Here is a 113,309-nt window from a genome sequence, read left to right on the forward strand (position 1 = left end):
CACCCCACGCCGGCCGCCCTGGCCCGCTTCCTCGGCACCCGGCGCGGACCCGGCCGGCCCGCACTGGTCCCGGTCGCCCGCGACGCCGTCGCGCCGATGTCGCACGCCCAGCAACGCCTGTGGTTCCTCCAGGAGTTCGAGCCCGGCGGCGCGGAGTACACGACCGCGCTCGCCCTCCGGCTGCGCGGCACCCTGGACACCGGCGCGCTCCGCGCCGCCCTCGCCGCCGTGGTGGCCCGGCACGAGACCCTGCGCACCACCTTCGACAGCGTCGACGGGCACGGCGTCCAGATCGTCCACCCGCCCCAGGACGTGCCGCTGCCCGTCCGCGACCTCTCCCGCCTCGCCGAGGGCGCACGCGAGCCGGCGCTGCGGCGGCTGCTCGCCGAGGAGCGGGCCCGCCCCTTCGACCTGCGCGAGGGCCCGCTGCTGCGGGCCGGCCTGGTCCGGCTCGCCGGGCAGGACCACGTCCTCGTCCTCACTCTGCACCACATCGTCACCGACGGCTGGTCCACCGCCGTCCTGCTCGGCGACCTCGCCCACCACTACCGCGCCGGACTCGGCGTGCCGCAGCACGACCTGCCGCCGCTGCCGGTGCAGTACGCCGACTACGCGCACTGGCAGCGCACCGCCGGGGACAGCGACGCCGACGAACACCTCGCCCACTGGAAGGAGCGGCTGGCCGGCACGGCACCGCTGGAGCTGCCCACCGACCGGCCCCGCCCGCCGGTGCGCACCACCGCCGGCGCGACCGCCCGGCTGACCGTGCCCGCCCCGGCCGTCACCCGGCTCACCCGGCTCGCCCGGGACCACGGCACCACCCTGTTCACCACGCTCGTCGCCGCCGCCCAGACCTACCTGGCGCGGCTGTCGGGCACCGAGGACATCGCCGTGGGCACCGTCACCTCCGGCCGCGACCGCCCCGAGACCCAGGGCCTGGTCGGCTTCTTCGTCAACACCCTGGTGCTGCGCTCCCGGGCCGAGGCCGCACGCCCGTTCTCCGCGTTCCTCACCGACGTACGGCAGACCGTCCTCGACGCCTTCGCCCACCAGGACGTGCCGTTCGAGCGGGTCGTGGACGCCGTCCAGCCCGAGCGGGACACCAGCCGCAGCCCGCTCTTCCAGGTCATGGTCGTCCTCCAGAACACCCCGGCCGCCGCCCTCGACCTGCCCGGCCTGGACGTCACCGACGTCGAACCGGAGTCGGAGCAGGCCGCGTTCGACCTCACCGTGGAGTTCGCCGAGACCGGCACCGGCGCCCTGCACGGCCTGCTCACCTACAACACCGACCTGTTCGACGCGGCCACCGCCGAACGGATGGCCGCACAGCTCGGCACCCTGCTGCGCGCCGTCGCCGACGACCCCGACCGCCCGCTCGGCGCCCTGCCGCTCGCCTCCGACGACGAACTCAGGGCCCTGTCGGCGCACGGCCGGGGCACCTTCGGCCCGGTGCCCGAGTCCACCCTGCCCGCCCTGTTCGAACGGCAGGCGGCCCGTACCCCCGACGCCGTGGCGCTGATCGACGGCGACCGGGAACTGACGTACGCCGAGGCCGACCGGGCGGCCAACCGGCTGGCGCACCGGCTCCTTCGCGACGGCGTCGGCCCGGAGCGCGTGGTCGCCCTGGCGCTGCCCCGCTCGGCGTCGGTCGTCGTGGCCCAGCTCGCCGTCGCCAAGGCCGGCGGCGCCTTCCTGCCCGTGGACCCCGACTACCCGGCCCCCAGAAGGGAGTTCATGATCCGGGACGCGGGCGCCCACCTGGTCCTGGGTGACCCGGCCGAGGTGTGGACCGCCGACGGACCGGACACGGCGCCCACGGACGCCGACCGCGCCACCGCGCTCACCCCCGCCCACCCCGCCTACGTCATCTACACCTCCGGCTCCACCGGCACCCCCAAGGGCGTCGTGGTCACCCACCGGGGCCTGGCCTCCTTCGCCGCGGCAGCCGCCGGACAGTACGCGGCGGGCCCCGGCGACCGGGTCCTCCAGTTCGCCTCCCCGAGCTTCGACGCCTCCGTGCTGGAACTGTGCGTCTCCCTGCTGAGCGGGGCCGCCCTGGTCACCGGCGAGGAAGGACCACTGGTCGGGGAACGGCTCGCCGAGGTGCTCGCCGGACGGGAGATCACCCACACCCTGATCCCGCCGGCCGCGCTGGCCACCGTACCGCCCGAGCACGCCGCGGCCCTGCCCCGGCTGCGCACCCTGATCGTGGGCGCCGAGGCCTGCCCCGCCGACCTGGTCGACACCTGGGCCCCCGGCCGCCGCATGATCAACTCCTACGGCCCCACCGAGGCCACCGTGGTCGCCACCTGGACCGGCCCGCTGACCCCCGGCGCCGGCACCCCGTCCATCGGCCGCCCCGCCGGCGCCACCCGCGTCCAGGTGCTCGACGCCGCCCTGCGCCCCGTACCGCCCGGCGTCACCGGCGAGCTGTACGTCTCCGGGCCCGGACTGGCCCGCGGCTACCTGGGCCGGCCGGGACTGACCGCCCAGCGGTTCCTGCCCGACCCGTCCGGGACGCCGGGGGAGCGGATGTACCGCACCGGGGACCTGGTCCGGTGGACCGCCGACGGCCGGCTCCGGTTCGCCGGCCGCGCCGACGACCAGGTCAAGCTGCGCGGCTACCGCATCGAACCCGGCGAGATCGAGAGCGCGCTGCGCCGCAGCCCGCTGGTCCGGGACGCGGCCGTCGTCGTCCGCGCGGACCAGGCCGGCGCACCGGCCCGGCTCGTCGCCTACGTCGTTCCCGCGGAGCCGTCCGGCACCGCCCTGCCCGTCGGCGAACTGCGGGTGCACCTGGCCGGGTCGCTGCCCCCGCACATGGTGCCGTCGGTCTTCGTCCCGCTGGAACGGCTGCCGCTCACGCCGAACGGCAAGACCGACCGCCGGGCCCTGCCCGCGCCCGGCCCCGCCCAGGCCGCGGACGGGCCGCGCACCGCACCGCGCACCGACACCGAACGCCGGATCGCCCGGATCTGGGCGGACGTGCTGGGCATCGCGGACGTCGGCGCCGACGACAACTTCTTCGCGCTCGGCGGCGACTCCATCCTGAGCATGCAGGTGGTCTCCCGGCTGCGCCGCGACGGGCTGCACGTGGCCACCCGGGACCTGTTCACCCACCAGACCGTCGCCGACCTCGCCACCGTCGTCCGCACCGCGCCCCGGCGCTCCGCCGAGGGCCCGGTCACCGGCGAGGTGCCGCTCACCCCGATCCAGCACTGGTTCCTCACCACCCCGCGCGCCGCCCACCACCACTTCAACCAGTCGGCGCTGCTGGAACTCGACGGCACCCCCGACCCGCGGGCCCTGCGCGCCGCCCTGGACGCGCTGCTGGAACACCACGACGCCCTGCGCATGACGTTCACGCAGGAGGAAGGGAGCTGGCGGCAGTTCAACCCGCCGCCCGCCGCCGGCCGGGACCTCCTCGTCCGCCACGACCTGACGGGCCTGTCCGCCGAGGACGCCGACGCGGCCATGGCCAAGGCCGCCGACGAACTGCACGCGAGCTTCGACCTGGCCCACGGCCCGCAACTGCGCGCGGCCCTGTTCACCGGCGCGTCCGGCCGGCCCGCGTTCCTCCTCCTCGTCGCCCACCACCTGGTCGTGGACGCCGTCTCCTGGCGCATCCTGCGCGATGACCTGGAGGCCGCCTACCGGCAGGCCCGCCAGGGCGGCCCGGTCACCCTGGGGGAGCGGAGCACCAGCTTCCGGGAGTGGTCCCGGCGGCTCGCCGCACACGTCGCCGAGGGCGGCCTCGACCACGAACTGCCCTACTGGGAGCAGGCGGTGAGCACCGAGGAGCCCCCGGCCCCGGCCGCCGACCCGGCGCCGGCGGCCACGGTGAGCGTGGAACTCGACGAGGCGGACACCACCGCCCTGCTGCGCTCCGCGCCCACCGCCTACCGCACCCGTGTCAACGACGTGCTGCTCGCCGCCCTCGCCCTCGCCCTCGCCCGCTGGACGGGACGCGACCGGGTCCGCCTGGACCTGGAGGGACACGGCCGCGAGGACCTCCTCGACGGTGTCGACCTGACCCGCACCGTCGGCTGGTTCACCACCGTCCACCCGGTCGCCCTCCAGGTGCCCGACCCCGGCCGCCTCGGCCCGGACCGGGACTGGCGGACGCTGGTGAAGTCGGTGCGCCGCCAGCTGCGCGCCGTGCCCGGCGGCGGCATCGGCTTCGGCGCGCTGCGCACCTTCGGCCCGCCGGAGGTCCGCGAACGCCTCGGCGGCACCGCGCACAGCCAGGTGGTGTTCAACTACCTCGGCCAGTGGGACGCCCGCCCCGACACGGCCGACGGCGGCCTGGTCCGCGCCGAACACGGCTCGTTCGGCCAGGACCACGACCCCCGGGACCCCGGCTCCCACCCGCTGGAGGTGGTCGGCGCCGTCCAGGACGGCCGGCTCGCCTTCACCTGGCACCACCGGCCCGGCGTCCACGACACCGCGACCGTGCGCCGGGTGGCCGAGGAGTTCGCCACCGCCCTGCGCCACCTCGCCCGGCACGCCCGGACAGGCCGGTGACGGTCCCGCACTCCGGCGCCCCGCACGGCCCCCGCTCACCACCCGCCCGCCCCGCCCACCGCACACCACCCACCGCCCACCGCACGACGAAGGAAGACGACATGGACGAGAACACCCGCTACCAGGTGCTGCGCAACGACGAGGAGCAGTACTCCCTGTGGCCCGTCGACATCGAGGTGCCCGCCGGCTGGCAGCCCGTCGGCAAGGAGGGCACCGAGGCCGAGTGCTCCGCCTACGTCGACGAGGTATGGACCGACATGCGGCCCAAGAGCCTGCGCGAGCGCATGGAGAACGCCGGCGCCTGACCGCCGTCGCGCCACGACCGCCCGCCGGGCCGGCCACGCGCCGGCCCGGCACCGCCTCCCCCCACCCGAGCCGCAGCACCGGCGCCCCACCGCCCTCGGCCCCGCCGCACCGCCCCACCTCCGAGGAGCCCGCCATGACCACCGCCGAGACCCCCGTCCTGCGCACCGAGCGCCTGGACTTCCTCCCCTACCGGCCCGAGCACGAGGACGACTTCGTCGCCCTGCTGCGCGACGCGGAGGTGTGCCGCTGGATGGGGCAGGACCTCGTGCCCGAACCGCAGCTGCGCGAGCTGTTCCGCGCCATCCTCACCGACGTCTACCCGCAGCGCCGGTTCGACGTGTGGGGCCTGTGGCTGTCGGGCACGTACGTCGGCCACGCCGAGGTGAAGCCGACCGGCAACGTCGACGGCCATGAACTCGTCACCGCGCTCGTGCCCGCGTACTGGGGGCGCGGCCTGGGCGGCGAGGCCGTCCGCGGCCTGCTTCGGCACGCCGCCGGCAACCTGGGACTGACCGAGGCGTACGGCATGGTCGGTGCCGGGAACACCGCCAGCCTGGCCCTGTGCCGCAGCCTGGGCTTCCGCCACGTCCGGGACGTGGTCGGCGACGACGGCTCGGTCACCAAGCTGCTCGTCATCCCGACCGGGGACCCGGGGTAGGCGGGCCCGGCGGTCGGGGCCCGCGCCCGGTGGCCGTCCCGCCACTCGGGTGCGGGGCGGCCGCTTCCGGCAGGTCGCTCTGGGCGGGAGCGCCGAAGCTGCCTAAGGTCGGTTGGCGTGTCGCACACCTTCGAAGAACTGGTCGCCAAGCAGCGCGCGGCCGACGCCGCCCAGACCCAGGTCCAGGAACTGCGGGAGGCCTACGGCCCGCCGGCCGAGCAGCGGCTGACCGGCGTCCAGGCGGGCACCTACGAGACCGCCCTGCGCGCGTGGCGTGACCTCGCCCGTGATGTGCAGACGGCGGTGAGCGAGTACGCCCGGCAGACGGGCCGGCCCCGGGCCGAGGTCGAGGCGGAGGTGGAACGCGCGGCGGCCGGCGAGCAGGACGGAGCGCCGTAGAACCGCCCGACCAGGCATCCGGCGCCCGGCCCCGGGTACCCGGCGACCATGAACACTGCCATGTACCAAGCGGCCACGGGCGCGCAGGCCTTCGGATACGTCCTGATCCTGATCGCCGGAGTGGCCCTCGTCGCGGGAATCATCTGGGCCTTCCGGCTGGGTGCCAAGGTGCGCGAGCGGGAGCCGGCGCCGCCGCGCCCGGAGGAGCAGCCCAAGATGCCGGCGGGCGGACCGGTGCGGGAGACCCGCGAGGTCCGTGAGCCCGACGAGGTGCCCCGGGCCGCCGACGGGGGCGACCGCCTCACCCCGCACGAGCTGGGCAACGCCGGCACCAAGCGCGCCGCCGACCAGAGCCGTCCCCGCTGGTCGCCGGGGTCCAGCGGGTCCTTCGGCGGCGGTGGCGGCGGCCGCACCTGATCCCGTGCGGCCGGGTTCCGCGTGCGCGGGGGCACACCCCGGGACCCGGCCGGGCACCGGACACGGACCGCTCGGCCGGGCCCGGCACCGGCCCGTGCCACCGACGGTCCCCCGGGAAAGAGGCCCGTCAGGGAGTCAGACGCGGGTCTTGGCGAGCAGCTCCATGATCTCGGCGGCCGTACCGGTCTCACCGAGCCGCGGGAAGATCCGCTCCACACTGTTGGCGTGCGCCTCGCCGTCGGCGTCGGCCATGGCGTCCGTGGCGAGCGTGACGTGATACCCGTGCGCGTAGGCGTCGCGCGCGGTGGACTCCACGCCGATGCTGGTCGCGACGCCCGTCAGCACGATCTGCGTGACGCCCCGGCGGCGCAGCTGCACGTCCAGGTCGGTGCCGTGGAAGGCGCTCCAGTTGTGCTTGGTGACCCGGATGTCGCCGGGGTGGCCGGACAGCTCGTCCACGACGACGTCCCAGCCCTCCGGGAAGGCGAGCCCGCGCGCCTGGCGTTCGGTGCGCCCGGGGACCGCGTCCGCCCCGTCGGCCGCGAAGGAGACCCGGACCAGGACCACGGGCAGCCCGTGCGCGCGGAAGGCGTCGGCGAGTTCCGCCGTGCGGGAGACGACCTCCGGGCCGGGGCGGGGCTGGGTGGGCATGGCCACGATGCCGTTCTGGAGGTCGATGGCGACGAGGGCGGTACGGGGGTCGAGCGTGGTGAGCGACATGAGCCGGTCGGGCCTTTCGGGTGTTCCGGTGGTGAGCCGGCCGGGGGGACGGCCGGGCGGGGGAGGGGCATGGCGGCCGGCCTGCCGGCCCGTGCCGTGCGTCCTCCCCGGGGTCACGGCGCCGACAGCCGCTCCAGCAGCTCCAGCGCCGCGAGGACCGTCTCCCGCTCCTGCTCCGTGTAGCGGTCCTGGAAGGCGCGGGCCAGCCACTCCTCGCGCACCTGCCGGTTGCCCTCGGTCCGGGCCCGGCCGGCGTCGGTCAGGGTGACGAGTTGCCGGCGGCCGTCGTCGGGGTCGGGGGCCCGGCGGATCAGCCCGTGCCGCTCCAGCGCGGCCAGGGTGACGGCCATCGACTGCGGGCGCACCCCCTCGGCGGCGGCGAGCGCGCTGGCCGTGGCCGCGCCGTGCTTGCCGGCCAGGGTGAGCGCCGACTCCTGGGAGGGGCTGAGGTCGGCGTCCTGCGCGACCTCGCGGATGCGGCGCCGCAGCCTGCTGAAGACCACGCGCAGATCACGCGCGGCGCGGGCGGCGGAGTCGGAGATGTCGGCCATGCCCGCCAGGCTATGGCCGACAGCCGTAACTGTCCAGTTCGGACTGTTCAGTTTTACCTGTCTATTTGCCGGGGTACTCGCCCGGCCCCGGACACGGGCAGTACGTCGGTGAACCCAAGGAGCGCAGATGACCCCTGCGGACAGGTCCGGCCTGGAGGCGGCCCTCCGTGCCGAGGTGGACGGCGAAGTCCGCTTCGACGCGGGCAGCCGCGGAGCCTACGCCACGGACGGTTCCAACTACCGGCAGCCCCCGATCGGCGTCGTCGTCCCCCGCACCGTGGAGGCGGGCGCCCGGGCGGTGTCGGTGTGCGCACGCTTCGACGCCCCCGTCCTGTCCCGGGGCGGCGGCACCAGCCTCGCGGGACAGACGACCAACACCGCCGTGGTGATCGACTGGAGCAAGTACTGCACCGGCGTGCTCTCCGTCGACGCCGAACGGCGCACCTGCGTGGTGGAACCCGGCATCGTCCTGGACGAACTCAACCGGCAACTGGCCCGCCACAAGCTTCAGTTCGGCCCCAAGCCGTCCACCCACAGCCACTGCGCGATCGGCGGCATGATCGGCAACAACTCCTGCGGCGCCTCCGCCCAGGCCTACGGCAAGACCGTCGACAACATCCGCCGGCTGGAGATCCTCACCTACGACGGGCAACGCGCCTGGGTCGGCCCCACCCCGCCCGACGAACGGGAGCGGATCATCGCCGGCGGCGGACGGCTCGCCCGGATCTACGCCGGCCTGGACCGCATCGCCACCGAATACCTCGCCGACATCCGCCGCGGCTACCCGAAGATCCCGCGCCGCGTCTCCGGCTACAACCTGGACTCCCTGCTGCCCGAGAACGGCTTCGACGTGGCCAAGGCGCTCGTCGGCAGCGAGGGCACCCTCGTGACCGTCCTGCGCGCCGAACTCGACCTCGTACCCGTGCCGGCGTACCAGTCCCTGCTCGTCCTCGGCTACGACGACATCTGCGCCGCCGGGGACGACGTACCCCGCCTGCTGGAGCACTGCAACCCCACCCAGCTCGAGGCCCTGGACGGCCGGATGGCCCAGCTGATGCGCGAGGAGGGCGCCTACCTGGACTCGCTCGCCGTGCTGCCCGAGGGCGACAGCTGGCTGATGGTGCAGTACAGCGGCGACAGCCAGGAGGACGTCGACGAACAGGCGCACGCCCTGCTGCACGCCCTCGGCCGCGACGAGAAGGACCGGAACGTCGCCTTCTCCGACGACCCCGAACGCGAGCAGAAGATGCTCAGGGCCCGCGAGGCCGGACTCGGTGTCACCGCCCGCCCGCCGGACGACCGGGAGACCTGGGAGGGCTGGGAGGACTCCGCCGTCCCGCCCGAACGGCTCGGCGACTACCTGCGCGACCTGAAGGGCCTGTTCGCCGAGTCCGACTACGACCACCCGTCCCTGTACGGCCACTTCGGCCAGGGCTGCGTGCACACCCGCATCCCCTTCGACCTGCGCACCGCCGAAGGCGTGGCCGTCTTCCGGCGGTTCGTCGAGCGCGCCGCCGACCTCGTCGCCTCCTACGGCGGCTCCCTGTCCGGCGAGCACGGCGACGGCCAGTCCCGCGGCGAACTGCTCACCCGGATGTTCGGCGCCCGGCTCGTGACCGCGTTCGGCGAACTGAAGGCGCTGTTCGACCCCGGCAACCGGATGAACCCCGGCAAGGTCGTCCACCCGAACCCGGTCGACGGACAACTGCGGCTCGGCCCCGCCTGGCGGCCCGCCACCCCCGCGACCCACTTCGGCTTCCCCGACGACGAACACTCCTTCAAGCGGGCGGTGATGCGCTGCGTCGGCATCGGCAACTGCCGCGGCCACACCGGCGGCGTCATGTGCCCCTCGTACCGGGCCACCAGGGAGGAGGAGCACTCCACCCGCGGCCGGGCCCGGCTGCTGTTCGAGATGCTCGGCGGGCACCCGGACTCCGTGGTCGAGGACGGCTGGCGGTCCACCGCCGTCCATGACGCGCTCGACCTCTGCCTGGCCTGCAAGGGCTGCAAGTCGGACTGCCCGACCGGTGTCGACATGGCCACCCTCAAGGCCGAGTTCCTCTCCCACCACTACGCGGGCCGCACGCGCCCCATGGCCCACTACTCCATGGGCTGGCTCCCGCTGTGGGCCCGGCTCTCCCGCACCGCCCCCAAGCTGGTGAACTCCGCGCTGCACGCGCCCGGCCTGGCCCGCCTCGGCAAACGGCTGGCCGGCATCGACCGGGCCCGCGAGGCACCGGTGTTCGCCGAGGAGTCCTTCCTCCAGTGGTGGCGGGCCCAGGGCCGGCCGGAACCCGACCCGGCCGACCCGCGCACGGTCGTCCTGTGGCCGGACACCTTCAGCACCTACTTCCACCCCGCCATCGCCCGGTCCGCCGTCCGCGTCCTGGACGACGCCGGCTTCCGCGTCGCCGTTCCCACCGAACCCGTGTGCTGCGGACTGACCTGGATCTCCACCGGCCAGCTCGCCACCGCCGAGAAGGTGCTGACCCGGACCCTCGGCGTGCTGCGGCCCTATCTGGAGGCCGGTACGCCCGTCATCGGCCTGGAACCCTCCTGCACGGCCGTCTTCCGCTCCGACGCCCCGGAACTGATGCCCGGCGACCAGGACGTACAGCGGCTGGCCGGGCAGGTGCGCACCTTCGCCGAACATCTGGTCCACCACGCCCCCGACGACTGGCGGCCGCCCCGGCTGTCCCGGCGGGCCACCGTGCAGACCCACTGCCACCAGCACGCCGTCATGAAGTTCGACGCCGACCGCGAGCTGATGCGCCGCGCCCACCTCGACGCCGAGGTGCTCGACGAGGGCTGCTGCGGCCTGGCCGGCAACTTCGGCTTCGAACGCGGCCACCACGAGGTGTCCATGGCCGTCGGCGAACTGGGCGTCCTGCCCGCCGTACGCGCCGCCGCCCCGGACAGCCTGGTCATCGCCGACGGCTTCAGCTGCCGCACCCAGATCGAACAGGGCGCGACCGGCCGCCGCGCGCTGCACCTCGCCGAGGCCCTCGCGTTCGCCCTCGACGGCAACCTGCCCAGCGACCGGCCCGAACGGCTGGCCGTCCGCCCCGCCGAACCCTCCCGCACGGCGGGCTGGGCGACCGCCGCCTCCGTGGCCGCCGTCGCCGCGGGCACCGCGGCCGTGCTGAGCGGGAGGCGCCGCCCCGGGAGGCGCCCATGACCGCCCGGCCGGCCGTCGACGAGGTCGGCACCGCCGTCTACACCGTGCCCACCGACGCCCCCGAGGCGGACGGCACCCTCGCCTGGGACAGGACCACCCTCGTCCTGGTCACCGTCCGCTCCGGCACCACCGCCGGGCTCGGCTACACCTACGCGCCCGCCGCCACCGCCCACCTGGTCCGCGAACTGCTGGCCGGCACCGTCACCGGCCTGTGCGCGTACGACGTGCCGCGCGCCAACGAGCGGATGTGCCGGGCCGTGCGCAACGCCGGACTGCCCGGTCTGGCCGCGCAGGCGATCGCCGCCGTCGACATCGCCCTGTGGGACCTCAAGGCCCGCCTGCTCGGCCTGCCCCTCGTACACCTGCTGGGCGCCGCCCGCACCGACGTGCCGGTCTACGGCAGCGGCGGCTTCACCACGTACGACGCCGAACGGCAGGAACGCCAGCTGCGCGGCTGGACCGAGGACCAGGGCATCCCCCGCGTCAAGATCAAGATCGGGGAGTCCTGGGGCGCCCGGCAGGACCGCGACCTGAAACGTGTCGCCCGCGCACGGGCGGCCATCGGCGACACGGCCGAGCTGTACGTGGACGCCAACGGCGGGTACACCGGCGGCCAGGCGCTGCGGATCGCGGGGGCACTCGCCGACCAGGGCGTCACCTGGTTCGAGGAACCCGTCTCCTCCGACCACCTCACCGTCCTCGCCGGCCTGCGCGACCGGATCCCCCTCGACGTCGCCGCCGGCGAGTACGGCTACACCCTGCCGTACTTCGAACACATGCTGGCCGCCGGAGCCGTCGACTGCCTCCAGGCCGACGTCACCCGGTGCGGCGGCATCACCGTCTGGCTGCGCGCCGCCGCGCTCGCCCAGGCGCGCGGCACCGACATCTCCGGGCACTGCGCGCCGCACGCACACGCCCACGCCGCCGCCGCCGTGCCCAACCTGCGCCACCTGGAGTGGTTCCACGACCACGTCCGCATCGAGCGCCTCCTGTTCGACGGCGTCCTCGACCCGGGCGGCGGCAGCGTCACCCCGGGCGCCGACGGGGAACCCGGGCTCGGCCTCACGCTCGCCGAGGAGCGGGCGCGGCCGTACCGGACGGAGTGAGACCCACGGCGCCGGACCCCCGCGCCGCCATCGTGCTGGAAACCGGCATCGTGCTGGAAGCCGACATCGTGCTGGAAGAGGAGAGGACCATGCCCCCCACCGTCGTCATCACCGGCGCCAGCGCCGGCATCGGCCGCGCCACCGCCCGCCTGTACGCCCGGCGGGGCGCCGACGTCGTCCTCGTCGCGCGCGGCGAGGGCGGTCTGCGGGCGGCGGCCGACGAGGTCGCGGCGCTCGGCGGACGGCCCCTGGTGCACGTGGCCGACGTGGCCGACCCGGCGCAGCTGGAGGCCGCCGCCGAGGCCGCCGAGCAGGCGTTCGGTCCGGTCGACGTCTGGATCAACTGCGCGTTCGCCTCGGTGTTCGCGCCGTTCGAGGAGATCACCGCGGAGGAGTTCAAGCGGGTCACCGAGGTGACGTACCTCGGCTTCGTCAACGGCACCCGCACCGCCCTCAAGCGCATGCTCCCGCGCGACCGGGGCACGATCGTGCAGGTCGGCTCCGCGCTCGGGGAACGGTCCATCCCGCTCCAGTCGGCGTACTGCGGCGCCAAGCACGCCATCAACGGCTTCACCTCCTCCCTGCGCACCGAACTGATGCACCGCGGCAGCGACGTGCACATCACCGTCGCCCAGATGCCCGCCGTCAACACCCCGCAGTTCGAATGGGTCCGCTCCCGGCTGGCCAAGCACCCCATGCCGGTCCCGCCGATCTACCAGCCCGAGGTGGCCGCCCGGGGCGTGCTGTACGCGGCCGACCACCCGCGCCGCAAGCAGTACTACGTCGGTGCCTCCACCGTCGCCACCATCTGGGCCAACCGGCTCGTCCCGGCGCTGCTCGACCGCTATCTGGCCCGCACCGGCTTCGACTCCCAGCAGACCGACCGCGTCCCGCCCGCCCACCTGGACAACCTGTTCGAACCGGTCGACCGCGGCCCCGCCGACGACCAGGGCGCGCACGGCGCCTTCGACGACAGCGCGCACTCCCGCTCCTGGCAGGAGACCCTGGTCCGGCACCCCGCCGCCACCGCCCTCGGCGCGGGCGCCGCCGTGCTCGGCACCACGCTCGGCGTGCGCCGCCTCACCGGACGAGCGGCCTAGGCTGACGGCGTGCGCCTCCTGCTCATGTCCGACACCCACCTGCCCAAGCGGGCCAAGCGGCTCCCGGAGCAACTGCTCGCCGAACTCCCGCACGCCGACGTCGTCCTGCACGCCGGGGACTGGGTGGACACCGCCACCCTGGACCTGCTGGAGAGCCGCAGCCGCCGGCTGATCGGCGTGTACGGCAACAACGACGGCCCCGGACTGCGCGCCCGGCTGCCCGAGGTGGCCCGCGCCGAACTGGGCGGCCTGCGCTTCGGCGTGGTCCACGAGACCGGCCCCGCCCAGGGCCGCGAGGCCCGCTGCGCGGCCCGCTTCCCGGACCTGGACGTCCTGGTGTTCGGGCACAGCCACATCCCCTGGGACACCACCGCCCCCGGCGGCCTGCGCCTGCTCAACCCCGGCTCCCCGACCGACCGCCGCCGCGAGCCGTACTGCACCTACCTCACCGCGACGGCGGCCGGCGGCGCGCTCACGGAGGTGACCCTGCACCGCCTGCCGCGGCCGTAGCGGGGGCCTGTGCGAGGATGCCGGAATGATCCCCAGCGCCGGCATACCCGACGTCGTACCCGCGGGCCGCATGGCCGGCCGCGGGCAACCCGTCCTCGGCCTGCCGGACGGCCGGGAGCTACGGCCGTGGCGGCCCGGGGACGCCGACGCGCTGCTCGCCGCCGGGCAGGACCCGGACATCCGGCGGTGGAACCTGTTCACCGTGGCCGGCACCGCGCAGGCCCGCGACCGGATCGCGCGCATGCACGAGCGGTGGCGGGCCGAGACCGGCGCGGTGTGGGCCCTCGCCCGGACCGACGGCCCGGCCGTCGGACTCGTCGGCCTGAACGACGTCGACCTGGCGGGCGGCGGCGCCGAACTCGTCTACTGGCTGCTGCCCCCGGCGCGCGGCGCCGGCCTCGCCGTCACGGCGGTCCGCCGGCTCGCCCGGTGGGCCCTGGACGACCTGGGCCTGCACCGCCTGCGCCTGTGCCACTCCACGGGCAACACCGCGTCCTGCCGGGTCGCCGAGCGCGCCGGCTTCCCCTACGAGGGCACCCAGCGCAGCGCCCTCCTGCACGCCGACGGCTGGCACGACCAGCATCTGCACGCGAGGGTGGCCGGAGACCCCGAGTAGCGCTCGCCGCACGGCCGTCGAGTCCGTCCGGCCGGGCGGGGTGCCGGGGCCGCCCCGGCGCGGGGCCACGGCCTCCGCCGCCCCTCAGGGATCCGGGCGCCGAGGCCCGGGCCGACGGGAGAGCCCGGGCGGGCCGGCCCCGCGCCGGAAAGGCCTGCCCCGGCCGGGCGGCGCGGTCGGTCGTCGGGGTGCGCCGGCCGCCCGTCGCCCGGCGTACGCCGCCCACCTCCACGCCCGCCGGGCAGTGAGGTGGTCTCCGGGGTGAGTGGGGCACCCCGGAGACCACGGTCTGATGGGGCGTCAGCTACCGCCGGGACCGGTCCAGTCGGCCGCCACGTGCCCCAGCCGGACGCGCTGCGGATGGTCGCCGACGGGAACGGAGGCCACCTTCCGTCCGGTGGCGAAGTCGATCGCCGTCACCTGGTCGGCGCCGCTCTCGGAGACGACACAGTCCCTGCCGTCGCCGCTCACCGTCGCCCAGTACGGCTTGGCCGCCGGGACCAGCGGCCCCTCCTGGAGCGAGGCCCGGTCGACCACGGTCGCGTAGTCGTCCATGGTGCCCGCCACGCACAGCTTGGTGCCCTCGGGGTTCATCGAGATCCCGTGGTGGCGCGAGTCGTTGACCCAGGTGGTGCGGTCCTCGCTGGTCGCCGGGTTCTTCGGCAGCGTCTTCAGCCGGGTGATCCTGTCGGTGGCCACGTCGTACTCGAGGAAGCCGTTGAAGAACGACACCTGGAAGTAGAGCTTGGACTCGTCGGGGGAGAACACGGCCGGGCGGACCGCGTCGGAGAAGTCCTTCAGTCCGAACGCGTCCAGCCGCTGCCGCATGTCGACGACCTTCACCTGCTGGAACGTCGTGGTGTCCACGACCGTGATGTGCCGGTCGCCCTTCGTCCAGTCCCAGCCCGGGCCGTCCAGGTCGGTGTTGACGTCACCGATGGACATGTTCCACAGGCGCGTGCCGTCCTTGCTGAAGACGTTCTCGTGCGGCTTGTCGCCGGTCTTGAACGACCCCAGCTGCCGGCCGGTGGTGATGTCCAGCACATGCACGGTGTTGGCCGTCGAGGCGGACACCGCCACCCGGGTGCCGTCCGGCGAGACCGCCATGTGGTCGGCCCGGTAACCGGCCACGGGGAACCGCCAGTTGACCTTTCCGTCGGCCAGGCCGATGGAGACCACGTCCGCGAAGCTCGGCCGGGACACCACCACCGACCGGCCGTCCGGGGTGGAGTACATGTCGTCGGCGAACTGGTCGTGGCCCTCGCCGACGCTGTTGCGGATCGCCTGGAAGTAGATCCACTTGACCGGATCCGCGTTGATCTCCGCCATCCGCGCGGCCTTGTCCGGGACGACGCTGATCCGGCCGATCTTCGCGTAGTCGCCGGAAGACCGGATGACATCGGCGGTGCCGTCCCAGTTGTTGCCGACGAACAGCACCTCGCGCAGACCGTCGGGGGCGGCGGCACGCGCGGAGGCGGCGGCCGGCCCGGCGGCGGCCAGGGCGAGGGCGACGGCCATGGAGCACAGGTGCCTGGTTCTGGAGGCAGCCATGACGGCTCTCTTTCCTCAAGGGAGGTCGGGGGGAAGTCCGGGGGATCTGAACACGGCCGCATTCACAGTGAACTTACTGAAAAGTAAGGACGAGACGGCCTTCTCGACAAGATGCGTGCACGACAAGATTGGACGACCGCGGACCGAACCGCTGACGACCGGCGGGGCGATGGAGGGGGACACGTTGGGCGGCAGACTCAGGGCGCCGACGGGACGCTACGGCGGCCGGTCCGCCGAGGAACGGCAGGCCGAGCGGCGCCGCCGCTTCCTCGACGCGGCGCTGCGGCTGTTCGGCGACGCCCCCGGCTACCGGGGCACCACCGTCGCCGCCCTCAGCCAGGCCGCCGGACTGTCCACCCGCCAGTTCTACGAGGAGTTCCGCACCCTGGAGGACGTCCTGGCCGCGCTGCACCTCCAGGTCAACGGCTGGGCCGAACAGGCCGTCGTGGACGCGCTCGCCGAGGCGGACGGACTGCCGCTGGCCGACCGGGCCACCGTCCTCTTCCGGGCCTACGCCCGCGCCGTCACCCGCGACCCCCGCCGCACCCGCATCGCCTTCATGGAGATCATCGGCGTCAGCCCACGGCTGGAGGAGCAGCGCCTGGCCCGCCGGGCCCGCTGGGTCGACCTCATCCGCGCCGAGGCCGCCGCGGCCGTGGCCCGCGGGGAGGCGGCGCCGCGCGACTACCGCCTGGCGGCCACGGCCTTCATCGGCGGCGTCAACGGCCTGCTGCACGACTGGACCGCCGGCTGGGTGGACGCCACGCTGGACGAGGTGGTGGACGAGCTGGTCCGGCTGCTGCTGGGCATGCTCCGGCCGGACGGCTGGCGTCCCGGCTCCCGCTGAGCCGACGCGGGCGCGGGTCGCGGGGGTGCGGGCGGGTTCGGCGCGCGTGATCGGGCCGGAGCTGGTCTGCTGGGGGTGAAGGCCGTCGCCCCGTCCCCCGGAGAGCGCCATGAGTACCAGCCGAGTCGCCCAGGTGACCGAGCCCAACGGCACCTTCGAACTCGCCGAGCGGGAGATCCGGCCGCCGGGTCCCGGCCAGGTGCGGATCGCCGTGGAGGCGTGCGGGATCTGCCACAGCGACGCCCTCTTCGTCGGCGGCGCACTGCCGGGCGTCACCTTCCCCGAGGTTCCCGGGCACGAGATCGCCGGGCGGATCGAGGAACTGGGCGAGGGCACCGGGGAGCGCGGCTGGAGCGTCGGCGACCGGGTGGCCGTCGGCTGGTTCGGCGGCAGCTGCGGTCACTGCCGGCCCTGCCGCCGGGGCGACTTCGTGGTGTGCACCGCCCTGAAGGTCCCCGGCTGGGCCTACGACGGCGGCTTCGGCGAGCGGACGACCGTGCCCGTCGACGCCCTGGCCCGGATCCCCGACGTGCTCGCCGCGGCCGACGCGGGGCCCCTGGCCTGCGCGGGCGTGACCACGTTCAACGGGCTGCGGCGCGGTCCGGCCGAGCCGGGCGACCTGGTCGCGGTGCTCGGCCTCGGGGGCCTCGGCCACCTCGGCGTGCAGTACGCGGTGGCGATGGGCTTCGAGACCGTGGCGATCGCCCGGGGCGCCGAGAAGGCCGGCTTCGCCGAGCGGCTCGGCGCCCACCACTACGTCGACAGCACGGCACCGACCCCGGTCGCCGAGGCGCTGCGCTCCCTCGGCGGGGCGAAGGCCGTCCTGGCCACCGCCGGCAGCTCCGAGGCCATCACCGCGACCGCGGACGGCCTGGCCCCGCGCGGCGAACTGACCGTCATCGGCGCCACCCCCGAGCCGCTGGGCATCAGCCCGGTGCAGCTGATCATGAGCGGGCGGGTGGTCCGCGGACACCCCTCCGGCACCGCGCAGGACGTCGAGGACACCATGGCCTTCAGCGCCCTGCACGGCATCCGCCCGATGACCGAGACGGTGCCGCTGGAGCGGGCCGGCGAGGCGTACGACAAGATGCTCACCGGCGCCGCCCGCTTCCGCATGGTCCTCACCACCGGCTGACTGACACCCCCGGAATGCCGGTGCGCCGTCGGCGGGCCGGGCGGGGACCGGGTGGGCCGGGACCGTGGCCGGGGTGGCGGGTCCGGGTCAGCCGGTGAGCCGGTCGACGGCGGTCAGGACCGGTGCGGTGCCGTCCTCGTCGCGGATCCGGGCGCCCAGTGCCTCGGCGCGCCGCCGGCAGGCCGGGTCGCGGGTGGCCCGTACCAGGGCCGTGGCCAGCGCGTCCACGGTCAGCCGGCGCAGGGGTACGACGGCGGGGGCGACCCCCAGCGCGACCAGCCGGGCGGCCCAGAAACCCGCGTCGAACTGCACCGGCACGGGCACCGCCGGCACCCCGGCGCGCAGCCCCGCCGCCGTGGTGCCCGCGCCCGCGTGGTGGACCACGGCGGCCGTCCTCGGGAACAGGAGCGAGTGCGGCACCTCGCCGATGGTCAGCATGTCGTCCCCGTCGGCCGCGAGCCCGCCCCAGCCGCGCTGGATCACCCCGCGCAGCCCGGCCCGCCGCAGTGCCGCCACCACCCGCGCGCTCAGCCTCCCGGCGTCCGGCACGGTGGCGCTGCCCAGCCCGACGAAGACCGGTGGCGGTCCCGCGTCGAGGAACTCCTCGACCTCCTCGGGGAGCCGGTGCCCGGTGTCGTACGGCCACCAGTAGCCGCCCACCTCCAGGCCCGCCCGCCAGTCGGCGGGCCGGGGCACCACCAGGGGGCTGAAGCCGTGGTGCACCGGCCAGCGCCGCCGTTCGCGCCCCCGCCGGGCGGCACCGGTGCCCAGCGGGGGCAGGCCGAGCCGCTCGCGCAGGGCCGGCACGGTACCGGAGAAGACATGCTCCACGGCCAGGCCCACCCCCTGCCCGGCGAGCCGGTTCACCGGCCCGCCCCAGGCACCGCCCCCGAGCACCGGTGGCGCGAACTCCCTGGTGGCGGCGAGAGGTTGCAGATACACCCCCAGGCTCGGCAGCCGCAGCCCCTCGGCGATCGTGTGCCCGAGCGGGGCCAGCGAGGCGGACAGCAGCAGCACGTCGCTGTCCCGTGCCGCCTCCAGCAGGTCCTCGGTCATCCGCCCCACCAGACGCCGCGCCAGCTCCACCACGCGCAGCAGCTTCCCGGCCCCGCCGGCACTGCGGTGCAGGCCCTGGCCGCGCGGGGACCGCAGTTCCGCCAGCGGATCCACCGGCAGCGCGTGGAACCGTACGTCCGATCCCGCCACCAGCGGTTCGAAACGGCCGTGCGTGACCAGTGTGACCTCGTGCCCGGCCAGCGCCAGCCGGTGCCCGAGCCCGGTGTAGGGGGCGGCGTCGCCCCGGGAACCCGCCGTCATGATCGCAACGCGCACGACGGCCAGTATGGCCGCTCCCGTGGCGACGGCGCCCCCGCGTCGGCGCGAATGTCCGGTACGCACGTGTCACGTGTCACCGGTCACCGGTCACGGGTGCGGCGTCTCGGCGAGCGCCTCCGTGGCGATCCGGCAGTGCGGGCGGGTGCGCACGTGGAAGGCGAGCAGGGCCAGGGCGCTGGTCGCGGCGGACCAGGCGAACGAGAGCAGCCCGTACGACCAGGGGGTGCGGGACGTGAAGGCCGCCGTCAGCGCCGCCTGGCACGCACCGTACAGGGGAAGCGCGCTCAGCCCGGTGAGGTCGGCGACGTTCAGGACCGGGTTCTGCAGACCCGTGTCGACCAGGCTGAGCATGATGACGAGGAAGAAGCCCTCCAGCTCGCCCCGTACCAACGAGCCGAGCAGGAGACCGATTCCGCCGTACGCGAGGCCGGCGCCGAACACCGCGAGGGCCAGCGGGCCCGGCTGGCGCACCGGCAGCGAGCTGCCGAGCACGGCCATGGTGTACACGGCGACGACAGCGGTGACCAGGGCGACCGCGGTGACCTTGGCCAGCAGCATCTGGAGCTTCGGGTAGCCCGCCAGCACCAGCCGGCGGTCCGTCTCCCCGGCCTTGAAGGTCTCCATGAACATCGAGAAACCCGTGACCAGGGTGACAGCGGCAAGAGCGTTCACCACCTGGCTGACATGATTCGCCGGCGCGAGGACATCGGTGCCCCGCGGTTCCAGGGAGAACCGCAGCGTCCGGTCCGGCGCGCACAGACGCGCCACCATGATCCAGGCGGGGATGAAGGCGACCGCCAGGAGCACTGCCATGCGGCTGCGCAGATGACCGAGGAGAGTGCAGCGCAGCATCTCGATGTAGGCCGGGGGGCGGAACGTCATCGGGTGGGACGTCATCGGGTGGGTCTCTCCATGTCGAGACAGCCGTCGCGCAGGTGGCCGACCGCGTCGAAGTGATGCAGATCGTGCAGCAGATGCGAGACCACGACGATCGACCTGCCCTGGTCGCGCAGGTGAGCGGCGAGGGCCCAGAACCTTTGATGCGTATCCCAGTCGAAACCCTGATAGGGCTCGTCGAGCACCAGGAGCTGCGGATCGTGCATGAGGGCGAGCAGGAGGTTCAGCTTCTGCCGGGTGCCTCCGCTGAGCTCCCCGGCGCGCTGCCGGCCGCAGTCGGCGAACGCCAGGAGGTCCATCAGCTCGTGGGCCCGGGCGAGCGTCGGCAGCCGGTAGGCCGCCTGGAAGAGGCGGAGGTGCTGCATGACGGTGAACGAGTCGTTCAGCACGGCGTGCTGGGGGCAGTACCCGGCCCTGCCGGTGCGCTCCACCGTGCCCCGGTCGGGCGCCAGGTGTCCCATGGCGATCCGGAGCAGTGTGCTCTTGCCCGTGCCGTTCTCGCCGACGACGCCGATCAGCGCCCCGGCGGGTACGTCGAGGTCGGCACCGCGCAGGAGCTGTCTGCGGCCGTAGGCCTTCCAGACGCCACTGATGCGCAGGCGCGGCTGGTGCCGCACGTGCTGCGCGGCCTCTGCGGTCACGTGGGGGCCTTTCGTCAGCGAAGGGTGTAGACGGAGGCGGCCAGGGCGAGGGTGTACCACTGTTCCACCAGGCGGTAGCTGCGCTGGTCCTGTTCCCGGCCCCGCGCCAGCATCACCCGGACGGAGAGCAGCAGGCTCAGACCGCACAGGACGACGTCCGTGGCGATGATCCACCAGCGCGGGCCGGCCGGCTCCATGAGGAAGTGGTGGATGGCCAGCGGGCCGACGGCGAAGCCGGCGCACAGGAAGACCCGGGTGGGTCTCTCGCCGAAGACCAGCGGCATGGTGGAGCGGTGCACCGCGCGGTCGCCGGTGATGTCGCGGAGGTCCTGGACGGACATCAGAAGGGTTACGGTGATCGCGAGGGTCACGATCCAGCGCCAGGCGTCCGGCGACATGGCGGTGACCATCTCCCAGGCGGCGGCCAGCTGGGCGACGACCCCGATGCCGGCGTAGAGGTTCCTGCCCAGCCAGTGCCGGCCCCAGCCGTACTCGTGCTGGAGCAGGGAGAGGATCTGCCACATCAGGGCCCACTCCAGCACGCCCAGGCAGTACCCGTACACGGGGAAGAGGACCCGGACGGCGTTCAGGCGCAGCCGAGCGCCCCGGATGCTGCTCTGGCCGGTGACCAGGGGGCGGAACGGCTTGTTGACACGGTCCTCTTCGACGCCGACGAGCTGGTTGGCCAGGGTGTGTTCGTAGACGAACAGCCAGAAGTACAGCGCACCGGAGCCCAGGGCGACCGCGGCTTCGGCCGGGGGCAGCCGGGCATGGACGACGGCCGCCGTCACGAAGCAGGTGGCGGGGAAGATGGTGGTCCAGCGGTCGGCGCTGATGAACAGCCAGCTCAAGCGGATTTCACGCCAGGCGGTCTGGAGGACCGCCGCGGGTGCGGTCATGGTCAGCACGATGGATCCGTCCTCCCTGGTGGGCCGGGCCGGTGGACGGCCGGGGCAGCTTCTGGTGCCGGCCGGCGGCCGGCCGGCTTCACGCCGTGCGGTGCACGACCGCCTCCGCGACGTCCTTCAGCGTGCGGACGGCGCTCGCCGGGAAGGGGGCCAGGGCCAGGGAGTCCAGAGCCTGCCGGTACCTCTCCTCGATCATCCGCTCGACCTCCCGCCGGGCTCCCGTGCCGGCGAGGATGTCGCAGACCTCCGCGGCTTCCCGCTCCCCGATGTCGGGGTCGCCGATCAGGGTGTGCAGCCGGCCGGCCTGCGCCGGTCCGCAGACGCGCAGCGCGTGGACGACGAGGCTGGTGCACTTGCCCTCGCGTAGATCGTCCAGGCGGGATTTGCCCGTCCGCTCCGGGTCCCCGAACACCCCGAGGACGTCATCCCTGAGCTGGAAGGCCTCCCCGAGGGGGATTCCGTAGGCACTGCAGGCGTTCATGACGTCCGGACCGGCACCGGCGAGGGCCGCCCCCACCTGGAGGGGGCGCTCGATGGTGTACTTGGCGGTCTTGTAGCGGATGACGCTCAGCATCGTCTCGAGGCTCGCGTGGAGCCTGCCGGTGGTCAGCAGGTCCAGGTGCTGGCCGGCGATCAGTTCGCTGCGGGCCAGGTCGACGCAGCGCAGCACCCTGGCCCGGTGGGCGTCGGGCATGGGCGTGGTGTGGAGCAACTCGTCCGACCAGACGAGGGCGAGGTCACCGAGGAGGATCGCTCCGCCGGTCCCGTACTGCTGCGCCAGCCGCGGCAGGTGGTGCCGGTCGGCCAGCGCCCGGTGGACCGTGGGGCGCCCGCGGCGGCTGTCGGACGCGTCCATGATGTCGTCGTGGATGAGCGCGCAGGTGTGGGCCATCTCGATGGACGCGGCCAGCCGGACGGCCTGCGTCATGTCGCCCTGCCCCCCTGCCGCGACCCATCCGGCCACGCACAGCAGCGGACGCACCCTCTTCCCCCCGGCGATGAAGTCACGCAGCACCAGGATGAGCGCCGACTGGCCGGGCACGGGAGCGGTCCGTGCCTTCTCCGTCAGGAACGCGCAGAGGAGATCGTCGATCGCGGTGCGTGGCGCGAAGAAGTCCGACTCCACCGCCAGGGTTTCAGCACTCATCGCCCGTGCGCCTTTCAGGGGGAGGCCGGTCACCGGTCCGGCTCCGTCGCTTCGTCCCGTTGCCGCCCCACCGACACGTCGCCTGTGCGCCGGACGTAACGGCCCAGCGCCATCAGGGGGAAGACGTGCCCGTAGTACGCGTAGTGCGCGGCCACGGCCCGGGGCACGAGTGTCCCGGTGAACTGCGGCTCCTCCCAGGTGCCGTCCGCCGTCTGCCGCTCGGTCAGCCAGCGCACCCCGTCCCGCACCGCGGTGCTCTCGCCCTCTCCGGCCGCGAGCAGTCCGAGCAGCGCCCAGGCGGTCTGTGAAGGGGTGGAGGGGCCACGGCCGGCGCGGGCCGGATCCGCGTACGACTCCCAGCTCTCGCCCCAGCCGCCGTCCGCGTTCCGCACCGACGTCAGCCAGGCGACGGCGCGCCGGACGGCCGCGTGGCCGCGGGGAACGCCGGCGGCGACGAGAGCGGGGAGAACGCTTCCCGTGCCGTAGACGTAGTTCACCCCCCAGCGTCCGTACCACGCGCCGTTCGCCTCCTGCTGCCCGAGCAGCCAGCGGACGGCACGGCGGGTACGGGGGTCGCGTTCCCTTCCCAGCGCGGCCAGCATCTCCACCACGTGGGCGGTGATGTCGGCGGTGGGCGGGTCGGTGCAGAACTCACCGAAGTCGAAGAACGGGACTCTGGCGGGGAGGGTGCTGGTGTTGTCCGCGTCGAAGGCCGCCCATCCGCCGTTGCGGCTCTGCATGCCGAGACACCACCGCACCGCCCTGTCCAGCGCGTCGTCGACGCGCGCCGGATCGGGATGGTTCACCCGGCGCAGGGCGAGCGCCACCTCACTGGTGTCGTCGTTGTCCGGATAGGTTCGGTTGTGGAACTGGAAGGCCCAGCCGCCGGGCGACAGCCGGGGCCGCCGCGCGGCCCAGTCGCCCGGCCGGTCGGCCTGCCGGGTGAGCAGCCAGTCGGCGGCTCCGACCAGCGCGGGATGGCCGGGGGCCAGGCCGGCGTCGAGCAGTGCGTTGACGGACAGACAGGTGTCCCACACCGGACTGTGGACGGTGTGCAGGGCCCGGACGCCGTCCTCCGGCCACGCGCCGCAGTCCTCCAGGAAGCCCCAGGCGGCCTTGAGCACCGGATGGTCCGGAGGGTAGCCGTGCAGATGCAGGGCGAGGACGACCCATGTGGTCATGGGGGTGCACGCCCCCCAGCTGCCGTCCTGCTCCTGACGCTCCAGGAGCCAGCGGACGCAGGCGTTCACCGCGGCCTCGCGCACCGGGCGGGGGATGCCCCGGGAACACACGCGCACCGTGGCGTTCAGGCGCCGGAAGAACTTCTCCCAGCCGCTGTCCGGCGCCGGCGAAACCCCGGAGGTGCCGGGCGGAGCGAAGAGTTCGTCGATGCCGAAGGGAACCGGCCGCGCGGGGCGATGGGCGCTGATCACGCTGATGGCCACCAGCGCCACCCGCATGACGGAGCTGAACGAGTAGATGTTCAGCGGCGCCCACTTGGGCAGGGCGATGATCTCCGGAGGGACTTCGGGCAGATCGTCCCAGCTCCACCAGCCGAGCAGGGCGAGCCATACCCGTGCCGTCAGCTGGCCGGCCGCCACACCGCCCCGCTCGCGCACCCACGCCGCGCTCCGGAGCATGTGCTCCTCGTCCGGGCCGTCCCCGGCGAGCCGGAGGGCGACGTACGCCTGGATCGTGGTCCCCAGATGCCCCTCGCCTTCGAAGACGAGGGGCCAGGAACCGTCCGCGCTCTGCTGCGAGCGGATCCATCGTGCGGTCGCCGCGGCCAGCCGCTCGTCCGGCACTCCGAGCACATGGCGCAGGAAGAGGTCGTGGGCGTCATAACTCACGTCCGTCGTGAAGCGGCCCTTCCACCACCCCCCGGCATCCTGCCGGGCCAGCAGGTGGTTCGCGGCCCGCACCACCGCACCGCGGGCCGCCTCCTCCGCCGGGCCGGACGCGGCGAAGGCGAAGGTCACCCCGGCGTCACCCGCGACGACAGGGCCTTTCACGTGCGGCACACCACCAGCCGAAATCGCCATGGCACTCCTAGACCACCGAATCCGTGAATGCCCCGCGTTTCGCAGATCATCTGAATTCCACTGAATTCCACGACGATCACGGCCGCTGATCCACCGAGTCGTCGTCACGCCGGGGCGACATGGATCCTTCCGGATCTTTTCGGCCGGCACATCCTGCATTCGAGTGCACGGCGCGGGCGTGAAGGGTCACACCGTCCATCACCGGACGCGCCGTCGCGTTCCGCGGCCCGGGCACGCCTCGTTCGACTCCGCTCACCCCGACGTGCCTCCGCCCGCGCTTGTCCCGCGAGTTCCACGAACCGGAAGATGTTCTCGATCAGCTCGGCCCGTTCGGCGACCTTGGGCCCGGACACCGGGACCGTGGTCTGGAAGACCCCGGTCGCGCTGGGGCAGAAGCTGGGTGACGACGTTGCGGTTCCACCGGTCGGCGACACCGCGAGGGGGATGCCCCGGCCGTCGCTGAGGACGTGGTGCTCCGGTGGCGTTTCCCTTGGCGTGCCGGCTGGCAGGGAGTGCTCCGTGCGCAGGATGAGCGCCGAAGGCGTCTTGACATGAAGATGCAGCAGTCCCTCGACTGGGTGCCACACTGTCGTCCTACTGTGTCGGGGTGATCCGACTCATCGCGCAGGACGACACCCTCGAGCTCAGTGAAGAACAGGTGTCGAAGATCAAGTTCTGGCTGCTGGAGTTCTTGCCTGCTCGCACGTGCGAGGTCAGTGTGGGGCCTGGAGCCGCGATCGTGGTGCCGGACCAAGACCGCGGTCTCGACGATCTCACGCCAGGTCTTCTTTCGCAGTTGGAAGCCATCGTCGGCTGTGCGCTGCTCCCCTGACTTCCTCGCGGGTTCCCTCATCTGCTCAGCCGGCGCCGGCAGATGGGGGTTGCGGCAATGGCCACCGTTCTCTCCACCATCCAGCGATGGCGGCCAAGCCGCTGTGAGGGCTCGACGCCCTCACGGGCGATGCGATGACGAACGCCGCAGCCACGGAGCCATCGACACGGGTGGTCGTAGTGGTAGCCCTTGTCACCGTGTAGTTTTCCAGGCCGTCGGCGGCGCCGGCCTGTCGGGAGCGGATGGGTGCAATGCCGCGCACGAGCGGCTGAAGGCCCGAGGTGAGCTGGACTGGCCCCGATGCGCGAGGGCTGCAAAAGGGGGCCACCGACGGGACCGAATCCGACCGAACGTGGCACGTTTGGATCGAGGATCCACCTGATCACCCGCCCGGTGCGTCGTGGATGACGCGGTGGAGCCCGGCCCGGACCCGGTCCCGGCTCCACTGGGCGAAGCGCCGGTGGACCATGGGCCAGGCCGGGCCGGAGACCGGCGGGAGCTGGCGCCAAGCGCAGCCCGAAGCGGCTACGAAGATGATCGCCGCCAACGCCTCGCGATCACCGGCCCGTCGACGACCCCGCCCTGCGGACGTATGACCTCTGCCGGAGGAACGGTCCGCCGGAATAACCCCCACAACTCATCGGGCACCAACCGCTCAACCACGTCCGCCATGAGCGGAGCAGCGATCGCAGAGCCCGAAAGAAGCGACGTCTTCAGGCGCCGAGCTGCCGGCCGGCCGCCGTCACGGTCTGTTCCAGCAGCGTGGCGATCGTCATCGGACCCACCCCGCCCGGCACCGGCGTGATCAGCGAGGCCCGCTCCACGGCCGAGTCGAAGTCGACGTCGCCCACGTTCCCCGGGTTGTAGCCCGCGTCGACGACGACCGCGCCCGGCTTGATGTCCTGCCCGCGGATCAGCCGCGGCCGGCCCACCGCCGCCACGACGATGTCGGCCTCGCGGACCGCCGCCGACAGGTCCCGGGTGCGCGAGTGGCAGTACGTCACGGTCGCGTCCCGCGCCAGCAGCAGCATGCCCGCCGGCTTGCCGAGGATCGCGCTGCGGCCCACCACGACGGCCCGCTGCCCGGCCGGATCGACGCCGTACGCGTCCAGCAGCCGCATGATGCCGCCCGGGGTGCAGGAGACGAAGCCCGGCAGCCCGAAGCTCATCGTGGCGAACGAGGCGAAGGTGACGCCGTCCACGTCCTTCTCCGGCGCGATCGCCTCGAACGCGGCCCGCTCGTCGATGTGGTCGCCCACCGGGTGCTGGAGCAGGATGCCGTGCACGCCCGGGTCGGCCGACAACTCCCGCAGCGCGCCGACGAGTCCGTCCGTCGTCGTGGTGGCCGGCAGCGCGACGTGCCGGGAGGTGATGCCCGCCCTGCGGCAGCGGTTCTGCTTCATGCGGACGTAGGTCACGGACGCCGGGTCCTCGCCGACCAGCACGGTCGCGAGACACGGCGCGGTGCCCGTGCGCTCGGTGAGCGCCGCGGCCCGCTCCGCGGTCTCCTCCACGATGCGGCGGGCGAGCGCGGTGCCGTCCATCAGACGGGCGGCCTGGGTCTGGGTCGTCATGCTGCACACTCCTGGGCTGGACCGACTTCTTCTCGCCCAGGCGCGCGGCTGAGTTCACGGGCCGCTCCCCGGTGGTGCTCCACCTCAGCGCCAGTCACGGCCCGCGTACAGCGTAACCGAGCGTGTGTACGGCCCGGGGACCCCCTTCCTCCGTGCCCGGCCGGGGCTACTCGTCCCAGGCCTGGATGATGAGCTGATCGGCGATCTTCCCGTCCCGCAGCGTGAGCATCGACTCGGCCAGCACCCGGGTGCCGTCCGCGTACTCGCAGGACTCGCTGTAGGCGGCGTGGTCACCCTGGATGACGCACTGCTCCATCCGGTGCGTCATGTCCCGGCGGTAGATGTCGTCCAGCAACTCGGCGATCCGGGCCCGGCCGCGCAGCACCGTGGGACGACTGGGCTGGTGGTCGCGGTCGACGATACGGATCCGCGCGTCGTCGGCGTAGAGCGACAGCAGGGTGTTGCCCGTGTCGCCCTCGATGCCCCGGCGCAGTGTCTCGGTGTCGAAAGCGGAGCCCGTGGCGCTGCCCATGGTGACCTCCTTCAGGCGCCCGCGGCCCGCCCGGGGACGGGCCGCACGGGTCCCCCCTGACGAGACTCCTCCGTCCCGGCGGCCCCGGCAAGCGCGGCCGCCCCGCTCCACCTCACGGGTGAGCCCGACCCGCCGCCCGTGTCCGGCCGGGGCACCCGGCCGTTGCTGAGGGCATGATCTCAACACGACGCATCGCCGCCGCCGTCGGCCTGGCCGCCGGGATCGCCGGTCTCGTCGCACCCCAGGCGGACGCCGCGAACTCCGGCGCACCCATCATCGGAAAGCTCGGCGCGCTGTCCGCGCTGGACTCGCTCACCGCCGGTGACATCCCCGCACCGCACCGGAACCGCGTGCCCAAGGTCAGCGACCAGCTGCAGGAGCTGAAGCACCTGCGCGAGCTGAACCAGTTGCGCCAGCTGGAGCAGGTCGTCGCCCCCGCGGCGCCCCTGCTCGGACTGGTGAACGCCGTCCCCGTCCGGCTGCGCTGACACCCCGCGCCGCGCCGCGGCCGACGGTGGCCGGAACGATCCGCGATCATGTGCGTGATCCTTCCCGCTGCCGATCGGTCGCGTCGTAGGGTCGTCTGCGAAGGCATTCGATGAAGGGACAGACCATGGCGCAGGAAGTACGCGGCGTGATCGCGGCGGGCAAGGACGAGCCCGTACGGGTCGAGACGATCGTGGTGCCGGACCCGGGACCCGGCGAGGCCGTCGTACGCGTCCAGGCCTGCGGGGTCTGCCACACCGATCTGCACTACAAGCAGGGCGGGATCTCCGACGACTTCCCCTTCCTGCTCGGCCACGAGGCGGCCGGCGTCGTGGAGTCGGTCGGCGAGGGCGTCACCGACGTCGCCCCCGGAGACTTCGTCGTCCTCAACTGGCGCGCGGTGTGCGGGCAGTGCCGGGCCTGTCTGCGCGGCCGGCCCTGGTACTGCTTCGACACCCACAACGCCCGGCAGAAGATGACCCTCGCCGCCACCGGCCAGGAGCTGTCGCCGGCCCTCGGCATCGGCGCCTTCGCCGAGAAGACGCTCGTCGCGGCCGGCCAGTGCACCAAGGTCGACCCGAGCGTCTCCCCGGCGGTCGCGGGTCTCCTCGGCTGCGGGGTGATGGCCGGCATCGGCGCCGCGATCAACACCGGCAACGTCGGCCGCGGCGACTCGGTCGCCGTCATCGGCTGCGGCGGTGTCGGCGGCGCCGCCATCGCCGGGTCGTACCTGGCCGGCGCGGCCCGCGTCATCGCCGTGGACATCGACGACCGCAAGCTGGACACGGCACGCACCCTCGGCGCCACCCACACCGTCAACTCCAGGGCGACCGACCCCGTCGAGGCGATCCGCGAGCTGACCGGCGGCTTCGGCGCCGACGTCGTCATCGAGGCGGTCGGCCGCCCCGAGACCTACCGGCAGGCCTTCTACGCCCGCGACCTGGCCGGCACCGTCGTCCTGGTCGGCGTCCCCACCCCCGACATGAAGCTCGAACTGCCCCTGCTGGACGTCTTCGGCCGCGGTGGCGCCCTGAAGTCGAGCTGGTACGGCGACTGCCTGCCCAGCCGTGACTTCCCCATGCTGATCGACCTGCACCTGCAAGGCCGCCTGCCGCTCGACGCGTTCGTCACCGAGACCGTCGGACTCGACCAGGTGGAGCAGGCGTTCGAGCGGATGCACCACGGTGACGTACTGCGCTCGGTGGTGGTGCTGTGATGACCGCGCGGATCGAACGCCTCGTCACCAGCGGCCAGTTCACGCTCGACGGCGGCACCTGGGACGTGGAGAACAACGTGTGGATCGTCGGCGACGACCGTGAGGTGATCGTCATCGACGCCGCCCACGACGCCGAGGCCATCGCCCGTGCCGTCGGCGACCGCCGCCTGACCGCCATCGTGTGCACGCACGCCCACAACGACCACGTCAACGCGGCCCCGGCACTCGCCGACCTGACCGGCGCCACGATCTGGCTGCACCCCGACGACCTGCCGCTGTGGCACCAGACCCACCCGCACCGCGAACCCGACCGGCATCTCCTCGACGGCCAGGTCATCGAGACCGCCGGCGCCGACCTCACCGTCCTGCACACGCCCGGACACGCCCCGGGCGCCGTCTGCCTGTACGACCCCGGTCTCGGCACCGTGTTCACCGGCGACACCCTCTTCCAGGGCGGCCCCGGCGCCACCGGACGTTCCTTCTCCCACTTCCCGACCATCATCGACTCCCTCCGCGACCGCCTCCTCACCCTGCCACCCGGGACCGAGGTCCTCACCGGGCACGGCGACGCCACCACCATCGGCGCGGAGGCCCCTCACCTCCAGGAGTGGATCGACCGCGGGCACTGATCACGGGCGTCCGTCAGAATCCCGACAGGAGATGTCTGGTATCCCCGTGAGAGTGGCAGGGCACAGCAGTCACGGCACACGGGAGGCAGGACATGACAGGACCGCTGGACGGCAGGGTGGCGCTGGTCGCCGGGGCGACGCGGGGCGCGGGCCGGGGCATCGCCGTGGAACTCGGCGCGGCCGGCGCCACCGTGTACGTCACCGGCCGCAGCACCCGCGCCCGCCGCTCGGAGTACGACCGCCCCGAGACCATCGAGGACACCGCCGACCTCGTCACCGCGGCCGGCGGCCGGGGCGTCGCCGTGCCGGCCGACCACCTCGACCACGCGGCCGTACGGCACCTGGTGGACCGCATCGCCGCCGAGCGGGGCCGCCTCGACGTCCTCGTCAATGACATCTGGGGCGGGGAGAACCTCTTCGCGTGGGACACCCCCGTGTGGGAGCACGACCTCGACGACGGGTTGCGACTGCTCCGCCTCGCCGTCGAGACCCACGCCGTCACCAGCCACTACGCCCTGCCGCTGCTGCTGCGCCGGCCCGGCGGCCTGGTCGTGGAGGTCACCGACGGCACCGCCGAGTACAACCGCGACACCTATCGCGTGAACTTCTTCTACGACCTCGCCAAGGCGTCCGTGCTGCGCATGGCCTTCGCCCTCGGCCACGAACTCGGGCCGCGCGGCGCGACGGCCGTGGCCCTCACACCCGGCTGGATGCGCTCGGAGATCATGCTCGACGCGTACGGCGTGCGCGAGGAGAACTGGCGGGACGCCCTGCGGCGCGAACCGCACTTCGCCATCTCCGAGACCCCGCGCTTCACCGGCCGTGCCGTCGCCGCGCTGGCCGCCGACCCGGACGTGGCCCGGTTCAACGGACAGTCCCTCTCCAGCGGCGGCCTGGCGAAGGTGTACGGCTTCAACGACCTCGACGGCAGCCGCCCGGACGCCTGGCGGTACCTGACCGAGGTACAGGACGCGGGCAGGCCGGCGGACGTCACCGGGTACCGGTGAACTGCGGTACGGCGACGGCCCGTCCACGCCCGCACGGTCGCCGCTTTCCGGCGGGACTCCGCGTCCGGCGAGGGCGCGGTCTCCGGTGGAGCCCGGTGCTGAACCGGTGAATTCGCGTCCTCGGGGACGTACTGTCGGCCCATGACTGATCCAACCCGCTTCGCGGGACACGGAGTTCTCGTCACCGGCGCCGGCCGGGGCATCGGCGCCGCCGTCGCCCGGCGGCTCGCCGAGGAGGGCGGCCGGGTCCTGGTGACCGACCGGGATCCGGCCGAGGCCGAGCGGACCGCCGCCGGCCTGCGCCGGGCGGGCCTGACCGCCGAGGCCTTCACCTGCGACGTGGCCGACCGGGCCGCCGTGGAGGCGGCCGTCGCCCGCGCCGTCGCCGCGTTCGGTTCCCTCGACGTGCTGGTCAACTGCGCCGCCCACTGCAGCCCGGACGGCCCGCTCTTCGAGGAGGACCCGGACGACGCCTGGGCGCGGGACCTGGACGTCACCCTCACCGGCACCTACCGCTGCTGCCGGGCCGCCCTGCCGCACCTCGCCGCCTCCGGACGGGGGGCGATCGTCAGCATCGGCTCCGTCAACGGCCTCCAGGACTTCGGAAACCACGCCTACAGCGCCGCCAAGGCCGGTCTCGGCTCGCTCACCCGGACCCTCGCCGGGCACGCGGCGCCCCGGGGCGTCCGGGTCAACCTCGTGGCGCCGGGCACGGTCCGCACCTCGGCGTGGGAGGGGCGCGAGGACGCTCTCGACGCCGTGCGCGCCGTGTACCCGCTGGGCCGGGTCGGCGAACCGGAGGACATCGCCGCCGCCGTCGCCTTCCTCGCCTCCCGCGACGCCGCCTGGATCACCGGGACCACGCTGGTGGTCGACGGCGGCCTCACCGCCGTCCACACCGGCTTCCGCGCGGCCGTCCGGGACACCTGACGCAGCGGCCGGGGGAACGGCCACCGGCCGCCGGACCAGGCACGCCTCCCGGACACCCGGCCGGCGTCACGTACGGCTCCCCGACCGTGACGACCGTGACGACCACCCGGGCCGCACCCGGCCGGCGGAGCGGTTCGGGGCGTGCGATACGGTCTGGACTTCACCGTTTCGTCACAGCCTGACCGGAACCACAACCATGCCCTCCCCGGCCGGGTCTAGTACTCCGAGACCGCGGGAATCGCACTGGAGAGCAGCCGGGGAGGACCCGGCGAGCAGACCAGGGAACCGGAAGGAGAGAGGCCGCCATGGGGGGCATACGCACACGAGGCGTCATCGGGCTGGGCGTGACGGGGCTGGTGGCGCCGCTCGCGCTCGCCTTCACCGCGGCACCGGCCCAGGCCGCGAGCTGCACCACGAGCACCGGGCCGTACCAGAAGCAGGCGGAGAAGTTCCTGGGCCGGCCGGTCGACGGCAGGCAGTCCGCCGCCGACTGCACGGCGATCCGGGCCTTCCAGAGCAAGCACGGCATCACCCCCGCCATCGGCTACGCGGGTTCGGTCACCTGGGGCGTGATGGACCTGATGAACAAGCAGAAGGCCGTCGGGAACAAGCCGAACAAGGACGGCAAGTGCCCGGTGAACAAGGGCCGGGTCGCCTGTGTGAACCTCACGCTCCAGCTCAGCTGGATCCAGGACGGCAAGAAGCTGGTCTACGGCCCCGTGCCGGTGCGCACCGGCCGTGACCGCTACGAGACCCGCACCGGGCTGAAGAAGATCTACTGGCGGGACATCGACCACGTCTCGAACCTCTACGACGTGCCGATGCCCTACAGCCAGTTCTTCGACGGCGGCCAGGCATTCCACTCGGTGGGCCTGAGCATGTGGAACCCGCCGGGCTCGCACGGCTGCGTCAACATGACGAAGACGGACGCCAAGAAGTACTGGTCGCTGCTGAGGAACGGCGACGACGTCTTCGTCTACGGCCGCAAGCCGGGCACCTGAGCCCGGCGGACCCGTCAGGACCCGGGGGCGTCCCCGAAGTCCGGGATGTCCAGCCGCACCCCGCCCTGCCGTGCCGACTCGTGCGCGACGATGCCCGGCAGGGTGTAGCGGGCCGCCGTCCACGCGTTCACCGGCGGCAGCGTGCCCTTGGTCACGGCGGTGACGAAGTCGTCCACCAGGAAGTGGTGGCTGCCCTCGTGTCCGTTGGGCAGGTGGTCGAACTCACGCGGCAGCCGGGACCGGTCGTGCACCGGCGCCGAGCCCGAGGTGAAGGCCGCGCGCAGCGCGGGCGCGAGAGAGGCGAGGGACGGATCGTCGGGCGCGACCGCCCGCTTCGGCTCCAGCAGTTCGGTGATGTCCTCGACACCGCCGCGGTCCTGCCACAGGGCCACCGTCGCCAGTTGTTCCATGCTGGCCCGTGTCCCGAAGAACCGGAACCGGGACTCGCGCAGGTGCGCGGGATAGCCGACCCGCCGGAACTCGTTGGTGCGGAACGACCCGCCGCCCGCCACCTCGAACAGCGCGGTGGCGTTGGACACGTCGTTGTCGAACATGCTGACCGAGCGGTCGAAGACGCCGTCGTCGCCCTCGTCGCGGACGCCGATCGCCGACACGCTCACCGCGTGCGTCCGCCAGGCCCCGAGCACCCCGCCCACCGAGTGCGTCGGGTACAGCAGCGGGGGATAGCTGGCCGTCGCCCGCCAGTTCTCGCCGCCGCTGTAGCGGTAGGCGTCGTAGAATCCCAGGTCCATGTCGTGGACGTAGTCGCCCTCGGCATAGAACAGCCGGCCGAAGGCGCCCTCGGCGATCCGCGCACGGGCGTGCACGGTCGCCGGGTGGTAGTGGCTGGTCTCGCCCATCATGTACGTCAGCCCGGTGGTCCGGACCGTGGCGACGATCGCCGCGACCTCCTCGGCGGTGACCGCCATCGGGACCGCCGAGTACACGTGCTTGCCCGCGTTCAGTCCCTGCATGACCAGCGGGCCGTGGGTCCACCGCTGGGTGAAGACCGCGACCGCGTCGACGCGCGGTGACTCCAGCATCGCTGCGTACGACGGGAAGGTGCCCGCGAGGCCCTGCGCGGCGACGAGGCGCTCGGCGCGCTCGGGCAGGACGTCCGTGACATAGACGTCCCGTACGCCGGGATGGGCGTGGAAGAGCGCGGCGAACTGGCCGGAGAACTGTCCTGCGCCGACGATGCCGAGGGAGAAAGTCATGTGGATCACTCTTGCGACCGAGGAATTTACGCGTCAAGAGCGCGGCCGGTCACCCCTGGAACCGGCACGGGGCCGTCGGCATCATCGGATTCCCGCTGAGGCTTGACATAGTGACGTGATGAGCAACACGGTCTCAAATGTCCGTATCGCGCACACTTACTCACAGCGCCTTCACCAGGCTCGGCATATGCTTCACAGCATGTCCACCACTGTTGCAGCCGCCTCCGAGCGATCGGCCGCGGAGGTCAACGAAGAGATCCGGGCCCTGTGGCGCAGGTCGGGCGGGACACTGACCACCGAGCAGCGCGCGCAGTACCAGCGCCTCGTGATGGAGTGGGCCGCCGCGGCCCCGCGGTCGCACCGCGCCGCCTGACCGGCCCGCGGCCTGCGCCCGCCGTCAGCCCCAGGCCGCTGACAGCACCGCCGGTACGCCCCGCGGTCCCGCTCGGCCCGCGGGCACCGGGACGGGCCCGTCCGGCCGGGGACCCGCTGCCCGTCACGGATCCGCCACCGTGGTGGCAGTTGACGGAGACGACCACGGAGACGACCACGCCGAGCAGGATCAGCGCCACCGGCTCGCCGACGAAGTCCGGTGCCGTAGTCGTCCTTGCCGCCGAGCCGGCAGTCCGGGCGCGCCCGTCCCCGTCGGCCGCCGGAGGGCAGGCTGTCTCGATCCGTGCGGTTCAGGAGGCCTCGGCCTGGCTGGACCCCGGACCGGGCGGGCGGGAGACTGCGGTCATGGATCACACACGGCTTGCCCGGCTCGGCGCCGGTCCCTACCTCCTGCTGACCACCTACCGCCGGAACGGCACCCCTGTCGCCACCCCGGTCTGGGTGGTCCGGGACGGGGACACCCTCGGCGTGTGGACCGGCGCCGGCACCGGCAAGGTCAAGCGGATCCGGCGCCGCCCCGACGTCCTCGTCGGCCCCTGCGACCGGCGGGGGAATCCCACCGGCGACCAGGTGCCCGCCACCGCCGAGATCACCGGCGCGGACACCACCGCCCGCTACCGGAGCCTCATCGCCCGCAAGTACGGCATCGTCGGCCGCCTGACCCTGCTCGGCAGCCGGCTGCGGCGCGGCCAGGACGGCACGGTCGGCATCCGGGTGACCCTCGCCGGCTGAGGGCCACCCGGACCCGAGTGCGGGGGCTCTACGACGCGTCGAGCACCGAGCCCGTCGCCTCCAGGCCGCCGGGCAGCGGCTTGCCCGTCTCCGGGTCGAGCTGGCGGAACCGCACCGACTCGGCCGCCTCCCGGACCCGGTCCGTGACCGTCGGCACGGTGAGGTCCACGCTCGTGCTGCCGGCCGGGAGGTCCGCCCACAGCCAGAGCCCGGCCACCTTGGACAGCGGCCGTTCAGGGTCGGGCTTCTCCCCGGCCTGGTCCCGCAGCCAGGTCGCCGGGACGTCCTTGGTGGACAGCTCCGGGGCGGTGGCCGGCGCGAACGCGAAATAGGCGTCCAGGTTCACGTCCACCGGCTCCGACAGTGTCACCCGCCACTTCAGCGGCTGCCCCTCGGTCACCTTCGCGGCGACCGGTGTGAGGGTCATCGTGGGCGCCGGATCGTCGTCGCGCACGGTGAGCCCGCCCCGGTAGGTGCCGACGACCGCGCCGCGGACCGCCTTGACCAGCACATCATGGGACACGTCGGTGCCGAACCGGGTGTTGCCCTTCACCTCGACCGGCACATCGGCGTCGTGCCCGCCCGGCCGCACCGTCACCAGCCGGTCGGTGGTCCGCCCGGTGACCGGGTCGACGACGTACACCCGGACCTGGCCGCTGCCGCCCCGGCCCGTCACCCGCACCGGAACGCGGTAGGTACGCGTGCCCGAGTCACCCTCGTCCACGGTCGTCCGGCCGACGTCCACGCGCGGCAGCGCCTCCACGCGCACCGCGGGCGTCCCGGCCCGCCAGCCCCACGCGTCCATCAGCCAGGCCCGCCCGGAGGCCGAACGCGACGTCAGTTCGAGGGACTTGACCGAACCCAGCTTGAGCCCGGCGCGGGCGGCCGCCGTCAGGGGCACCCGGACCTCCCGCGCCCAGTAGGAGGCGGTCCGCTCGCTGCCGGGCAGGCCGTCCAGCGTGATCCGGCCGAGCCCGGCCCTCTTGCCGTCGGTGTCGGTCAGGGCCACGTCCAGCCGCGTTCCCCGGGAGTTCGGCGGTACGAACACGCGCAGTGCCAGCGCGGTCGAACCGGACAGCGACACCGGCCGCTCGGGCGTCACCCGGACCGGGCTGCCGGCGCGCGTCCAGCGCAGCCCGACCGCCTGCCGGCCGGTCTCCCGCTCGGTCTCCCACCGGGCGAAGTGCGGCGAGGCACCCTTGGTGTTCGCGGGCAGGCAGCTGCGGGCCGGGCTCGGGTCCACCGCGGCGCACAGCCTGCCGCCGGCCACCGACACCCCGCCGTCCGGCAGGAACCCGCCGCCGCGGCGGGCGCCGACCGCGTGGCTCAGCACCCGCGCCGGGTCCGCCGACGGGGCGCGCTTCCCGGAGCCGTCCAGCAGCGGCCGCACCCGGTCGTCCCCGGCGAGGAACAGCCGTGCGGCGGCGGCGATGTACGTGCTGCCGGCCCGGTGCTGCCGGTCGGCGGACAGCCGGGTCGCGGCCTTCTTGCCGCACACCGGGTCCGGGTGGCCCGGCTCGTCGTAGAAGTCGTCCTCGGCCGGCGCCGCGGCCTGGCCGGGCGTCCACTCCGAGTTGAAGAAGTTGTGGTTGGCGCCGATCACGTACACGGCGCTGTGCAGCGCGGTGCCGTTGCCGACCGCGCGCGTGCCGTCGACGTACACCTCGCCCTGGAGGTCGGAGACATCGCCGTCACAGCCCGGCAGGACGGTCACCGAGGGGACGTCCGGCACCGGGTTCTGGCCGAAGACGGTCGGGCCGATGAGGACGGTGCCCCGGACGGTCCAGCGCACCGGACCGTGGTAGCCGTCCTGGCCGGCGGGCGGCGGGGCGAGGCTGTCCAGCGCGGCCCGGTTGACGCCCTCGCCGCCCCGGGAGTGCCCGACCAGCAGCACCTTCGACAGATCGGCGCGGGGCGCCGTACGGACCGCCTCGGGTGCCGTCTCGGGGTGTTCGGCCCAGCCGGCCCAGCGGGCCAGGTGCAGCCGCACCAGCGACGAGCGGGCCTGCGCGCCGCCGTCCTCGGCCGCGAAGTCCTGTCCGTTGATGCCGTTGGCGGCGATGGAGACGGTCACATAGCCCTGGGAGGCGAGCAGTTTCTGGTCGCGCAGATAGCCGCGGTGGCTCGGTATCGGCTTGGTGCCCGCCGTGCAGGGCCAGTCACCGGTGATCTCCCCGGCCCCCTTGTAGCAGGTGGCGTGCCGGCCGTGCAGGAACAGCGCGAGGGGCCGCTTGCCGGTGGCGCCGACCGGGGCGACGACCACCGCGCGCATCTCCACCGGCGCCGGAAAGCCGGGCAGCCGGACCGAGTTGAGCGCGTACTCGCCGGTCGTGGTGCGATAGCCGCCGGGCTTGCCCGGATCCACGGAGTTCGCCGGGAGCGGGGCGGGGAGCGGGACCGCCGGCGCGGCGGTGCGTGCTTCGCGAGCGTCCAGCCGCCGTCCGCCGGACCAGACCTCCAGACCGCCGGACGGTGCGGCCGGCAGGATTGCGCGCAGCTCGGCCAACCGCCGTGCACCGAGCGGCAGTCGGAAGGTGTGGCCGTCCGCCGCCGGACGCGGTACGCCCAACAGGCGCCCCCCGGCGCGGAATTCGACCCGCGCGTCACCCATCGGCACCGGCCGGCCGGACCGCCACACCAGCTGCGGCGCCGAACCGCCTGGATCCACCCGCCATCCCGGCGGCAGCGGTGTCGCGCCGCGCGCCGTCGATTCTCCGTCCACACTGGCTGGTTGGGAGCGGGCGGACGCCACCCCCGGGGATGCTCCGGCCACCGCGAGCAACGCGGCGGCCATCACCCCTATATGCCGGGCACGGACCACAGTTCCTCCTTGGACCCCGACCTCGGACGTCCCGGAGGCCCCGGGCGTCCCTCGCCCACGGAGGATGAAAGGCGAAGGCTGTGGGTTGCCTGTGCGCGGCAGGTGATGGATCACATGTACGGGTCCGAGGGGCCCGCGCCCCCGGAGACGCGCTCCCGTGGCAACGGCGCGGCCGGGGCGTCCCTGGGGCGCTCAGGTCCAGGCCCGGTACGGCTCCTCCACCAGCTGGAAGACCGGCTCACCGCGCACCGGGTCCTTGGCGGTGGACAGCCGGACCCGGTCGCCGCTGTGGATGCCGACCGGCGGGCCCATGACCCGGCCGCGGACGACGAATCCCTCGGCCATCTCCACCAGCGACACATTGCGCGCCGCCGGGGTGTTGCGGTGCACCACGGTGGAGTGGCGGACCGTGCCGGCCCCCTCGCTGCGCTCCGTGCGCAGCTCGCTGCCCTGGCACACCGGACACAGCAGCCGGTGGTACATCGCGGTGCCGCACCAGGTGCAGCGCTGGAAGAGGAGGGCGTCCCGGGAGTCGGCGGCGGGGTCGAGAACACCCGTCGCGAGAACACCCGTCGCGGAACCGGCCGCCGGCCCCGAGGTGCTTGCTGAGTGGTGGTACACGGTCGTCAACTCCCTGCGCTCGGCCGGAAACCCGCGTGCCCGAGGGCGGGCCGGGCACGCGTGCGCACGGTCGCCGTGCCACCGTGCACGCCGACAGGATATGGCACTCAGTGTCACACGTAAAGGCACTGCGTACCCCCGAATCATTCCCGTCCGCGCCCCGGGCCGCTCCGGACGGGCGGGTCAGGGCCGGTCCAGGACCGTCTCCAGCTCCCGCACCACCCGCCACAGCGGGGCGTCCCGGCGGGACACCAGCACCACCACCTCCCCGGCCGCCCCCGGTTCCGCGCCGGGGCCGGCCGGGCCGTTCCAGGCGGCCGGGGCGTCCGCCGGCCGCGCGTACGTCCGCTGCACGTACGCCAGCGCGTGGTCCACGGCCGCGCCCGCGTCGCCCGCCCCGTCCGACCGCAGCCAGGAGCGCAGGGCGTTGTTGTGCGCGGCGACCACCGCCGCCGCGATCACGTCGGCGCGCAGTGTCCCGTCCGGCCGCCCGGCGAACCGCCCGCGCAGATACTCGGCGAGGGCCCGCTCGTAGCGCCACACCACCGACAACTCGTAGGCGCGCAGCCCCGGCACCTGGCGGGTGAGGCGGTAGCGCTGCACGGAGAAGGCCGGGTTCTCGGCGTACATCCGCAGCACCAGCCGGGCCGCGTCGCACACCCGCCGCACCGGCTCGTGCTCCGGGCCGCTCGCCGCGAGGAAGGCGGTCATGCCGGCCAGGCAGCCCTCGTGGTCGGGGAAGACCACGTCTTCCTTGGAGGGGAAGTAGCGGAAGAACGAGCGCCGGCCGACCCCGGCCAGGGCCACGATGTCGTCGACGGTGGTCTGTTCGTACCCGCGTTCCAGGAAAAGCCGGAAGGCGGCCGCCACCAGGGCGTCCCGGATCGGCGGCTTCGCGGCCGGCACCGCGCTGCTCGAGCTCATGGACGGGAACGTAGCACCCGGACGAGTCTGCTGGCACTCAGTGCAGCGTGTGTGACCGCAGAGGGTACTGAGTGTCGTACCGGCGCTCGCCCAGGGGCGGACGACGGGGGCCGCACCCTGCGGCGTACCCTTTCCCCGGCCCTCTCCGGTGCCCGACCCGCACCACCCCCCACACCCCCCGAGGAGATTCCGCATGCCCGCCGCACGACCCCGCCTGCTGTACGTCACCGACCTGGCGTACCAGGCCCGCGGGCGCCGCTACTGCGACGAGGACATCCACCTGGCCTCCCGGCTGCGCGCCCACTTCGACCTGGCGCTGTGCCATCCGCTGGACGTGACGGCCCTGATGGACGGCTTCGACGCCGTCGTGGTGCGCAACAGCGGGCCCGTGCTCGGCCACCAGCGGGCGTACGACGCCTTCCGTGCCCGGGCGCTCGCCGCCGGCACCCGCGTGTACAACCCGCTCACCGGGAAGGCGGACATGGCCGGCAAGCAGTACCTTCTCGATCTGACCGCCGCCGGCTTCCCCGTCATCCCTACCGTCGACCGCGCCGAGGACCTGCCGCAGCTGCCGGCCGCCGCGCGCTACGTGGTCAAGCCCAGGCTGGGCGCCGACTCCCTCGGCCTGCGGATCGTGCCCGCCGGGGAGCTGGACGCGCTCGCCACCGGAGACGTCCTGATCCAGCCCTGTGTCGACTTCGCCTACGAGGTGTCCTTCTACTTCGTCGACGACGACTTCCAGTACGCCCTGTACGCCCCCGATCCCGCCCGCCGCTGGGAGCTGGAGCCGTACCCGGCCACCGCCGCCGACCTGGAGTTCGCGCGCCGGTTCATCGACTGGAACGCCCTCGGCTGCGGCATCCAGCGCGTCGACGCCTGCCGTGCGCCCGACGGCGGACTGCTGCTGGTCGAACTCGAGGACCTGAACCCCTACCTCTCCCTGGACGCGCTGCCGGAGCCGGACCGGGACGGCTTCGTCGCCGCCTTCACGGCGTCCCTGGGCCGGTTCGCGCGCGCGGAGGTCAGCCCAGCCGGACCGTGACCTCCTGTCCGGCCCCCGCCGTGCCGGACAGGTCCCCGAAGTCCAGCGTCAGCGCGGCCCCGGTGGCCGAGGAGACGAGGGTGGCCGGCGCGGACGTCACCGCGGCGACCGCCCGCCGCCAGGTCACCGTCAGCCCGGTGCGCATCCGCATCGGGTCGCTCACCACGAGCACCGCCGTGCCGTCGCCCCTCTCCCGGACCAGCACGCAGCACGGATCGCTCGCGGTGAGCGGTCCGGCCGTGCCGCCGAACCAGAAGTTCACCCCGGTGAAACCGGCCGACGGCACCGAAACCCCCTGCTGCCGGTTGGAGTTGGCGAGCACGTCCAGCCACCCGGCATCCGCCGCCCGAGCCCGCGTGGCCTCGGCGGTCGCGCCCGGCAGCAGCACACAGGCGTACGCGGCGTCCGCCGGGTCGGTGCCGTGATCGACGTACAGGGTCAGATAGGTACGGGTGAGGACGGCCGTCGAGCCGCCCGTGTCGATCAGGCTCCAGCTGCCCTCGCGGGCCTCGCGCAGCGCCCGTACCGTCGCCCCGCCCGGGAACACATAGCCGCCGTGGCCGCCGATGTGGGCCCAGTGCGCCCCGGTGAGCGTCCGGGACCAGGGGACGGAGACGGGCTGTGCCGTGCCGTCCGCCGTGAACGGGGCGTCGCCCGCGGCCCCCAGGTTGCGGTTGTCCACGGTCGTCTCCACGGCGGTGCCGTCGGCGCAGGTGATGCCCGCGCCGAGACACACCACGGCGTCGTCCAGGAAGAACCACGACTTCTTGGCCCGCAGCGACGACTGGAGGCCCTTCAGGTACTGGCCGACCGCCGCCCACTGCCCGTCGGTCGCCCCGCCCACCCAGTGCACGTCCGGCTTGGCCGCGCCCCAGTCACCGCCCGCGCCGTCCGCCAGCACCTTCCGGGAGACCGTCGTACCCGGCAGCCGGTACGGGTCGACGGTCGGCCAGAAGGCGTCGCCGTACTGGTCGTTCGCGAACGTGGCGCCCCACCAGTACAGCATTCCCGCACCGGTGTGCCAGCCGCGCAGGTTCTCGCCGTCGCCCGTCTCGTAGTGGCTGATCCTGCGGTCGGCCATGCTCAGCGACGCCGCCCAGCCGGGCCGCCGGTGGGTGGCCCGGGCCATGCACGGGAACAGCCGGTGCCCGGTCGGCTCGGGCACCGCCGGCACCGCCGGATCGTCCCGGACCGCCTTCAGCCGGGCCAGCTGCGGCACGCCCAGCGTCGGGTCGGCGAGCGGCGGGCTGGAGCGGTCGCGCTCGATCCAGCCCTTCACCAGGCCCCGCCAGCGCGCGTTCTCGGCCGCGGACGCACCCTGTCCGAGCAGCACGACCGAGGCGAGGACCGCGTGCCCGCGCGTGTGGTCGTCCTGCTGGAGACGGGCGCCGGCCGCACGCCCCCGGCTGATCGCCCGGCCCGAGACGCCGTCCATGACCAGCCCGTTGTACACGAACGGCGCCCAGGCCCGTTCCACCGCGTCGAACACGTGCTGCCGGCCGGGATCCGTCACCTCCCAGCCGGAACCCGCCAGCAGCGCGAACAGCAGGGCCAACCCGCCGAGCAGCACCGAGCCGTAGGAGCCGGTGTACGGCACCGACCCGTGCTGGACGAAGGAGCCGTCGGCGTACAGCCCGTCGCCGGAGGTGACGTACCGGAAGACGGGGGAGAGGGCGTCCCTCGCCAGCGCCACCTTCTCGCCGTTCGCCCCGACCACCCCGCGCAGCGCCAGCACCCGGCACAGGTCGACCCGGTTGGCTCCGGTGCTGTTCCCGGTGTAGGCGGCCACGAGCGAGTCGGGCACGAAGTGGTCCACCGCGGTGAGGAAGCCTGCCAGCCGCGCGGCCGGCAGCGCGTCGTACAGCAGCACGCACAGGTCCAGCAGCGCCTGCGGGATGCCGATCTGCCAGTTGTACCAGTTGCCGTACGGGGGCTGCCCCGCGTGGTAGACGTCGTCGTGGAGGTGACCGAGCCCGGTGAGGAGCGCGTCGCGCGCCCGCGGGTCGCCGGTCAGGCCGGTGCCCGGCTGGCAGTAGGCCTGCCCGAGCGTGCACAGCCGCGCGTAACTGGTGTTCAGACGGGCCGAGGAGTCGTACGACGCGTGGTCCGTGTCCGGCTCCGGGGCGGCGTACACCAGGTCGGGCCACAGGGAGCCGGCGGCCGGGGCCATGGAGGCGAGGTACCGGCCGGCCGTGCCGCCCAGGTCGGCGAGCCGGGACCGGAAGGGCTCGGCGGCGGGGTCGAAGCCCTCGCCGAGGATCAGGGCGCGCCACCTCGCCCGGAGCGCCGGGAACTCCTCCGGCGCGGTGAACGCCCAGGTGGTGCCGAGACCCAGCGCGACGGCGGTGCCGGAACCGGCGGCGGTCAGGAAGGCACGGCGTGACCAGTGAGACGTCATGGTGGCGCTTTTAGCATGCCGGCGATCGGCCGGGGGGACGACACGCGTCGCCCACCGGGACCCCGCGCCGGCGCCGGCGACGGTTCGGGCGCGGCTCGCGGGGCACCGGAGCAGGAGCGGCGTCCTCCCCGGCCGAGCGGGCCGGGCCGGGCGGCGGAGCGGACGCGATGACGGACGGCGGACGGGAGCGGAGCCCATGACGGACGAGAACGGCAGCGAGCGCGAGGACGGCGCGCCGGACGCGGGGGAGCGGGTGGCGGATGCGGGCGACCTCGACGGCTTCTTCGACCGGCTGGACCCCGACATGTGCGTGGTGACCGCCGTGGCGGGCGGCGAGCGGGCCGGGTGTCTGGTCGGCTTCGCCTCGCAGTGCTCCATCCGGCCGCCGCGGTTCGTCGTGTGGCTGTCCAAGGCCAACCACACCTACCGGGTCGCCCGCGCCGCGCGGCACCTCACCGTCCATCTGCTCACCCGCGACGAGCGGGACCTCGCGGAACGCTTCGGCGGGCAGACCGGCGACGAGACCGACAAGTTCGCGGGGCTCGCCTGGCGGGAGGAGCCCGCCGGCGCCGTCGTCCTGGACGCGGCGGCGGCCTGGTTCACCGGCACCGTCCTGCACCGCGTCGACGGCGGCGACCACGTCGGCCATGTGCTCGAACCGGTCCGGTGGGGCGAGGGACGGCCCGGACCGCTGCTGCGCCTGTCCGACGCCGCCGCCATCGAGGCGGGCCACCCCGCCTGAACCGGCGGCCGGGCGCCCGGCTCCCGTCAAGCCTCCACCGCGTCCTGGACGTCCCCCAGCGGCATCCGGATGTCCAGCACGCACACGTCGTCCCGCCGTTCGTCCGCGAGCATCGCCGCGAGCAGCGCGTCCAGCGAGCCCGACTCGCCGCAGCCGTGCGCCCGCACCGCCTCGGCCAGCCGCGTGAAGCCCGCGTCGAGACCCTCGCCGGGGCGCTCGACCAGACCGTCGGTGTACAGCAGCAGCCGGTCTCCGGGTTCCAGCCGCAGCTCCAGCGATTCGTAGACGGGGGCGCCCGTCGCACCGAGCAGCATGCCGCCGGGGCGGTCCAGGAAGCGCACCTCGCCCCGGCGCACCAGCAGCGGCGGCGGGTGCCCGGCCTGCGCCCAGGCCAGCACGTGCCGGTCGGGGTCGTAGCGGGCCAGCATCATGGTGGCGGTGATCTGGCCGTCGCGGGAGTGCAGCAGCAGCTGGTTGAGCCGCGCGAGCGCCCCGGTGAGCGAGGAGCCGGTGCTGACCATGCCCTTCGCGGTGAACCGGAGCTGGGCCATGGTGGCGACGGCGTCGATGCCGTGGCCCGCCACGTCACCGACCACGAACAGCGCCTCCCGGCCGGGCAGTTCGATGGCGCTGAACCAGTCGCCGCCGACGTGGATGCCGGCCTGCGCGGGCAGGTAGGCGACCTCGACGCGCAGCCCGGCCAGCCGGACCGGCTTGCTGGGCAGCGGCAGCAGGGCGTGCTGCAGCCGGGCCGCCAGGGCGCGTTCGGCCTGGAGGATGCCGCGCTGGAGCAGCATCGCGCGCTCGCTCTCCACCAGCGCGAGTTCCGCGCTGCGCTGCGCGGTCAGGTCCTGGACGAACCCGTGCACCTCGACCGGGGTGCCGTCGGGCGTCGAGACCGCCTCCGCGACCAGCCGCAGATGCCGCACGCCGGCGGCCGTCTCGGTGCGGAACGGCACGTCGAGGGGGCGCCCGCGCGAGACGAGGCCGGCGATGGCCCGGGCGAGCGGCCCGGTGTCCTCGGGCACGGCCAGGTCGGGCAGCCGCTCCAGCGGCAGCGGCGGCCGGTCGGCGCGCCGGCCGAGCACGGTGCGGGTCTGCGCGGCCCAGGAGATCTCACCGGTGAGCAGGTTCCAGTTCGCCCAGCCGAGGTTGCCCAGCCGCTGCACGTCGGCCAGCCGCTGCTCCTGCCGGTCCACCGGGTCGTACCGCAGCCAGGTCACCACCAGGCCCTCGCCCAGCGGCGCCGCCCGCACCGTGTAGGTGGCGGTCACGGGCGCCGGGCCGGTGTCGTGCTGGTAGGCGAACGGCTCGCTCTCGTACGGCACCCCGGTCTCCAGCGCCCGCAGACAGCCGCGCCACAGCGGAGCGCCCGCGACCGCCGGATAGCTCGCCAGGAGGTGCCGGCCGACCATGTCCCGGCCGGTGAGCCCGAACACGTCGGCCGCCTCCGGGGTGGCGGCGGCGATCCGGTAGTCCGTCACCCGGCCGGAGGCGGTGCGCAGCGGTGTCAGCAGCACCGCCGGGCCCGGCAGCGCGTCGAACACCGCCTGCACGGTCTGCGCGATGTCCCCGGCCGCGACGGCGCGCGGGCGGTCGAAGGCGCGCAGCCGGCCCGCGCACAGCCGGGCCACCGCCCGCAGCAGCTCCCGCTCGCGCGGCGCGAACGGCGCGTCACGCCGGCGCAGCACCCCGAGGGCGACGCGCGCGGTGTCGCCCTCGGGCACGGGCAGCCAGGCCCGGGTCAGCCACCGCTCCGGGGGCGGCCCGATGAGCAGGTAGCGCGCGCGGTCCTCGGCGGGCCGCTCCAGCCAGCGCGGCTGTCCGGACCGCAGCGCCTCCAGCGCGGGCAGGCCGGTCACCGGCGGGACGTGGTGCCACTGGGCGGCGAGGGCGGGCTCGACACCGGCGTGGCCGATCAGGGCGAGACCGTCCTCGGGCAGCCGCTCGTACAGCAGCACCGCGTCGGCGGCCACCTCGGGCCCGAGCCGGTCCAGCAGACAGCCGGCCAGCTCGTGCGGCGAACCGACCCGCACCAGGGCGCGGCCGAGGGCTTCCAGTGCCCCGGCGAAGTCCCCGGTGCCCACGGCAGCGCTCTCCCCGTCGGCGGCGGGCGCGGGTCCGGCCGCCGGGTGGGCGGGCCGGTCCCTGGGCGGCGGCAGCGCGCCGAGGGTGAGCCAGCACTGTTCGAGGAGCGAGCGGTTGCCGTCCTTGGCCCGCTGGAGCAGTTCCTCGTGAGCGGCGTCCGGCGCACAGCCGGTGACGGCCATCAGCACGCCCTTGGCCCGCTCCAGGATGGCCGCGGCCGCGGCTTGATCCCGCAGTCGTGCCAGCTCGGCGCGCTGCCGGGCCACGACCTCCGCCGGTGCCGCCGGCTCGGGACCGGTGTCGGGGTCGCCCGGAAGCAAAGGCTCGCTCGTCACGCGACGAGCATCGCACACCTCGGCCCGCGGGATCACTCGTCTGCCGGGCCGGGATTCCCGTGACCTTGGGGAGCGCGGCCCGGCGGGGGCGGGCCAGGGGCGGCGGGCGGCGCCCGGCGTCGCCGGGGGTCAGCGGGCCGCGCCGCGGGCGGCCAGGGCCGCGCTGACCGCGCGGACGCTGCGCGCGATGTGCTGGAGCTGGAGCACCTCGGCGGCGTACAGCTTGATCGTGTGTTCGATCACGGATTCGGGCAGTCCGAGCACCGGCAGCTCGGTCCGCGCGGTCTGCAGGGCGGTCCGGGCGACCCGGATCTCCTGCTGCACCTGGATCTGCGCGTGCCGGGCGAGCAGGACGGGGTGCCGGATGAGCGCCGGATAGCTGGCGTAGCGCGCGGGGATCAGCTCGCGCAGCCACTTGGCCGCCGAGCGCTCCCAGTCGTAGCTGCCCGGCGTCTTGACCTGACAGGGCCAGTCGGGGCTGATGCGCGTGCTGGTCAGGGGCATGATCATCGCTTCCGGTGGGCGGCATCGGCCGGGTGGTCGACGGGGCCGGGCGGCGGCCTCGGCCTAGGGGAGGGCCGGGGCCGCACGACGCGCCGCGCAGACGGCACGCCCCGGCGCGGAGCAGTATTTATATATGCCGATGGCTTTGCAAGACGTATGAAAACATTCATGCGCCTTATGCGGTGAATCATCCCCGTCCCAGGGGTGGATGACCGCAAGATCTTCACGACTGTCCCGCCGCGGGCGGAAGGAACGGCCCTGCGGCCGCGGGTTCAGTCCCGCAGGAAGAACTGGTGCTGCTCCGACAGCTGCTCGTACTTCTCCAGCCGGGCCTGGGTGCGCTCCGGATCGGCGTCCGTCATGGCCTGGAGCAGGGCCGCCGCCAGCACCCCGGGCGCGGCGTACGAGTCGAACACCAGCCGCGAACCGGTGCCGGTGGCGAAGGTGACGTCGGCCTCGTCGGCCAGCGGCCCCAGCGCCAGATCCGTCACCAGGGCGACCTTCAGGCCCGCGTCCCGCGCCACCCGGACGGCGTGCAGCGTCTCCTGGGAGTGCCGGGGCATGGCGAAGGCCAGCACCCAGCCGCCGCCCGCCTCCCGGGCCTGCAGCAGCGCGTCGTAGGCCACGCTGCCGCCGCGGGTCACCAGCCGCACGTCCGGGTGGATCCGGCGGGCGGCGTAGCCGAAGTACTCGGCGAGCGACACCGAGATGCGCAGCCCCAGCACCGTCAGCGGGGTCGAGCGGGACAGCTCGCGGCCGACCCGGATGACCCGGTCGGGGTCGGCGAAGTCGCGCCGCAGGTTCTCCAGGTTCGCGATCTCGGCGTCCACGGCCGCCTGGAGTTCGTTGGCCCGGTCCTCCTCGCCCGGCCCGCCCGCCAGGCCGCTCAGCGCGATGGACTGGAGCCGCTCCCGCAGCGCGGGGTAGCCGCTGAATCCCACGGCGGCGGCGAAGCGGGTGACGGAGGGCTGGCTGACCCCGGCCCGGTCGGCCAGCTCGGTGATCGACAGGAAGGCCGCCTCGGTGAGGTGCTCGATCAGGTACTGGGCGATCCGTCGCTGCCCCGGCGACAGACGCGGCCCGTCGAACAGTTCCCGCAGCCGGGAGGTCGGGGCGGCCTCGGCCTGGGGCGCGGTCCTGCCCGACGTGATCGCTGATGCCTGTGCGCGTGCCTGCTGCGGCGAGGGCACCGGTCGGCCTCCTTTGTCTGCCACGGGCCCTCAACATAGCTCACCGACCCCCGTGACCAGCGGCTCGAGGCGGGCCCCGGCCCGGCACCGGGGCACCCGGCCCAGGCCACCGCCCGCCCCGCTCCCCGTGCCCTGCGGGCGGCGCTCGTACGTCGGAGGGCACGGGAACCGTCCGCACCGGACCGCGGTCCGCGCGAAACCCCTTGCTCAATGGTCAAGAATCGTTGCCCATTGCTCGCATGCCTGCCGACGACCTTCCCGAGACGTTTCACGTCACCACGGACGAGCAGCTGCGCGCCGTCTCCAGTCTGACGCGGCACCGGATCATGGCCGTGCTCCGCTTCGAGCCGGCGACGATCACGCAGATCGCCGAGCGGGTGGGCCTCGCGAAGGGGAGCTCCAGCTATCACGTACGGCTGCTGGAGCGGGCCGGCCTGGTGAAGGTGGTGCGGACGCGCAAGGTGCGGGGGGTCACCGAGCGGTACTACGCGTTGGCCGCGCGGGCGATCGTGCTGCCGGATCCGGGCGAGGGAGGGCCGGACGTGCTGATGCGGCACGCGGTGGCGGACCTGGAGGCCTCGCCGGCGGACGGCGAGCGGCACGTGCGGATGGCGCATCTGCGGCTCACCGAGGAGCAGTTCGCGGAGCTGGGGGCTCGGTTGCAGGCCCTGGCGGACGAGTACCAGGAGTTGTCCGACCCGTCGCTGCCGGACACGTCACTCGTCTTCGCGCTGTTCCGCCCGGCACCGCGCGCGCAGGCCGAGGAGGGATCCGAGTGACCTCGGACATCCGGAAGCTGCCGAACGGGTTCGGACGGCTGTGGACCGCTCAGACGGTCTCCTCGCTCGGTGACGGGGTGACGCACGCCGCGCTGCCGCTGCTCGCGCTGACGTTGACGCGGGATCCGATGGCGCTCGCCTTCGTCACGGCCGCGGGGACGCTGCCGTGGCTGATCTTCGGGGTGCTCGGCGGTGCGTTGGTGGACCGCTGGGACCGCCGCCGCACGATGCGGGTCGCGGACACGGCACGCGCGGTGCTGCTCGCGATACCCGCGGCAGCGGCCGGGCTCGACGTCCTGAGCGTCCCGCTGCTCGCGGCCGCCGCCTTCCTGCTCGGCCTCGGCGGACTCTTCTTCGACACGGCCGCCACGGCCTACCTGCCGGATCTGCTCGGCCGCGACCCCGCCCTCCTGGAGCGCGCCAACTCCCGCCTGCGCGGCGCCCAGACCGCCATGTCCGGCTTCGCGGGCCCGCCCGCGGGCAGTGCCCTGCTCGCGCTCGGCCGGGCGGTTCCGCTGCTCACCGACGCGGTGTCGTTCCTGCTCTCCGCACTGCTCGTCCGTACGCTGCCCGCCATGCCCCGCCCCGTGCCGGAGACCCGCGAGTCGCTGCTCCGGCAGGCGCGGGCCGGGGCCTCGTACGTCTTCCGGGACCGATTGCTGCTCGGCCTCGCGCTCCGCCCGGCGGTCGGGAACATCGCCTTCCTCGCCGTGGAGACCGTACTCGCCCTCTTCGCGCACGACCGCCTCGGCACCGGCACCTACGGCTTCGGCCTGCTCCTCACCGCGGAGGCCACCGGCGGCCTGCTCGGTGCGGGCATCGCCTCCTCCCTCGGCCGGCGACTCGGCACCGGCACCGCGCTGACCTGCACAGCCGCCGTCGAGGGACTTGCCGTCCTGGGCCTGGCCGCTGCCCCCAATCCGTACGCGGCAGGGCTGGCGCTCGCCGTCTGCGGGGCCGGCATGGGCGCCACGATGGTGCTCGGGCCCTCCCTCCGGCAGGCGATCGTCCCCGCGCACCTGATGGGCCGGGTCGCCTCCACCTCCCGCATGCTGGCCATGTGCGCCGCCCCCGTCGGGGCCTTCCTCGGCGGCTGGCTGGCCACCACCTGCGACATCCGCACCCCGCTCTACGCCGCCGCCGGCCTCCTCCTGGCGATGACGGCCGTCACGGCATCCATGACCAGCGACCGCCGGATCGAAGCGGCGCTGCGTACCGCCGCCCCGGCCGCCGGTCCGGAGCACCCGGCATCCGAGGAACCCGCCCAGGAGGGCGCACCCGGATAACCGCTCCGGTACGCCGTACGCGGACACCGGCGCGGCAGTTGGGGGGCCACCCTCACGGGCGACCCGCACACCGGGAACCCGAACGCGTCGGTCCGGCCGGTGTCCACGACCTCGCTGTCCTCGGTCAGCCGCCACGGCCGCGGGTACCGGCAGGCGTACGAGGCCGGGTTGCCGGTCGAGGGGACCGCTCGCGCACCGGCCCGGCGGCGCCGGTCCTGCACACCGTGGCGAACCCGCCGGGGACGCGGACCACCGCGTGGGTCCCGGGCGTGCGGTGCGCCGTGGTGTCGCTCCGACAGTCGTCCACGAACGCGGCGGGCCGGTAGTGGCCTCGGCGTCGGCGGCCGGCGAACAGGCGGCGGCCGGCGCGGCGAGCACCCGCGCTGACGCGGCCGGCGAGGCGGTGAGGGACCCGCGCCGGCCCGGAACGGGGGAGTGGCGCCCGGCGGTCGACGGCGTGCCTGTGGCCCTCGGAAGGTGACCCGGAACACCCGTGCCGCTGTGCGCGGTTGTGCGGCCCCGCCGCGAAGCGCGGGCCGAACGGGTGCGGGTCCAGGGCGATTCCGTGACCCCGTGGGAAGGCCCCGGCGGCCGGCGCGTGGGCGGCGGGTGAACGTATGGCCCCCCGCCCTCCGAAGGGCCGCGGGCGAGCCGAGGGCGGCGGAGCCCACCGGGACGAACAGGGCGGGTGGCGTCAGCCGCCGGAGGGCAGCGCGCCGGCCGGCACCACCAGGTCCGCCCGGTCCCGGGTCGCCGCGACCAGGTCGGCGTTGCGCTGGTCCGTGCCCCGCACCCACGCCACGGCCGCCGTGTGCTCCTTGCCGAACTCCTCGTGCCGGGCCACCAGCCGGCGGATCCGCTCCGCCTCGTCGATCTCGCAGAACCACACCTCGTCCAGGCACGGCCGCACCCGCGCCCACGAACCCTCCGACAGCAGCAGGTAATTGCCCTCGGTCACGACCAGGCGGGCCGCGGGCGGCACCGGGAGCGCGCCCGCCAGCGGCTGCTCCAGCACCCGCTCGAACGCCGGCGCGTACACCACCTCACCGGTCTCCTCGCGCAGCCGCCGCAGCAGCGCCGCGTAGCCGCCCGCGTCGAAGGTGTCCGGGGCGCCCTTGCGGTCCCGGCGGCCCAGCCGGTCCAGTTCGGCGTCGGCGAGGTGGAACCCGTCCATCGGCACGTGCGCGGCCCACCGCGGTCCGTCCCCGTTCAGGGCGTCCACCAGCCGCTCGGCGAGGGTCGTCTTGCCCGCGCCGGGGCTGCCCGCGATGCCCAGCAGCGCGCGCCGGCCGCCCCGGGGCAGGGCGCGGGCACGGGCGACGAGGTCGTCGAAGGTGCGCGGTACACGGTCGGGGGTCACAGCCACACCGGACAGTGTGTCACCACCCGTCCGGGCAGGATGTGGTGTGCGCCACCCACTGGAGTGCCCCGGACGGGGAACAGTCCTCGGTATGACTCAGCTCGGTCTGCCCGACACCATCCAGGCCTGCCTCTTCGACCTCGACGGGGTCGTCACCAGGACGGCCGTCGTACACGCGGCGGCCTGGAAGGAGACGTTCGACGCGTTCCTGCGGGACTACGACGGAGAACGGGGACGGCCGTTCGACGCCCACGCCGACTACGACGAGTACGTGGACGGCCGCCCCCGCGCCGACGGCGTCCGCGCCTTCCTCGCCTCCCGCGGCATCCACCTGCCCGAGGGCGAACCCGGCGACCCGCCGGACGCCCGCACCGTGCACGGCCTCGGCAACCGCAAGAACGAGCTGCTGCTGGAGAAGATCCGCACCGGCGGCGTCGAGGCGTACGAGGGCACCCTGCGCTATCTGGAGGCCGTGCGCGCCGCGGGCCTGCGCACCGCGATCGTCTCCTCCAGCGCCAACTGCCGGGACGTGCTGCGCTCGGTGGACGCCGAGCACTTCTTCGACGTACGGATCGACGGCGTGGTGGCGGCCGAGCGGAACCTGCCGGGCAAGCCGCGCCCCGACACCTTCCTCGCCGCCGCCCGGGACCTGGGCGTCGAGGCGTCCCGCGCGGCCGTGTTCGAGGACGCGCTGGCCGGCATGGACGCGGGCCGGGCCGGCGGCTTCGGCTGTGTCGTCGGCGTGGACCGGGTGGGCCAGACCGACGCGCTGTACGCGCACGGCGCCGACCTCGTCGTCAAGGACCTCGCGGAACTGGGAGGCGAGCGGTGATCACCGACCGGTCGTACGCCGTCGAACCCTGGACCGTCCGGGAGACCGCCCTCGACCTGGACGTCCTCGCCCAGAGCGAGTCGGTGTTCGCGCTGTCCAACGGGCACGTCGGCTGGCGCGGCAACCTCGACGAGGGCGAACCGCACGGCCTGCCCGGCAGTTACCTCAACGGCGTCCACGAGGTGCACCCGCTGCCGTACGCGGAGGCGGGCTACGGCTACCCGGAGTCCGGGCAGACCGTCATCAACGTCACCAACGGCAAGATCATCCGGCTGCTGGTGGACGACGAGCCGTTCGACCTGCGCTACGGCCGGCTGGTCGCCCACGAACGCGTCCTGGACCTGCGCCGGGGCGTGCTGGAGCGGACCTGCGAATGGATCTCCCCGGCCGGCTCCACGGTCCGGGTGCGCTCCACCCGGCTGGTGTCGCTGACCCAGCGGGCGGTGGCCGCCGTCGCGTACGAGGTGGAGGCAGTCGACAGCGCCAGCCGGGTGGTGATCCAGTCCGAGCTGGTCGCCAACGAGAGCCTGCCCGAGCCCGACGGCGACCCCCGCGCGGCCCGCGCCCTGAAGTCACCGCTGGAACAGGAGGACGACTTCGCCTCCGGCAACCGGCTGCGGCTCGTGCACCGCACCCGGCGCAGCGGCCTGCGGGTCGCCGTGGCCGCCGACCACGTGGTCACCGGCCCCGAACGCACCACCACCCGCAGCGAGAGCGGCATCGACGTGGCCCGGCTCACCGTCACCTCCGTACTGGAGCCCGGACAGACGCTGCGGGTGGAGAAGCTGGTCGCGCACGGCTGGTCCGGCGCCCGGTCGCTGCCCGCGATGGCCGACCAGGTCGACGCCGCGCTCGCCGCCGCCGCGCACGACGGCTGGCAGGGCCTGCTCGACGGCCAGCGGGCCTGCCTGGACGACTTCTGGGCCCGCGCCGACGTCGAGGTGGAGGGCGACGAGGAGATCCAGCAGGCCGTCCGGTTCGCGCTGTTCCACGTGCTGCAGGCCGGAGTCCGCGCCGAGCGGCGCGCGATACCGGCGAAGGGGCTGACCGGCTCCGGCTACGACGGGCACGCCTTCTGGGACACCGAGATGTTCGTGCTGCCCGTGCTCACCCACACCGCGCCCCGGGCCGTCGCCGAGGCGCTGCGCTGGCGGTACAGCACCCTGGACGAGGCCCGCGAACGCGCGGCCCAACTCGGGCTCGCCGGGGCCGCGTTCCCCTGGCGGACCATCGCCGGCCCGGAGGGCTCGGCCTACTGGCCGGCCGGTACCGCCGCCTTCCACGTCAACGCCGGCATAGCCGACGCCGCCGTCCGCTACGTCGAGGCCACCGGCGACACCGACTTCGAACGGGAGACCGGCCTGGAGCTGCTGGTGGAGACGGCCCGGCTGTGGCGCTCGCTCGGGCATCACGACCGCCACGGCGTCTTCCACCTCGACGGCGTCACGGGCCCCGACGAGTACAGCGCGGTCGCCGACGACAACACCTACACCAACCTGATGGCCCGGCAGAACCTGCGCGCCGCCGCCGACGCGGCCGGCCGCCACCCCGACCGGGCCCGGGCGCTCGGCGTCGACGAGGAGGAGAGCGCGGCCTGGCGGGACGCGGCCGACGCCATGCACATCCCCTACAACGACGAACTCGGCGTCCACGAACAGCACGCCGGGTTCACCCGCTACCAGCGCTGGGACTTCGACGCCACCCGCGCCGACCAGTACCCGCTGCTGCTGCACTTCCCCTATTTCGACCTCTACCGCAAGCAGGTCGTCAAGCAGGCCGATCTGGTCCTGGCGATGTACACCTGCGGCGACTGGTTCGAGCAGGAGCACGACGAGGAGCAGATCGCCCGGAACTTCGCCTACTACGAGCCGCTGACCGTCCGCGACTCCTCCCTGTCCGCCTGCTGCCAGGCCGTCGTCGCCGCCCGGACCGGGCACCTGGACCTCGCCCACGCGTACACCACCGAGGCCGCGCTGATGGACCTCCAGGACCTGGAGCACAACACCCGGGACGGACTGCACATCGCCTCGCTCGCCGGCACCTGGATGGCACTGGTCGCCGGGTTCGGCGGGATGCGCCGCGACGGCGACCGGCTGCGGTTCGCGCCCCGCCTGCCCGAACGGCTGCGCCGCCTCGCCTTCCGCATCGCCTTCCGCGGCCGCCGGCTGCGCGTGGACATCGGCGCCGACAAGGTGACGTACGCGCTGCTGGACGGCGAGCCGCTGACCCTGCGTCACCACGGCGAGCCGCTGACGGTCAGCACCGACGAGCCGGCGGTCCGCCCCGTACCCCCGGTGGCGCGCCGGCCCACCCCCGCCCAGCCGCGGCACCGGGCGCCGAACGCGGCGGCGCAGCGGTGACGCTGGGCGGCGCGAGGATCCGCCGTAGCGGTGCCGACCGGTTGAGGATCCGCCGTAGCGGTGCCGACCGGCTGCCGGGTGCGGGCCGTGCGCCCGCTCCCGTACGGCTGCGGCACACCCCGTCGGCCCGCCGGGCGATCCACCGGCGTGCGGGGCCGTCGGCCGGATGGCCCTGTCCGCCGGGCACGGCCGGGTGATCCGGGCCGGTCCGGCCGGGTTGTCGCCGCCCGCCTCCCGGCACTTGAGGGGCGGCGGGAGACAGTGGACCCTACGACCCGTAGGGACGTGAGGGGTGGTCATGGCCGGCAGCGAGCACGCGACACTCGACGCGGTGAGCCGCGCACGCTCCGGCGGGGCGCGCCCCGCCCCCGCTCGCACCGCCTGGCCGCTCGCGGCCGTCGCCGGGGCCTTCACGCTGGCTCAACTCCTCCTCGTACCGCCCGGCATGGGACTCGGCTGGGACGAGACGGTCTACGTCAGCCAGGTCAGCGCGCACGCCCCCGCCGCCTTCTTCAGCGCCCCCCGCGCACGCGGCGTCTCGCTGCTGGTCGCCCCCGTCGCGGCCTGGTCGTCGTCCACCGCGCTGCTGCGGCTCTACCTCGCCCTGCTGTCCGGCCTGGCCCTGTTCTGGTCCCTGCGGGCCTGGCGGGGACTGTTCCCCGTCCGTGTCCTCGCCCTGGCCGGCGGCCTGTTCGCCTCCCTGTGGGTGACCCTCTTCTACGGCCCCCAGGCCATGCCCAACCTCTGGGTCGCCCTCGGCGCCCTGGCCGCGGCCGGCTGCTTCCTGCGCGCCCGCACCGGCCGGGCGGCCCTGTGGGGCCTGGCGGGCGGCGCGGCGCTGATGGCGTGGATGCGGCCGGTGGACGCGGTGTGGGCGGCCCTGCCCCTGTTCGCCGCCGGCCTGCTGCGCCGCCGGTGGGTGCCGCTGCTCGTGCTGTCGGCCGGGCTCGCCGCCGGCGCCGTCGAGTGGGTGGCCGAGGCGTACACGAGCTACGGCGGCCTGGCCCGCCGGCTGGCCGACGGCTCGGCGGTCCAGGGCGGCCTCGGCTGGCACCTCGCCGTCGTGGACCAGTTGCGCAGCCTGGGCGGCCGGACGCTGTGCCGGCCGTGCGCCGGCGCCCTGCCGCACCCCCTGCTCACCCTCTGGTGGTTCGCCCTGCCCCCGCTCGCCGCGTTCGCCGTGGCCGTCGCCCTCCGCGCCGGGCGCCGGGCGCCCACGCTGCTGCCGCTCGGCTGCGCGGCGACCGCCGCCTTCCCCTACCTGTTCCTGATCGGCTACGCGGCCCCCCGCTTCCTGCTGCCCGCCTACGCCCTGCTGGCCGTGCCGCTCGCCGACGCCCTCGCGCGCCTGCTGACCGCCCGGCGCCCGCGGGTGCGGGCGCTGGTCTGCGCCGGGCTCGCCGCGCACCTCGCGGCACAGCTCGCCGTGGCGGTGCGGACCACCGACCACACCGTCCGCGCGCGCGAGGCCTGGGCCCGTACCGTGGCGGAACTGCACCGCCGGGGCGTCCGCCCGCCCTGCCTGCTCACCGGCCACGAGGCCATCCCGGTCGCGTTCGCCGCCGGCTGCGCCTCGGCCGCGACCACCGGACCCAACGCCAACACCACGCGGGACGGCATCATCCGCGCCGCCCGGCGGATGCCGGTCGCCGCGCTGGTGCCGGCCGGAGCCGCGCCGCCCGGCTACGCCCGCGGCTGGACGTCCGCGGCCGTCGGCACGGTCCGGTTCCACTACGTCGTCCCGGGCGCCGGCTCATGACCTCGCCGGCCGGCCTCACCGCCTCCCTGGGGCGCCGGCGCGCCTACTGGCAGGCGGCCGGCTGCCTCGCCGTCCTGCTCGGCGCGCTGTACCTGGTCCGCCGGCACTGGCCCGCGGTGGAGACCGGGGCCGGGCAACTGGCGGTCGCCGACCAGGGCTGGCTGCTGACCGGCGCGGCGGCGGCCGTGGCCACCTGGGCGGCCTCCGCGCTCGCCCAGCAGGGTGCCGTCGTCGGGCGGCTGCCCGGACCCCGGCTGCTCGCCGCCCAGTTCGCCGCCTCCGCGGCCAACCACCTGCTGCCCGCGGGGATCGGGGCGGGCGCGGTGAACCTGCGCTTCCTGATGCGCTGCGGACTGCCCGCCGGACGCGCGGCCGGCGCGCTCGCCGTCAAGGCCGCCGCGTCCGCCGCCGTCCGGCTGGCGCTGCTCGCGCTGCTCGCCCCGGCCTGCCCCGGGCTGCTGCGCCTGCCGCGCGTGTCCCCGGTGGCCGTCGCCGCCGCCGCGGGCACGGCCGTCCTGCTCGCGCTGCTGCTGCTCACCCCCTGGTGGGCGCGGTGCCGGCGGGCGCTCGGCGCCGTGCTGGCCGACATCCGCGCGCTGCACGCCCGTCCGGCCCGCGCGGCGGCCCTGTGGGGCGGTTCGCTGGCCTTCGCCGCGCTGCACGCGCTGGTCCTCATCGCCGTCACCCGGGCCGTCGGGCTGCCGCTCGCCCCCCTCCAGGTGGCGCTGCTGTACCTCGCCGCGAGCAGCGCCGCCGCCCTGCTGCCCACCCCGGGCGGGCTGGGCTCGCTGGACGCCGCGCTGGCCCTCGCCCTCAGCGCCGCCGGCACCCCCGGCGCGGGCGCAGCCTCCGCGGTGCTCGGCTACCGGCTGCTGACCGTCTGGCTGCCGCTGCTGCCCGGCCTGCTGGTGCTCGGGGTGCTGGTACGGCGCAAGGCGCTGTGACGCCCGGGAGTCTCCGGCGCGCCCGCGGCAGGCAGGACTCGGGTCCTCGCGGACGCGGGGAGGGGCAGCCGTGCCGGGAGACCACGGCGCGGGGCGAGGCCTTCTCCGCACCGGGCGCGTCGTCGTCCACCGAGTTGCCGGCCGCCCACCGCCCCGGGCTGCCGCCCACCGCGCCCGCCCCGTCGGCCGGTGTCCGGACCGCGCCCGGCCGGCGGGCCACGACGGGAGACCTCATCGCCCGGCGCGACCTGGAGAAGGTCCGCCGGCGCGCCACCCGCCCGTACGGCCCGCACGCCGCCCAGGCCGAGCGGCACGGCCGGCCCGGGCCGGCTTTCCCCGTCCATGGCACATGCCTGCCGTCTCTTTACTGCGCATTGGTTGCAGTTACCTGTGAATGGCATAAGGGTGGAGGGCGCGCGGTACCGAAGGTGGTTCCTCCCTGACAGCCGTCCCTGATCCCGCTCCGCCCCTCCCCGCTCGGTCCGGGCCCACCCGCCCGGCCCGGCACCGCGTCCGCGGCTCGCGGCGCGGCAGGAGCGGATCAGGGACGGCGGGATCGCCGGTCCACGGGATTAACGGCCCGGTCGGCGGAAACGCGGACCGGGACGGTCCGTGAACCCCTAAGGAGGCGACCATGAGCGACCAGCAGTCCGAGCAGACCCCCATGGCGGACGACGCCTACCAGCCGACCGGCGGCAACGAGGAACAGGAGGACGCCGGACCGCTGGACCTCCAGGACGCGGTCGGCGAGCGCACCTACGACGACATGCTCGACGAGGGCTACTCCCCGCCCGAGCGACCCCTGGGCGTCACCAAGCACGGCACCACCGCCGCCGAGCAGCACGAGGGCGAGACGCTGGACGAACGGCTCGGCCAGGAGGTCCCGGACGTCACCGGGCCGCCCGGCGACGAGATCGGCGACCTGCCCGGCGGCGAGGGCGAGCCCCTCGATCCCGAGGCCGGCGCCTCCCGCGCGGGCCGCCTGGTCGCCCCCGACGAGGGCACCCACACCGACATCACCAAGGAGGAGGTCGCCCGCGACGTCGGCATCGACGGCGGCGCGGCGGGCGCCGAGGAGGCGGCGGTCCACGTGGTGGACGAGGAACCCTGACCTCACGGCCCGGACGGCGGGCGGGGCCGTTCCCCCGCGAGCAGCCGCAGGATCCGCCCGCGCACCTCGGACGGGTCCGCCTCCAGACCGCGCAGCACCCGGGCCCGCACGGCGTCCTGCTCCGCCGGTGGCAGTTCCCCCGCGCCGAGCAGCAGCGCGAGCACGTCGTGCGCGAGGGAGGTGGCCGGTCCGCCCGGTGAGGTGACGAAGGTGGTGACGGCCGGCCCGAGCCAGGTGAAGACCGCTCCTCCAGGGCCTGGAACCAGGCGAGGACCACGATCACGGTGTGTGCCGCGTGCAGCAGGCCGGTGCGCTCGGCACGGCCCCGCGCACGGCCCAGGCTCCGGCCGGTCCCGCGCACCGCGGCCCGGCCGAGCGCCAGCACGCTGCCGCGGGCGTCCGCGATGCGCAGCAGCCCGTCGCCGACCCCGCCCGCCGCGAGGTTCAGCGCCCCGCCCAGCGCCCGGTCCAGGGCGGCGACGGCGGGCGGGTCGCAGCCCAGCAGCCGCAGCGCGTCCGAGAACGACAGCAGCCCCCGTACTCCCATCACGCCCCTTGACCGCGCGTCGGCCGTGACGGCCCCCCTCGCACTCCGGCACAGCGGAGCGGCACGGGGGCGCGCTGCGGAAAACCCGATGGACAAAGCCGCTTCAGAGGGTCAGGTCCTCGCCCGGCGCCGGGGTGAGGACCGCGCACGGCTCCGAGGCCGCCGCGTCGCGGAGGCGGGAGGGTTCCCCGGGCCCGGGGTGCCATCCGCCGTAGTGGACGGGCAGCACGGCCCCCGCGCCGAGCAGCCGCGGCGGCGTGCGGTGCGGGAAGCACGGGGCCGGTCCGTCGACGGGGGTCAGTGCGGCGTCGAAGGAGCCGTACCGGTGGGCGGCCCGCCACCGGCAGCCGTGGAACATGCCCCCGGGCCGGGCGCCGCCGGCGCCCGGCCCGGGCCTCTCGCGCGGGTCCCCGGTACGCCCTAGGGCAGCAGCTTCTCGATGGCCGCCGTGCCCTCCGACTCCAGCTTGCGACGCGCCCAGTCGAGGGTCTTCGGTGTGACGTCGCGGCCCGCCGCCATCACCAGGTCCTCAGGGCTGACGTCCCCGGCGGGCGCGGAGTGGAGCAGGGCGTCCGGGGTGCAGACGTCGTCCGACGCGCGGGACTCTTCAGGTGTGGATGCCGACATGATGCCTCCTCCTCGGTCCGGATGACCGCATCCGTGCCGGTGCCTCCGAACGGGGCACACTCTCACCATTGCCCGCCCCGGCGCACCCTGCATCCGGAAGACGCCGGGAACGGGTGCCGAGCGCCTTCCCGCGCCACGCCGGACCACTCGCTCCTAAGCTGGAGAACATCCCGTACGGGGGAAACGCCCCGCACGCGGAGGCAACGCCCCGCACCGCTCACCGGGAGGCCGCCGATGGCCGCGACGCCGTTCGCCGAGGACGCCAGCCCCCGCCCCCGCTACCTGCCCATCGCCGACCACGGCCTCATCGGCGATCTGCGCAGCGTGGCCCTGGTCGGCACCGACGGCACGATCGACTGGTACTGCTGCCCCTCCTTCGACTCCCCGAGCGTCTTCGCCGCGATCCTCGACGCCGAGCGCGGCGGACGCTACGAGCTGGCCGCCGCCGTACCGGCACGCACCAAGCAGTTCTACTTCCCCGACACCAATGTGCTGATCACCCGCTTCTTCACCGAGGAGGGCGTCGGCGAGGTGCAGGACTTCATGCCCGTCGGCTGCGACGAGTCGCTCGAGGTGAGCCGGCACCGGCTGATCCGGCGCGTGGTGTGCGTGCGCGGCACCGTCCCCTTCCGGGCCCTGATCGCCCCCCGCTTCGACTACGGCGCCGCCCCGCACACCCTGCGCACCCTCGACGGCATGGTCTTCTTCGAGTCCCCGGCGCTGTCCCTGGCGCTCACCTCGACCGTCGCCGTGGAGACCGACGGCCGGGACGCCCGGGCCGAGTTCAAGCTGAGCGAGGGCGAGACGGCCGTGTTCGCCCTCGACCAGCTCGGCGCGCGGGTGCCGCCCCGCGGCTGCGCGCACGCCGAGGCGGAACACGAGTTCAACGCCACCGTCGCCTACTGGCGCCGCTGGCTGCACCAATCCCGCTACCGGGGCCGCTGGCGCGAGATGGTGCACCGCTCGGCCCTCACCCTCAAGCTGCTCACCTACGCCCCCACCGGCGCCATCGTCGCCGCGCCCACCACCAGCCTGCCCGAACAGCTCGGCGGCGAGCGCAACTGGGACTACCGCTATGTGTGGGTCCGCGACGCCGCCTTCGCCGTCTACGCGCTGCTCCGGCTCGGCTTCAGCGGCGAGGCCGAGGCCTTCATGCGGTTCCTGACCACGCACATCAGCCCCGGCGACGGCACCGCCACCGGACCGCTGCAGATCATGTACGGCATCGACGGCCGCACCGACCTGCCCGAACGCGAGCTGCCCCACCTGGAGGGACACCTCGGCTCCGCACCGGTCCGGGTCGGCAACGCCGCCGCCGACCAGCTCCAGCTGGACATCTACGGCGCGCTGATCGACTCCGCCTACCTCTACGACAAGTGGGCGCAGCCCATCTCCAGCGGGCAGTGGGACGACCTGTGCCACCTGGTCGACTGGCTGTGCGACCACTGGGACCAGCCCGACGAGGGCGTCTGGGAGACCCGCGGCGGACGCAGGAACTTCCTGTACTCCCGGCTGATGTGCTGGGTCGCCATCGAGCGGGCCATCCGCCTCGCCAACCATCGCGGGCTGCCCGCCGACCACCGCCGCTGGCGTCAGGCCCGGGACGCCGTCTACCGGCGGATCATGGACCGAGGCTGGTCGGAGCGCCGGGGCGCGTTCGTCCAGTACGAGGGCGCCGACGTCCTCGACGCCTCGGTGCTGATGATGCCCCTCGCCAAGTTCATCGCCCCCACCGACCCCAAGTGGCTGTCCACCCTGGACGCCCTCACCGAGGACCTGGTCTCCGACTCCCTCGTCTACCGCTACGACCCCACGGTCAGCCCCGACGGCCTCCGCGGCGACGAAGGCACCTTCTCCATCTGCTCGTTCTGGTACGTCGAGGCGCTGGTACGGGCCGGCCGGCTCGACGAGGCGCGACTGGCCTTCGAGAAGATGCTCACCTACGCCAACCATCTCGGCCTGTACGCCGAGGAGATCGGCCGCACCGGCGAGCAACAGGGCAACTTCCCGCAGGCGTTCACCCATCTGTCCCTGATCAGCGCCGCCTTCAACCTGGACCGCGCCCTCGGCTGACCCACCCGGTGTGCCGGGGCCCGCTGCGGCGCGGTGACCGACGGGTGACGGCACCACCCGATCGGCCGGTGTGTCCGCAGGTCGCACGGGTACCCGGGGGTCTCCCACAGCGGAATCCAGCCACGTTGCGACTGAAGGAGGAGACCCCGGATGACCAGCACCAGCGAGACCGGCGACGTCACCGGCACCCGCGACAAGGACTACAACCTCATCTGGTACGTCGAGGCGTGCCTGAGCAATGCCCTGCGGCTGGAGCAGTACGTCCAGGACGCCGAGCGGGACGGGGACGACGAGGTCGTGGAACTGTTCCGCAAGGCCCAGTCCGACAGCCGCAAGGGCGCCGAACTGGGCAAGCAGCTCCTGCGCTCCCGGCTCAGCGGCGGCTGACGGCCGCTCCGCTCAGGCGAACCGGGACCCCGGGACGGGCCCGGCGGACCGTATGCGCGCGCGGTCACCGCGCGGCCAGGTGCCGGCGACGGCCGTGGCGAACGCGGTGAACGCGGCGTCGTCGTCCGCCGGGCCGTCGCCGTCCCCGGGATCGGCGGCGACCTCCGCCTCCGGACAGTCGTCCGCCGGTCCCCGCTCGATCCCCAAGTGCGCTCGGACAGTCGCCCGATCAGCTCCGGTCCGCCGTCGTGCGCCGCGAGCCCGTCCAGGTCGTGGGCCACGACGTCCGTGCCGGCCCGGTCCGCGGCGAACGGCTCGGCCGGCAGGCTCAGGACCTCCGCCGCGGCGAGACCGAGGACCCGCGAGTTCCGGTCCTGCGGCAGCGACACCGAGCGCGGCCGCACCCGGTGGCGGCCGGCAGGGCCCGCAGCCGCAGCAGACCCCGCGGACAGACACTGGTCCGGAGTGTCCTGCAGCAAGGCGTAGCGGCCGCCTCCCGGTGCCGGCCCTCGTCCTCGTACGCCGACACCAGTTCCCGCAGCACGGGCAGGGCCCCGCCGCTGCGGTCAGGGCGGCCTCGGCGTCGGCGAGGTCGGTGGAACCAGCCGCACCGGCCGCACCGGCCGCCCGGCCCGCCACCAGGGCCACCTCGGCGAGCGGCCGGTCCTCCCCGGCGGCCCGGACCTGCCGCAGGGCGCCGGGCACGTCCCCGCCGTCCAGGGCCTCCCGGGCGGGGAGCGGAGCGGGGGAGGCGGGCCGGCGCGTCCGGCGGTTCCCGCGCGAGAACATGCGGAAGATCATCACCCCCGGCGTGGCGCCCTCAGGGTGAGTTCCGAGGGCCGGCCCCGCTCACGGCGAGCCGCGCCCGCGCCCTCACGGCAAGGGCTGTTCCGCCCAGATCACCTTGCCGTGCGGGGTGTACCGGGTGCCCCAGCGCTCGGCGAGCTGGGCGACCAGGAACAGGCCCCGGCCCCCCTCGTCGGTGCTCGCCGCGTACCGCAGATGCGGTGAGGTCGTGCTGCGGTCGGAGACCTCGCAGATCAGCGTGCGGTCACGCAGCAGCCGTACCCCGATCGGGCCACGGCCGTAGCGGACGGCGTTGGTGACCAGCTCGCTCAGGATCAGCTCCGTGGTGAACGCCAGCTCCTCCAGTCCCCAGTCGGTCAGCCGCCGGGTCACCGAGGACCGTACCCGGGACACCTCCGCCGGGTCGGCCGGCACCTCCCACCGCGCGACCCGGTCCCCGCCCAGCACCCGGGTGCGGGCCACGATCAGCGCCACGTCGTCGCTCGGCCGGGCCGGCAGCCGGTCCAGCACCGCCCGGCACGTCTCCTCCGGCGAGGCGCCCGGAGTACGGCGCAGCGCGTCGCCCAGCAGGCCGAGCCCCTCGTCGATGTCCCGTTCCCGGTCCTCCACCAGACCGTCGGTGTACAGCACCAGCCGGCTGCCCTCCGCCGGCTCCAGCTCCGCCGTCTCGAACGGCAGCCCGCCCAGGCCCAGCGGCGGACCCGCGGGCACGTCCGGGAACTCCACCGTGCCGTCCGGGCGCACCAGCGCGGGCGGCGGATGGCCCGCCCGGGCCACGGTGCACCGCCGGGACACCGGATCGTAGATCGCGTACAGGCAGGTCGCGCCCGTCACCACGGCCCCGCCGGCCGCCGCCGTCTCCTCCTGGTCGAGCCGCGCCACCAGTTCGTCCAGCAGGCCGAGGAGTTCGTCCGGCGGCAGGTCCAGCGCGGAGAAGTTGTGCACGGCCGTCCGCAGCCGGCCCATCGTCGCCGCCGCGTGCAGCCCGTGCCCCACCACGTCCCCGACGACGAGGGCCACCCGCGCCCCGGACAGCGGCAGCACGTCGAACCAGTCGCCGCCGACCCCGGACTGGGCCGGCAGATAGCGGTAGGCGATGTCCAGGGCGCCCTGCTCGGGCAGGGACCGCGGCAGCAGGCTGCGCTGGAGGGTGACGGCCATGCTGTGCTCGCGGGTGTACCGGCGGGCGTTGTCGATGGACACCGCCGCCCGCGCCACCAGTTCCTCGGCCAGGGACACCTCCTCGGCGTCGAACGGCTGCGGCTTCTCCGCGCGCCAGAAGTTCACCAGGCCCAGCACCAGGCTGCCGGCCCGCAGCGGCACGGTGATCAGCGAGTGGATGCCGTAGTCCAGCACCTGGTCGGTGCGCTCCAGGTCCTGCGCCCGCCAGCCGGGCGCCTCGCGCAGCCGCTCGGCCACGACCGACTGCCCGGTGGTCAGCGCCCGGGCCTGCGGCGAGGTGGGCACGAACCGGATCCGTTCGCCGAGCGGGTACAGCGGGGCGTCCTCGCGCACCCCCGCGCAGGCCGTGCGGCGCAGCGCCGTGCCCGGGCGGGGCTCCTCGCCGCTGAGCACCGCGTCGAACAGGTCGACGGTGGCGAAGTCCGCGAACCGGGGCACCGCCAGGGCGGCCAGCTCCTCGGCGGTCCGGGACACGTCCAGGCTGGTGCCGATGGTCACCCCGGCGTCGTAGAGCATGTTCAGCCGCTCCCGGGCCACCTCCGCCCGGCCCGACAGGGCGCGCAGCTCGGTGGAGTCGCGCAGCGTGGTGACGCTGCCGGCCGGGCCGCCGCGCAGGTCCGTGGGCCGCTGGTTGATCGCCAGCAGGCGGTCCTTGACCAGGTGCACCTCGTCCGTGGCGACCCGCCCGGAGGCCAGCAGGCCCGCCGTCTCGTCGTCCAGGCCCAGCTCCCGCACGTGCCGCCGCTCGGCGTCCGCGGGCAGGTCCAGCAACCGGTGCGCCTCGTCGTTGGCGAGCAGCAGCCGGCCGTCGCCGCCGACGATCAGGACGCCCTCGCGGACCGCGTGCAGCACCGCGTCGTGGTGCTCGTACATCCGGGTCATCTCGTACGGTCCGAGGCCGTGCGTCTGGCGCATCAGCCGCCTGCTGACCAGGGCCGTGCCCGCCGTGGCCAGCGCGAGCGCGGCGGCGGCCGCGGCGAGCAGCAGCGGCAGCTGCCGGTCGGCGGTGCCGCCCACGTGCGCGGTGGTGATCCCGGCGGACACCAGCCCCACCACCTTGCCCGCCGGGTCCCGCACCGGCACCACGACCTGTACCAGCGGGCCGATGGTGCCGGTGATGTGCTCGGTGACCGTGCGGCCGGCCAGGGCCGGGGCGATCGTGCCGACGAACTTCCTGCCGATGCGGTCGGTGTTGGGGTGCGTGTAGCGGATGCCCCGGGTGTCCATCACCACGATGAAGTCCACGCCGGTCGCCGTGCGGGCGGCCTCCGCGCGCGGCTGGAGCACGGCCGTGGGATCGGGGGAGCGCAGCGCCTCGGCCGTGCCCGGCGCGTTGGCGAAGGTCTCGGCCACGGCGAGGGAACGGTTCGCGGCCTCCACGTCGGTGTCGTGCCGTACCTGCAGCACCTGGGCCACCACCGCCGAGACGACCAGCAGCAGCACGATCGCCACTTGCAGGAGGAACACCTGGCCGGCCACGCTGCGTCCGGTCACCGCCGACCGGAGCACCCCGGACCGGCTGCCGTCCGCTCCGTGTGCCGGGCGCGGCGGGCTGTGCGGTGCGCGGGGGTGCCCGAACGTTCGGGGCGGCCGGGGAGCGGACCGGCCGGGCAGTCGCACCATGTGCCCATGTCTACACTGCCCGGCGCCATGAGGCGAGAGCGTCACCCGAGCCGCCGACGGCCGACCGGAGGGTCACCCGGCCGGCCGTGGCCCACGCGTGCCCGGGTCCGCCGTACGTTCCCCGCGGCCGCCGCTTCCGGCCGCCGCCGGCCGTCAGGCCTCGGGTGTGCGGCGCGGCAGCGGGAGGCTGCGCAGGGCGAGGAGCAGGACGCCGATGTCGTCCAGGTAGACCGGGTCGGGCAGCAGGTCGGTGGGCAGCAGCAGATAGGCGACCGCACCCCAGAACACCCACCGCGGACCCGTCGGCAGCCCCGCCCGCCGCAGCGTGCGCCGGGCCCGCACCAGCCGTACCAGCAGGCCCGCGGCGACGGCGAGCAGCGCCGCCGCGACGCAGGCCGCGATCAGCAGCAGGGTCGTGGTCGTGTCCATCGGGGCTCCGTGAAGTGTCGGGCCGGCCCGGCCGGACCGGATGTCTGGGTCCGGCCCGGGACCGCTAGGCGGGCTTCTCGTCCTCCGGCGGCGGGGTGCCGGCCGGTGCGCCGGTGCCGTCCGCCGCGCCGGACGGGGTCGTCGTGGCGGGTTCCTGCTGCTGCCGTCCCCACACGGGGAGTTTCAGCCGCTCGAACGTCCGCGTCAGCTGGTGCAGCGCACCCGGTGTCCGGGGGCCGGGCCGCTGCTGCGGCAGCGCGGACGGGGGCACGTCCCGGTAGGCGGCCAGGGCCTCCAGCGCCTGCTCTGCGGCCTGCTTGTACAGGTCCCGGGACTTGGTCATGGCCTCCAGCGCGTCGGCGTACATGGCGACCAGCCGCCGTTCGCGCTCCAGCTGCTCCTGGAGGGTCATCAGGGTCCAGTTCTCCCGCAGGTCGGTCAGCGCGTCGGCCGCGTCCCGGGACAGCGGCCGGGGCAGGGCCACGAAGTGCCGCAGCGCGGCGACGAGTTCGGCCGGCTCCGAGCCGTCCAGGAAGACGTTGCGCACGCGGTGCTCCCGGCCGTCGTAGCCCTCCGGCGCCGGGTCCGGCGGCAGCAGCACCGCGCCGCCGCGCGGCACCTCGACGCCCAGGTCCTTCAGCGCCCAGTTGACCCCGCGGAACTGCTGCGGCGCGGCCCGGTGCTCGATCACGCGGTGCCGCAGGCCGGGCGGGAGCAGGCGCGCCAGCGGCAGCCGGCCCCGCTCGTCCGGCGTCATCGCCTCGTGCACGACGACATGGACACACCACGCCTCCCGGGCCGCGTCCCGCAACCGGCGGCGCATCTCCTTGTCGTCCTCGGGCAGCGCGTTGACGTGCCGGAAGCGCAGCCCGGTGACCGTGGGGTGGTGGTCCCACGAGCCGTCGTCGTCGCCGGAACCGCCGTCGGGCCAGAACAGGGTCGCGGGCGAGGGCCAGGCGTCGTCCCACGGCCGCTCCGCCTCCGCGACCAGCCGCCACTCGTGCCCCTGCGGCCGGCCCTGCCGCGGTACGAGGGTCAGCCGGGCCCGCACCGTCACAGTGCCGCCGGCCCGCCAGCGCGCCTCGAAGACCCGCGGGCCCGGATCCCCGGCCGCGGGCGGCTCGGCGAAGTCGTCGATGTCCCCGCTCTCCTTGTGCCGGCGCAGGGTGCGGCGGACGACGTCCTCGGGGGCGGGGCCGGTGTGACGGCCCCGCACCGCCCAGAGCGTCGGCGGGACGGTGGCGTGGTCGGTGGCGGAGTTCGACATGAGCCAATCTGCTGATGGGGGCGGGTGCGCCTCCCAGTATCACCGCTCGACGGGACGACCGGGGCGCGGGGGCCGAACCCCGCGCGTCGCCCGGGAGCACGCCCGCCCCGCCGGCACCCGCCGCAGCCGGCCCGCTACGGCGCGCGGATACGCCCGTACGGGGGACAGCCGACCGGTTCCACGCGATATATATCGACTGCCGACATATTCTGACCCTATGTCCCCTATGTCAGCGAAGGGCATGACCCGTGCGGCGTTCTTCGTCCTCACCGCGCTCGCCGACCGGCCCCGGCACGGCTACGGCATCCTGCGCGAGGTGGAGGAGCTGTCCGACGGGGAGGTGCGGCTGCGGGTCGGCACGCTGTACGGCGTGCTGGACCGGCTCACCGCGGACGGCCTGATCGTGCTGGACCGCGAGGAGGTGCGGCAGGGCCGGCTGCGGCGCTACTACCGGCTCACCGAGGAGGGTGTGAGCGCCCTCGACGCGGAGGCCGAGCGGATGGCCGCCGGCGCCGGCGCCGCCAAACGGCGCATCGCCGAGGGCCGCCGCGCCGACGCCCCGGCCGGCCTCCGACCCCCCACTCCGCCCGGATACGCGGGAGGCCGCGCATGACCACCCTGCTGGAAGCCCGCTACCGCACCGTCCTGCGCCTGCTGCCCGCCTACTACCGGCGCGAGCGGGAGGAGGAGATGGTCGAGACCTACCTGTGCGGCCTCGACCGCGACACCCAGGACCAGAGCCGGCCGACGCTCGGCGAGGTGGCCAGTGTCGCGGCGCTCGCGGTGCGCTGCCGGCTCGGCCCGCCCGGCGCGCCCGGCCCGTACGCCCTGCTCGGCTCCGCCGTCCGCCTCTTCGCCCTGTCCGCCGTGCTGCTCCAGGCGGCCTCGGCGGTCGTGGACCGCGCCCTGGAGCTGACCTGGACGCTCACCCGGGGCGCCGACGGACGGCAGATGTTCCTCACCGGCTTCACCGGCGCCGGCCCGGCCCGTACGGCCGTCACAGTGCTGACCTGGGTCCTGCCCCTGCTGTGGGCGGTGGCCTACTTCGCGCTGCTGCACGACCGCCGCCGCCTGGCCCGCCGCGCCGCGCTCGGCGCGGCCCTGCCCGCACTGTGGCCGCTGCTCGGCCCGCTGACCGGGAACGCGGCACCGGCCCCGCACTGGTACGAGACGACGGCCGCGCTGCTGGCCTGGCTGCCCGCGCTCGCCCTGTGCGCCGCCCACCACCGGGACGCCCCGCCGGCCCGCCTGCCCGCCGGGTCACCGGGGCTGGTCCTCCTGACCGCGTGCGTGCTGACCGGTGCGTCCCTCGTGCTGCTGCCCGGCGCGGCGGACACGGCGTGGGCGCCCGCCACCTGTTTCGTCGTGGGCGCGCTGGGCTGGCTGCTGTGGCACGCCCGGCGGGCGGACCGCACGCCGCCCGGGGACGCGCTCGCCCTGACCGCGCTCGGCCTGCTCGTCCTCGCGGTGCGGGTCACGGCCCTCTACCCCTGGCTGCGCGCACCGGGGGCCGGCCTGGTGCGCGGCGGCGGCCTCGGCCAGACGGCGGCGCTCGTCCTGCTGACCGCGGCCCTGGCCGTGACCGCCGGCCGCGCCCTCGCCCGACGCTGACCGGCGCCGGGCCGCTACGGCTGTTCTTCAGGGCGCGGCCGGGACCTCACGCCCCGCTCTCCCGCAGCATGTCCTCACGCTCGACGATCTTCACCCGCTCGCGGCCCTGCGGCTCGCCCAGGGCCCGCTCGGCGGCGTCCAGCCCGTACCAGCCGTCCCAGGTGGTGAAGCGGACGTTCCGCTCGGCGAGGAAGGCGTCCACGGCCTCCGGCTCGGGCGCGGACGGGGCGTGCAGCCGGCCGTTCGCGTAGTCGTCCAGCAGGTTGGCCACGGTCTCGTTGGCGTCGCCCTTGGTGTGGCCGATGAGACCGACCGGGCCGCGCCGGATCCAGCCGGTGACGTAGGTGGACTGAAGGTGGGTGCCGCCCTCCTCGACGACCCGGCCGCCCTCGTCCGGCACGGTCCCGGAGTCCTCGTCCCAGGGCAGCTTGGGCAGCTTCTCGGAGAGGTAGCCGACCGCGCGGTACACCGCCGTGACGTCCCAGTCCTTGAAGACGCCGGTGCCCTTGACGTTGCCGGTGCCGTCCAGGGCGGTGCGCTCGGTCCGCAGGCCGACGACCTTGCCGTCCTCACCCAGGATCTCCACCGGCGACTCGAAGAAGTGGAGGTAGAGCTTGTGCGGACGGTCGCCGACGTCCCGGATCGCCCAGTTCTCCAGCGTCTTGGCGACCATGTCGGCCTGCTTGTTGCCGCGCCGGGTCTCGATCGAGCCCTCGTCGTAGTCGATGTCCTCGGGGTCGACGATGACCTCGATGTTCGGGGAGTGGTCCAGCTCGCGCAGCTCCATCGGGCTGAACTTCGCCTGGGCCGGGCCACGGCGGCCGAAGACGTGGATCTCCACGGCCTTGTTGGCCTTCAGGCCGTCGTAGACGTTCGGCGGGATCTCGGTCGGCAGCAGTTCGTCGGCGGTCTTGGCCAGGATGCGGGCCACGTCCAGCGCCACGTTGCCGACGCCGAGCACGGCGACCTTCTCGGCGTCCAGCGGCCAGGTGCGCGGCACGTCCGGGTGGCCGTCGTACCAGGACACGAAGTCGGCGGCGCCGTAGGAGCCGTCCAGGTCGATGCCGGGGACGGACAGCGCGCGGTCGGCCATCGCGCCGGTGGAGAAGATCACCGCGTCGTAGAAGGCACGGAGGTCGTCCAGGTTCAGGTCCGTCGGGTAGTCGACGTTGCCGAACAGCCGGATCTGCGGCTTGTCGAGGACCTGGTGCAGGGCGGTGATGATGCCCTTGATGCGCGGGTGGTCGGGCGCGACGCCGTACCGGATCAGGCCGAACGGGGCGGGCATCCGCTCGAAGAGGTCGATGGACACGCCGGGGTCGGCGGCCACCTCGGACTTGAGCAGGGCGTCGGCGGCGTAGATCCCGGCGGGGCCGGCTCCGACGATGGCTACCCGCAGGGGGCGCGGCATGATCAGGGTCCCTTCGAACGTGAACGGGCGACTTGATCAGGAAGCCTAAACTAAGGCAGACCTTACCTAGTACGGGGGTCTGCTCTATGACCTCATAAGCAGCTCTTATGACCTGCCCAGGGGTGGCTTATGGGTGGCCCGGCATCCCCGGGGCCGCCGGCGGCCGTCGCGTGGCCGCCGCCCGCCCTGCGTTCCGGTGGCCGGACCCCGGCGCATGGCCTGAGTGTGGCGAAGTCCGGGCCGTGGGCGGTGAGGCGGCCGAGCGGGTCGGTCAGCCGGTCGATGTCACCGGTGACCGTGAATTCCGCCAGGTGCCGTTCTCGCTGCCGTGTCCGGGCTGCTCCAGCGCGTCGGCCTGGAGCGCGCGGGCCTCGGCGTTGTCCGGACCGGCGAAGGACGCCGCTCGCCGCCAGGCGCCTGCCCCCCGTCCGTCGGACCCGGCAGCGGACGCCCGTACCCTTGTGGGAGCGCTCCCAAACGATCAGTATGGAAGCCATGTCCTTTCCCGACCAGGGCCCCGTGATCCGGCCGTACCGCCCCGCCGACCGTGACGCCGTCGCGGACGTCTGCGTCCGCACCGCGCACCTCGGCGGTGACTCCCGGGCGCTCTACCCCGACCCGGACCTCATGCCGTCGATCTTCGCCGAGCCGTACTGCCACTTCGACCCGGATCTCGCCTCCGTGCTGGACGACGGCACGGGCCGGGCCGTGGGATACATCCTCGGCACCGCGGACACCGAGCGTTTCGTCGCGGACTTCCGGCGGGAGTGGATACCCCGGCTGGCCGCCCGCTATCCGGAACCCGCCGGCCCGCCCCGCACGCCCACCGAGGAGATGATCCGGCTGCTCCACCGCCCGGAGCGGATGCTCGTGCCCGAACTCGCCGACCACCCCGCCCACCTGCACATCGACCTGCTGCCACGCTGGCAGGGACAGGGCCACGGCCGCCGGCTGCTGCACACCTTCCTGGACGCCCTGTCCGCACAGGGTGTCCGGGCGGTGCACCTGGGCATGGTCACCGCCAACACCGCCGCCCGCGCGTTCTACGACCGGGTCGGCTTCCACCCGATCCCGGTACCGGACGCCGGTCCCCTCACCTACCTGGGCCGGGCCACGGCCAGGGACTGAGCGGGGCGCGGCCGGCGGCCGTCAGGAGAGCGTGAGCGTCTGCCGGGCGAGGTCGTACGCGGGCCGCATCTCGTCGTGCTCCTGGGTGTCCATGCCGCCGAGGTGCAGGACGACCGGACCGTCGGGCGTGACCACCGCGAAGGCGCTCTCCTTCTTGGTCCCGTCCGAGAGCTCGTCGGTCTTCACGTACTCCGCCTCCACGGCGGCGACACCGCCGCCGGTCTTGAAGGAGTGGTACTTTGCCTCGCTGACGCCCTTCTCGGCGGCGAGGAACGCGCGCAGCACGCCGCCCGCGTCGGCGCCGCCGGGCTTGCCCCGCCACACCCGCAGGAAGCCGATGTGCCCGGCCGGCTTGGCGTCTATCTCGCAGGCCGCGGTGACCGGCCCCTGCCGGAACAGCGCCGCCAGTTCGCCGGCCAGGTCGCCGTCCTCGCCCTTCGAGGCGGCGGCCAGTTCCTTCTCGGCGTCGACGGGCTTGGGCTTCCAGCCCTTGGCCAGGCCGAAACTGACGGGCAGTTCACAGGCCGAACCGGCCGGGCCGAGGGTGGTGCCGCGGGCCACCGCCGTGGCCTTCTTCCCCGTCTCCCCGGCCGCCACGCCCCGGGTGCTCGCCGACGCGCTCGCGGACGTCCTCCCGGCGTCGTCCGCCGCCCCCGCGCAGCCGCCGAGCAGCACCGCGACCGCCGTCGCGACGGCCGCGCGACCGCCGACTGTTCCCACCCTGACCTGCACTGTCGTCTCCTGTCCGATGCGGAGCCGCAACTCTAGCCGAGGGCACCGACAACGCCGGACGGAGCGCGGCTCAACGGTGCGCGGCCGGCCGGTCCCGGCGCCGCGCGTGCAGGAACAGGTGGGGTTCGGACGTCGCCCCGGGAAGATCCGGGGTGAACTCGGAGCACTGCGCGGCCAGTACCGTCAGGCCGGCGCCGGTCGCCAACCCGGTGAACGCCTCCGCGCCGGAACTGGTCAGGCGGATCGGCTGCTCATGAAGACGCCCTCGGCTTCCTCGACGTCGACGGGCACGGTGGCTAGCGCGAGGAGGCCACCGGGCCGAACGACCCGCGCCAGCCTCGCCACCACGGCCGTCTGTTGGGCGCGTGACATCTGGAGCAGCGAGAAGTACGCGCACACGGCGTCGAAGGAGGACTCGGCGAGCGGCGCCGCACGGATGCCGGCCGGCTCGAACCCCGCCGCGGGCACCTGCCGGGCGGCCGGGTCCACCATGACCGGCGAGACTGAACGATTCCGGACGCTGCCCGGCCGGTTGTCCCGAGCGACGAAGTCGACCAGGAACCTTCGCATCGGCTCCACCGCTCCGCCCTCCTCATCGAGGGCCAGCCAGGGCACCGCCCCCGCGCCTTCAGCCACCCGCCCCCAACGCGGCAGGCGGATCGACTGGGTGTCACGAGATGCTGTGTCCGCTCGTAGTCCAGGCCCAGGGCGTCGAACACCACGGCGGCCGGCGTCCGGTGGTTCTCCTCGGTCATGACGACCCCTCTCGTCACCCCGCGGCGCCCCCCTCGCGCCGTCCGCCGTTTGCGCCGACGGCCCACGCACGGCAGGGTGCCGGGTGTGCCTACCCTGCTGATCGTCCATCACACCCCGTCACCCAACTGCCGGGCGCTGTTCGAAGCCGCCGTCTCGGGAGCCACCACACCGGAGACCGAGGGCGTCCGCGTCGTGAGCCGGGCGGCCCTGTCGGCCACCGCCTCCGACGTGCTGGAAGCCGACGGTTACCTGCTCGGCACACCCGCCAACCTGGGCTACATGTCCGGCGCGCTCAAGCACTTCTTCGACCAGGTCTACTACCCCTGCCTGGACGACACCAGGGGCCGTCCCTTCGGTTACTACGTCCACGGCGGCAACGACGTCACCGGTGCCGTCCGCGCCATCGAGAGCGTCACCACCGGCCTCGGCTGGCGCCGGGCGGCCGGCCCGGTGAGTGTCACCAGCGCGCCGGGCAAGGCCGACACCGAGGCGTGCTGGGAACTGGGCGCCACGGTCGCGGCGGGACTGATGTCCGGCGACTGAGCGGTGGCCGGCCGTGGCTTGCGGCCGCCATCGAGCCCCTCCGCGCTCCGGGACGGCGGCCGGGGGGCCCCGACGCCCGTCGCGCGGCCACCGGAGTGATCTTCGTACGGCCGCATCCGGTGACCGGCGTGGGCGGAGGAGCGTCCCCGGGTCACCCTGTTAATCGTATTTATGTGATTATCGGATCGCTGGGTGGGTGTGGACGGGCCGTCGGGTCGCGCCTGCCCGCGGTGCTGCCCCTGCTCATGGCCGTGTCGGCCGGGGCGGTGGACCGCGCGGTCGCCGACGGCGCGGGCGCCCACGGGCTCGCCCTGGAGGTCACCGTCAACACCAGGCCCGGCACCGGCGCGACCCGCCCGGGCATCCGCGTCGGACACCCGCTGGTGAAGACCTACCGCCTGATCAACCGGACCGGGGCCGACCTCTACGACGTCCGGGTGAGCGACCCCGACCTGCCCGACGCCGTCCTCCGCTGCCCCGGCGGCGGCGACCGCATCCGCATGCTCCGCGGCCTCGACTCGGCGACCTGCACCGCCCGGTCCACCGCGCGCGAGGGCACCTGGATCACGGACGTCACGGCCGTCGGCCGCGTCCCCTCCCTCGGTTACGAGTCCCGGGCGTCCGCCCGTTCCGGATACACGGGCGTCGGCGGACGGCTGTCGCTGACCGAGACCGTCACGACCGGCGGCGAGATCCCCGACGAGGGCCTGCTCCTCGGCCGGGCCACCGTGTTCTACGACGTGACCAACACCGGCAACCGCACGGTGTACGACCTGTGGTTCACCGACCCGGTCCTCCAGCCGCCCGCCATCGTCTGCCCGACGGGCGACGACACCGTTGCGAGCCTGGAACCGGGCGAGACGGCACGGTGCGTGGCGACCGTGGAACTGCCGCCCGGCGAGTACCCCAGCGAGGGACACGTCAAGGGCACCGACCGGCTCACCACGCTCGGGCCCGACGGCTGCAAGGAGTGGCCACCGAAGCTCAAGGCCTGGGCGACCGGCGGGATCACGATCCACCCGCCCCCGCCACTCCCTGAGCCCACCCCGCCCCCGGCACCGCCGACACCGGCTCCCGTCCCCGTACCGCCGCCCCCGACCCTCGTCCCCGTACCGCCGCCGGCCCCGCCGGTCCCCGCCCCGCCGCCTCCCGTACCGCTGCCGCCGCCCCCCGCGCCGGCACCGCCCCCCGCGCCCCCGGTGCTGCCCCTTCCGCCCGGTGCCGTCTTCCCTCCGCCCCCGCCGCTGCCCCTGCCGGGCGCGCCCGCCCCGGTCCCTGGCGCGGGAGTGCCCGCCCCAGGTGTGGGCGTGCCGGCGCCTGGCGTGGGTGCGCCTGGGCCTGGTGCGGGCGTGCCCGGTGCGGGTGCCGGTGGTGCGGTGGCGGGTGTCGGCGCGGTCGCGGGTGCGGGTGCGGTGGCTGGTGCCGGTGCCGGTGCCGGTGCCGGTGCCGGTGCGGGCGTGGGTGCGGTGGCCGGTGCCGGTGCGGTGGCGGGCGCGGGAGTCGCGGCCGGTGCGGGGGGTGCGGGCGCCGGTGCGGGAGTTGGAGCAGCGGCGGGGGCAGGGGGCGGGGCGGTGGCGGGAGCCGGTGCGGCTGCCGGCGCTGGGGCCGGTGCCGGGGGAGCGGGGGCCGGTGTCGGTGCGGCTGCGGGTGCCGGCGTGGGTGCGGTGGCGGGCGCCGGTGCCGGTGCGGGCGCCGCAGCCGGGGCAGCCGCCGCTGGTGCTGGTGCTGGTGCTGGTGCTGGTGCTGGTGCGGCAGCCGGTGCGGGTGCGGTGGCCGGTGGGGCCGCGGCTGTCGGTGGTGCCGGTGCGGTTGCTGGTGCCGGCGGGGCGGCAGCCGGTGGGGTGGCGGCTGTTGGTGGAGCAGCGGCAGCGGGAGGTGCGGGGGCCGCAGCGGCTGGTGGCGGAGGGGCCGCTGCCGGTGGCGCCGACACGGCGGCCGGCGGAGGGGCAGCGGGCGCTGCGGCCGGCGCCACGGCCGGTCAAGGAGGTGCCACAGCGGGCCAAGGCGGAGCCACCGCCGGTCAGGGCCGGACGACCGGAGGCGCGGCAGCCGGTGGCCAGGCCACCGGGGGTGAGGCAGCCGGTGGCCAGGCCACCGGGGGTGAGGCAGCCGGTGGCCAGGCCACCGGCGGTCAGGCAACGGGAGGCGAAGCCACCGGCGGTGAGGCAGCAGGCGGCCGGACCACCGGAGGCCAGACCGAGGGCCAGACCGGAGGCCAGACCACCGCAGGCCAATCCTCCACCGGAGGACAGAACACCGGCGGCCAGGCAACGGCAGGTCAGGCAACCGCAGGCCGGACCACTGGCGGCCCGGCAACCGCGGGTCAGACCACCGGGGGTCAGTCCACTGCGGGTCAGACCGCCGCGGGTCAGACCACCGGCGGCCAGTCCACCACCCCCCACAAGCCCCCGCCCCCCACCGCAACGCCCCGGACCCGCTCTGCGCAGTCCCCCGCCCCGTCCATCATGTCCCGGTTCATCCGGCCCGGTGGCAGGCCGACCGGGCTCGGACTGCTCGCCGTGCTGTTCCTGTTGCTGATCCCCGCCGCACTCGCCGCCGCCCTGCTCGGCTCGCGGCGTATCGGCAAATAACCCCAGCCGTCAGCCCCCACACCCCCCGCCCCCCGTCCGCCCCGTTCCCGGACCGGGCCCACGAAGACGACAGACGACAGACGACAGGAGACCGCGCCGATGATCGAGACCTTCGCCGTCGTTCTGGGGATCGCCGTGGTCGCCGCGGGCGCCGTGGTGCTCCGGGACCGCTTCTGGCCGCCCGCCGAGGACGCGGAACCCCGGGAGGACGTCGCCGAGTACATCGCCATGATGGTCAGCGTGCTCTACGCCCTCGTGCTCGGGCTGTCGATGGTGGCCGTGTGGGAGGCCCGGTCCGCAGCGGACGACCACACGCAGGTGGAGTCGAGCGCCGCCCACCAGATCCGGCTGCTCGCCGCCGGGCTGCCGGCGCCCGCGGACGAACGGACCAGGGACGCCGTCGACGCGTACGCGCACCACGTCGTGTCCGAGGAGTGGCCCGCCATGGCCGCCGGGCAGCCGCCGGGCCGGCGCGGCTGGGACCTGCTGGACGACCTGCGGGCGGCCGGCCGGATCCCCGCCGACGCCGGCCCCGTCCAGCAGGCCACCCTCCAGGAGTTCCTGGCCCAGCTCAGCGTCCTGGACGACGCCCGGCGGGGCCGGGAGGGAGCCGTCGGGGACAGCCTGTCACCCGTCCTCTGGTTCGGGCTGATCGTCGGCGGCCTGCTGACCGTGGCCTTCATGTTCATGTTCGGCGTACGGCGCAGTGTCACCCATGTGGTGATGGTGATGGGCCTGACCGCGCTGATCACCTTCACCGTGCTGCTGGTCTACGAGCTGAACCAGCCCTTCAGCGGCATGTTCGCCGTCGACTCGTCCTCCTTCACCCGCTACTTCCCGGGCAGTTGAGGATGGGGCGCCCGGCGGCCGGCCGCTCGTGCGTGCAGCCGGGCGGCGATCCGCCGCCGGTCCGGCCAGCGCACGTCGTACGCCCAGCCCCACCGCTCGAACCGGGCGATCAGCCACGCCGTGAGGTCCGGCTGGCCGCGCAGCCCGCCGTGCCGGGCGCTGTTGGGGTCGGCGTGGTGGAGGTTGTGCCAGCCCTCGCCGAAGGTGAGCAGGGCGACCCAGCGAACGTCCCGGGACTGGTCGCGGGTGCGGTAGTGGCGCGGACCGAAGGCGTGCGCCACGGAGTTGACCGACCAGGTCACATGGTGGACGACGGCGTACCGCACCAGGCTCGCCCAGAAGAGGGTGACCAGCGCGGACCGCCCGTCCTGGGTGACCGACAGGACCAGCGCCGGCGGCAGCGCGAGGGAGACGGCGATGGTCAGGGGATAGCAGCGGTCCAGGCGGCGCACGTCCGGATCGGCGAGCAGATCGGGGGCGTAGCGCGGGTAGTGGGATCGGACCGGCGAGGAGGAGAACCATCCGACCTGGGCGTGCCACAGCCCCTTCAGCAGCGCCCGCCGGGTGGTGCCGTACTTCCACGGCGAGTGCGGGTCGCCCGCCCGGTCCGCGTACTGGTGGTGGCGCCGGTGCTCGGCCACCCACATCGTCACCGGGCCCTCCATGGCGAGGCCGCCCGCGACTCCGAGGGCGAGCCGCAGCGGCCGTTTCGCCTTGAACGACAGATGGGTGAAGTGCCGGTGGTAGCCGGCGGTGATGCCCATGATGGACAGGGCGTACATCCCGGCGCCGAGGGCCACGTCGTACCAGCGCGGTCCCCAGCCGCCGGTCAGGGCGACGGGCAGCGCCAGCGCCAGCACGGCCAGCGGGCCCACCACGAGGGTGAGCAGATAGCCGGTGCGCAGCGGCAGGCCGACCGGGACGGTGTCGGGAAGCGGGGCGCGCGGGCCCTCCGGTCGTCCGGGGCTCACGGTCACGGCGCGCCTCCCGCGAGGCGGGACGGGGCGGTGCAGGGGGTCATGTGCGGCGATTATGCGCGGCCCCGGCGGCCCCGGCGCCCAGGCTCGGCGCGCGGCGCGGCCCCCGCGGGCATCCTCTACCTGGATGGATGAAGGTGCGGGCACGGCCCCGCTGGCCGACGATGGGAGCGGGGCCGGGCCCGTCGGCGCGGCCCCCGCTGCGCCCCATGTCGTCGAGCCGAGGGAGCGTCGGATGCGAGCGGACGGCACCGCACCCGGACGGCCCGCGCCGGACGGCCGGGACGCCAGGGAACTGCTGCGCGGGTGCGCCCGGGACGTGGTGGAGGTCGCCGAGGGCATCCGCGCGGTCTCCGCACGCACCAGCACCGCGCTGTTCACCCCGGCCCTGACCGCCTCAGCGCGCCGCCGCCCCCGCACCGGCCTGCCCGCCCAGTGGGCCCTGCTGCGCGCCCTGACCAGCACCCAGGGCCTCGGCGGCTCGGCGATCACCGCACCGAAGGGGGTGGGCCACATGCTCGGCGCCGCCGGGGAGGCGCTGGGCCGGGAGAGCCTGGCCGCGCTGGTGGCGGTCACCTCGCTGCGGCTGCGGATCGCGGCCGTGCTGGTCGACCACCCCGAGTTCGTGCGCGATCCCGGCATGCGCCGGCTGACCGAGGCCGTCACCACCGACCGGGACCTGGCGGCCGTACGGTCCCTGCGCGCCCTGTTCCGCGACCAGGGGGCCCAGCGCGCGCTGTCCGGGCTGGCCCCGCTCATGGCCGAACTCCTCGCGATCCGCGCCCTGCTGGACGAGGACCCGCACAACGACGAGACCGGCTGGGCGCTGGCCACCGGCCGTGAACTGTCCGCCGATCCGCTGCACGGCGTCAGCGCCGCCCACCTGGCGGGCCTGGACCGGGGCGAGGGCGCCGCCGAGGCCGTCACCCTCACCGACCAGGAGCGTCAGGTCATCGCCACGAGAGGGTCCTTCCTCGGTTTCCTGCGCAACATCGAGATGCTCTCCACGAACGGGCGGATCCTGCTGCAGAACGTGCGCGGCCCGGACGGCGTCGTCCGCTACGTCCTCCAGGCACCCGGCATGGCGCCCGGCCGCCCCCGCAACGACTCCCCGCAGGACTTCATCGGCGCCTGGCGCAACCTGTTCATGCCCGACTCGCCGTACACCCGGTCGATCCTGCTCGCCCTGCGGGACTACGGCATCCCGCGCGGCGCCGACCTCGCCCTGATTGGGCACAGCGAGGGCGGGATCGCGGTGATGAACCTCGCCCAGGACGAGGAGTTCTGCCGCGCCTACCGGGTCACCCACGTGATCGCCGTCGGCTCCCCGGTCGACAACAAGAAGCCCGCCGACCCGCGCACCTGGGTCGCCAGCATCACCAACCAGCACGACATCGTGCCCGTCCTCGACGGCCGGGGCGCGGGCTCCGCGTTCGACCCGCACCCGAACTGGTACGAGGTCGACTACACCGGCCCCACCCACGAGTTCCCGCTGTGCCACATGCTGCACGAGTACATCGAGCACCTGCGCACCGTCGTCCCCGAGGCCCGCGAGCGCGTCGACGAGGCCCTCGCCCCCTACCGCGGACCCGTCGTGCGCACCCAGGCCTACCAGCTCAAGGACCGCGCCAACCCGCCCGAGGGCTATCCCTTCCTCACCCTGCCGATCACCTCGGTCCCCACCACGGCGGGCCCGGTCGACGTGCCCGTGCGCTACTACGACTCCTCCGCCGCCCACCTGTGCTTCCCCGTCGACGCGGACACCGCGCGCGGGCTGCTGCCCGAGGTCACCTGGATGACGCCGAGCCGGCTGGGCCGGCGGGCACTCGCGGTGCTGTCGCTGTACGAGCACCGCTGCACCACCATCGGCCCGTACACCGAGATCGCCCTCTCCGTGCTGGTGGACGACCTGTGGCGGCCGCGCCCCTACGATGTCGCCCTCGACCTGCTGCGCCGGGTCGACCTGCGCCGCACCGGCCGCTACGTCGTCTCCCTCGCCGTCACCAGCGAGGAGGCGCGGGCCGTCGCCCGGGAGATCTGGGGCCAGCCCGCGATCCGGGTGAGCGCCGAGGCCAGGCTGACCGGCCGGGACCTCGCCCTGCGCGCCCCGGACCTCGGCCTCGCCGTCGACGGCCGCCTCGGGCCCGGCGCGCGCTGCCCCGAGGCCGACTGGATCCTCTACGGCCGCCGGGGCGAGAGCACCATCCGTACCCAGGTCCGGGCCCACGGCGGACTGCGGCTGCACCACGGCGGCGGCGTCCGGCTGCGGCTGGACGCCGGGGCGGCCGAACCCCTCGCCGGGCACCTGCGCCGGCTCGGCATCGCCACGGCCCGCCCCCGGCTGGTCCTGGCCAGCCCCTCGTTCATGCTCCACCGCAGTGCCGGCACCGTTCTGCCGCGCTGACACCCCCCACCCCCACGGGAGCCCCGCCATGGTGACCGAGCCCGCCCACGCCACGTCGTTCGACGCCGAACTCCGCGACCGTGCCGAGGCGTTGCGGTCGGACGCCGAACTGATGGAGGAGTACGCCCGGCGGCTGCGGGCCACCGCCGGCACGCTCGCCGGCTGCCCGGCGGCCCCGGAGTGGAGCCGCCCCACGCTGGAGCGGCAGGCCGCCGCCTGCGTCACGGCGGCGGAGCAACTGCGCACGGCCGCCGAGGCGTTGCGCACCCACGCGGGAACCGGGGACTGAACCCGCCCGGCTCCCCCGCGGGTGCTCAGTTCAGTGCGGCCCGGGCCTGGGCCGCGCTCCGGCCGAGCGAGACGACGTAACGCCCCTTGTCCTCCGGCAGGTTGCGGTGCACCAGGTCGGAGAAGCTGCGGGTGTGCCGGATGATCTCCCAGCCCTCGGGGGAGAAGGTGGCGGGTCCGAACAGGCGGGGCGCCAGCAGCGGGTTGTTCAGCGCCTCGGAGAACGCGTCGACGGAGATGATCCGTTCGAGCAGCCGGCCGAAGATCGCCCCGGGTTCCGGTTCCTCCGCGAACAGCCCCACGTGCAGGTCGATCGCGTCCACGTCGCCGTACACCTCCAGCAGCGCCTGCTGGACGCGCGGGTCGCCGGAGATCTGCCGCGGGTCGGTGACCCGGGGGAAGCCGTAGTAGGCCCGGTAGTCGTTGTACGAGGCCAGCCGCAGCTCCCGGCCGACGGCGACGCTGTGTTCCTCGATGGGCAGCAGCAGCGGATCGGTGTTGAACAGGCCGGACAGACCGGCGGGTTGCCGGGACAGGTCCTGGAACAGCGGGCCGAGGCCCCGGTCCAGGAGCAGCTGTCCGTTGGCGATGGTGTGCGCGAGCGGCACCGGCCGCCCGGCGATGGCGTACGTGGACGGGATCAGGCTGTGCCAGCGGTAGACGAGGCTGAACTCGATCGTCGCCCGGTTCTCCCGGTGCCACACCCCCCGGTCGGTGCGCACCGGATCGAGGACGAAACCGAAGTGGTACGGCGTGATGTGGTTGATGTACTCCTCCAGCATCACCCGGATCATCAGCACGATCAGCGTGTTGCGGGCGGTCTGGAAGATCCGTTCGTCGTCCCAGTCCGGGTGCGCGGCCGCGAGGATGCCGGCGACCCGGTTGTGCTCGCGCAGGAACAGGACGTTCAGCGCCATCGGCCCGATGTGCGCGTGCGCCCGCTCCCCGCCCCACGCGAACAGCGTGTCCACGAACTCCTCGGGCACCTCCTCGAACCGCACCGGCCGGATGGCCCGGAACTCTTCCCTGATCCGCCCGCCCTCGCACAGCGCGGGCGGGAACTCGCCCCCGTCGACGATCCGGCTCTTGAGCCGGCCGCCCCGGAAGGCACGCAGACAGGCGGTGACCTCCTCCCGGTCGCCGTAGAGCTGGCACATGTCCAGGGTGTGCGGCGAGTCGGTGCGCCGCGGGTCGCCGGTGGCCGCGTGGCCGCGCAGGAAGCCGTCGGTGAACCACTGCGCGAACGCCGGGAGCAGCGCCGTGGACCGGGCGCAGCAACGGCCCTCGCCCTCGCGGCGGAACAGCTCGGCCACCCGCTCCGGGGCGGGCAGGTCCCGGCGCGCCTCGGTCACCGGCGGCAGCTGCCGGCCCACCCAGGACCGGTCGGTCAGCGAGTCCCAGGAGGTGTAAGGGGCCTTGGTGCTCAGCGGGTTGGGGCGGGGCGGCGCCTTGAGCACGGCCAGGTCGATCAGCGTCGAGTTGAGCCTGCGGTGCAACCACCGGCTGCGCCGGGCGGTCTGCCAGGCCGGGCCGTAGTGGGTCAGCAGATGGGTCTCGAAGCGGTTGCGCAGCCCGTCCCGGGACCTGTCCCTGGCCCCGGTCCAGGGCGGCGTCCCCTCCTGGTCCTGGGGCGGGCGGGAGGTGACGGTCATCGGTCCTCCGGTCGGTTCACGGGGTGGTCGGTTCACAGGGGGGGCCGTGTACGGGGCGGCCGGGCCCGGGGTCAGGACGCGGGCACGGTGTCCCGGCCGGACCGCACGGTGTAGTGCTGCGGGAACGGGGTGCCCGCGTAGTCCAGGGCGCGTTCGGCGCCGGGCAGCGGGCGCACCCCGGGGCGCAGCAGCACCCGCCGCACCAGCTCGGGCACGATCACCCGGGCCGCGTACCGGCCGACGCAGTCGTGGGCGCCGTAGCCGAGGACGAGGTTGTGCGCGGGCGGTCGTCCGGGCCGGAACTCGCCCGGCGCGTCGAGCACGTCCTCGTCGAACATCGCCGAAGCGAAGCAGGCCAGCACCACGCTGCCGGCCGGAACGACCGTCTGCCGCCCGGTGCCCGCGGCCAGCAGGTGGTCGCGCACGCACAGCCGGGGCGTCACCGGCACGAACGGGTGGAAGCGCAGTGCCTCCCACACATGGGCGTCGAAGCGGGACGGGTCGCTCTCGCCCGCCGCCCGCTCCGCCTCCGCCAGCGCCTCGGGGCGCACGGCGAGTTCCTTCAGCGCGGTGGCCGTGCACTGGGTGGCGTTCTGCTGATAACCCGTCAGATAGCCGACCAGGTTGGCGTTGACCCGCTCGTCGTCGAAGCCGTACCCGGCCGGCAGCCGGGTGCGCAGCATCCGGCCGAGCACGTCGTCCGGGCCGTCGTCCGGGGGCGCGGCCCGGCGGCGGGCGATCACCTCGGCGACCCGCTCGCGCAGCTCCCGGCCGGCGGCCACGCCCGCCGCGTGGATCTCCGGGTCCCGGCCGGGGTTGATGGCGAACGCCCACTGCATCCGGCGGGTGCAGGAGTGCAGCGTCTCCTCCTCGACGCCGGTGAAGCCCAGGTAGGCGACGGCGACCCGGGCGGCGGCCAGGCGGGCGTAGTCCTGGACGAGGTCGAAGGTGTCCGTGCCGCGGCCGATCACCTCGTCCAGCACCTCGTCGGCGATCCGCGCGGTGAGTTCCCGGACCCGGGGCGCGTCCTCGGCGGCGAGCATCAGCTGCCCGTACCCGCGCTCCCGCCAGTGCACGTCCGCGCCGTCCCGGGCGAGGATGAACGGTCCGCCGAGCACGTCCTCCAGGACGGGACCGAACACCCCCACGGTGAACGTCTCGGGCGCCGACAGCACCTCCAGCACATCGGGGTGCCGGGTGACGAACACACCGATGGGCGTGGCGAACACCGGCCGGTGTGCGCGCAGTTCGGCGAACAGCTCCGCCCGGCCGGCCGCCATGGCCCGCCGCAGCAGAGCCACCCGCTGCGGGACGTCGTCCTGGGGGATCGCGTCGTAGGCGGCGAGAAAGTCCATGCCGGTCATTCAGCCACCGGGCCCCGGCCGGCGCACGCCGGACGGGCATTCGGGGCAGAGGGGTGCGGGCGGGCGGGACGCGGGGGACGATGGGCGTCCGGGGGACACGGCGGAGAGGAGTGCCCGATGCTGTCGGCATGGGCCGGGGCGCTGGTGCCCGTATTCAGCGACACGAGCGTGACCGGCACCGGCAACCTGGCCGTGACGGGCACCGGTGACCTGGCGCGGGGGTCCGGCGCCGGCCGTCTCCTCGCCGCCAACCACACCTCGTTCTTCGACCCGGTGCTGCTCCTCGGCACCCTGCACCGGCTCGGGCTGCGCCCCGCCGTGCTGACGACGGCCGGGCTGTGGCGGGTACCGCTGCTGGGCCGGGCCCTCACCCGGGAGGGTCACGTGCCCGTGCACCGGGGCAGCCGCCGCGCCCCGGACGCCCTCCGGCACGCCGCCGACGCCCTGGCCGCCGGACGCGACGTGCTCATCTACCCCGAGGGCGGTCTGCCCCGCTACCGCGCCTCCCACGACCGCCCGCCCGGCCGCCTGAAGTCCGGGGTGGTCCGCCTCGCCCTGTCCACCGGCGCGCCGGTGATCCCGGTCGGACACGCGGGCGCCCGCCGGGTCACCTCCGGCAACCGCGCCAAACAGCTCGCCGGCTGGGCCACCGCACCCCTCCGCCGCCCCCGCGTCCACGTCCACATCGCCCCCGCCGTCCGCCTGGACGCCTCCGACTCCCCCCTGACCACCCTGGAGACCGCCCTCGCCGACGCCTGGTCGAAGGCCGTCCGGGCCATGGAGAAGGGGCCGGACGGGGCCGCCGCCCGTGGTTGACCCGGAGAGTCCGACGCGAGGCGGCGGGTCCGGCGCACGACGCCGAGGGAAGCCCGGCGCCGACGGCGGGCGGGGCCGGTGCGGGCCGGCAGCGGCGGCGTTCCCGGGCGCGCGGTGGCGTCCGCCGACGCCGGACGAGTCCGCCTGGCGGAGCGCGCGCAGGAGAAGGCCGCCTGGGCGGGCTCCGGACCCGAGAGGGCGGACCGGGCGGATTCCCGGTCGAGGAGTGCGAGCGGGCGGTCTCCGTGCGGGCCGGGCTCTACCGGGCGGCACCTGTGAAGCCCGCCCTGCGGGCCCCGTGCCGGCACGGGGCCGTTCCCGCATCCGGGTGGTAGCGCGCCCGCTCCCCGGCCGGGCGAGCTGTCGTGGCGCGGAACCGGGCCGGCGCGTGCGCATAATCACGGCTCATGCAGCGGCTCATGCAGCAGGTGGAAGCAGGGACGGCCCGGGCGCCGGTCGCCGTCACCGGACTCGGTCTGATCACCCCGGCCGGCATCGGCCGGGACGCTGCCTGGGCGGGGCTGTGCGCCGGGCAGGCCACCGCCGCTGTCGACCCCGCGCTGGCCGGACTGCCCGTGGCCTTCTCCTGCCAGGTCCCCGGCCTGGACGCGCCCGGCCTGCTCGGGCACCGGCTGGCCCGCCGGCTCGACCGGTTCACCACCTTCGCGCTGCTCGCCGCCCGCGAGGCCGTCGCCGACGCCGGCCTCGCCCCGGCCGACTGGGACGGCGCCCGGGTCGGCGTGGTGATGGGCGTCGGCACCGGGTCCATGCAGGGCTGGCAGGCCGAGTTCGACCGGCTCGCCGACGCCGTCCCCGAGCGGGTCTCCCCCCTGGCGCTGCCGCGCAGCGTGCCCAACATGGCCGCCGCCGAGATTGCCCTGGACCTCGGCGCGCGCGGACCCAACATGGTGGTCAGCACCGCCTGCGCCTCCGGCACCAGCGCGCTCGGCCTGGCCCGGGACTGGCTGCTGTCCGGCCGGTGCGACCTCGTCCTGGCCGGCGGCAGCGAGTCGGCCCGGCTGCGGATGACCGCCGCCTGCTTCGCCCAGATGCGCGCCCTGTCCCGCCGCGCGGACAGCCCCGCCGCCGCATCCCGGCCCTTCGACCGGGACCGGGACGGGTTCGTCCTCGGCGAGGGCGCCGCCGTCCTCGTCCTGGAGCGCACCGCCGACGCCCGCGCCCGGGGCGTACGGCCCGAGGCGCTGCTCGCCGGGTTCGGCGCCTCCTGCGACGCCCACCACTTCACCGCCCCGCACCCCGACGGCGACGGCGCCGCCCGCGCCCTCGGCGCCGCCCTCGCCGACGCCGGCCTGGCCCCCGAGGACATCGACCACGTCAACGCGCACGGCACCGCCACCCCCCAGGGAGACGCCGCCGAACACAACGCGCTGCACCGCGTCTTCCGCCGCCCCCCGCCCGTCACCGCCGTCAAGGGCACCATCGGGCACGCCATCGGCGGCGCCGGGGCCATCGAGGCGGCCTGCACCGTGCTCACCCTGCGCCACCAGCTGATCCCGCCCACCGCCAACCTGGACACGCTCGACCCGGCGATGGACCTGGACATCGTCACCAAGGTGCCCCGCCCGCACCGGATGGCGGCCGCCGTCAGCAACTCCTTCGGTTTCGGCGGCCAGAACGCCGTACTCGTCCTCACCGCCGTCGACTAGCCCGCCCAGGGCCGGGAAAGGGCCGCCATGTCCTCGGAGATCTCCGGCACCGCCCGGCCGGCGGCCGGTTCCGGCCCACCGGCGAGCAGCTGATGATCGGCGTCTTCGTCGCCGTACCAGCGCCCGGCACGGCGTGCTCACCGGCCGGCTCGACGCCGGCGCCCGGCTGATCCGCTGGTTCGAACGCCTCGGCTGGGCCTAGGACCTGCGCTGGCCGGACCGGCGCCGCCTCACGGCCCGGCGCGCGACGGACGGCGACGGCCGGGCCGGGGTCAGCGCACCCGTTCGGCCGCCGCGCGGGTGAGGTGGCGGCGCGGCCCGGCGGCGGCCCGGGCCCGGCCGGTGCCGGTCGCGGGCGCGTCGGTGAGCTGCCGGACGAACAGGCTGACGCTGGCCTCCTCCTCGAAGCCGTTGCGGCGCATCAGCTCGGCGGAGGGGGTGTTGCGCCGCTCCACGTCCGTGACCACGCACACCGCGCCGGCCTCGGCCAGCCGCGCACAGCACTCCCGCACCAGCAGGGAGGCCGCTCCCCGCCCCTGGTAACCGGGGTCGACGGCGATCCACTCCAGGTAGCCCCAGTCGGCGCGCTGCTCGAAGGACAGCGAACCGAGCACGAAGCCGGCGACGCGGTCACCGTCGAGCAGGACGAAGCAGGCCGGGTCCGGCGCGTCCAGGTGCCCGGCGACGGCCGACAGCGACCAGCCCGTGTACGGCATGGCGTCGGTGTCGTACACCCGGTGGCCGAGGCCGAGCACGGCGGCCAGGTGCTCGATGCCGAGCGGGCGCAGCGTCAGCTCGCCGGCGGGGGAGCCGGGCGGGCCGGCGGACGCCGGTGGTTCCTGCGGGACCGGTGCGGCGGCGGGATCGGTGGGTGTGGCGGCCATGAGCACTCCCTTCGGGGCGGCATTTGGCAGCATATGTCCGGTCCGTCGATCGGGCACGACCGGTTCCGCCCGGGCCGGGCGTCATAGGGGGAGGCGGCCCGGGGCGGTCGGTCGGCCCCGGAGGCGAGCCGGTCGGGGCCGCAGAGCCCGGGGAGTCGACCAGGACACTCGCCTCCGGGTGGTTCGGAAGGGGCCGGCGGCCGGCGCGGAGACCGTCCGGCGTCCGTTGCCCCGCCCGTACGAGCCCAGCCTCCGCCCCGGAAGGCGGCCGGCTGTCCGCCGCCCGGCCGGTACGCGCCCGGGAGCCGCCGGAGGCCGCTCGGTACGGGACACCGTGCCCATCGGCCCAGCAGCGGTGCCCGGGCACCGGGGTGGAACGCTCGCCCCGCCCGGTACCGCCGGGGTGCCGGCATGACCGGGTGCGACCACCACCGCGCGGGAGCGGTCCGCGGCGGTGGCGGTCGGCGGCCGGGCGGGGGAGCCGTCGGGGGAGAGGACGGAGCCATCGCCGTGCGTCTTCCGTCCGGCCTCGTGAGCGGGTCGCGGTCGGCGGACGTGTGCGCCGCCTGCCCGAAGACCCTGGTGGCGACCGGTCTGCCGCCGGCCGGACGTGCCGCCCGCTCCGTGGGCCGGCCGGGAGCGGCGGGTCCACTCTGGCACCTGCCAACCAGACATCGCAACCGGCAAGTTGAAATTTGCAAGTGGCGAAGTGCATGCTGCATCCGACGGAACGTGATCCAATGGGCGGCGGGAAACCGGTGTCGCCCGTGCGGACGACCGGGAGCCGGCGAGGGGGGGTGGGCGTGACCGTGGAGACCGAGTGGGGCGGTGCGCCCTCCGTGCTGCGCATGATCCTCGGCAGACGCCTGGAGGACCTGCGCACCCGGGCCGGCCTCAGCTACGCCGAGGCGGGCGCGGCCATCGGGGTCAGCCACTCCACGATCCGCCGCATGGAGGCCGCCAAGGTGGCCCGGCTGCGGCTCGCGGACGCCGAGAAACTGCTCCAGGTCTACGGCGTCACGGACCGGGACGAGGTCGGCACCTTCCTGGAGTCCGTGCGCGAGGCCAACAAGCGCGGCTGGTGGCACACATACCGCGATGTGGTGCCGCACTGGCTGCCCGCCTACCTCAGCCTGGAGCAGGCGGCCCTGCACCTGCGCGGCTACGAGAACCAGTTCGTGCACGGCCTGCTGCAGACCGAGGGCTACGCGCGCGCCCTGCTCACCGCCTCCTACCCGCACGCCCCCGCCGAGACCACCGAGCGCCGGGTCGCGCTGCGCACGCGCCGCCAGAAACTGCTGATGCGGGCCGAACCACCGCGGCTGTGGGTCGTGATGGACGAGACCGTGCTGCGCCGGCCGGTCGGCGGCCCCCAGGTGATGCGCGCGCAGATCGACCACCTCATCGAGCTGGGCCGGCTGCCCCATGTCACCGTGCAGGTCATGCCGCTGGCGAGCGGACCGCACCCCGCGCTGTGGGGCGGCGCCTTCCACCTCTTCCGGTTCCGCGCCCGCGAACTGCCCGACATCGCCTACCTCAGCGGACTGGCCAGGGCCGAGTACCTGGACAAGCCCGACGAGGTGGTGGTCTACCGGGAGGCCCTGGACCGGCTCAGCGCCCAGGCGCCGTCCGCCCGGAAGACCGAGACCCTGCTCGCCGCGCTGCGCAAGGAGTGGTGAGCCGCCGACCGTATCCGCCCGTCGTACCACCCAGCGCACCCGCCCCCGCACGTGCCGACGCGAGGGCTCGACCCCTGACTCGAATGTGGAGACACGGCGTTGCCCGACAACGGATGGCCGGCCGACCGGATCGACACCGAGAACGCCCACTCCGCCCGCGTCTACGACTACCTCCTCGGCGGCAAGGACTACTACACCGCCGACAAGGAGGCGGGCGAGGCGATGGTGCGGGAGTGGCCCGCGCTCCCGGTCCATATGCGCGCCAACCGGGACTTCATGAACCGGGCGGTGCGCCGGCTCGCCGAGGACGCGGGCGTGCGCCAGTTCCTGGACATCGGCACCGGCATCCCGACCTGCCCCAACCTGCACGAGATCGCCCAGGCCGTGGCCCCCGAGTCACGGGTCGTCTACGTCGACAACGACCCGATCGTGCTCACCCTCTCCCAGGGCCTGCTGGCCAGCGCCCCCGAGGGCCGCACCGCGTACCTGGAGGCCGACTTCCGCGATCCGGCGGCCATCCTGAACGCCCCCGAACTGCGCGAGACGCTGGACCTGGGCCGGCCCGTCGCCCTCACCGTCATCGCGATCGTGCACTTCATGCTGGACGCGGACGACGCGGTCGGGCTGGTGCGCCGGCTGCTGGAGCCGCTGCCCTGCGGCAGTTACCTCGCGATGTCCGTCGGCACCGCCGACTTCGCCCCCGCCGAGGTCGGCCGGGTCGCCCGCGAGTACGCGGCCCGCGGCATGCCGATGCGGCTGCGCACCCTCGCCGAGACCCACGAGTTCTTCGACGGCCTGGACCTGCTCGGGCCCGGCGTCGTCCAGGTGCACAAGTGGCATCCCGACGGCAGCGGCGAACGGGGCGTCCGGGACGAGGACATCGCCATGTACGGCGCGGTAGCCCGCAAGCCGTGACAGACCCGGGGCCGGGGTCCGACCCACCTCCCGGACCCCGGCCCCGCCTCCCGTCGTACGACGGGCCGTGCGCGGGCCGGCGGCCACCGCCCCCGAGACGAACGGAAGGCCCGAGGCGAACGGAAGCCCGGAGCCGAAAGGGAAGCCCGGAGCCGAACGGAAGGAAACCCCGGAGAACGTCCTCCGGGAAACGGAACCGGAGTGCCCGGAAAGCGGTCTTAAGGACCGTCGACGGCCGGGACCGGCCCGGTCGCGAAGAATCCGGGGGAACGAGACATATGTCCGAGCGCAGCCGCAAGACCCTCCTGACCGCCACCGCCCTCGCCGCCGGGCTCACCCTGGCCGCCGTCACCCCCGCCCTCGCGGGCGGCACCACGAGCCACGCCCCCCGCACCGCCGCCGTGTCCTCGCCCGCCCAGGGCGACCCGCGCAGCGCCGCCCACCACGTGGCCGACTTCTACGGCGCCTACATCGACGCCGTCTGGGCCGCCGACGACCCCACGGCCGCGGCGAGCGCCAAGGCCCTGCGCGGCTTCTACCTCTCCGCCGGGGCCCGCAAGTCGGTCGCCGCCTACGAGCAGCGGGAGCACGCCGACGGCATCCTGTTCGCGCAGAACGTGCCGGTGAAGTGGCAGGCGGCCTACACCGGCTCCGGCGCGGGCCACGCCACCACCAGGGTCACGCTCACCTGGGGCGACGGCCCGCACGCCGAGGTCAGCCGGATCGACGTCCAGTCCGATCTGAAGACCCTGAAGATCACCGGCCTCAGGCCGGCCGCCTGACCAGGGGGGTGGGCCCCGCCCCGCCCCACTCGGGGCCGGACCCACCCCCCGCGCATCCTGGGCCCGGTCAGGCGTGGCCGTGCGGCTGGTAGGAGCGCGGCAGCCGCATGCCCCGGTCGGCCATGATCCGCCGTACCCGGTCGGGATAGTCCGTGATGATCCCGTCGACGCCCAGGTCCATCAGCGCCTCGACGGTCGCCGGATCGTCACAGGTCCACGGCACCACCTTCAGCCCCCGGGCGTGCGCCCGCGCGACCATGGCGGCGTCGGAGTAGAACCGGAAATCCGGGTCGCCGACCTCGCCGCTCTGCGGGAAGCCGTAGTTGGGGGAGAGGGTGGTGACGCCGGGCAGGGTCGCCGCCGCCCGGACGAAGTCGCCGCCGTAGTCGTCGGCGTCGATGCCGCCCAGCCACGGGGACGCACCGGGCCGGCCGACCTGGAGGAAGTCGTAGTTGGTCAGCGCCACCAGCGGCCACCGCGGCGCGAGCCGGTGCATCACCCTCAGCGCGCCCCAGTCGAACGACTGGATGGTGACCTGCCGCTCGATGCCCGAGCGGTGGATCTCCTCGTACACCCGGCGCACGAACACCTCGCGCGGCGCGGTCTGTTCGGGCGCGCCCGCCTCCACCTTGGTCTCGATGTTCAGCTTCACGCCCCGGGCACGGTAGCTCCTCACCAGGCCCAGGACGTCCTTCAGTTCCACCATCCGGAAGCCCTGGACGACCTCCTGCTCGGGGAAGCCGGGCAGTTGCCGGTAACCGCAGTCCAGCGTCTTGACCTGAGCCAGTGTCAGGTCCTTGATGTACTTGCCGGTGTAGGGGTACAGCGGGTCGCCGGGCGCGACCGGACCGGTGTCCCGGCACTTGACGCCGCTGATCTGCCGGTCGTGGTTGACCACCACCTTCAGGTCCCGGGTGACCTGGGTGTCCAGTTCCAGCGTGGACACCCCGAGCCGCAGCGCCTTGCCGAAGCCCTCCAGCGACTCCTCGGTGGTCAGGCCGAGACCGCCGCGGTGCGCCTGGAGGTCGAAGCGGGCCGGCGCGGGGCCGCCGGGCGTCGCCTGCGCGGCCACCGGGGACAGCAGCGCGGGCAGCACGGCCAGGCCGGCCAGCAGGGGCCGGGCGAGGCGTCGTAGGGGCAGGTGCCGTAAGGGCATCGGGAACCTCACTCGGGTCGGGGCGGGCGGGGAGCCCGCCGGCGGGCGCGTGGCGGATTCTCGCAACGCCCCGCGGGGCGGGCCACCCTCCCGGCTGAACACCGCCGCACCGGCAGGTGAACGCTCCCGCCGCCCCGCCGTGCCGCCGACGGCCCCTCAGCCCTGGTGGCGGCGGCGTTCGGCGGTGGCGCGGTGGACGGCGATGAGCGCGGCGTCGTCCCCGAGCCGGCCGCCGGCGTGGGCCAGCAGATCGCGCCGCAGATGGTGCATGAGCGCCTCGGGGCCATCCCCGGTCCACCGCGCGACCCGGTCGGCGAGCGGATAGAACCGGCCCCGCTCGTCCCGGGCCTCCACCACCCCGTCGGTGTACAGCAGCAGCGTGTCGCCCGGTGCGAAGGAGAACACGTCCAGCGAGTGCTCGCCGCCGCACTGCACCCCGAGCGGCGGCGAGGGGTGCAGACTCGGGGCCGTGACGACATGGCCGGGGCTCAGCAGCAGCGGCGGCGGATGGCCGCAACTGGTCAGCCGGGTCACCGGGGCGTCGTCCGGGATCTCCACGAGCAGCGCGGTGGCGAACCGCTCGCCCTCCTCCTCCGGACGGTCCAGCTCGGCCGCGTAACGGGTGATGCTCCGGTCCAGCGCGGTGGCCAGTTCCGGCAGCGGGGCGAGCCGGTGCGCGCTCTCCCGGAAGGCGCCGAGCAGCAGCGCCGCCTCCCCGATCGCGGGCAGCCCCTTGCCGCGGACGTCCCCGATCAGCAGGCGTACCGTGCCGTCGCAGCGCGCCGCCGCGTACAGGTCGCCGCCGATCTGGGCCTCGTCCTCGGCGGCCAGGTACAGCGAGGCGATCCGCAGGGCGCCGATCCGCTCGGGCAGCGGCCACATCAACACGTGCTGGGCGGCCTCGGCGACCGTGCGGACCCGGGCCAGCTGGGCCTGACGGCGCTCGCGCAGGGCGCTGTAGAGGACGGTGAGCACGACCAGGACGGCGAGGGTGATGAGCTGCACGACATGGTTCGTGGTGGCGAGCCCGCCGTGCGTGACGGCGACGAGGAACTGCGCGGCGAGAGCGAGCGTACCGACGCCCGCGGTGGTGCGAGGGCCGGCGAAGGAGGGGGTGAGCGCGGGGGCGATCACCAGGGCCGGTCCGAGGTGCACGTCGTAGGGGGCCCGCATGTCCACCACGGTGATCGCGACGACGAGTGCGACGGGGAGTACCAGCAACGCGCGGGCCGACTGCCACGGTCGCGCGCGCCCGAGCCGGGGTGCCATGCCTCCCAGCGTGCGCCCGGGGCGGGAGTGGCGCACGTCACAAGGGAAGATTTGGAATCGGACATTCCGGGTGGGTGTGCGATTCCCGAATAGTGGACACCGATCACTTTGCCTTCGTCAGGCGGATCGACTAGCGTCATTCTCCGTTCAAATACCGGCCGGTTTCCCGTTTCGGCCTGGGAAATAAAGGTGCTTGACAGGTGTTCTGAACCACCCTCAACCGAAATCGCAGCATTTAGCGTCCTGTGTCATGACAGAGACGGCGATGAGGCCGGACGCCCACGACACGGCACCCGGCGACGGAGTGCGGGGCAAAGGCCTCGGCGGAAATTCCATCGGTCTGCTGGGCAGCGCGGTCATCGGTCTGTCGACCGTGGCCCCGGTCTACTGCCTCACCTCCACGCTCGGCTCCACCGCCGGCGAGGTCGGCCTGCACATGCCGGCCGTCTTCCTCGCCGGGTTCCTGCCGATGCTGCTGGTCGCCTTCGCCTACCGTGAGCTGAACAAGGCGGTGCCCGACTGCGGCACCTCGTTCACCTGGACGGTCAAGGCGTTCGGGCCGCACGTCGGCTGGATGTGCGGCTGGGGTCTGGTCATCGCGACCGTGATCGTCCTGTCCAATCTCGCCGGCGTCGCCACCACCTACTTCTGGCTGCTGGCCGGGGAGGTCACCGGTAGCGACGCCGTCTCCGGCCTCGACGGGAACAAGGCCGTGCACATCGTCACCTGTCTGGTCCTGATCGCCGCCGCCACCGCGGTCAGCTACCGGGGCATGACCACGACGAAGGGCGTGCAGTACGCGCTGGTGGGACTCCAGCTCGTGGTGCTCGCCCTTTTCGTCGTCCTGGCCCTGGACAAGGCCCGCACCGGCGCCTTCCCCGGGCACGCCGACTTCTCCTGGTCCTGGCTCAACCCCTTCGCGGTGGACTCCTTCGCCTCCTTCAGCGCCGGACTGTCCCTGTCGATCTTCATGTACTGGGGCTGGGACACCTGCCTGACCGCCAACGAGGAGACCGTCGGCAGCGAGAAGACACCGGGCCGGGCCGCCCTGATCGCCATGGTCGTCCTGGTCGGCTCCTACCTCGTGACCGGCGTCGCCGCCCAGATGGCCGTCGGCTCCGGCACCCACGGCCTGGGCCTGGCCAACCCGGACACCTCCGACAACGTCTTCGCCGCCCTGGCCGGCCCGGTCATGGGCCACCTGTGCGGCATCCTGCTCTTCGCCGCCGTCCTCGCCTCGGCCGCCGCGAGCCTCCAGACCACCTTCATCCCGGTCGCCCGCACGGTGCTCGCCATGTCGACGTACCAGGCCCTGCCCGCCTCCTACGCCCGCGTCCACGAGCGGTTCCGCACCCCCGGCCGGGCCACGGTCACCGCCGGCGTCGCCACCGGCGTCTTCTACACCGTGATGTCGCTGCTCAGCGAGCACGTCCTGGTCGACACCATCTACGCCCTCGGCCTGATGATCTGCTTCTACTACGCCCTCACCGCGTTCGCCTGCGCCTGGTTCTTCCGCCGCGACCTCACCCGCTCGGCCCGCGACGCCCTGTTCAAGGGGTTCTTCCCGGTCCTCGGCGGCATCCTGCTCACCGCCGTGTTCGGCAAGACGCTGTACGACATGTGGGACCCCGCCTACGGCAGCGGATCCGCCGTCCTCGGCGTCGGCTCCGTCTTCGTCATCGGGGTCGGCCTGCTGCTCCTCGGCGCGGTGATCATGCTGGTGATGCGGCGCCGCGACCCGGCCTTCTTCCGCGGCCAGGTCCTCACCGCGGGCACTCCGGCGCTCGTCGTGGAGGACTGAACCACTCCTTCGGGTGCCGTGTCGCGGGCGGCGCCCCGGGTACCCGTACGGCCCCCGGGCCGATCAGGCGGTCCCGGGTGCAAGGGTGCCGAATGGAGAGGTCATGACGCACGACGGGGAGGACACCGCGCCCCTGCGGCGAACGGAGGTCACCGAACTCCGCCTCGCCCCCGACGAACCGCGCCGCGCGCCCGCGCCCGCGGCTGCCGAACCGCGATCCGCGCCGGCTTCCGGACCGGCGGGGCTGACGGGACCGGGGTCCGGTTCCGCTTCCGGACCCAGGGGACCGGAGCCCGCCTCCGCCTCCGAACCGACCGCACCGCGGGCCGCCTCGGCCACGGATCCGACGGAGCTGCCGTCCGCGCCGCGGCCGGCACCCGCGCCGGACGCCGCGGGGCAGCGGCCCGTGGCGGCCTCCGGTCCCACGGAGTCACGCTCCGCGCCGACTCCCGGACCGATGGAGTCACGGCCCGGTCCCCTCCCGGAGCCGGTCGAGCAGGAGCCCGCCTCCGCCCCCGGTCCGGCAGACCTGCCGCAGGACCGCAGCCAGGCGATCCTGGAGGCCGCCAAGCAGATCGGCGCACTCCTCAAACGCGCGGGCCATCCCTTCGCGCTCGCCGGAAGCGTGGCGGTCTACGCCCACGGGGGCAGCCGCTACCTCCAGCACGACGCCGACTTCTGCATCCTCCCCGACGACGCCGAGGCGGTGGCCGCCACCCTGCGCGAGGCCGGCCTCGAGGTACGGGTCCCGCCGGAGGACTGGCTGATCAAGACCACCTGCCACGGACAGAACGTCGACATCATCTTCTCGCTGGCCCACCAGCCGGTCACCCGGGAGATGCTCGACCGGGCCCACGTCCTGCCGGTCGACTCCGTGCTCATGCCGGTCCTCAGCCCGACCGACCTGATCCAGAGCCTGATCAGCGCCTTCTCCGAGCACTACTGTGACTTCGGCTCGGTGCTGCCGGTGGCCCGCGCGGTGCGCGAGAAGGTCGACTGGGACGCGGTCCGCACGGCCTGCGGCGACGAGCCCATGCCCGCCGCCTTCCTCTTCCTCCTCGAACGGCTGAACGTGATCGACGCCCAGGAGGGGCAGCCATGACCGACACCAGTCCGCAGCCCCCGCCGGCGGCCGGGAACCTGGACTACCGCGTCGCCCACCTCGCCGAACACCTCGCCTCCGGGCAACTGGGCGAGCTCGGCGTACGACTCGAACTGCGCGGCGACGTCGTCCTGCTCACCGGCACCGTGCCGTCCACCCAGTGCCGGGACGACATCCTGCGCCTGGCCCGCGAGGAACTGGCGGGGCATCCCGTCCACAGCGACCTGCTCATCGCCGGTACCTCCTCGCCCGACCACGGAGAGGACCTGACATGATCCGCGTCGCGGCCGTCGGGGACATACACATGGGCCCCGAGAGCCAGGGCACGCTGCGTTCCTCCTTCGAGACCCTGCCCGAGTGCGCCGACGTGCTGCTGCTCGCCGGCGACCTCACCCGGCACGGCACACCGGAGGAGGCCGCGGTCGTCGCCCGCGAGATCAAGGACCTCGGGGTGCCCGTCGTCGCCGTACTCGGCAACCACGACCACCACGACGAACGGCCCGAGGAGGTCACCGCGATCCTGCGGGACGCCGGCGCCCAGGTCCTCGAAGGGGAGTCCACGGTCGTCACGGCGGACGGAGCCCGGATCGGGGTCGCCGGGACCAAGGGCTTCGGCGGCGGCTTCGTCGGCCGCTGCGCCGGGGAGTTCGGCGAACCCCTGATGAAGGAGTTCGTCCGCTGCACCCGCCGGTGCGCCGACGGTCTGCACAGTGCGCTGAAGGACCTGGAGGAACGGGAGTGCGACGTACGGATCGCGCTGACCCACTTCTCCCCGGTGCCGGACACGCTGGCCGGGGAGCCGCTGGAGATCTACCCGTTCCTCGGCAGCTACCTGCTCGCGGAGGCGATCGACACCGCCGGAGCCGACCTCGCGGTGCACGGGCACGCCCACGCCGGCACCGAGCACGGCATGACCACGGGCGGGGTCCGGGTGCGCAATGTCGCCCAGCCGGTGATCGGCCAGGCGTTCCACGTGTACCACCTGCCGGGTACGGCGGCCTGACTCCGGAGCACCCCCAGGGTGCGGTGGGCCGCCTCCGGGCGTGTCCGCCGGGTGCGGTGGGCTGTTCCCCGGCGGGGTTGGTCAGGCCGCCGTGCCCAGGACCTCGCGGCCGGTCAGGTCGCCGTCCTTGGCGACGACCGGTACCGGCACCGGGCCGCCCCGCCGGCGTACCAGCAGGCCCGCGCCGATCGACCCGGCGATCAGCAGACCGCCCGCGACCAGGGCGCCGCGCACCCCGGCCCACTCCATCAGCAAGCCCAGCAGCGGGGGCCCGCCGAGGCTCCACACCGTGCCGACGCTGCTCCACACCCCGAGCACCCGGCCGCGCAGACGGGGCGGCGGGTCGGTCTGGAGCACGGCCGTACCGGCGGTGTCGGACACGGACTCCACGACCGCCATCGGCAGCACCAGGACCAGCAGCACCGCCAGCGACGGCGACAGACCGGCCACCACCTGGAGCAGGGCACCCGCCGCCGCCAGCAGGCCCACGGTCCGCACGGACGGCCTGCGCAGCCGGGCGCCGAGGACCGCGCCGATGATGCCGCCGACGGCCAGCACGGTGGACACGGTGCCGAAGGACCCGGCGCCGCCCGCGAGCGGCCCGGTGACGAGGACGGCGAGGGTCAGACCGTAGTTGCGGCCGAAGACCGAGCTGAGGCCCGTGATGCCCGCGAGGGCGACGAGCCGGGGCCTGCCCAGGAAGAAGGACAGCCCCTCCCGCACGGACATCGCGGCCCGGGCCGGCACCGGGCGCGGCCCGGCCGCCGCCCCCTCGGCGGCCCCGGCGGCCGGCCGCAGGAACGGCACCACCGAGGCCACGAACAGGAACGACAACCCGTTGGCGGCGTACGCGGACGCCGTGCCCAGGAAGCCGACGGCCACCCCGGCCAGGGCGGTTCCGGCCAGCCGGCCCGCGCTGTGCACCAGCGCGCCCACCCCGATCGCCGACGGCACGTCCGTCACGGGGACCAGATCGTTGCCGAGCAGCGCACAGGCCGGCCCGTCGACGGTGGCGATGACGCCGGTCACGGCGGCCAGCACCAGCAGCGTCGTCATGTCGATCCGGTCCAGCGCGACGAGCAGCGCCGTGGTGAAGGCGACCGCGCCGAGCAGCGCCTGGCTGACGGCGACCGTCAGCTTCCGGGGCCAGCGGTCCACGGCCGCGCCGCCGAACAGGCTCACCAGCAGCGCGGGCGCCGCCTGGACGGACATGGACAGACCGGTCGCCGCGGCCGAACCCGTGATGTGCAGCACGAGCAGGTTCTGCACGGTGAGCTGCATCCACGTACCGGCGTTGGAGACGAAGTTGGCCGCCGACCACCAGCGCATGCTCCGGTGGCGCAGGGACCGCCACGGCGAACGGGAGGCCGGGGCGTGGACGGGTGTGGACACGGCAGAGGCAGAGGGCACGGCGGGGTACTCGACAACCAAGGGGCGGGGAGAGACCGGCGGGGCCCGTCGGGCCGGCTGCGTCGCACGGCCGGGCCGCCTGGTCAGGGCGCCGACCATCGTGACAGACGAGAGGGCCGAGTCGTCACCGCACGGGCCGCCGCAGCGGCCCTCGGACTCGGCCGAACACCCTCCGAACAGGCCCGTTGGCACCCGCGTGGGGTTCCTCACAGGCCGGACGCGACCGGTCGCCTCTCCTCTCCCGCCGGAGGGAACCGGCCCGCGGCGGCGACCGCGGGCCGTGCGGTCCGGGGCGCTACGGGCCTACAGGTTGATGGCGCGCATCCCCGCCTCGTCGTACCGCTCGCCCGCCGGCTCGGGCAGCTCGGCGTCGATGCGGGCCAGGTCCTCCTCGGTCAGCTCGATGGCGGTCGCGGCGGCGTTCTGCTCCAGGTACGCGCGGCGCTTGGTGCCCGGGATCGGCACCAGGTCCTCGCCCTGGGCCAGCACCCAGGCGATGGCCAGCTGGGCCGGGGTCACGTCCTTCTCGGCGGCGATCTCCTTGACCTTCTCCGCCAGCCGCAGGTTCGCCGCGAGGTTGGCGTCGGTGAAGCGCGGGCTCGTACGGCGGTAGTCGTCCTGGTCCAGCTCGTCGGGAGAGGAGAAACGGCCCGCGAGGAAGCCTCGGCCGAGCGGCGAGTACGGCACGAAACCGATGCCCAGTTCCCGGCACGCGGGCAGCACCTCGGCCTCCACGTCCCGGGACCACAGCGAGTACTCGCTCTGCACGGCCGTGACCGGGTGCACGGCGTGGGCGCGCCGGATGGTCTCCGCGCTCGCCTCGCTCAGCCCGATGTACCGCACCTTGCCCTCGGCGACCAGCTCGCCGAGGGCGCCGGCCGTCTCCTCGATGGGCACGTTCGGGTCGACGCGGTGCTGGTAGTACAGGTCGATGTGGTCGGTGCCCAGCCGCCGCAGCGAGCCCTCCACCGAGCTGCGGACGTGCTCGGCCGAGCCGTCCTGCGGACCGATCGTGCTCATGTCGCCGGGCACGGTGTCGTCCATGCGGTAGTTGAACTTCGTGGCGATCACATACTCGTCCCGGTGCCCCTTGACCGCCTCGCCGACCAGCGACTCGTTGGTGAGCGGGCCGTACAACTGCGCGGTGTCCAGGAAGTCGACACCGAGGTCCAGGGCGCGCCGGATGGTCGCGATGCCCTCCGCCCGGTCGCTGGAGCCGTAGAAGGCGGACATCCCCATGCAGCCGAGCCCGATGGCCGACACCTGAAGTTCCCGCAGGCTGCGCTTGTCCATGGGTTCCCTTTCGCACCGTGGCTGTCGTCTCATCGGCGACGGTACGAGTTGAAGCGCACTCCAAGTCAAGACGGACACGGCATGCGGGTGTCACCTCCCGGGACTCCGGCGTCCCGCCACCCGGTGTCCCGCCCACAGCAGTGGCCTCGGGGCGGGACGAGTGTGCTGACCGTACGTGCGGCAGGGCCCCGGTGCCGTTCCGGACCGTTCCGGGGTCCCGCCGTGCGGGTGTCGGTGGCTAGCCGCGCGCCGTGCACGGGGCGCAGCAGGCCGGGGCCGGTTCGACGCAGACGGTGACGGAGTCGGTGTTGTCGGAGGTGTCCGGCTCCGTCTCGTTGCCGGTCACCGTGGCGGTGTTGGTGAGCGGGCCGGCCTCCGTGGCCTTGGCCCGCAGGACCAGGGTCGCGGTGGCGCCGTCGGCCACGTCGCCGACCGCCCACTCACCGGTGACGGGGTCGTAGCCGCCGGACGCGCTGTCGGCGGACAGGAAGGCGAGGCCGTAGGGGAGTTCGTCGGTGACGACGACGCCGGTGGCCTGGTTCGGGCCGGTGTTGCGGACGGTGACGCGGTACGTCACGGTCTGGCCGACGGTCACCCGGGTCGCGTCGGCGGACTTCGTCACGCTCAGGTCGGCCGCCGGGAGGACCTCGGTGACCTGCTCGTTGGACGTGGCCGTCAGCGGTTCCGGGGTGTCGCCGAGCCGGTTCTCGTAGGCGGCGGTGGCGGCGTTGCTGATCTGCGTGCCGCCGGCGGACCGGTCGACGACCACCCGGTACTCCACCGTGGTGCCCGCCGGCACGGTCTCGGTGCTGGGCAGGCTGCCGCCCTGTACGGTGGACGCGCCGTTGCCCAGGTGGAAGACGGCCCTGTTCGTCTCCTCGTCGAAATACGCCTGGTCGTCGCCCTGTTCGTCGGTCTTCGGGCCCGTGTTCGGACCCTCGACGATGCGCAGGGATCCGGGGACGTACGTCGTGCCCTCCGGGATGTCGTCGGTCAGCACCAGGTTCTCCGCCGCGCCGCCGCCCTCGTTCCTCGCGGTGATGCGGTAGGTGATGACGTCCCCCACCTCCAACGGCCCCACGGGAATCGCGGACTTGGTCAGCTCCACCAGGGGCGCGGTGCCGAAGAAGACCCCGTCGAGGAAGTTGCCGATGCCCCGGTTGCCGCCGGCCGCGGAGACGGACCGGAAGGCGAAGCGCGTCACCGTCTGGCCCGCCGGGACGGTGTAGGTGCCGGTGTAGTAGCCCCAGGCGGTGTTGCCGTCGGTGAAGCGCCGCTGCTCCACGGGTGCGCCCGGCGAGCCGATGTCCAGGGCCATGGTGTCCTGTCCCAGCCGGCCGCGGTGGTAGAGCCGCCAGTACAGCGTGGACCCGGGCGTGGTCGGCAGGTCCTGGTAGAGCGTGGCGACCTGGTTGGCGTTCAGCTCGGCGAACTGCGCGCCCTCGGCCGCCGGCACGCCGTTGAACCCGGACCGCCACAGCTCGATCATGTGGTCGGACGCGGTGGTGCGCCAGCCGGGGACGAACTTGGGTGCCTGTGTCTGCGAGGCGTCCGGGAGGATCTCGAAGTTGGCGACGGTGGGCTGCTCGAAGCTGCCGTTGACCAGGGCAACCCGCAGCGGGACGGTGGGAGGTGTGGTCATGGTCTTCCCCTTGCGTCGGCGTTGCCGGAGCGCGCCCCGACCGGCACGAACGCCCCGGCGGGGCGACGCCCGGATGCCCCGTCAGGGCAGCGCATCCGCGTGACCTGGGGAAGAGACGGCCGAACGGCTCCCGCCAACCTCGTACGGCGGGTTTCGACCGCCGTGCGCCGGGCGCCCCTTCCATCCGGTCCCGCATGACCTCCGGAAGCGCGTCACTCCCGTCACACAGGCACCATTGACACCGATCGCCAGCTCAGCCGTGGCCGAAAACACCCACTCACCCCGGTGCCGCTCACCCTTTCCCCGGGTGAATCGGCGAACAGGGATGTGACGCCCCGGCGCGTGCGCCGGGGTGCCCGGACCCGTCGGCGGGCCCGGGCAAGGACCCCGCCGGCGTCACGTGGTGAGCCGCACCGGCAGTTCGAAGAGGTCGTTCTGGGTGACCACCGGCTTGTTGCGCAGCTCGCTCGCCGGCACCGCCAGGTCCAGGCCCGGGAAGCGGGCGTACAGCGCCGGCAGGGCCACCCCCGCCTCCAGCCGGGACAGGGCGGCGCCGGGGCAGACGTGCGGGCCGTGGCCGAAGGAGATGTGCCGGTTGCGCGTCTCGCGGGTGATGTCGAAGCCGCCCGCGGTCGGGCCGTGCGCGTGCTCGTCGCGGCCGATCGCGCCGTACGACACGATCAGCGCGTCCCCGGCCGGTATCACCTTGTCGCCGACCGGCACGTCCTCGGTCGCGAACCGGATCAGGACGTGCGAGGTGGGCGTGGAGTAGCGCAGCGTCTCCTCGATCACCGCCGACCAGTCCGCCTGCCCGGACAGCACCAGGGCGCGCTGCTCGGGGTGGGTGGAGAGGTTCACGACGGCGTTGACGATCAGCGAGATCGTCGTCTCGTGGCCCGCGGCCACCATCAGCTGGAGCGTGGAGACGATCTCCTCGTCGGTGAGCCGGTCGCCGTCCTCCGCCGCGAGGACCAGCGCACTGGTCAGATCGTCGCCGGGTTCGGCCCGCTTCGCCGCCACCGTCTCGGCCATGATCCCCGCCAGCTCGGTGAGGGTCGCCACGACCTCCTGGGGCGGGGTCTGCGTGGAGAAGAAATTCTCGAACAGCACCTTCAGCCGGGGCAGCCGCGCCTCGTCGATCCCCATCAGGTCGGCGATCACGTACATGGGCAGCGGATAGGCGAAGGCGGACTTCAGGTCGACGGTCCCGCCGTCCGTGGGCAGCGCGTCCAGCATGTCCTGGGTGAGCTTCTCGATCCGCTCCCGCATCCGCTCCACCCGGCGCGGGGTGAGCGCCTGCGCGACCAGCGTGCGCAGCCGGCGGTGGTCGGCGCCGTCGACCGTGAGCATGGAGCGGCCCGGGTTGGCCAGGCCGATCAACGGCCAGTCCGCGGGGATCTCGCCGCGCTGCCAGGCCCCCCACACGTTGATGTCCTTCACCAGGCGCGGGTCGGTGAGCAGCGCCTTGGCCTCGGCGTGGTGGGTGACCGCCCAGACCGGGACGCCGCCCGGCAGCTCGACCGCGGCGAGCGGACCGGCCGCGCGCAGGGCCGCGCTCTCGGCGTCCAGGTCGGTGACGAAGGGGTCCAGGGCGATGCGGGGTGCTGCGGTACCGGTCGTCATCGTGACGTGCCTCCCAGGGCAGGGGTCGGAAGTGCGCGGGAACGGCGCCGGCCCGGGGACGAACCCGGACCCCCGGCCGTACGACGCTCCGGCCGGGGCGGCGCGGGATCAGTGGGCCGGCACGGGGCTGAACCGGACGGGGAGTCCGGTCAGACCTCTCAGCCAGGGCGAGGGCCGGCGGGTCAGGGAGTCGGCGGGCACCGCCAGGTCGATGTCCGGCAGCCGGTCCAGCACCACCTCGATGCCGGTCCGGGCGATCACCTCGGCGACCTCCTGTGCGGGGAACGGGCAGCGGTGGTCGCCGTGGCCGAAGGAGAAGTGCGCGTTGTTGCCGCCGGTCAGCTCCGAGGCGTCGGTGCGCACCTGCGGATCGGAGTTGGCGCCCTGCAGACCGAGCAGCAGCAGATCACCGGCCCGGACGGCCCGGCCGCCGAGGCGGGTGTCGCGGGCGGCCCAGCGGCCCGCCACGTTCTGGGTGGGCGTGTCCTCCCACAGCACCTCGTTCATCGCCTCGGCGACGCTGTTGCGCCCGCCGAACAGGGAGGCGGCGAACCGGTCGTCGGTCAGCATCAGCCGGAGCGAGTTGCCGATCCAGTCGGCGGTCGGCTGGTGCCCGGCCGCCAGCATCACCATCAGGTCCTGGACGATCTCCTCGTCACTGAACCCGCTGTCGTCGGCGAGCATCCGGGAGACCACGTCGTCGGCGGGCTCCTTCTTCCGCTCCGCGACCAGCCGGGCCATGGAACCGGCCAGATGCGCCTGCCCGGCCAGCGCCCGCTCCCGGCCGTCGATCATGCCGTTCAGTGCGGTGACCAGCCCCGGGCCGTCCTCGTCGGAGAACCCGTACAGCCGGGCGAGGACCCGTACCGGCAGCAGCATCGCGTACTGCGCGATCAGATCGGCCTCGCCCGCCGTGCACAGCGCGTCGATCAGCTCGTCCGCGAACCGCTCGGCGTGGCCGCGCAGTTCGAACGGGTCCACCGCCTCCAGCGCGTTGCTCACCATCGCCGCGCGCTGCCGGTGCCGTTCGCCGACGGTGTAGAGGATCGACGGCTGCTTGCGTCCGATCATCGGCAGCAGCGGCCAGTCGTCGGGGATGTTCTCCCACTGGTTCCACAGGTCCGAGTCCCGGCTGAACAGCACGGGATCGCCGGTGACCTGGTGCAGTTCCCGGTAGCCGAGCACCAGCCAGGCCGGGATGTCACCGTCGAGCAGCACCGGCACCACGGCGCCGTGGTCGCGCCGCATCTCCCGGTACAGGCGGGCGGGTTCGGTCTGGAACCGGGATCCGCTGAGCGGGACGGCGTCGGGGGTGGTCACACGAACTCCTGTCGGGGCAGGCCCGCCCGCGCGGACGGGTCGGCGTACCGGTTCTTCACGTGCTGCACCAGTGTGATCAGCACCTGCTTGCCCGACTCCCGGGAGCGGGCGTCGCAGTCGACCAGCGGTACGTGCGGATCCAGGTCGAGGGCCTCGCGGACGTCCGCGCCGGCCCGTACGGGGCCGCCGAAGTCGTTGCAGGCCACGATGAACGGCGTGCCGTGGTGTTCCAGCCGGTCGATGGCGTACCAGGAGTCGTCGATGCGCCGGGTGTCGACCAGGACGACCGCGCCGAGCGTGCCGGTGAACAGCCGGTCCCACAGGAACCAGAACCGCTCCTGGCCCGGGGCGCCGAACAGGTACAGCACCTTGCGCGCGTCCAGCGTGATCCGGCCGAAGTCGAAGGCCACCGTGGTCGCGGACTTGCCGCGGACCTGGGCGATGTCGTCGACCGGCTCGCCGGCCTGGGTCATCGTCTCCTCGGTGTTGAGGGGACGGATCTCGCTGACCGAGCGGACCAGCGTGGTCTTGCCGACGCCGAAGCCGCCCACGACCACGATCTTGAAGCCTTGGTCGGCGGAGGCACTCAACGGGATGCTCCCCCGCTCTCGGCCGCGATCGAGCGGGGGGACCCCCATGTCAGAGGTTGCGAAGTCCAACGAGCACCTGCTCCAGGATGTCGGGATCGGTGATGGCCGGGCGGCGCGGATGCCGGGCGCTGACCCGGCCCGCCGCCAGCAGATCGGACAGCAGGACCTTGGTGATGCCCACGGGCAGCCGCAGCTCGGCGGCGATCTCCACCACCGAGGTGGGGGACTGGGCCAGCTTCAGGATCGCCACGTGCTCCGACTGCATGCCGGCCGTCGGCTCCGACTCGGCGACCACGAGGGTGACCAGGTCGAAGGGGTTGTCGGGGTCGGACCGGCTGCGGCCCTGGGTGAGGGTGTACAGCCGGTCGGGAGCGTCGTCACGGCCCGGACGGTTCCTGCCGGGTCCGCTCATGACGTACGGGGCAGAGCGGTCAGGTAGGTGCCGAGCTGCTCCACCAGTTCGCTCATGTTGTGCCCGACGACGCCGGCGTCCGCGTCCTCGGTGGCGATCACGGCCAGATGGGCGCCGGCGCCCGCCTCCACGATGAAGAGCACACCGCCGTAGAACTCGGTCATCGCCGAGCGCACCCCGCCGCTGCCGTCGCCGAACTCCACGGACGCGCCGTGCGACAGCGACTGGATGCCGGCGGCGATCGCGGCGAGCTGGTCGGCCTGGTCGACGCTCAGTTCCGGCGTCCGGCACAGCTTCAGCCCGTCCCGGGACAGCACGAGCGCGTGCCGGGCACCCGGGGTCCTCTCCAGCAGGCCCTCCAGGAGCCAGGTGAGCTTGTCGTCGGCGGTGGTCGGGCCGGTCATGAAGTGGTGTCGCCTTCCGGGTGCGTGTGCGAGTGCGTGTGCGGGTGGGAGGTTCCGGGGGAGCCGTGCTCACCGGCCCCGTGCGGGGGCAGGCCGGCCGGCGCGGCGGGCGCCGGGGGCACGGCGGTGTGGTCGTCCGGGGCCGGCGGGTGGGGCGTGCCGGGGGTGCCGGCCGACGGGCCGGAGGGCCGGGCCGGGGCTTCGTCCCGCGGTTCCCCCGGCCGGCCGGGGGCGGGCGTGGGCCGCCCGTCGGCCGGTGCCGACGGGCGGACGGCCTGGCGGAAGCTGCTGAAGCGGGCGGCGCGGGCCTTGCCCTCGTCGGCGGCCGGCACGGTACGCGGTTCGCTGCCGGACACCGACCGGGCGCGCTCGGCCTCGGCGAGCGTACGGCCCCGGCGCCGCTTGGGCAGCCCGGCGGGACCCGGTTCCGGCGGTGCGGCGGACTCGTGGGCCCGGGCGGCCTCCACGGCGGCCGGCGCCGGTGCGGACGTTCCGCTGTGCGCGGGCGTCCCGGTCCGCGCTGGTGTTCCGCTGTGCGCGGGCGGGGCCGCGGCGGCCGGTCCGGCCGGGGCGGGGCTGGTCAGGATGGACTGCGGGATGAGCAGCAGCACCCCGGTGCCGCCGCGCGCGGACGGCCGGAACGACACCTTGAGCCCGTGCTTTCGGGCGAGCCGGCCGACCACGGCGAGCCCGAGCCGGGTCCCGGTCAGGCCGCCCAGCTCGGCGACGTCCCCGGCGACCGCCCGCTCCGCGCGGCGCAGCTGCACATCGCCCATCACCAGCCCGCTGTCCTCCACCGACACGATGACCCCGGCCGGCACCTCCTCCACGTACACATGGACCTCGGCCGTGGGCGGCGAGAAGTTCGCGGCGTTGTCGAGGAGTTCGGCGAGCGCGTGCATCACGCCCTCGGCGGCGTGCCCGGCGACGGCGGCCTCGCTCGTCGAGTGCACCCGCACCCGCCGGTACCCGGCGATCCGGCCCATCGCGCCGCGCAGGATCGACTCCATCCCGATCGGCCGCGCCCACCGGCGCCCCGAACGCGCCCCGGTGAGCACGGCGATGGAGTCCGCGAGCCGGCCGGCCTGGGCGGTGCGGTGGTCGAGATGGAGCAGATCGGCCAGCACGTCCTCGTCGGTGTGCCGCTCCTCCATCGCCCGCAGGTCGGCGAGCGTGGCCGTGGCCAGGGCCTGCATCCGGGCGGCGGCGTTGGAGGTCGCGGAGATCGCGGCCGACCGCTCCCGCCGGGCCCGCTCCAACTCGCCCGCCAGCCGGGCGTTCTCCCGCCGCATCCGGTCCCGCTCCCGGGTGCCCTCCGTGACCAGGCGGTCCCGCTCGGCGGCGAACGACTCGGTCAGCTCGGCGCGCTGCCGGGTGAGTTCGCCGGCGAGCCGCTGCTGCTCCCGGTGCGCCTCCTCGGTCGTACGGGCCTGCTGCTGGAGCAGCCGTCCGACGTCCTGGGTGACCTCCTCCAGGCGGTCCCGGGTGTGGCGCGCGGTGCGCCGCGCGTGCGCGGCCGTGGCCACCGCCGCGCTGAGGACGACCGCCGCCACGGCTCCGCCGCCGGCGAGCGGGGGGCGCGCGGCGCCCGGTGCCACCGCCACGGCCGCGCAGACAGCGAGTGCCGACAGCACACCGGTGACGGCGAGAGCGGAGACGAACGTACGGAGGGAGGGTCGGTCGCCGGGGTGCGTGGGCGCGGTCATCGGTCCGGTCTGGTCCTCGTGCGGCTGGGAGACATGGCACAGGTCGTGAACTCGCGGTCACTATACGAGAGTTCGTGATCAAAAAAGAACAGGTGTCGTTACCTTCCCGGATCCGGACGATCATTCGGGCCGGGATGCCGGTATCAGGGACGGATCAATGGGGACGAAGGTTGCGTCCGGCGCCTGATTCCCACCGTGGGACTTGCCACTCTTATGAGACTTGACGCCCCGCGTTCCGGATCGCTGGACTGTCCCCGGTGATCGATGAAGGACACATCCGTCGGCACCGTGCCACGGCCGCGCTGGTGCGCCTCGTCCGGTGGGCCGGACGCACGCTGGGCACCGAGTGGCACGGCATCGTCGTGGACCCGGTACGGCAGCTCGCGCGGCGCGGACCGTCCGGACTGCTGCTCGCGTTCGTCGCCGCGTCCGGTGTCGTCTTCTTCCACGACATCGCCCAGCACCCCGCCGGAGCGCTGTGGGTACGGCGGCTCGGCGGCGTCCGGGCCGATCTGCCGCTGTGGCTGTCCCTGCTGCGCACCCCCGTGTCGCTGTACGTCCCGGCGCTCGACCTGCCGGTGTGGGCGGGCATCACCCAGCTGTTCCTCGCCTTCGCCCTCGCCGAACTGACCCTGGGACGGGCCCGGACCCTGCTGATCGCCTACACCACCACCCTGGCCGGCACCCTCACCGCCCGCCTGATGATCGCCGTCGGACCCGGCTGGTGGGGGTTCGGGCTGCCGCCCGGGGCCGGGCGGGTGCTCGACACCGGACCCTCGGCGGCCGTGGTGGGCCTGTTCACCTATCTGGCGGTGGTCCGGCGCGCCCCCGTGGTGTTCACGCTGACCGGCGGCTCGATGGTGTGGGAGTCCGTCGCCGTACCCAACCTGGCGGGCCGCGAGCATCTGATCGCCGTGGCCGCGGCCATCGTCCTCGCGCTGCCGCACGGCCGGGGCGAGCGGCTGCGCACGGCCGTACGGTCCCGGTTCCGGCACCCGGCAGCCGGTCGGTCCCGGATCCGGCGACGGCGCGACCCCGGACCGTCACCCCGGGACCTTTCCCCGGACCCCGGTGCGCCCGTGCTCGAACGCCGGTCTGGACCGGCGGCCGTGACCGGGAGCAGGGCAGGGCGGGCCGGGGCCGGGGTGCCGGACGTGTCTCGGTGGCGCATCGGCGGACGGTGCGGCCGGGGCGGGCGGCTACAGGCGGCCGAAGTGGTACCGCAGCCGGGCCAGCAGCAGGTTCGGGTCGCGCTGGACGCGGTAGGCGGCACTGGGCACGTAGACCGTACGGCCGCGTACGGCCACGGAGGTCGGACCGGCCAGCCCGTCCGCCGCGGTGAGGACGACGGTGTGGCCGCCGTCGCGCCCGACCAGCACGACCTGGTTGCTGCCGTTCAGCGCGGCCAGGACGGTGCGGCCGGCGCCGGGGAAGGTGAAGTCGTCGATGCCGTCGAGCCCGCGGGCCCGGGTTTCCGGCGTCCCGGCGGAGCCGTCCTCGCGCACGGGGACGCGCAGCAGCGTCCCCCGGTCGGTGTTCGACACCCATACCGCACCGCGGTGGACCTTGAGGCCGTTGGCGCCGAAGGCCCCGGCGCGGGCCGGCCGCAGCTCGGTGCGGTGGGCCCAGGCGGTGGCGGGGCCGCCCGACACGGGGACCCGCCAGACGGTGCCGTGCACCGAGTCGGCGGCGTAGAGCACGCCCCGCCGCCCGTCGAGGGCCAGGCCGTTGGGGAACCCGTCGGGCGGCAGCCCGGCGATCTGCGCCGGGGCGCCGCCGGGGGAGATCCGCCAGATCCCGGTCGCCCGGGTGCCGGTGGCGTAATTGACGTAGAGGGTGCCGTCGTGGGCGCGGGCGATCCCGGTGACGACGGCGCCGCGCACCAGGGGGGTGGCCGCGCCGGTGACCGCGGGCAGCGTGGCGCGGGTGGTGCGGGTCCCGTCGGGGGCCACCCGGGCGACCGTACGGGCGAAGGCGAAGGTGAGGTCGGCGGAGCCGTCGGGTGCCGGTGCGATGTTCTCCGGCCGCTGCCCGGCGGCCGGGTCGAAACGGGCGACGACACGCGCGTCGCCGACGGGCGGCTCGGACCCGGGGGCGGGCGCGGCGGCGACGAGGCCGAGGGCGAGCGCGGCCGTGGCGGCACCGGTCAGACGGGGGCGTCGGGGCATGTGACCTCTTTTCGGTCGGCGCGCGGGGCGCCGGCGTGCGGGGCCACACCAACATGACGGTGGACGGAGCGCCGGTGACGGGAGCCGGGGCCGCGGGTTCGCCCGCGCGGACCACCCGGGCGCACCGTACGAGGCACACCCGGGCGGCATCCGGCCGTGGCGCCCGGGGCGGACGCCCGGGCCGTCGCCCGGAGGCGGGCCGTCAGGCCCAGAGCGGGTAGGACACGACCTGCGGGTAGCCCTCCGGACGGTCGCCCGGGTAGGTCAGGCTGATCCGGGTGTAGCGCTCGACGCCCGGGTGCTCCTTCCACGGTTCCGCGCGGCCGAGCCGGACGGTTACCGGGTAGGAGCGGAAGGTGCCGGCCACGCAGGACGGCTCGCAGTCGTTGACCACGTTGACGCCCACGGCGGTCGCCTCGCCCGGGCTCCACTCGGACCAGCGCAGCCCGGTCAGCCGGCTGTTCCCGTCGCCGCAGGCCAGGATGAAGTCGATCGGACGCACGGTGCGCTGCCACAGGCAGTCGATCAGGACGGGCCGGTCCGCGCGGGTCCCGTGCGGCGGTGCCGAGGGGTCCGGCCCACTGGCCGAGGCCGTCGTCATGGCCGCTGTCAGCAGGGCTCCCGCCGCCAGGGTGACCGTCGTTCCCACCACTGATGCGCGCATTGCCGCTCCCGCCCGTCGTGCTTGCTCCGAACGCGTGTCCCCGACGCTACGACCGTCCCGCCGTTCGCACCACTCGCGCAGGTCGGACCGTATGCGGCGGGTTCACCCGACGGTCATGGGCCTGGCGGGGACACGTCAGCCAGGCGGCGGTGTCAGCAGGCCCCCTCGTCCTGCCACGGCCCCCACTGCGAGGCGCCGGGCGTCTCGTTCTGGGTCCACCACTTGGCCTTCCAGTTGTGCTTGCCGTACGAGACCTCGGCACCGGCCGTGTACGCCGTCGTCCCGCTCCAGGCCGGCTTGCAGGAGGCCGGGGCCGTCGGGGTCGGCGTGGGGGTGGGCGTGGGGGTGGTGGTCGGCGGGGTGACCCCGGCGAACTTCACGGAGTACTTGGCGAAGTCCCAGGGGTTCTGGGCCACGCTGGAGCAGGTGCCGGAGGTCCGGCCGCCGTTGTCGGCCGGGGTGCACTGCCGGTCCCGGTTCAGCGACCAGAAGGTGAACCGGTCCATGTGGTGGCCGGTGGCGTAGTCGAGCACGGTCTGGAAGTCGGCCTGGGCGAAGTACTCGCCGGTGTCGCTGCGGCCGTTCATGCCCGAGAAGCCCTCGTGGGCGTAGGCGGTGGCCTCGTCCCAGCCGAAGGTGGACCGCAGGACCTCGTTGAACTTGGTGAGCGCGGCGGTCTGGCTCGCCGCGCCGTTGAAGCCGCCGTCGAACGGCATGATGGAGAAGTTGTTCGGCGTGAACCCCTGCGCCTTGGCCTCCAGCAGCATCTGCTTGCCGAACCAGCCGGTGCCGTCCGCCGTGCCGGCCGTGGTCACGGACACGTACAGCCCGGGATTGTCCCGCTGGAGGATCTTCGCGGCGCCGATCTCGTTCCTGATCGCCGCGGTGTTCTCGTACTCCGGCTCCTCCAGGTCGAAGTCGATGGCGCGCAGCCCGTACTTGGTGACGACCTGCTGGTAGGCCGCCGCCGTGGACGCCGGGTCGGCGCAGGCCTGGCCGAGCTTGGTGCCGCCGTAGCCGCCGATGGAGACGGAGACGTCGCCGCCCCGGGCCCGGATGGTGTCGATGACCGAGCGGACGGCGGTGTCCGAGGCGACCGGGGCCGTGCCGTCCCAGGTGGGCGTGCAGCCACCGCCGTTGGGCGCCAGGACGAAGGCCAGCTGGAATGCCTTGAGGCCGGTGGCGTCCATGATGGCAGCGGCGTCCGGCGGGTCGTTGTCCAGCGGCATCAGGTAGGGCGCGGCGGCGTACCAGCGGTCGTCCAGCGCGCTGGTCGCGCCCGCGGCGTTGCCCGCGACCAGCGCGGTGGCGCCGGCCGCGGTGAGGGCGACGGCCGCCGCCGCGCCCAGGCAGGCCCGAAGACGTCTCATGTGTGCCTCCAGAGGGTGGGGACCCCAGAGCGGGGGAGCCCCACCCTCCGGGAGCTGTTGCGGGCACGTCAATAATTTGGACTAGACCAACTCGGTCTTTGGACTAGACCATACGATCCCTTTACCTCCCGCCTACCAGGCGCACGGAGAAACCGCCGGCGAGCGGCAGGCGGGCCGTGGTGACAGTCGTGACGCGGGTGGCGGGGTCGTACGACCAGGCGGAGCGCGGCAGTCGACGGTCGTCGAGCAGGACCCGCGCGGGTGCCGTTCCGCCGTGCACCGTGAACCGGTACGCCCGGGCGTCCACCTTGCCCGCGTAGTCGCCCCTGCTCGCGCCGACGGTCACGGTCGTGCCCCGGGCGTCGGCGCGCACCGACACCTGCTGCGTGGCCGCCGCGCCCCGGGCGAAGTCCCGGGTCACGCCGTCGTCCTCGTACAGCGTGTAGTGACTGGTGCCGTGCGCGGCCGGGTACAGGTCCCAGTCCAGCTCGTGCCGGTCCCGGGTCTGCCAACTCGTCGTCCCCTCGGGCCACATGGGGACGATCGCGCCCTCGCGCACGAACAGCGGCAGGGTGTCCAGCGGGGCGTGGTAGCCGTTCAGGGTGGTCGGGCCCCGGTACGTGCGCCCGGTCCAGTAGTCGGTCCAGGTGCCCTTCGGCAGATGGATGCCGTCCCGGGTGTCCGAGTCCTCGTAGACGGGCGCGACCAGGAAGTCCCGGCCGGACAGGAACTCGTACTTCGCCCGCTCGCCCAGGGTCTCCGGATCGCCGGGGTACTCCAGCCACAGCGGGCGCACCGCCCCCACGCCGGTCTTCGCCGCCTCGGCGGACAGCGTGTACATGTACGGCAGCAGCCGCTCCTTCAGCTGGAGGTACTTCCGGTTGACCGAGGTGTACGGCTCGCCGTCCCGCCACGGCTGCTGGTCGGCGGGCTTGCCGGTGGTGAGGTCGCTCGCCCAGCCGTCCATCGTCATGACGGCCGGCAGGAACGCCTTCCACTGGAGGTCGCGGGCGTACATCTTCGCGTCGTGGCGGTAGATGCTGCCCACGTCACCGGTGTTGTAGGCGATGCCGGACATCGTCGCCCCGGCGTACGTCGGGATCTGCCAGCGGATGTAGTCCCAGGACAGCTTCTGGTCGCCGCTCCACAGCACCCCGCAGCGCTGGGCGCCCGCCCAGGACACCGGCAGCCATACGAAGCCGCGGGCGTCGCTGTTGTCCTCGATGCCCTTCTTCGCCGCGTCGCAGGCGTCCAGCGCGAACTTGTAGCCGTTGCCGACCCAGGCCACGTCCAGCTTGGCCACCCGCTGACCCGCCTTCACCTGGTCGGCGAGCTTGTCGATGCCGTTCTCGGTCCACAGGCCGAGCTGGGCGTGGTGGTCCGCAAGGCCCTTGGCGGTCTGCTCCAGGTTCTCGTACCCGCAGCCGTAGCCGTCGTTGACCAGCATCCAGCCGAGCGGCATCCGGTGCTCGGTGTAGCCGTCGGCGACCTTCAGCGCGTCCAGGGTGTGCCGCTCGCCCCGGTTTGCGTTGTGCAGGTAGCAGTCGGAGTCGCCCGGTTCCAGGCCGTACACCGGTGGCATGAAGGGCCGGCCCACCAACGCCGTGTACTTGCCGATCACTTGCCTGGCGTCACCGAGGAAGTAGTAGGCGTCGAAACGGCGTTCCTGCTGTCCGGTCGTCACCGGCGCGCCGAAGGTGTACACGCCCGGCGCGAAGGTGTTGCGGAAGACGCCGTAGCCCGCGCTGGAGAGGTAGAACGGCTGGGAGTTGTTGTAGCCGCCCTCGTTCCAGTCGAAGCTGTTCGCGACGTACATCGTCCGGCCGCGGTGCGAGAAGCTGCCGTTCTGCTCGCCGCCGCCGAAGAACTGCTCGTCCGCGCCGCGCGCGAGGCTCTGCCGCATCCCGCCGGTCGACCAGCGCAGCGGCTTGTCCTCCTGCCAGATCCGGGTGCGGTTGTCGGACCGGTACAGCCCGAACCGCAGCGGCTTCTTGTACACCCGCAGCACGGCCCCCGGGGAGCGGATGCCGTAGTAGTCACCCGCGTCGAAGGACGAGGTGTTCCTCTGGAGCGCGGGCCGTTCCCGCACGATGGCGGTGCCGGCCGGATCGCTCAGGGCGCCGGACGGATCGGCCTGGAGCCGCAGCTGACC

General features: G+C 74.4%; 99 protein-coding genes, 4 pseudogenes and 1 riboswitch (2 of these 104 running past the window's edge). Of the genes and pseudogenes, 51 read left to right on the forward strand and 52 right to left on the reverse strand.

From position 1 onward, the window contains the following. From AB0E62_RS01260 to AB0E62_RS01280, 5 genes are all read left to right on the forward strand, one after another. Nucleotides 1–4,524: the 3' end of a non-ribosomal peptide synthase/polyketide synthase gene (locus AB0E62_RS01260; protein WP_362186213.1), read on the forward strand. 15,435 nt of this gene lie to the left of the window's left edge; 4,524 of the gene's 19,959 nt are visible here — the last part of the coding sequence; the start codon falls outside the window, past its left edge; its stop codon occupies nt 4,522–4,524. A gap of 101 nt (nt 4,525–4,625) precedes the next feature. Next, the gene (locus tag AB0E62_RS01265) at nt 4,626–4,829 is read left to right on the forward strand and encodes an MbtH family NRPS accessory protein (protein WP_014676677.1); all 204 of its coding nucleotides are present in this window, start codon (nt 4,626–4,628) and stop codon (nt 4,827–4,829) included. Between the two features lie 134 nt (nt 4,830–4,963). Next, nucleotides 4,964–5,488, forward strand: a complete 525-nt coding sequence (locus AB0E62_RS01270) for a GNAT family N-acetyltransferase (RefSeq protein WP_362186217.1) — start codon at nt 4,964–4,966, stop codon at nt 5,486–5,488. Nucleotides 5,489–5,605: 117 nt separating this feature from the next. Beyond that, a complete protein-coding gene (locus tag AB0E62_RS01275; RefSeq protein WP_362186220.1) occupies nt 5,606–5,887 on the forward strand; it encodes a hypothetical protein in 282 nt (93 codons plus the stop codon). Nucleotides 5,888–5,935: 48 nt separating this feature from the next. Continuing rightward, nucleotides 5,936–6,304 (forward strand): DUF6479 family protein, encoded by a 369-nt coding sequence (locus AB0E62_RS01280; protein ID WP_362186223.1) that lies wholly within the window; start codon nt 5,936–5,938, stop codon nt 6,302–6,304. A 135-nt stretch (nt 6,305–6,439) separates the two neighbouring features. Here AB0E62_RS01280 and AB0E62_RS01285 read toward each other — a convergent pair whose 3' ends face one another. Together AB0E62_RS01285 and AB0E62_RS01290 are read right to left on the reverse strand one after the other, a co-directional pair. Beyond that, nucleotides 6,440–7,024, reverse strand: a complete 585-nt coding sequence (locus AB0E62_RS01285; RefSeq protein ID WP_362186226.1) for an isochorismatase family protein — start codon at nt 7,022–7,024, stop codon at nt 6,440–6,442. 113 nt (nt 7,025–7,137) lie between these two features. After that, on the reverse strand, nt 7,138–7,575 hold the full coding sequence (locus AB0E62_RS01290) for a MarR family transcriptional regulator (RefSeq protein WP_362186229.1): 438 nt from the start codon (nt 7,573–7,575) through the stop codon (nt 7,138–7,140). A gap of 127 nt (nt 7,576–7,702) precedes the next feature. Here AB0E62_RS01290 and AB0E62_RS01295 point away from each other — a divergent pair, with 127 nt between their 5' ends. The 5 genes from AB0E62_RS01295 (at nt 7,703) to AB0E62_RS01315 (ending at nt 14,085) form a co-directional block, all read left to right on the forward strand. After that, entirely contained in the window at nt 7,703–10,753 is a 3,051-nt protein-coding gene (locus AB0E62_RS01295; protein WP_362186232.1) for an FAD-linked oxidase C-terminal domain-containing protein, read from the forward strand. Beyond that, complete coding sequence (locus tag AB0E62_RS01300; RefSeq protein ID WP_362186235.1) at nt 10,750–11,859, forward strand: enolase C-terminal domain-like protein; 1,110 nt, start codon at nt 10,750–10,752, stop codon at nt 11,857–11,859. The genes AB0E62_RS01295 and AB0E62_RS01300 overlap by 4 nt, the downstream gene beginning before the upstream one ends. Before the next feature lie 89 nt (nt 11,860–11,948). Continuing rightward, nucleotides 11,949–12,959, forward strand: coding sequence for an SDR family oxidoreductase (locus AB0E62_RS01305; RefSeq protein ID WP_362186930.1), 1,011 nt, complete (start codon nt 11,949–11,951; stop codon nt 12,957–12,959). 9 nt (nt 12,960–12,968) lie between these two features. Beyond that, nucleotides 12,969–13,469, forward strand: a complete 501-nt coding sequence (locus tag AB0E62_RS01310) for a metallophosphoesterase (protein ID WP_362186238.1) — start codon at nt 12,969–12,971, stop codon at nt 13,467–13,469. A 25-nt stretch (nt 13,470–13,494) separates the two neighbouring features. Further along, the gene (locus AB0E62_RS01315) at nt 13,495–14,085 is read left to right on the forward strand and encodes a GNAT family N-acetyltransferase (RefSeq protein ID WP_362186241.1); all 591 of its coding nucleotides are present in this window, start codon (nt 13,495–13,497) and stop codon (nt 14,083–14,085) included. Between the two features lie 300 nt (nt 14,086–14,385). On the opposite strand, the gene AB0E62_RS01320 is transcribed toward AB0E62_RS01315, so the two are convergent. Next, entirely contained in the window at nt 14,386–15,636 is a 1,251-nt protein-coding gene (locus AB0E62_RS01320; protein ID WP_362186244.1) for a YncE family protein, read from the reverse strand. 184 nt (nt 15,637–15,820) lie between these two features. On the opposite strand from AB0E62_RS01320, the gene AB0E62_RS01325 reads away from it, so the two are divergent. Beyond that, nucleotides 15,821–16,483, forward strand: coding sequence for a TetR/AcrR family transcriptional regulator (locus tag AB0E62_RS01325; protein WP_362186933.1), 663 nt, complete (start codon nt 15,821–15,823; stop codon nt 16,481–16,483). Nucleotides 16,484–16,592: 109 nt separating this feature from the next. After that, nucleotides 16,593–17,618: an alcohol dehydrogenase catalytic domain-containing protein gene (locus AB0E62_RS01330; RefSeq protein WP_362186247.1), complete on the forward strand. Its 1,026-nt coding sequence runs from the start codon at nt 16,593–16,595 to the stop codon at nt 17,616–17,618. A gap of 87 nt (nt 17,619–17,705) precedes the next feature. Here the strand turns inward: AB0E62_RS01330 and AB0E62_RS01335 are convergent, their stop codons facing one another. The 6 genes from AB0E62_RS01335 to shc all read right to left on the reverse strand — a co-directional run bounded on the left by AB0E62_RS01335 (nt 17,706) and on the right by shc (nt 24,558). Beyond that, nucleotides 17,706–18,935: a glycosyltransferase gene (locus tag AB0E62_RS01335; RefSeq protein ID WP_362186936.1), complete on the reverse strand. Its 1,230-nt coding sequence runs from the start codon at nt 18,933–18,935 to the stop codon at nt 17,706–17,708. 105 nt (nt 18,936–19,040) lie between these two features. After that, the gene (locus AB0E62_RS01340) at nt 19,041–19,850 is read right to left on the reverse strand and encodes an ABC transporter permease (RefSeq protein ID WP_362186250.1); all 810 of its coding nucleotides are present in this window, start codon (nt 19,848–19,850) and stop codon (nt 19,041–19,043) included. Further along, complete coding sequence (locus AB0E62_RS01345; RefSeq protein ID WP_362186939.1) at nt 19,847–20,449, reverse strand: ABC transporter ATP-binding protein; 603 nt, start codon at nt 20,447–20,449, stop codon at nt 19,847–19,849. The genes AB0E62_RS01340 and AB0E62_RS01345 overlap by 4 nt, the downstream gene beginning before the upstream one ends. Before the next feature lie 56 nt (nt 20,450–20,505). Then, nucleotides 20,506–21,390 carry a UbiA family prenyltransferase gene (locus tag AB0E62_RS01350; RefSeq protein ID WP_362186253.1) on the reverse strand — a complete coding sequence of 295 codons (885 nt, stop codon included), beginning with the start codon at nt 21,388–21,390 and terminating at the stop codon, nt 20,506–20,508. Between the two features lie 88 nt (nt 21,391–21,478). After that, nucleotides 21,479–22,546 (reverse strand): polyprenyl synthetase family protein, encoded by a 1,068-nt coding sequence (locus tag AB0E62_RS01355; protein ID WP_362186256.1) that lies wholly within the window; start codon nt 22,544–22,546, stop codon nt 21,479–21,481. A gap of 29 nt (nt 22,547–22,575) precedes the next feature. Continuing rightward, nucleotides 22,576–24,558, reverse strand: coding sequence for a squalene--hopene cyclase (gene shc / locus AB0E62_RS01360; protein WP_362186259.1), 1,983 nt, complete (start codon nt 24,556–24,558; stop codon nt 22,576–22,578). Nucleotides 24,559–25,195: 637 nt separating this feature from the next. Between shc and AB0E62_RS01365 the strand changes: the two genes are divergently transcribed. Beyond that, entirely contained in the window at nt 25,196–25,420 is a 225-nt protein-coding gene (locus tag AB0E62_RS01365; protein ID WP_362186262.1) for a hypothetical protein, read from the forward strand. Between the two features lie 59 nt (nt 25,421–25,479). On the opposite strand, the pseudogene AB0E62_RS01370 reads toward AB0E62_RS01365, so the two are convergent. From AB0E62_RS01370 to AB0E62_RS01385, 4 genes and pseudogenes are all read right to left on the reverse strand, one after another. Beyond that, nucleotides 25,480–25,650, reverse strand: a pseudogene (locus tag AB0E62_RS01370) (IS5/IS1182 family transposase); the annotation flags it as partial. A 152-nt stretch (nt 25,651–25,802) separates the two neighbouring features. Next, nucleotides 25,803–26,054: a transposase gene (locus tag AB0E62_RS01375; protein ID WP_362186265.1), complete on the reverse strand. Its 252-nt coding sequence runs from the start codon at nt 26,052–26,054 to the stop codon at nt 25,803–25,805. Nucleotides 26,055–26,133: 79 nt separating this feature from the next. Continuing rightward, entirely contained in the window at nt 26,134–26,994 is an 861-nt protein-coding gene (locus AB0E62_RS01380; protein ID WP_362186268.1) for a bifunctional 5,10-methylenetetrahydrofolate dehydrogenase/5,10-methenyltetrahydrofolate cyclohydrolase, read from the reverse strand. Nucleotides 26,995–27,021: 27 nt separating this feature from the next. After that, a riboswitch (ZMP/ZTP riboswitch) is annotated at nt 27,022–27,102 on the reverse strand. Nucleotides 27,103–27,160: 58 nt separating this feature from the next. Beyond that, nucleotides 27,161–27,526 (reverse strand): nuclear transport factor 2 family protein, encoded by a 366-nt coding sequence (locus tag AB0E62_RS01385; RefSeq protein WP_362186271.1) that lies wholly within the window; start codon nt 27,524–27,526, stop codon nt 27,161–27,163. Between the two features lie 173 nt (nt 27,527–27,699). On the opposite strand from AB0E62_RS01385, the gene AB0E62_RS01390 reads away from it, so the two are divergent. The 6 genes from AB0E62_RS01390 to AB0E62_RS01415 all read left to right on the forward strand — a co-directional run bounded on the left by AB0E62_RS01390 (nt 27,700) and on the right by AB0E62_RS01415 (nt 32,795). Continuing rightward, nucleotides 27,700–28,014, forward strand: coding sequence for a hypothetical protein (locus AB0E62_RS01390; protein ID WP_362186274.1), 315 nt, complete (start codon nt 27,700–27,702; stop codon nt 28,012–28,014). A gap of 125 nt (nt 28,015–28,139) precedes the next feature. After that, nucleotides 28,140–29,228 (forward strand): S-(hydroxymethyl)mycothiol dehydrogenase, encoded by a 1,089-nt coding sequence (locus tag AB0E62_RS01395; protein WP_362186277.1) that lies wholly within the window; start codon nt 28,140–28,142, stop codon nt 29,226–29,228. Then, nucleotides 29,228–29,857, forward strand: a complete 630-nt coding sequence (locus AB0E62_RS01400; RefSeq protein ID WP_362186280.1) for an MBL fold metallo-hydrolase — start codon at nt 29,228–29,230, stop codon at nt 29,855–29,857. The genes AB0E62_RS01395 and AB0E62_RS01400 overlap by 1 nt, the downstream gene beginning before the upstream one ends. A 92-nt stretch (nt 29,858–29,949) precedes the next feature. After that, a complete protein-coding gene (locus AB0E62_RS01405; RefSeq protein WP_362186283.1) occupies nt 29,950–30,864 on the forward strand; it encodes an SDR family oxidoreductase in 915 nt (304 codons plus the stop codon). 141 nt (nt 30,865–31,005) lie between these two features. After that, nucleotides 31,006–31,794 (forward strand): SDR family NAD(P)-dependent oxidoreductase, encoded by a 789-nt coding sequence (locus tag AB0E62_RS01410; RefSeq protein WP_362186285.1) that lies wholly within the window; start codon nt 31,006–31,008, stop codon nt 31,792–31,794. Nucleotides 31,795–32,099: 305 nt separating this feature from the next. Beyond that, nucleotides 32,100–32,795 carry a L,D-transpeptidase family protein gene (locus AB0E62_RS01415; protein ID WP_362186288.1) on the forward strand — a complete coding sequence of 232 codons (696 nt, stop codon included), beginning with the start codon at nt 32,100–32,102 and terminating at the stop codon, nt 32,793–32,795. Nucleotides 32,796–32,809: 14 nt separating this feature from the next. On the opposite strand, the gene AB0E62_RS01420 is transcribed toward AB0E62_RS01415, so the two are convergent. Beyond that, complete coding sequence (locus tag AB0E62_RS01420) at nt 32,810–34,012, reverse strand: Gfo/Idh/MocA family oxidoreductase (protein ID WP_362186291.1); 1,203 nt, start codon at nt 34,010–34,012, stop codon at nt 32,810–32,812. Between the two features lie 187 nt (nt 34,013–34,199). On the opposite strand from AB0E62_RS01420, the gene AB0E62_RS01425 reads away from it, so the two are divergent. Both AB0E62_RS01425 and AB0E62_RS01430 read left to right on the forward strand, forming a co-directional pair. Next, nucleotides 34,200–34,385 carry a hypothetical protein gene (locus AB0E62_RS01425; RefSeq protein ID WP_362186294.1) on the forward strand — a complete coding sequence of 62 codons (186 nt, stop codon included), beginning with the start codon at nt 34,200–34,202 and terminating at the stop codon, nt 34,383–34,385. Between the two features lie 365 nt (nt 34,386–34,750). Beyond that, a complete protein-coding gene (locus AB0E62_RS01430; protein WP_362186297.1) occupies nt 34,751–35,137 on the forward strand; it encodes a PPOX class F420-dependent oxidoreductase in 387 nt (128 codons plus the stop codon). 28 nt (nt 35,138–35,165) lie between these two features. Here the strand turns inward: AB0E62_RS01430 and AB0E62_RS01435 are convergent, their stop codons facing one another. From AB0E62_RS01435 to AB0E62_RS01445, 3 genes are all read right to left on the reverse strand, one after another. Further along, nucleotides 35,166–37,958 carry a hypothetical protein gene (locus AB0E62_RS01435; protein ID WP_362186299.1) on the reverse strand — a complete coding sequence of 931 codons (2,793 nt, stop codon included), beginning with the start codon at nt 37,956–37,958 and terminating at the stop codon, nt 35,166–35,168. A 192-nt stretch (nt 37,959–38,150) separates the two neighbouring features. After that, nucleotides 38,151–38,579, reverse strand: a complete 429-nt coding sequence (locus AB0E62_RS01440; protein ID WP_362186302.1) for a zinc ribbon domain-containing protein — start codon at nt 38,577–38,579, stop codon at nt 38,151–38,153. A gap of 183 nt (nt 38,580–38,762) precedes the next feature. Beyond that, complete coding sequence (locus tag AB0E62_RS01445; protein ID WP_362186305.1) at nt 38,763–39,503, reverse strand: TetR family transcriptional regulator; 741 nt, start codon at nt 39,501–39,503, stop codon at nt 38,763–38,765. 193 nt (nt 39,504–39,696) lie between these two features. Between AB0E62_RS01445 and AB0E62_RS01450 the strand changes: the two genes are divergently transcribed. Further along, entirely contained in the window at nt 39,697–40,545 is an 849-nt protein-coding gene (locus AB0E62_RS01450) for a hypothetical protein (RefSeq protein WP_362186308.1), read from the forward strand. Here AB0E62_RS01450 and AB0E62_RS01455 read toward each other — a convergent pair. Then, nucleotides 40,526–42,943 carry a polysaccharide lyase 8 family protein gene (locus AB0E62_RS01455; protein WP_362186311.1) on the reverse strand — a complete coding sequence of 806 codons (2,418 nt, stop codon included), beginning with the start codon at nt 42,941–42,943 and terminating at the stop codon, nt 40,526–40,528. The two genes, AB0E62_RS01450 and AB0E62_RS01455, sit on opposite strands and share 20 nt — an antisense overlap. Before the next feature lie 304 nt (nt 42,944–43,247). Between AB0E62_RS01455 and AB0E62_RS01460 the strand changes: the two genes are divergently transcribed. Next, nucleotides 43,248–43,685, forward strand: coding sequence for a flavin reductase family protein (locus tag AB0E62_RS01460; protein WP_362186942.1), 438 nt, complete (start codon nt 43,248–43,250; stop codon nt 43,683–43,685). Nucleotides 43,686–43,711: 26 nt separating this feature from the next. On the opposite strand, the gene AB0E62_RS01465 is transcribed toward AB0E62_RS01460, so the two are convergent. From AB0E62_RS01465 to AB0E62_RS01475, 3 genes are all read right to left on the reverse strand, one after another. After that, nucleotides 43,712–46,108, reverse strand: coding sequence for a SpoIIE family protein phosphatase (locus AB0E62_RS01465; protein WP_362186314.1), 2,397 nt, complete (start codon nt 46,106–46,108; stop codon nt 43,712–43,714). Between the two features lie 129 nt (nt 46,109–46,237). Continuing rightward, nucleotides 46,238–46,618 carry a hypothetical protein gene (locus AB0E62_RS01470; protein ID WP_362186317.1) on the reverse strand — a complete coding sequence of 127 codons (381 nt, stop codon included), beginning with the start codon at nt 46,616–46,618 and terminating at the stop codon, nt 46,238–46,240. Nucleotides 46,619–46,884: 266 nt separating this feature from the next. Beyond that, entirely contained in the window at nt 46,885–47,802 is a 918-nt protein-coding gene (locus tag AB0E62_RS01475) for a MurR/RpiR family transcriptional regulator (RefSeq protein ID WP_362186320.1), read from the reverse strand. 239 nt (nt 47,803–48,041) lie between these two features. Here AB0E62_RS01475 and AB0E62_RS01480 point away from each other — a divergent pair, with 239 nt between their 5' ends. Continuing rightward, nucleotides 48,042–48,581 (forward strand): winged helix-turn-helix domain-containing protein, encoded by a 540-nt coding sequence (locus AB0E62_RS01480; RefSeq protein WP_362186323.1) that lies wholly within the window; start codon nt 48,042–48,044, stop codon nt 48,579–48,581. Continuing rightward, nucleotides 48,578–49,867: an MFS transporter gene (locus tag AB0E62_RS01485; RefSeq protein WP_362186326.1), complete on the forward strand. Its 1,290-nt coding sequence runs from the start codon at nt 48,578–48,580 to the stop codon at nt 49,865–49,867. The genes AB0E62_RS01480 and AB0E62_RS01485 overlap by 4 nt, the downstream gene beginning before the upstream one ends. A gap of 694 nt (nt 49,868–50,561) precedes the next feature. Here the strand turns inward: AB0E62_RS01485 and AB0E62_RS01490 are convergent. Beyond that, nucleotides 50,562–51,233 (reverse strand): nucleoside/nucleotide kinase family protein, encoded by a 672-nt coding sequence (locus AB0E62_RS01490; protein WP_362186329.1) that lies wholly within the window; start codon nt 51,231–51,233, stop codon nt 50,562–50,564. Between the two features lie 85 nt (nt 51,234–51,318). Here AB0E62_RS01490 and AB0E62_RS01495 point away from each other — a divergent pair, with 85 nt between their 5' ends. The 5 genes from AB0E62_RS01495 to AB0E62_RS01515 all read left to right on the forward strand — a co-directional run bounded on the left by AB0E62_RS01495 (nt 51,319) and on the right by AB0E62_RS01515 (nt 58,233). Next, entirely contained in the window at nt 51,319–52,059 is a 741-nt protein-coding gene (locus AB0E62_RS01495; RefSeq protein WP_362186332.1) for a beta-phosphoglucomutase family hydrolase, read from the forward strand. Beyond that, on the forward strand, nt 52,056–54,419 hold the full coding sequence (locus AB0E62_RS01500) for a glycosyl hydrolase family 65 protein (RefSeq protein WP_362186335.1): 2,364 nt from the start codon (nt 52,056–52,058) through the stop codon (nt 54,417–54,419). The genes AB0E62_RS01495 and AB0E62_RS01500 overlap by 4 nt, the downstream gene beginning before the upstream one ends. A 298-nt stretch (nt 54,420–54,717) precedes the next feature. After that, nucleotides 54,718–56,178 carry a hypothetical protein gene (locus AB0E62_RS01505; RefSeq protein WP_362186337.1) on the forward strand — a complete coding sequence of 487 codons (1,461 nt, stop codon included), beginning with the start codon at nt 54,718–54,720 and terminating at the stop codon, nt 56,176–56,178. Further along, complete coding sequence (locus AB0E62_RS01510) at nt 56,175–57,122, forward strand: lysylphosphatidylglycerol synthase domain-containing protein (protein ID WP_362186340.1); 948 nt, start codon at nt 56,175–56,177, stop codon at nt 57,120–57,122. The genes AB0E62_RS01505 and AB0E62_RS01510 overlap by 4 nt, the downstream gene beginning before the upstream one ends. Nucleotides 57,123–57,756: 634 nt before the next feature. Continuing rightward, complete coding sequence (locus tag AB0E62_RS01515; protein WP_362186343.1) at nt 57,757–58,233, forward strand: DUF5709 domain-containing protein; 477 nt, start codon at nt 57,757–57,759, stop codon at nt 58,231–58,233. Nucleotides 58,234–58,235: 2 nt separating this feature from the next. On the opposite strand, the gene AB0E62_RS01520 is transcribed toward AB0E62_RS01515, so the two are convergent. Continuing rightward, nucleotides 58,236–58,397 carry a hypothetical protein gene (locus AB0E62_RS01520; protein ID WP_362186346.1) on the reverse strand — a complete coding sequence of 54 codons (162 nt, stop codon included), beginning with the start codon at nt 58,395–58,397 and terminating at the stop codon, nt 58,236–58,238. 131 nt (nt 58,398–58,528) lie between these two features. On the opposite strand from AB0E62_RS01520, the gene AB0E62_RS01525 reads away from it, so the two are divergent. Beyond that, the gene (locus AB0E62_RS01525; protein ID WP_362186349.1) at nt 58,529–58,792 is read left to right on the forward strand and encodes a hypothetical protein; all 264 of its coding nucleotides are present in this window, start codon (nt 58,529–58,531) and stop codon (nt 58,790–58,792) included. A gap of 91 nt (nt 58,793–58,883) precedes the next feature. Here AB0E62_RS01525 and AB0E62_RS01530 read toward each other — a convergent pair whose 3' ends face one another. Then, nucleotides 58,884–59,138 (reverse strand): hypothetical protein, encoded by a 255-nt coding sequence (locus AB0E62_RS01530; protein WP_362186352.1) that lies wholly within the window; start codon nt 59,136–59,138, stop codon nt 58,884–58,886. A gap of 62 nt (nt 59,139–59,200) precedes the next feature. Continuing rightward, a complete protein-coding gene (locus AB0E62_RS01535) occupies nt 59,201–59,407 on the reverse strand; it encodes a hypothetical protein (protein ID WP_362186355.1) in 207 nt (68 codons plus the stop codon). A gap of 234 nt (nt 59,408–59,641) precedes the next feature. On the opposite strand from AB0E62_RS01535, the gene AB0E62_RS01540 reads away from it, so the two are divergent. Then, the gene (locus AB0E62_RS01540) at nt 59,642–61,480 is read left to right on the forward strand and encodes a glycoside hydrolase family 15 protein (protein ID WP_362186358.1); all 1,839 of its coding nucleotides are present in this window, start codon (nt 59,642–59,644) and stop codon (nt 61,478–61,480) included. 150 nt (nt 61,481–61,630) lie between these two features. Further along, entirely contained in the window at nt 61,631–61,867 is a 237-nt protein-coding gene (locus AB0E62_RS01545) for a hypothetical protein (RefSeq protein WP_362186361.1), read from the forward strand. Between the two features lie 12 nt (nt 61,868–61,879). On the opposite strand, the gene AB0E62_RS01550 is transcribed toward AB0E62_RS01545, so the two are convergent. The 4 genes from AB0E62_RS01550 to AB0E62_RS01565 form a co-directional block, all read right to left on the reverse strand. Continuing rightward, nucleotides 61,880–62,074: a hypothetical protein gene (locus tag AB0E62_RS01550; protein ID WP_362186364.1), complete on the reverse strand. Its 195-nt coding sequence runs from the start codon at nt 62,072–62,074 to the stop codon at nt 61,880–61,882. 666 nt (nt 62,075–62,740) lie between these two features. After that, nucleotides 62,741–65,479, reverse strand: coding sequence for a SpoIIE family protein phosphatase (locus AB0E62_RS01555; protein WP_362186366.1), 2,739 nt, complete (start codon nt 65,477–65,479; stop codon nt 62,741–62,743). 153 nt (nt 65,480–65,632) lie between these two features. Further along, nucleotides 65,633–65,908, reverse strand: coding sequence for a DUF1232 domain-containing protein (locus tag AB0E62_RS01560; protein WP_362186369.1), 276 nt, complete (start codon nt 65,906–65,908; stop codon nt 65,633–65,635). 64 nt (nt 65,909–65,972) lie between these two features. Continuing rightward, nucleotides 65,973–67,175, reverse strand: a complete 1,203-nt coding sequence (locus AB0E62_RS01565) for a hypothetical protein (RefSeq protein ID WP_362186372.1) — start codon at nt 67,173–67,175, stop codon at nt 65,973–65,975. Nucleotides 67,176–67,416: 241 nt separating this feature from the next. Here AB0E62_RS01565 and AB0E62_RS01570 point away from each other — a divergent pair, with 241 nt between their 5' ends. Both AB0E62_RS01570 and AB0E62_RS01575 read left to right on the forward strand, forming a co-directional pair. Beyond that, nucleotides 67,417–67,788, forward strand: a complete 372-nt coding sequence (locus tag AB0E62_RS01570) for a PadR family transcriptional regulator (protein WP_362186944.1) — start codon at nt 67,417–67,419, stop codon at nt 67,786–67,788. After that, entirely contained in the window at nt 67,785–68,786 is a 1,002-nt protein-coding gene (locus AB0E62_RS01575; RefSeq protein ID WP_362186375.1) for a hypothetical protein, read from the forward strand. The genes AB0E62_RS01570 and AB0E62_RS01575 overlap by 4 nt, the downstream gene beginning before the upstream one ends. Nucleotides 68,787–68,832: 46 nt before the next feature. On the opposite strand, the gene AB0E62_RS01580 is transcribed toward AB0E62_RS01575, so the two are convergent. After that, complete coding sequence (locus AB0E62_RS01580; protein WP_362186378.1) at nt 68,833–70,197, reverse strand: FAD-dependent oxidoreductase; 1,365 nt, start codon at nt 70,195–70,197, stop codon at nt 68,833–68,835. 271 nt (nt 70,198–70,468) lie between these two features. Continuing rightward, nucleotides 70,469–70,633, reverse strand: a pseudogene (locus tag AB0E62_RS01585) (alkyl sulfatase dimerization domain-containing protein); the annotation flags it as partial. A gap of 59 nt (nt 70,634–70,692) precedes the next feature. Here AB0E62_RS01585 and AB0E62_RS01590 point away from each other — a divergent pair. Beyond that, nucleotides 70,693–71,325, forward strand: a complete 633-nt coding sequence (locus AB0E62_RS01590) for a GNAT family N-acetyltransferase (RefSeq protein ID WP_362186381.1) — start codon at nt 70,693–70,695, stop codon at nt 71,323–71,325. Nucleotides 71,326–71,346: 21 nt separating this feature from the next. On the opposite strand, the gene AB0E62_RS01595 is transcribed toward AB0E62_RS01590, so the two are convergent. Both AB0E62_RS01595 and AB0E62_RS01600 read right to left on the reverse strand, forming a co-directional pair. Then, nucleotides 71,347–72,057, reverse strand: coding sequence for a lipoprotein (locus tag AB0E62_RS01595; protein WP_362186384.1), 711 nt, complete (start codon nt 72,055–72,057; stop codon nt 71,347–71,349). Nucleotides 72,058–72,291: 234 nt separating this feature from the next. After that, complete coding sequence (locus tag AB0E62_RS01600; RefSeq protein WP_362186387.1) at nt 72,292–72,672, reverse strand: class I SAM-dependent methyltransferase; 381 nt, start codon at nt 72,670–72,672, stop codon at nt 72,292–72,294. A gap of 225 nt (nt 72,673–72,897) precedes the next feature. Between AB0E62_RS01600 and AB0E62_RS01605 the strand changes: the two genes are divergently transcribed. The 3 genes from AB0E62_RS01605 to AB0E62_RS01615 all read left to right on the forward strand — a co-directional run bounded on the left by AB0E62_RS01605 (nt 72,898) and on the right by AB0E62_RS01615 (nt 76,796). Then, complete coding sequence (locus AB0E62_RS01605; protein ID WP_362186390.1) at nt 72,898–73,356, forward strand: NAD(P)H-dependent oxidoreductase; 459 nt, start codon at nt 72,898–72,900, stop codon at nt 73,354–73,356. Nucleotides 73,357–75,821: 2,465 nt separating this feature from the next. Then, a complete protein-coding gene (locus AB0E62_RS01610; RefSeq protein ID WP_289972025.1) occupies nt 75,822–75,947 on the forward strand; it encodes a hypothetical protein in 126 nt (41 codons plus the stop codon). A 99-nt stretch (nt 75,948–76,046) separates the two neighbouring features. After that, entirely contained in the window at nt 76,047–76,796 is a 750-nt protein-coding gene (locus AB0E62_RS01615; RefSeq protein ID WP_362186393.1) for a hypothetical protein, read from the forward strand. Here AB0E62_RS01615 and AB0E62_RS01620 read toward each other — a convergent pair. After that, the gene (locus tag AB0E62_RS01620) at nt 76,778–77,773 is read right to left on the reverse strand and encodes an acyl-CoA desaturase (RefSeq protein WP_362186396.1); all 996 of its coding nucleotides are present in this window, start codon (nt 77,771–77,773) and stop codon (nt 76,778–76,780) included. The genes AB0E62_RS01615 and AB0E62_RS01620 overlap by 19 nt on opposite strands. 235 nt (nt 77,774–78,008) lie before the next feature. Between AB0E62_RS01620 and AB0E62_RS01625 the strand changes: the two genes are divergently transcribed. Together AB0E62_RS01625 and AB0E62_RS01630 are read left to right on the forward strand one after the other, a co-directional pair. Continuing rightward, nucleotides 78,009–80,177, forward strand: a complete 2,169-nt coding sequence (locus AB0E62_RS01625; protein WP_362186399.1) for an acetoacetate decarboxylase family protein — start codon at nt 78,009–78,011, stop codon at nt 80,175–80,177. 28 nt (nt 80,178–80,205) lie between these two features. After that, complete coding sequence (locus AB0E62_RS01630; protein WP_362186402.1) at nt 80,206–80,466, forward strand: hypothetical protein; 261 nt, start codon at nt 80,206–80,208, stop codon at nt 80,464–80,466. 25 nt (nt 80,467–80,491) lie between these two features. Here AB0E62_RS01630 and AB0E62_RS01635 read toward each other — a convergent pair whose 3' ends face one another. Both AB0E62_RS01635 and AB0E62_RS01640 read right to left on the reverse strand, forming a co-directional pair. Next, nucleotides 80,492–82,117 (reverse strand): peroxidase family protein, encoded by a 1,626-nt coding sequence (locus AB0E62_RS01635; protein WP_362186405.1) that lies wholly within the window; start codon nt 82,115–82,117, stop codon nt 80,492–80,494. Between the two features lie 71 nt (nt 82,118–82,188). After that, nucleotides 82,189–83,472 carry a cytochrome P450 gene (locus tag AB0E62_RS01640; RefSeq protein ID WP_362186408.1) on the reverse strand — a complete coding sequence of 428 codons (1,284 nt, stop codon included), beginning with the start codon at nt 83,470–83,472 and terminating at the stop codon, nt 82,189–82,191. Between the two features lie 126 nt (nt 83,473–83,598). Between AB0E62_RS01640 and AB0E62_RS01645 the strand changes: the two genes are divergently transcribed. Together AB0E62_RS01645 and AB0E62_RS01650 are read left to right on the forward strand one after the other, a co-directional pair. Beyond that, nucleotides 83,599–84,297 carry a lysophospholipid acyltransferase family protein gene (locus AB0E62_RS01645; RefSeq protein ID WP_362186411.1) on the forward strand — a complete coding sequence of 233 codons (699 nt, stop codon included), beginning with the start codon at nt 83,599–83,601 and terminating at the stop codon, nt 84,295–84,297. 407 nt (nt 84,298–84,704) lie between these two features. Further along, entirely contained in the window at nt 84,705–85,964 is a 1,260-nt protein-coding gene (locus AB0E62_RS01650) for a beta-ketoacyl-[acyl-carrier-protein] synthase family protein (RefSeq protein WP_362186414.1), read from the forward strand. A 272-nt stretch (nt 85,965–86,236) separates the two neighbouring features. On the opposite strand, the gene AB0E62_RS01655 is transcribed toward AB0E62_RS01650, so the two are convergent. Then, entirely contained in the window at nt 86,237–86,848 is a 612-nt protein-coding gene (locus AB0E62_RS01655) for a GNAT family N-acetyltransferase (protein WP_362186417.1), read from the reverse strand. An 803-nt stretch (nt 86,849–87,651) separates the two neighbouring features. Here AB0E62_RS01655 and AB0E62_RS01660 point away from each other — a divergent pair. The 3 genes from AB0E62_RS01660 to AB0E62_RS01670 all read left to right on the forward strand — a co-directional run bounded on the left by AB0E62_RS01660 (nt 87,652) and on the right by AB0E62_RS01670 (nt 90,224). After that, the gene (locus tag AB0E62_RS01660) at nt 87,652–88,527 is read left to right on the forward strand and encodes a helix-turn-helix transcriptional regulator (RefSeq protein WP_362186420.1); all 876 of its coding nucleotides are present in this window, start codon (nt 87,652–87,654) and stop codon (nt 88,525–88,527) included. Nucleotides 88,528–88,626: 99 nt separating this feature from the next. Then, nucleotides 88,627–89,442 carry an SAM-dependent methyltransferase gene (locus AB0E62_RS01665; protein ID WP_362186423.1) on the forward strand — a complete coding sequence of 272 codons (816 nt, stop codon included), beginning with the start codon at nt 88,627–88,629 and terminating at the stop codon, nt 89,440–89,442. Nucleotides 89,443–89,720: 278 nt separating this feature from the next. Beyond that, nucleotides 89,721–90,224 (forward strand): hypothetical protein, encoded by a 504-nt coding sequence (locus AB0E62_RS01670; RefSeq protein ID WP_362186426.1) that lies wholly within the window; start codon nt 89,721–89,723, stop codon nt 90,222–90,224. 67 nt (nt 90,225–90,291) lie between these two features. Here AB0E62_RS01670 and AB0E62_RS01675 read toward each other — a convergent pair whose 3' ends face one another. Both AB0E62_RS01675 and AB0E62_RS01680 read right to left on the reverse strand, forming a co-directional pair. Continuing rightward, nucleotides 90,292–91,380, reverse strand: coding sequence for a glycerophosphodiester phosphodiesterase family protein (locus AB0E62_RS01675; RefSeq protein ID WP_362186429.1), 1,089 nt, complete (start codon nt 91,378–91,380; stop codon nt 90,292–90,294). Between the two features lie 156 nt (nt 91,381–91,536). Next, a complete protein-coding gene (locus AB0E62_RS01680; RefSeq protein WP_362186432.1) occupies nt 91,537–92,649 on the reverse strand; it encodes a PP2C family protein-serine/threonine phosphatase in 1,113 nt (370 codons plus the stop codon). Between the two features lie 250 nt (nt 92,650–92,899). Here AB0E62_RS01680 and AB0E62_RS01685 point away from each other — a divergent pair, with 250 nt between their 5' ends. The 4 genes from AB0E62_RS01685 to AB0E62_RS01700 all read left to right on the forward strand — a co-directional run bounded on the left by AB0E62_RS01685 (nt 92,900) and on the right by AB0E62_RS01700 (nt 96,555). Continuing rightward, on the forward strand, nt 92,900–94,450 hold the full coding sequence (locus AB0E62_RS01685; protein WP_362186435.1) for an APC family permease: 1,551 nt from the start codon (nt 92,900–92,902) through the stop codon (nt 94,448–94,450). Nucleotides 94,451–94,907: 457 nt separating this feature from the next. Continuing rightward, nucleotides 94,908–95,552 (forward strand): hypothetical protein, encoded by a 645-nt coding sequence (locus AB0E62_RS01690; RefSeq protein ID WP_362186438.1) that lies wholly within the window; start codon nt 94,908–94,910, stop codon nt 95,550–95,552. After that, nucleotides 95,549–95,827, forward strand: a complete 279-nt coding sequence (locus AB0E62_RS01695) for a BON domain-containing protein (RefSeq protein WP_362186440.1) — start codon at nt 95,549–95,551, stop codon at nt 95,825–95,827. The genes AB0E62_RS01690 and AB0E62_RS01695 overlap by 4 nt, the downstream gene beginning before the upstream one ends. Continuing rightward, nucleotides 95,824–96,555, forward strand: coding sequence for a metallophosphoesterase (locus AB0E62_RS01700; protein WP_362186443.1), 732 nt, complete (start codon nt 95,824–95,826; stop codon nt 96,553–96,555). Before AB0E62_RS01695 ends, AB0E62_RS01700 begins: the two co-directional genes overlap by 4 nt. A gap of 81 nt (nt 96,556–96,636) precedes the next feature. Here AB0E62_RS01700 and AB0E62_RS01705 read toward each other — a convergent pair whose 3' ends face one another. From AB0E62_RS01705 to AB0E62_RS01745, 9 genes are all read right to left on the reverse strand, one after another. Then, entirely contained in the window at nt 96,637–97,884 is a 1,248-nt protein-coding gene (locus tag AB0E62_RS01705) for an MFS transporter (protein WP_362186947.1), read from the reverse strand. Between the two features lie 384 nt (nt 97,885–98,268). Next, on the reverse strand, nt 98,269–99,258 hold the full coding sequence (locus AB0E62_RS01710; RefSeq protein ID WP_362186446.1) for an aldo/keto reductase: 990 nt from the start codon (nt 99,256–99,258) through the stop codon (nt 98,269–98,271). A gap of 238 nt (nt 99,259–99,496) precedes the next feature. Then, entirely contained in the window at nt 99,497–100,900 is a 1,404-nt protein-coding gene (locus AB0E62_RS01715) for a hypothetical protein (RefSeq protein ID WP_362186449.1), read from the reverse strand. Nucleotides 100,901–101,296: 396 nt separating this feature from the next. Further along, nucleotides 101,297–102,523 carry a cytochrome P450 gene (locus AB0E62_RS01720; RefSeq protein WP_362186452.1) on the reverse strand — a complete coding sequence of 409 codons (1,227 nt, stop codon included), beginning with the start codon at nt 102,521–102,523 and terminating at the stop codon, nt 101,297–101,299. A gap of 108 nt (nt 102,524–102,631) precedes the next feature. After that, a complete protein-coding gene (locus AB0E62_RS01725; protein ID WP_362186455.1) occupies nt 102,632–103,843 on the reverse strand; it encodes a cytochrome P450 in 1,212 nt (403 codons plus the stop codon). Next, nucleotides 103,840–104,481, reverse strand: coding sequence for an ATP/GTP-binding protein (locus AB0E62_RS01730; RefSeq protein ID WP_362186457.1), 642 nt, complete (start codon nt 104,479–104,481; stop codon nt 103,840–103,842). Before AB0E62_RS01730 ends, AB0E62_RS01725 begins: the two co-directional genes overlap by 4 nt. Before the next feature lies 1 nt (nt 104,482). Continuing rightward, a complete protein-coding gene (locus AB0E62_RS01735; RefSeq protein ID WP_362186460.1) occupies nt 104,483–104,845 on the reverse strand; it encodes a DUF742 domain-containing protein in 363 nt (120 codons plus the stop codon). Beyond that, complete coding sequence (locus AB0E62_RS01740) at nt 104,842–105,249, reverse strand: roadblock/LC7 domain-containing protein (protein ID WP_362186463.1); 408 nt, start codon at nt 105,247–105,249, stop codon at nt 104,842–104,844. Before AB0E62_RS01740 ends, AB0E62_RS01735 begins: the two co-directional genes overlap by 4 nt. Further along, entirely contained in the window at nt 105,246–106,955 is a 1,710-nt protein-coding gene (locus AB0E62_RS01745; protein WP_362186465.1) for an ATP-binding protein, read from the reverse strand. The genes AB0E62_RS01740 and AB0E62_RS01745 overlap by 4 nt, the downstream gene beginning before the upstream one ends. A gap of 275 nt (nt 106,956–107,230) precedes the next feature. Here AB0E62_RS01745 and AB0E62_RS01750 point away from each other — a divergent pair. Continuing rightward, a pseudogene (locus AB0E62_RS01750) lies at nt 107,231–107,926 on the forward strand (hypothetical protein); the annotation flags it as partial. A gap of 228 nt (nt 107,927–108,154) precedes the next feature. On the opposite strand, the gene AB0E62_RS01755 reads toward AB0E62_RS01750, so the two are convergent. From AB0E62_RS01755 to AB0E62_RS01770, 4 genes and pseudogenes are all read right to left on the reverse strand, one after another. Continuing rightward, on the reverse strand, nt 108,155–109,123 hold the full coding sequence (locus AB0E62_RS01755; protein ID WP_362186468.1) for a hypothetical protein: 969 nt from the start codon (nt 109,121–109,123) through the stop codon (nt 108,155–108,157). Nucleotides 109,124–109,325: 202 nt separating this feature from the next. Further along, on the reverse strand, nt 109,326–109,787 hold the full coding sequence (locus AB0E62_RS01760; protein ID WP_362186471.1) for a hypothetical protein: 462 nt from the start codon (nt 109,785–109,787) through the stop codon (nt 109,326–109,328). Nucleotides 109,788–109,939: 152 nt separating this feature from the next. After that, on the reverse strand, nt 109,940–111,157 hold the full coding sequence (locus AB0E62_RS01765) for a carbohydrate-binding protein (RefSeq protein WP_362186473.1): 1,218 nt from the start codon (nt 111,155–111,157) through the stop codon (nt 109,940–109,942). Between the two features lie 223 nt (nt 111,158–111,380). Next, nucleotides 111,381–113,309, reverse strand: a pseudogene (locus tag AB0E62_RS01770) (TIM-barrel domain-containing protein) (its annotated part continues 21 nt past the right edge of the window); the annotation flags it as partial.

Origin of the sequence: Streptomyces sp. NPDC038707 (genome assembly GCF_040636485.1) — a bacterium.
Classification (GTDB): domain Bacteria; phylum Actinomycetota; class Actinomycetes; order Streptomycetales; family Streptomycetaceae; genus Streptomyces.

Bases quoted from the DNA above. Each gene is read 5' to 3' on its own strand.
- AB0E62_RS01265 (WP_014676677.1), top strand. From the start codon at position 4,626: ATGGACGAGAACACCCGCTACCAGGTGCTGCGCAACGACGAGGAGCAG.
- AB0E62_RS01270 (WP_362186217.1), top strand. From the start codon at position 4,964: ATGACCACCGCCGAGACCCCCGTCCTGCGCACCGAGCGCCTGGACTTC.
- AB0E62_RS01280 (WP_362186223.1), top strand. From the start codon at position 5,936: ATGAACACTGCCATGTACCAAGCGGCCACGGGCGCGCAGGCCTTCGGA.
- AB0E62_RS01285 (WP_362186226.1), bottom strand. From the start codon at position 7,024: ATGTCGCTCACCACGCTCGACCCCCGTACCGCCCTCGTCGCCATCGAC.
- AB0E62_RS01290 (WP_362186229.1), bottom strand. From the start codon at position 7,575: ATGGCCGACATCTCCGACTCCGCCGCCCGCGCCGCGCGTGATCTGCGC.
- AB0E62_RS01295 (WP_362186232.1), top strand. From the start codon at position 7,703: ATGACCCCTGCGGACAGGTCCGGCCTGGAGGCGGCCCTCCGTGCCGAG.
- AB0E62_RS01300 (WP_362186235.1), top strand. From the start codon at position 10,750: ATGACCGCCCGGCCGGCCGTCGACGAGGTCGGCACCGCCGTCTACACC.
- AB0E62_RS01305 (WP_362186930.1), top strand. From the start codon at position 11,949: ATGCCCCCCACCGTCGTCATCACCGGCGCCAGCGCCGGCATCGGCCGC.
- AB0E62_RS01315 (WP_362186241.1), top strand. From the start codon at position 13,495: ATGATCCCCAGCGCCGGCATACCCGACGTCGTACCCGCGGGCCGCATG.
- AB0E62_RS01320 (WP_362186244.1), bottom strand. From the start codon at position 15,636: ATGGCTGCCTCCAGAACCAGGCACCTGTGCTCCATGGCCGTCGCCCTC.
- AB0E62_RS01330 (WP_362186247.1), top strand. From the start codon at position 16,593: ATGAGTACCAGCCGAGTCGCCCAGGTGACCGAGCCCAACGGCACCTTC.
- AB0E62_RS01335 (WP_362186936.1), bottom strand. From the start codon at position 18,935: ATGACGGCGGGTTCCCGGGGCGACGCCGCCCCCTACACCGGGCTCGGG.
- AB0E62_RS01340 (WP_362186250.1), bottom strand. From the start codon at position 19,850: ATGACGTCCCACCCGATGACGTTCCGCCCCCCGGCCTACATCGAGATG.
- AB0E62_RS01350 (WP_362186253.1), bottom strand. From the start codon at position 21,390: ATGACCGCACCCGCGGCGGTCCTCCAGACCGCCTGGCGTGAAATCCGC.
- AB0E62_RS01355 (WP_362186256.1), bottom strand. From the start codon at position 22,546: ATGAGTGCTGAAACCCTGGCGGTGGAGTCGGACTTCTTCGCGCCACGC.
- AB0E62_RS01380 (WP_362186268.1), bottom strand. From the start codon at position 26,994: ATGACGACCCAGACCCAGGCCGCCCGTCTGATGGACGGCACCGCGCTC.
- AB0E62_RS01385 (WP_362186271.1), bottom strand. From the start codon at position 27,526: ATGGGCAGCGCCACGGGCTCCGCTTTCGACACCGAGACACTGCGCCGG.
- AB0E62_RS01390 (WP_362186274.1), top strand. From the start codon at position 27,700: ATGATCTCAACACGACGCATCGCCGCCGCCGTCGGCCTGGCCGCCGGG.
- AB0E62_RS01395 (WP_362186277.1), top strand. From the start codon at position 28,140: ATGGCGCAGGAAGTACGCGGCGTGATCGCGGCGGGCAAGGACGAGCCC.
- AB0E62_RS01400 (WP_362186280.1), top strand. From the start codon at position 29,228: ATGACCGCGCGGATCGAACGCCTCGTCACCAGCGGCCAGTTCACGCTC.
- AB0E62_RS01405 (WP_362186283.1), top strand. From the start codon at position 29,950: ATGACAGGACCGCTGGACGGCAGGGTGGCGCTGGTCGCCGGGGCGACG.
- AB0E62_RS01410 (WP_362186285.1), top strand. From the start codon at position 31,006: ATGACTGATCCAACCCGCTTCGCGGGACACGGAGTTCTCGTCACCGGC.
- AB0E62_RS01415 (WP_362186288.1), top strand. From the start codon at position 32,100: ATGGGGGGCATACGCACACGAGGCGTCATCGGGCTGGGCGTGACGGGG.
- AB0E62_RS01420 (WP_362186291.1), bottom strand. From the start codon at position 34,012: ATGACTTTCTCCCTCGGCATCGTCGGCGCAGGACAGTTCTCCGGCCAG.
- AB0E62_RS01425 (WP_362186294.1), top strand. From the start codon at position 34,200: ATGCTTCACAGCATGTCCACCACTGTTGCAGCCGCCTCCGAGCGATCG.
- AB0E62_RS01430 (WP_362186297.1), top strand. From the start codon at position 34,751: ATGGATCACACACGGCTTGCCCGGCTCGGCGCCGGTCCCTACCTCCTG.
- AB0E62_RS01445 (WP_362186305.1), bottom strand. From the start codon at position 39,503: ATGAGCTCGAGCAGCGCGGTGCCGGCCGCGAAGCCGCCGATCCGGGAC.
- AB0E62_RS01450 (WP_362186308.1), top strand. From the start codon at position 39,697: ATGCCCGCCGCACGACCCCGCCTGCTGTACGTCACCGACCTGGCGTAC.
- AB0E62_RS01455 (WP_362186311.1), bottom strand. From the start codon at position 42,943: ATGACGTCTCACTGGTCACGCCGTGCCTTCCTGACCGCCGCCGGTTCC.
- AB0E62_RS01460 (WP_362186942.1), top strand. From the start codon at position 43,248: ATGTGCGTGGTGACCGCCGTGGCGGGCGGCGAGCGGGCCGGGTGTCTG.
- AB0E62_RS01470 (WP_362186317.1), bottom strand. From the start codon at position 46,618: ATGATCATGCCCCTGACCAGCACGCGCATCAGCCCCGACTGGCCCTGT.
- AB0E62_RS01480 (WP_362186323.1), top strand. From the start codon at position 48,042: ATGCCTGCCGACGACCTTCCCGAGACGTTTCACGTCACCACGGACGAG.
- AB0E62_RS01495 (WP_362186332.1), top strand. From the start codon at position 51,319: ATGACTCAGCTCGGTCTGCCCGACACCATCCAGGCCTGCCTCTTCGAC.
- AB0E62_RS01505 (WP_362186337.1), top strand. From the start codon at position 54,718: ATGGCCGGCAGCGAGCACGCGACACTCGACGCGGTGAGCCGCGCACGC.
- AB0E62_RS01510 (WP_362186340.1), top strand. From the start codon at position 56,175: ATGACCTCGCCGGCCGGCCTCACCGCCTCCCTGGGGCGCCGGCGCGCC.
- AB0E62_RS01515 (WP_362186343.1), top strand. From the start codon at position 57,757: ATGAGCGACCAGCAGTCCGAGCAGACCCCCATGGCGGACGACGCCTAC.
- AB0E62_RS01530 (WP_362186352.1), bottom strand. From the start codon at position 59,138: ATGTTCCACGGCTGCCGGTGGCGGGCCGCCCACCGGTACGGCTCCTTC.
- AB0E62_RS01535 (WP_362186355.1), bottom strand. From the start codon at position 59,407: ATGTCGGCATCCACACCTGAAGAGTCCCGCGCGTCGGACGACGTCTGC.
- AB0E62_RS01540 (WP_362186358.1), top strand. From the start codon at position 59,642: ATGGCCGCGACGCCGTTCGCCGAGGACGCCAGCCCCCGCCCCCGCTAC.
- AB0E62_RS01545 (WP_362186361.1), top strand. From the start codon at position 61,631: ATGACCAGCACCAGCGAGACCGGCGACGTCACCGGCACCCGCGACAAG.
- AB0E62_RS01555 (WP_362186366.1), bottom strand. From the start codon at position 65,479: ATGGTGCGACTGCCCGGCCGGTCCGCTCCCCGGCCGCCCCGAACGTTC.
- AB0E62_RS01560 (WP_362186369.1), bottom strand. From the start codon at position 65,908: ATGGACACGACCACGACCCTGCTGCTGATCGCGGCCTGCGTCGCGGCG.
- AB0E62_RS01565 (WP_362186372.1), bottom strand. From the start codon at position 67,175: ATGTCGAACTCCGCCACCGACCACGCCACCGTCCCGCCGACGCTCTGG.
- AB0E62_RS01570 (WP_362186944.1), top strand. From the start codon at position 67,417: ATGACCCGTGCGGCGTTCTTCGTCCTCACCGCGCTCGCCGACCGGCCC.
- AB0E62_RS01575 (WP_362186375.1), top strand. From the start codon at position 67,785: ATGACCACCCTGCTGGAAGCCCGCTACCGCACCGTCCTGCGCCTGCTG.
- AB0E62_RS01580 (WP_362186378.1), bottom strand. From the start codon at position 70,197: ATGCCGCGCCCCCTGCGGGTAGCCATCGTCGGAGCCGGCCCCGCCGGG.
- AB0E62_RS01590 (WP_362186381.1), top strand. From the start codon at position 70,693: ATGTCCTTTCCCGACCAGGGCCCCGTGATCCGGCCGTACCGCCCCGCC.
- AB0E62_RS01610 (WP_289972025.1), top strand. From the start codon at position 75,822: ATGTCCCGGTTCATCCGGCCCGGTGGCAGGCCGACCGGGCTCGGACTG.
- AB0E62_RS01615 (WP_362186393.1), top strand. From the start codon at position 76,047: ATGATCGAGACCTTCGCCGTCGTTCTGGGGATCGCCGTGGTCGCCGCG.
- AB0E62_RS01625 (WP_362186399.1), top strand. From the start codon at position 78,009: ATGCGAGCGGACGGCACCGCACCCGGACGGCCCGCGCCGGACGGCCGG.
- AB0E62_RS01630 (WP_362186402.1), top strand. From the start codon at position 80,206: ATGGTGACCGAGCCCGCCCACGCCACGTCGTTCGACGCCGAACTCCGC.
- AB0E62_RS01635 (WP_362186405.1), bottom strand. From the start codon at position 82,117: ATGACCGTCACCTCCCGCCCGCCCCAGGACCAGGAGGGGACGCCGCCC.
- AB0E62_RS01640 (WP_362186408.1), bottom strand. From the start codon at position 83,472: ATGGACTTTCTCGCCGCCTACGACGCGATCCCCCAGGACGACGTCCCG.
- AB0E62_RS01645 (WP_362186411.1), top strand. From the start codon at position 83,599: ATGCTGTCGGCATGGGCCGGGGCGCTGGTGCCCGTATTCAGCGACACG.
- AB0E62_RS01650 (WP_362186414.1), top strand. From the start codon at position 84,705: ATGCAGCGGCTCATGCAGCAGGTGGAAGCAGGGACGGCCCGGGCGCCG.
- AB0E62_RS01655 (WP_362186417.1), bottom strand. From the start codon at position 86,848: ATGGCCGCCACACCCACCGATCCCGCCGCCGCACCGGTCCCGCAGGAA.
- AB0E62_RS01670 (WP_362186426.1), top strand. From the start codon at position 89,721: ATGTCCGAGCGCAGCCGCAAGACCCTCCTGACCGCCACCGCCCTCGCC.
- AB0E62_RS01675 (WP_362186429.1), bottom strand. From the start codon at position 91,380: ATGCCCTTACGGCACCTGCCCCTACGACGCCTCGCCCGGCCCCTGCTG.
- AB0E62_RS01680 (WP_362186432.1), bottom strand. From the start codon at position 92,649: ATGGCACCCCGGCTCGGGCGCGCGCGACCGTGGCAGTCGGCCCGCGCG.
- AB0E62_RS01685 (WP_362186435.1), top strand. From the start codon at position 92,900: ATGACAGAGACGGCGATGAGGCCGGACGCCCACGACACGGCACCCGGC.
- AB0E62_RS01690 (WP_362186438.1), top strand. From the start codon at position 94,908: ATGGAGTCACGGCCCGGTCCCCTCCCGGAGCCGGTCGAGCAGGAGCCC.
- AB0E62_RS01695 (WP_362186440.1), top strand. From the start codon at position 95,549: ATGACCGACACCAGTCCGCAGCCCCCGCCGGCGGCCGGGAACCTGGAC.
- AB0E62_RS01700 (WP_362186443.1), top strand. From the start codon at position 95,824: ATGATCCGCGTCGCGGCCGTCGGGGACATACACATGGGCCCCGAGAGC.
- AB0E62_RS01705 (WP_362186947.1), bottom strand. From the start codon at position 97,884: ATGCGCTGGTGGTCGGCGGCCAACTTCGTCTCCAACGCCGGTACGTGG.
- AB0E62_RS01710 (WP_362186446.1), bottom strand. From the start codon at position 99,258: ATGGACAAGCGCAGCCTGCGGGAACTTCAGGTGTCGGCCATCGGGCTC.
- AB0E62_RS01715 (WP_362186449.1), bottom strand. From the start codon at position 100,900: ATGACCACACCTCCCACCGTCCCGCTGCGGGTTGCCCTGGTCAACGGC.
- AB0E62_RS01720 (WP_362186452.1), bottom strand. From the start codon at position 102,523: ATGACGACCGGTACCGCAGCACCCCGCATCGCCCTGGACCCCTTCGTC.
- AB0E62_RS01730 (WP_362186457.1), bottom strand. From the start codon at position 104,481: ATGGGGGTCCCCCCGCTCGATCGCGGCCGAGAGCGGGGGAGCATCCCG.
- AB0E62_RS01735 (WP_362186460.1), bottom strand. From the start codon at position 104,845: ATGAGCGGACCCGGCAGGAACCGTCCGGGCCGTGACGACGCTCCCGAC.
- AB0E62_RS01740 (WP_362186463.1), bottom strand. From the start codon at position 105,249: ATGACCGGCCCGACCACCGCCGACGACAAGCTCACCTGGCTCCTGGAG.
- AB0E62_RS01745 (WP_362186465.1), bottom strand. From the start codon at position 106,955: ATGACCGCGCCCACGCACCCCGGCGACCGACCCTCCCTCCGTACGTTC.
- AB0E62_RS01755 (WP_362186468.1), bottom strand. From the start codon at position 109,123: ATGCCCCGACGCCCCCGTCTGACCGGTGCCGCCACGGCCGCGCTCGCC.
- AB0E62_RS01760 (WP_362186471.1), bottom strand. From the start codon at position 109,787: ATGCGCGCATCAGTGGTGGGAACGACGGTCACCCTGGCGGCGGGAGCC.
- AB0E62_RS01765 (WP_362186473.1), bottom strand. From the start codon at position 111,157: ATGAGACGTCTTCGGGCCTGCCTGGGCGCGGCGGCGGCCGTCGCCCTC.